This window comes from Paenibacillus athensensis (assembly GCF_004514475.2).
Classification (GTDB): domain Bacteria; phylum Bacillota; class Bacilli; order Paenibacillales; family NBRC-103111; genus Paenibacillus_AL; species Paenibacillus_AL athensensis.
On the sequence record NZ_MYFO02000007.1, the window covers coordinates 173,015 to 270,357 of the forward strand.

Consider the following 97,343-nt stretch of genomic DNA (forward strand, 5'->3'; position numbering starts at 1 on the left):
CCGTCTACAAGGCGACCGCTGACGTTGTTCCAACTCCCTAATCGACTCTCCGGCCACTTGTTCACCACACTTTTAGTATGGGGTATTTATCCTGCCGGTATGCGAATAGAACGCTGCTGTTGCGTCGTCCCCGTGCGCCGGGAAATGCAAATGCTGCCGTAAAATAACCGCTGCAAGCGCTCTAAGCTACTGACATAATGCTGTCAGGAGCGCTGCGTTATAGTAAGGGCATACGGTTTCGATAGCCGAACCGGCGATAATCCCTTACCCAGATGGAGGTCATGAACCCTGTTTACAACCCTGCAAAGCTTTATCGAAAATTACCGCCATGAATCGGCGGCCACCCAGCGCCTGTTCGACCGGCTGACCGATGCTTCGCTCGCCCAAGCCGTGGCAGCCGACCACCGGACGATCGGCCGCATCGCCTGGCATCTGGCCACGATGCCTTATGAAATGCCGTCTCTGGCCGGCCTTGCGCTGCCTGTGCCGTGCGATGTCCATCAGGCGCCTGCTTCCGCCGCCGTGATCGCGGATACGTTCCGCCAATCGACCGCAGCGTTGCTGGCTGCGCTGCCTGTGCAGTGGACCGACGCCACACTGGCCGAAACGCGCATGATGTACGGTCAGGTCTGGCCTAACGGGCTGATGCTGCACCTGCTGATTGCGCACGAAATCCATCATCGTGGGCAATTAACCGTGCTGATGCGCCAAGCCGGTCTGCGCGTTCCGGATATGTACGGTCCAGTCTACGAGGACTGGGCCGAGCGCGGAATCGCCGCGCCTGTAGTGTAACGGACCGACAGCCCTCCGGCTGCCGGTCAAGCTCCGGGCCGCGCCGTAATTGGCGCTGGTCGGGGCTTTTTTTGGCGTATAAAAAAAGCCCCCCTCGACAGGGAGACTTGTAAAGTCTGCTGACTTTTCGTTATTCACGCTCTACATCGGAGGCCGCTAGATGCGCATTTTGATCATTAAAAACGGGAGCATTTCCGGACTGACAATGACGAAACCGAACCCCTTAAACACTGCTTTCACAATCACCATACGCCATCTCCTCCAGTTGTAGAAAATGTGGTGTGAGCAACCGGCTGTCCTAGTTCGCGCTTGCGGACCGTAGACCCTTGGCTTTGCGTCCCTGACTTTCGTACAGGTTTGCCTTTAACGCAGTTAGCAGATTCATGTAGTTCTTATATCCTATTTTATGAACTTTCTGTGAACAAGTCAATGTTTTTTTGTCAAATTATGACGAAAATTGCCGTGAGTCCATTAAAAATTCCAAGCAAACGGATGCTCGCGCTGAATCAGTCGCAAGATCGCCTCTTCCGCTTCCCGCAGCTGGCGGCAGCTTTCCCGCACCTTGGCGGTATTCAGCTTTTTGGTGACATTGCCGCGCATGATTTGCGCGCGAACGGCGAAAGCCTGCGCGATCGATTGCTTGAGCAGCTCCTCCAGCTGATCGCCCAGCTTCATGGCCACAGCGAACCGGCGAAACAGCTCGCGCGACGAAGCAATGAAGAAGAACGTCCGCTCGTAGAGCTCCAGACCGCCCGGCAGGGCCGTCAAATCCTGATCGTGGGCGGCCAGCTCGTCCGCAAACCGCTCCAGCGTTGAGAAATCGTCGACATACATGTCGAAATATTCGGTAAACTGGGCGTAGATCCGTTTCGTATCGGGCTCGACCAGCTGCTTGTCATCAAACTCAAAATAATTGATAAAATGCGCATACTCATATTCCGCCAAATCGTAAAAGCTCCGGATGATCTCCTCGTCATAGTAGCCGAAGAAATCGGGATGCCGGTTGTGATCCTCCACATACCATTGCGCGCCGTTGTCGGTCTCGCGATAGCCGGTGATCATCATATTGTGTGCCTGCTTGAATTTGTTGTAGGTTTCCAGCCGGTGCGGGATATAATAGCCGTCGCCGGTTACAAACAGCACCTTGCCGCGCTCCAGCTGCCGGAGCATGGCCGGCTTCGCTTCGTCGAAGGTCGGAATGAACTCGGTCACGCCGCGGGCTCCCAGCAGCCCCAGGTCGAAGAACGGCGAGCGGAAATGCCAGCGGTCGCGCTCAAGCTCGATAAAGCTGCGATAAATGCGCAGCGCCGGCTCCATGCATTTGAACAGCACCAGCTCTATCTGAATGTCGATATGCTTGAAGTAGCTTAACACGTGCGCCATATAACAGTTAAAAAAGTCCTCGTCATATCTCTCGATATTTCTCATTAATCGCTCCCCTTCCGTATGCGTTCCTTGTAGCGGACGCCGCCCGCCTCTCGCCAGACGGCTTGTCCTTCGGCCGTTGCGGCCTTATCGCGTCTGGTGTTTGCCCTCCTTCTGCCTCCGCCCGCTCAAGAAGACAGGCAGCTGCCCAGTTCTACCTGAGCGCCCATGACGTACAGATACGTTTTCAGCGTATGATAGCAGACAATCGAATGCTTGACGGGAAATGTCAGCGAGCTGATCTCTACGCCGGTTTCTACATGCCGGTAGCCCGCCAATTCCGGCGGCACGGTCGGTACGAGGTCCGGCAGGTTGAAGACGCGCGTATTGTGAGGCACGAGCCGCTGGAAGGCTGCGACGAAATCGGCGTCGCCGACGCGAGGGGAAGCAAAGGTAATGACCTCAACGGGAATCTGCTTGCTCCCTGCGACAAAGCCGTGCAGCGTTGCAATCGCTCCGCCCAGGCTGTGGCCGGATACCGTCAGGCGGGAGCCTGCAGGCAGCTGGTCCAGATGCTGGAGCAGCGGCTGATCGGGCGTTGCGCCGTCGCCGAACACCAGCTTCACACTGCGGTACAAATTGGTGAAGCCTTGCTCCGTCCTTCCGCCATTCGGCACCTCGGTAATCGTCTCCAGCTTGAACTCGAAATCGGCAAGCCAGTCCATCGGGCTTTCAGTGCCGCGAAAAACGACCGCCCAATGCAGCGGGTCCGCTTGCGAACGCGCCAGCACGCCGGCAAACTCCCGTTCCTGTAGCAAAGCCAGTTTAGGGGCCATTTGCAAATCGGCCACCCGCTGCCAGCCGACGGGAAAGTTGTCCGGGGTCGGGGGATTCTGGTGATTCTGGGCATACATCTCGTAAGCAACCTGGACAAACTGGCCCCAGAAAATACGCTCTTGCCACTGTGAATCGATGGCCATTGGTTCATTTCCCTCCTTATTCCTTGTTATGGGTCTATTATCCAGCGAAAAATAACGATTGTCACGCTTTTTCTTCGTCTAGCGGGGTCACAGCCTCCCGCAGACACTGATCCAGCTCCGCCGCGCGCAACATGCGAAGCTCCGTGCTCCATCCGCAGCGGCGGGCAAAAAAATCGACGGCGGCTTCCTTCCACCGCCGCACGTACGCGATGTCAAAGAAGAGGGCCCCTGTACGGCGGATGAAGAAATCCGCCGGCGTTACGGCCATTTCGTGCTCCATCGCGTAGGCGAGCTCGGCGAGCAGCGCAGCCGGTACGCCGCAGGCGGCGGCTTCGTCGCGGAACGCGGCCAGCAGCGCCAGAACGGCGTCCACGTTGGAGCCGTACCGGCGGGCGAGCAGCGCAGCTTCACCGGCGGGCAGCCCGAGCTGCACGCCCGCGGCGACCTTGGCCTCGACGAACAGGGCGAGGCCGGCGGAGCCGCCGACGCTGCCGCCGGAAATCGGCAGCGTGCGCGTGCAGCAGGGCGCAGCCGCTGCGCGGCCTTCGGCGCGGAGCAGCGCAGCGACGCGGTCGACGACGGTTTCGGCCATCCTTCTGTAGCCGGTGAGCTTGCCACCGGCAATGGAGATGAGGCCGGAGGCGGAGACGAAGATTTCATCGCGCCGGGAAATCGACGAAGGGCTTTTGCCCGGCTGATGGATGAGTGGCCGCAAGCCGGTCCAGCTCGACTCGACGTCGGCTTCGCTTAGGCCAAGCGCCGGAAACAGGGCATGGACCGCACTCAGCAGGTAACGGCGGTCGGCAGCCGTCAGCCGCGGCGCGGCCAGATCGCCGCGGTAGTCGGTGTCCGTCGTGCCGACGTAGGTTTTGCCGTCCCGCGGAATCGCGAAGATCATGCGCCCGTCGGGCGTATCGGCATAGACGGCCTGCCGCAGCGGGAAGCGGCCGCCGTCAAACACCAAGTGGACTCCCTTGGTGTGGTGTAAGGTGCGGCCGTGCTTGGAGCCGTCGAGCTCGCGCAGCTCGTCGACCCACGGGCCGGCCGCATTGACTACGCGCGCTGCGCGGAGCTGGAACGACCGGCCGCTGAGCCGGTCGACCACGCGCGCGCCGATGACGCGCGCCGTGGCGGCTTCGCCGGCGGCCGGCGACGGCGGCGCAGGGGCGCCTGCTACGCCTGTGCCGCTTGCGGCGCCTGCACCGCCTGCTGCGCCCGCGGAGCCCGGCGCGCCTCCGGCGTCGTCCGCGCGCCCGCTGCCCGCCGCGCCGCGCTCGCCGCCGCTATGCGGTCCGCGCCGCCCGCCCGCGTACAGCAGCTCCACCGCCGCGGCGTAATTCACCGCCTTCGCCCCGAGCGCGGCGGCCTTCTTCAGCACCTCGACGGTCAGCCGGGCGTCGTCGGTGCGGTACTCGACGTACAAGCCGCCGCCGAGCAAACCGTCCGCGCGCAGCAGCGGCTCGCGCCCGCGCGTTTCGTCCGCGCCCAGCATCCGGCGGCGCTCGGACGCGTTCACCCCGGCCAGCGCATCGTACAGCCGCAGCCCCAGCGACGTCGACCACGGGCCGAGCATGCCGCCTTTATATAAAGGTAACAGCATCCAGACCGGGGTTGTCACATGCGGCCCGTTTTCATACACGATCGCCCGCTCTCGCCCGACCTCGGCCACCATCCGCAGCTCCAGCTGCTTCAAATACCGCAAGCCCCCGTGCACCAGCTTCGTCGAACGGCTGGAGGTGCCGGCAGCAAAATCCTGCATCTCCACCAGCGCCGTGCGCAGCCCGCGGCTTTGCGCATCCAGCGCGATGCCCGCCCCCGTAATGCCTCCGCCTATCACGAGCAGATCGAACGTCTCGCGCTCCATTTCCTCCAGCAGCTCCAGCCGTTTGCTTCCAGCAAACATCGCTCATCCCTCCCGTCGTGTGCCCAGCTCCCCCGGCTCCCGGCCCCCGCAGACGCCCCGAGGATGCCCCAAAGGCGCCCCAACCCAACCCCTGGCCTTCCCGGCCAGCCAACGCCCAAAAACCACAGAGCGGCCCGAGCGTTCCGGACGAGCTGCTGTGGCTCTCTATCGTATTCAGCAAAAAGCTCTCGCCGCCTGCACCGCTTTCCGCCAGCCTGTATAAAGCCGATCCCGCTCCTGAGCCGCCAGCTGCGGAGCAAACACGCGGTCCGTCCGCCATAACCCGGCAATCTCCTCGCGGTCACGCCAATAGCCCACGGCTAACCCGGCCAGAAAAGCCGCCCCTAGCGCCGTTGTCTCGCTGACCACCGGCCGTTCGACATCCACGCCCAGCATATCGCTCTGGAATTGCATCAGGAAGCCGTTGGCCACCGCGCCGCCATCCACCCGCAAGCGCGATAGCGACAAGCCGGAATCCTCCTCCATCGCCTGCAGCACATCTCTGGTCTGGTACGCCAGCGACTCCAACGTCGCGCGGATGAAATGCGACCGCGTCGTGCCTCGCGTCAAGCCGAACACCGCGCCGCGCACCTCGCTGTCCCAATAAGGCGTGCCCAAGCCGACAAACGCCGGCACCACATAGACGCCTTCGGTCGAATCGACCGCTTCGGCCCAGCCCTCGCTTTCAGCGGCCGTACCGATCAGCTGCAGCCCGTCGCGCAACCACTGTACCGCCGAGCCGGCGACGAAAATGCTGCCCTCCAAGGCATACTCCACCCGGCCGTCCAAGCCCCAGGCAATCGTCGTCAGCAGCCCATGCTGCGAAGGCACGGCCTTCTTGCCGGTATGCATCAGCATGAAGCAGCCGGTGCCGTAGGTGTTTTTGGCCATACCGGCCGTAAAGCACGCCTGCCCGAACAACGCCGCCTGCTGATCCCCCGCCGCACCCGCAATCGGCACCGGCACGTCAAGGAACGGAATGTCCCGCGTCTGTCCGTACACCTCAGAGGACGACCGCACTTCCGGCAGCATGGCCGCAGGGATATCCAGCAGCGCCAGCAGCTCAGCGTCCCAGCACAGCTCGTGAATGTTGTAGAGCAGCGTCCGCGAGGCGTTGGAATAGTCGGTCACATGCGCCACGCCCCCCGTCAGCCGCCAAATCAGCCACGTATCCACCGTCCCGAACAACAGCTCGCCTTGCGAAGCGCGCTCCCGCCCGCTGTCGGCACGGTCCAGCAGCCATTTGACCTTCGTTGCAGAAAAATAAGCGTCGATCAGCAGCCCCGTCCGTTCGCGGAACAGCTCGTTTAAACCGCGCGCCTTCAACTCGTCGCAAATCGCCGTCGTCTGCCTGGATTGCCAAACGACCGCGCGATGTACCGGCTTGCCCGTGCCGCGCTCCCAGACGACAGCCGTCTCCCGCTGATTCGTAATGCCGATCGCCGCCAGCTGCGCCGGACGGATGCCGGCGCTCCGCAGCGCCTCCTCCATTACTCCAAGCACGGACGTCCAGATTTCCTCCGCATCGTGCTCCACCCAGCCCGGCTCGGGGAAATATTGCGTCAGCTCGCGCTGCGCCATCGCCAGTGTCTGGCCCTGATGATCGAAAATGATCGCTCTGGAGCTTGTCGTCCCTTGATCGATCGCCATGATATACCGCTGCTCCATCCGTGATCGCTCCTTTCGCCGCCGTCCGCCGGCACAAAAAAAGCACATACGTCGCTATCGGCAAAGATCAGCAATCGATGTGCGTGTTGTCGGGTCGGAGTCGTCGGCCGTTTCACTTGCTTTTTATTGTAAAGGGGGGACTTCTCGGGTGTCAATGCGTCCTGGGGTCGCTTTGCTAACGATCTCTTCTTCTTCGGATAGCAGGCATTTCTTCGAAATAAGCTTGCAGATGGCTATCCAAGCTCCAAATTCGGATAGATCCAATTGCCGGGACCGTCTCCTTGTATGTTTTATAAACCTGAATAATAGACAGATCGCCGATTCCGATTTCACGCACGGCATGATCAACGACTTCTTTGGAAATTTCCAATAACTCCTCGCGTTCAAACTCCTTGCCGTAATAGGTCCAAGGCGCCTGATCGTTTACAGTTCTTTGAATCAACTCCGCCATTACCAGAGCACGCGCTCTTCTCATATTGCCATCGGCAATATGAGCAATATGATTGCCGGTTTCAATGATTGTAGCCAGCGGCAAAATCAATGTCTGTAGCTTATTTTGTTGTAGAGCAACCAACTCCTCCATAACTTTTTTATGATTTTGATTCATATTAGGAATGTTTATGACATTACATAAAATGGAAGTATCAATAATGCTCACATGCATGCTTACACCCCCAACCATCCCAAGTCACCGCTCGTCCGAACCGGCTTTTTTAAAGCCTTGACCAACTCGTCTCGCACAGTCAAATCTCCCAAATTTCCTTTGGATAATAAGGCAGGCAAAGATTCTATATCCGGTAGCGAGTAAAACTTGCTCGAACCATCGCCCGCATCTCTGTAGCATAATACAACACCAAGTAATTCTTCTTTCGTAAGAGCATTAAGCAAAACAGGATTGTGCGTAGTAATAATAACATCAATCCTTCTTTCTTTATTCAATCTGGATATCGTTTGAATCAAGCTTTTGATTCTGCTTGGATGAATGCCGTTGTCGACTTCCTCAATGACAATCATGCTGCCCGGCTCTTCACTAATCAGTGACGATAAAATAGCCAGGTATCGAAGTGTGCCGTCCGAAAGACGCTTAGCTTCCACAAATTCCGATCGCTCTCCGTATTTCTCCTGCAAACTGAACATCACATCGCCAATTGATGTTTCTATGAATCCGATATCCAGAATTTCATTTTCAGGCAATTGTCGGAGCGCTTGCAATAAGCTTTGCTTGTACTCCTTTTTCTTGCATAATTCATATAGCACGGATGAAATATTATCCGCTGTCGGTCTTAGCTCATGGTCATTCATTCTTGCGTAGTCCCTCATCCGACTAGGCAGTGGGTCTAAAAATAATATTTTAGCCAAGCGCTCTAACACCAAATTAATATAAGCTACGTTTTCCTTGGTTTTTTCCGTTGTTGTAGGCATTTTGGAAGATAGCTGCGCAAGCACGGACACAGAACGAATACAGGTGACCTCAGGATTTCTCCCCTTGCGTCCATTGTTGTATTCAACGTTGATATCACTCAAATCATCGGGGGTATCCTTTGTCTGAAAAACTACATACGGCCTAGCATGAACCGAACGTTTAAATAAATATTCCGAGAGCACAAATACGCGATTGCTAACCTTGATCGTAATGGAATATTCCAGATCATGTTCATTATCGATATCCACAACACAGCCTAATCGAAACGTATCCGATCCGATTTCAGGGCAACCTGCGCTTCCTCCCCTGATCTCGCTATCCACATTCTTTGAGCCGTCCAGAATAACAGCCAACTCTCTGCCTGTAGCGATCTCGGAAAGTATCTTGATTCCTTCTATGGCATTCGTTTTACCGCTTGCATTTGTACCGATAATAGCGGTTAATTTTTCAATTTCCAGATTGGACTGGTCAAAACTTTTAAAGTTTTCAAACGAAAAGCTCTTCAGCATTCGCACACCTCCTCGTTTAACTGGAGTAATCACCATATATCCTACATTATAGCAAAGCATACTCCCTACCATACAAAATTTCACAATCACATCGACAACGCCTTGCGCACGGCCAAAATATACTTCGCCTGGTCGAGCGGATTGACGCCCCGGCGCTTCCGTTCAGCCCGCACATCGGGTGGGCACGGCTCGTAGCCGCCGAAGGACGAAGCGATCACGCCCCGTCCCCCGGACATCGCGCTCAGCCTGACCGGATAATCGAGCGAGGTGGCCACCGGCAAGCGGCCTTCCACGATAAAACGCCCGCCCGACACCTGCGGCGGCTCGAAGCTGGCGCGCATCTGCACCAGATCGCTCAGCACCTTGCCGCCATATTCCTCCGGCACGGTAATCCGCACCTGTAGCAGCGGCTCCAGCAGAGTCGTTCCGGTATCGACAAGCCCTTGCATAATGCCCATCGGCGTCGCCACGGCAAAATCCAGCGGATGCGTGTGCCACACATGATGCTCGCCTTCAATCAGCGTTACCTTGAGATCGGTGACCTCCCAACCGAGCAGCCCCTGCTGGAGTGCTTCCGGCACTCTGCGCTCGACCTCGTTCTGGTACTGGACGAGCAGCTGCTCGCTGCGCACCTGCGCGGCGTAGACCAGCCCGCTGCCGCGTTCGCCCGGCTCGATCCGAAAGCGCAAAATCGCCCAGCACGGCTTAGGCATCGTATAGGCAATAAAGCCTTCGCCGACGCGCGACGGCGTCTCCTTGTAAATCACCGACGGCTGCCCGAAGGTTACGCGCAGGCCAAACCGCGACTGCAGCAAGCTGGTCAGGATTTCCAGTTGGATCGCGCCCATCACCTTGACGTGCAGCTCCCGCTCCTCCTGCAGCCATTGCAGGTCCAGCAGCGGGTCCTCGTCGGTCAGCTCCTGCAGCGCCGCCACCAGCGCCGGATACTGCTGCTCGCTGGCCGCATGGGCCTGCACCGTAAGCAGCGGCACAGCCAGCTGCGGCGCGCGCGGCACGGCGTCGGCAGAGCCGAGCACGTCGCCGATGCGCACCTGCGTCAAGCCGCAGACGGCAGCAATATCGCCAGCGGCGACTTGCCCGATGTCCTCGGCCTTGCGCCCGTCGATCCGGCGAATCTGGGTCACCTTCTCCTCCACGCCCAACGTGGCGTTGACGACGGTGTCCCGGTTGCGGATCATGCCGTTGTAGACGCGGACATAAGCCATGCGGCCCATCGTCTTGTCCCGCTCTACCTTGAACACGACCCCGGACAGCGGCGCTTCCGCGTCGCCTTGCGGGGCCGGCAAATACGCCAGCAGCGCGTCCATCAGCTCGCGCAGCCCCAACCCCCTGCTCGATGCCCCGAGCAGCACGGGAAAGGCGCGGCCCTGCCGGGCATAGCGGCGCAGCGCAGCGCGAGCCTCCTCTGCCGGCACCTCAGCGCCTTCAATATAACGGTCGAGCAGCGCTTCGTCGAGCTCGGCCAGCTTCTCCAGCGCGCTGGCCGCGTCAAAGCCGGCCAGCGCCGCCGCTCCCGCGTCCCACGTATCCTGCGGACCGCGGAACCCGTCCTCGGCGCCCAGCGGCGTCTGCGCGGGAATCGCCAGCGGCGTCAGCTGCCGGTGCAGCTCGCCCAGCACGCGCGCGGGGTCCGCGCCGATCCGATCCATTTTATTGATATAAAGGATCGTGGGAATGTTCAGCGAGCGCAGCGCGTGCCAAATCATCTCCGTCTGCGACTGCACGCCCTCGACCGCCGAGACAATCAGCACTGCACCGTCCATCACCCGCAGCGAACGCTCCACCTCGGACAAAAAATCGACGTGTCCCGGCGTGTCCACCAGATTGATATAGGTGCCCTTCCACGTGCAGGCCGTCGTGGCGCTGCGCACAGAAATGCCGCGCTCCCGTTCCACGTCCAGCCAGTCCGTCTGCGCCGTTCCGGTGTCCACGCTGCCCAGCGCCCGGATACGCCCGCTTTCGTATAAGATATGCTCTGTCGTCGTCGTCTTCCCTGCATCCACATGCGCGAAAATCCCCACGTTGCGCATTGGCCTGCCGTCTGCTTCCTTGCTCATCGCGTCTTCCGGCCCCTTGCTCCTGAAATTTGCTTCCTGCCTGTATTATACCGAATCCGTCCGACAAAAGAGAAGTCTAATGAACCCGCGTTCATTCAGACGTGGCAAGGGGTTGGCGCATGGCGTGCAGCGGGAGGGATCGCGCCTTCTCCCTGGCCCCGGCACAACAGCAGCCCGCAAGCCTCTGCGTTGTTTCCGGCAGGGATTTGGAACATTATGCCGAAAATAATGTACGGCGAGCTGTAACGGATCAACCGTCGTCATGCCGCACACATCCCGCCGGAATGCGGCTCCTCCCGATACCGCGAGCGACCTTTCGCAGCCCGGCTTTGAACGCCAATAAAGGAGGGCAAGCATCATGACATCTTCAACAAAAATTGTGGACCGCCCGCACCGGATTGTAGAAATTGTTTGGGACCCAAAGGCTACCCCGGATGATTTTGACCGGATTACCCGCCAAATTGAGGGATTTTCCCGCGAGCTGGGCGGTGTTTTTGACGTTATTGTCGATATGCGCACGGTTAAAGCGTTCCTGCCGGAATCGCAGGCCAAGCTGGTTGAGCATCAAAAAGCGCTGCTGCAATGCGGGATGCGGCGGGCGGCCGTTATTGTCGCCGGAGCGATCACCAAGATTCAGCTCAACCGCACGGCCAAGCAATCGGAGCATACGACGGAAAGCCACTGGGATAATTACGAAGATGCTTTACAGTTTTTAAAAAGCTAGAATCAGCAGCGCCGGGCCCTCCCGCCCGTCCGGCCTGCAAGGAGGAAACGTCGATGCAATTTCAATCCACGGTTATGCTTAGCGGCAAAACGGCCACTGGCCTGGAGGTGCCGCCCGATATCGTCGAAGCGCTCGGTTCGGGTAAAAAGCCCGCCGTTACCGTCACCATTAACGGGTACGCGTACCGCACCACCGTCGCTACGATGGGCGGCCGGTTCATGATTCCGCTCAGCGCGGAACATCGCGCAGGCTGCGGCGTAAGCGCCGGGGACGAGGTCGAGGTCGGCATTGAGCTGGATACACAAGTACGGGAAATGGTGCCGCCCGATGACTTCCAAGCCGCGTTGAACGGCGAAGAAGCCGCCGCCCAATTCTGGGCGGGGCTGTCCTACAGCAACAAACGCCGGGTTGTCCTCAACATCGAAGGAGCCAAAACCGCAGAGACCCGGCAGCGTCGCATCGACAAAGCCGTCGCTTTGCTGAAAGAGGGCCAGCTGCCCTGATCGATGGCGCCGCATAGCGGCAAAAGCGCGAGGAGCACCGGGCCCTCGCGCTTATTCAGGTTCGGGACCGCAGTCCGCGCAAATACGTGTCGAGCACGTGCCGCAAGCTCTCATCGCGCTCCAGCGGCATGCGGAAGCCGCCCTGCAGCTCCAGCGAAGCGAAGCCGTGCACGATGCTGCGAAAGCCGCGAACGACGTGCAGCGCTTCTTCTTCGGCAAATTTAAAATCGCTCAACAGCTGAAGCATCAGCGCCACCAGCTCGGCCGAAGCCTCCTGCAGCTCGTGGTCGACGTGCAGATCGGTCAGAATCATCGCTGCTCCGTACAAGCCCGGCTGCTGGCGAACAAACGCCACGTAAGCCATGCCGGCGGCCAACAGCGCCTCTTCCCCCGATTTGCCGAGCGCAGCGCGAATAATCTGCTCCTTCAGTCTGGCCAGACCGAGCAAAGCCATCTGCTTGCGCAGTCCCGGCAGGCCTTTGATATGGTTGTACAAGGACGGCGTTTTGACGTTCAGCTTGGCGGCCAGCGCCGCGAGCGTAACTTGCTCGAAGCCCAAGCGGTCGGCGAGTTCAATTGCTGCTTGCAGGACCGTTCCGTTATCCAGTCCTTGTCGATTGGCCATGATGCGCAGCCCCCTCATGCGTGCTATTTTCACTATTGTAAAGAAAAAGGTTCGTTTTGCCTACTCTCCTGCGGGATAACAGCTTCCTCCCCCCCACCCGCTGCCGGGCTTTGCGCCCGCGCCAGATTCCGCCTGTACGCGGCTTCCAGCTCGCCCAGGGACATCCGGTCATAACGCTGCCGCTGCCGCTCCTTATGCGGTTGGTCGACCTGTCGCTCACTGCGAAAATGGGTGAAGGCGTAGTCGTCCAGATCGGGCTGCTTCACGCCCGGAGGCCGGTAGACGTCCACGTAGATTTCTTGCGTTTTGACAAAGCTTTTGAGCAGCTCGCTCCATACCTGGGGCTCGATATCGTTATAAATAGCTTGCAGCGCAAATTCCGCATATAAAAAATCGGAAGCCGAATCCGGCTGCAGCGCCCCCGGATACGCATTGCCCTGCAGCTCGCCGTTGTCAAAGCGCTCGAACGCCCGCTGCACGCCCGCAAAGTCGATTCCCCCCTGCCCATCGGAAAAAAACTCACGATACAGCTCCAGTTGCTTGGCCGACAAATACCGCAAATCGCCCGCGTTCAGAGCTCCCGGCTGAGCGGCGACTGGAAATGTCAGACCGGCCTTGGCCGCTGCTGCCCGCTCCAGCATGATGCGATATAACGCCTGCTCGGTCCGCTCGACAATTTGCATGCGTCTGCGTTTCTCTTCGGGGCTAATCTGCGGATTGCCGAGCAGCAGCACCGGATGAAAGCGCAAATCGTACTGTTCAAAAAATAGCTGGTCCCGCAGAATGCCCGGATCGGCCGCAGCCAGCTGCGACAGCTTGACGTAACCGCCAATAAAGTTGACGTTAGCAAACACCGGACAGAAATCCATCTCGCCGCCGCGTGGCAGACGGGCAATTGTCCAGCGCCGCAGGACGGCGTTCGCCGCGTCCGGCTTGCCGGTCGGCCTGCCCGATGGAGACAGCAGCTCCAGACTTCCGCGAAATATGTACCCTCCCAGCAAAACGGCGTCTACACAGGCAACAAACCAGCGAAGCCGCTGCCCCTGACAGCTCCGCAAATCCACCCACCGCTTCACCGCCTTGTTCAGCTTTAGCTGCTCATCGGCTTGTATAGGCATCCTCCCTCTGTTATCGACAAGGAACAAGCCCGCTGCGGTTAACGAACGACCACAGCGAGCTGTCTGACAGGTTCCCTTGCAGACGCCGCTCCAACGGCTTCGGCTTCGGATCAGGTGCCTTACCTTCCGCACCGCATACAGCTCTCGGAGCGGAGCAGCGCGGTCGCAAGACGGTTGTCTGAACCCTTGGGCTCGCGCTCACGCCGCTCACGCGTCTTCTGCTCCTCCTCAGACTATTGCTGGGCGCCATAACCCTGACCGTGCCCATGATGACCGTCATGCTGCCAGTGATGCGGATGATGCGGATGCCAGTGATGCGGATGATGCGGGTGGTACGGGTGGTGCGGATGATGCGGGTGCCAGTTATGCCAATGGTGCGTATGGTGGCCTCCGTGCCAATGATGTGTATGATGCCCGTGCTGAACCGAAGGCTGAGCGTCCGGACGATAGGAAAGCTGGTTATTGTTTTCTTGTGTCATACTGATAAATCCCCTTTCACCTGATGAGTGCTGACGATAACATGTTATGCCCTGCGGTGAAGGATGGATGCTTATCCTTGTTATATTTAACCATTTTTAGGCAAAATGGGCGTTATTGTCCGTCCACGGTGCCGAATGCCCGGCCGGCCTCCGCCAGCGCCCGCTCCAGTCGGGACAACGGCTCCGGCAGCAGCTGCCCGTGCCCGACAGCCAGCAAAGAGGGCTTCAGCGCGCAGAGGCGTTCTGCGCTGACCAATGCCGCATGCTTATTCCAGGTGGCCATCGCCGGAAACGGAAACCACGGCTTCATCAGACCCGATACCGCCAAGCCGCCGCGAACCTGAAACGCATCTCCGGCAATCAGCGCGCCGCTGCGCTCATCCAGAAACGCTACAGAGCCCGGCGTATGGCCCGGAGCCGCAACGACGCGCAGCGAGCCGATCCGGTCGCCATCCTGCAGCAGTACGTCAGGACGCGTGCGGATCGATTTGGGAACGTCGCCCTTGATCGGCAGATCGCTTGGTTCGCCCGGCTCCAGCTCCCGGCTGCCGGCCAGCAGCTTGGCGTCGCGCGCCGATATGCAGACGGTTGCTTGCGGGAGCGCCTGCTTCAGCCCGTCGAGTGCGCCGACATGGTCGCCGTGAGCGTGCGTAAGCGCAATCCGCGTCAACGGCTTGCCGATCCGTTCAGCCGCTTGCAGGATCGCCTTCACGCTGAACGGCAGCGCGGCGTCGATCAGCGTCAGCTCGCGCTCTTCTTCAACGAGATAGCAATTGACCGGGAACACTCGCGGCATAAAAGCAAGTTGATACAAAAAACCGTTTTTTGTCATTTTCATCTCTTCAGCCTCCGATTTAACTATTTTAATTAGTATATTAACTAATATCATTAGTTTTTGCAACTGCTTTTTTGCCGCCACTAAAAAGCATCCCGTGCAACGCGCAGGACACGCCTAGCCTTCCGGTGAGACGCCCGCCTTACGGAAGGCGTCAGCATGCCGCATAGGCCGCTGCCGGAGCGACGCGACCCTGCGGCCGGCACCGCGCGGACTCCCGGAGTACGGTGCCGGTCGTACGGCGGCTGTCAGCAAGACGGGAGACCCGCGAAATACCGCGCATCGTCTACGTATCCGCTCGATTCGCGCAGTCCAATGCCTCGCTGGTTTCCGGCGCTTACCAGCCGAAATAAACCGACCAGCAGGCCAGAGACAACACCAGACAAAGCGGTGTGAACAGCCGGGTGTCCCAGTAGGCGAAGCGCGTCGTTTTGATTTTTTTGATCAATCCCATGTAGCGAAAATCACCGATCGCACGCAGGGCAAATACCAGCGCGCACAGCAGGCACACCCACTTGGTCAAGCGGCTCGGCTCGTAAAAAGGCAGCGCGCCGCTTTGCGCGAGCAGCGCCCCCGCCATCGCCCACAGGGCCAGACCGACGATCGTCGTCTCCGCCTTGCGCGGCTTGAACAAAGGCGCGGACTCGCCTTCCTTGCGCGGAATGACCACAGAGGCTCCCGCCTGCCCCCCGAAAGCCCAATACACATGCATACCGCCCGCTGCCAACAGCAGCAGCGCGGCAATTGCGCTCACCCACAAGCTCATGTCATCCTTCCTCCTTCGTGCCGAACCCAAGCGGAGCACCACCTTATCGCGCGGTTCGCTTGGCCTCTATTTAGCCTTTATATTCATTGTAGGAAAGAAATGGAAGGCCTACAAGGCGTTTTGCAGCGGATGTGTTACAATGAAGTGAAACTTGCGGACTGCTTGGCAGGTGACCGTTCGCTGTCGTGTCAGACACCTGCGCCGGTCCGCAGAGGAAACCGGAGGGAACGTTGATGAATGAGGAGACGTTGGCTTTATTTCGCCATCTGACGGAGCTGCCGGCTGCACCCGGCTTTGAGCGGGAGCTGCGGCGTTTCATCCGCAGCGAGCTGGAGCGCTACACGCAAGAGCTGGTGCAGGACGGGCTGGGCAGCCTGTTTGCCGTCCTGCGCGGCGACGAGCAGGGGCCAACGGTCATGGTGGCCGGACATATGGATGAGGTCGGGCTGCTGGTGACCGGCATCACGGACAACGGGCTGATCCGCTTCCAGACGCTGGGCGGCTGGTTCAGCCAAGTGCTGCCAGCGCAGCGGGTGGAGATCATCACCGCGCGCGGCCCGGTGCCCGGCGTCATCGGCACGACGCCGGTGCACCTGCTGGACGAGTCGGCGCGCAGCCGGCCGCTCGAGCTCAAGTCGATGTACATCGACATCGGCGCGGACGACCGCGCCGAAGCGCTGGCCATCGGCGTACACATCGGGCAGCAGGTTGTGCCGGTCTGCCCGTTCACCCCTTTGGCCAACCCCAAGAAAGTGTTGGCCAAAGCCTGGGACAATCGCTACGGCGTCGGCCTGGCGATTGAGCTGGTCAAGGAGCTTCACACGGTGAAGCTCCCGAATGTCCTGTACGCCGGAGCCACCGTACAGGAAGAAGTCGGCGCGCGCGGCGCCCGGACGGCCGCGGCGCTGATCCGGCCGGACCTGTTCTACGCGCTCGATGTCAGCGCCGCCGGCGATACCGGCGGCGACCGCAACGCGTTCGGCCAGTTGGGCCGGGGCGCGCTGCTGCGGGTGTACGACCCGACGATGATTACGCATCGCGGAATGGTCGAATTCATCCGGGACATGGCGGACACGCACCGCATCCCGTATCAGTATTTCATCTCCGCGGGCGGAACGGACGCCGGGCAGGTCCATCTGACCGGCAGCGGCGTGCCGTCGGCTGTGATCGGCGTCTGCGCCCGCTACATTCATACGGCAGCATCGATTCTCCATGTCGACGATTACGCCGCCGCCAAAGAGCTGCTGATCAAGCTCGTGCAGGCCAGCGACCGCACGACGCTGAATACGATTCGCGACAACGCCTGACGCGCCATCGGCAGGAGGGATGCTGTCCGCAAGTCGAATGATGCTTGTCGGATGCCCTCAAGAAAGAACCGCAATTCCATGTAAATACGCCTCCAGATCCACGATCAAAGTGGTCAGGAGGCGTATTTTGCAGTAGGGGCTAAGAAATCCTGTGTCCGACGGGTGAGGAAGCGTCTTGCCCGTGACGGTAAGCAGCTCTGCCCGCTGCGATACTTTCGGACAGAACGCGGGCCGAATTACGGGCAGCCGCATGTTGTCGCTCTTGTGCGTCCGGCACAGACCTCATTCTGCGCACATCGGGCCGCAAGCGTTTGCCACACCTTCCGCACCGCGCACGACTCCCGGAGCGCGGTGTCGGCCGTACGGCGGCTGTCAGACCCGTGCTGCCCCTCCGCCGATCTGCTACCGCCGCGCCCTGCCTCTTGACGCGAACAGCCGCCACGCCCCGTCGTGGCCAGCGCCGGTCTTCTACGGCCCCCGTCATTCGGGCCGTTCCTCGCCCGCTTCGGGCGGCAGCGCCGCTTCGATGGGCAGCAGCACCGTAAAAATCGTGCCCTCGCCCACCCAGCTTTCCACGCTAATGGAACCGCCGTGCAGCCCGACGATCTTGTGGGCAATCGACAGGCCGAGCCCGCTGCCGCCGCCCGAGCTGCTGCGCGCAGTATCGGCTTTGTAGAAGCGCTCGAAAATCCGCGCCTGATCCGCTTCGGCAATACCGATGCCCGTGTCGCGAATCTCCACCCTCGCCCACGGACCGGCAAACGTCAGCCGTACGCCCAATGTCCCGCCCAAGGGCGTAAATTTAATCCCGTTATGAAGCAAATTCGTCCATACCTGGCTGAGCAGGTCCTGGTCGGCGGCAATGCTCCCTTCCTCCAGCTGAATATCCAGCTCCAGCTCCTTGGCTACCCATTGCGGCTCGCAGGCCAGCACCAGATTGCGCAGCTGCTTGTCCAGCCGGTACCGCTGCGGCTCGAACGGCGGCTGGGCCGACTCCAGCGAGCTTAGCTTGAGCAGATTATCGCTGATTTTGGACAGCCGCTCGCTTTCCGCTTCAATGATGCTCAAATATTGCTTCCGCTCCTGCGAATCGAGCCGGTCGTCCATCAACGCCCGCGAAAACCCGCGGATCGACGTCAGCGGCGACTGAATCTCGTGCGATACGTTGGAAATAAACTCCTGACGCAGCTTCTCCATCTGCCCCAGCTCCACAGCCATTTCATTAAAACCTTGCACAAGACCGCCGAGTTCGTCGCCCATCGGTCCCGGCTCAGGCAGCAGGATGTTAAAATCGCCCTTGGCCATGCGGCGCATCGCATCGGTCAGCATGAACAGCAGATCGACGCGCCTGCGGTTTGCTCCGTTCAGCCACGCCAGCCCGAACATCAGCAGCAACCCGAGGAAGCCGGCGATCAGTTGAATCTCCACCCCATGCCAGAGCGGCGGCGTCTCCACCATCACGAACAGCGCGTACGCCTGCCCGCTGATGACAACCCGCGTGCCGCTGAATGCCGTGCCGGTCCCTACCCAGTACGGGCGGTCAAAGCTGTGCACAGCCGCACCGTTCAGCACGCGCAGGATATCCTGATGCAGCGGCGTCCACGAGCCGCCGCTTCCCGCTATGGAGCCAACAGCTAGCAACGGACCGCTCTCATCCGCGAGCACAAAGCGCTTGGGCGAATCCTGCCCCAGCAGCTCCAGCAGTTGGGCCGCTCGCTCGCGCGTCGCGGGGCCGCTGCCCAGAAAGGTTTTGACATCAGCCGCCATTTGCTGCTCCGCCGCCCGCTGCGGTCGCTGGTCGAACATCAGCCCCGTTCCGATGTAAGCAAGGCTCCAGCATAGCGACAGCGCGATCCAGAATAACATCACCAGCAGCAGAGCGAATCCAAGCTTTCGCCTTTTGCTCACGTCCCCCGACTTCGCTTGCCCGTTAGCCGTCTTGCCCTGATCCTCCCGCACCCTCGCTTGCGCCTCACGCCCTTGATCCTGCCGCGCTTCGCCGCTTCGCGCCAGCCCCGCTCCCGCGTTCCGGTCGATGCCGCCAGCCCGGTCATCGGATCGATCCTCAGCCCGATCATCGGTCCGATCGTCAGCCCGGCCCCTACGCCGTCCGCCTGCCGCCACACCGCTCTCGCCAAGCCCAAGCTCCGCGTCGCTTCCCGCCGGCCCCCGGCTCGCCTCGCTCCCCGCTCCGCTGGAGTCCTTCCCTTCGCCGCCGTTCATCCCAACACCTCCAGCCGATAGCCGAGCCCGCGAATCGTGCTGATGCGAAAGCCGCTCTCCTCCTCGGAGAACCTTTCGCGCAGCCGATTGACGTGGACATCGACCGTGCGCTCGTTGCCCTCGTAATCGTAGCCCCAAATCTGCTCGATCAGCTGGTCGCGCGAAAAGGTTTTGCCCGGATAGCTGGCCAGCTTGTACAGCAGCTCGAATTCTTTGAGCGGCATCGTCAGGCTTTGCCCGTCCGCCCGCACCTCAAACGTCTTGCGGTTCATCGTCACCTTGCCTGCCGTCACCTCCTGCGCCGCGGCAATCCGGTAGCGCTTGAGCAGCGCTTTGACGCGAACCGCCAGCTCGGCCGGATCAAACGGCTTGACCAGATAATCGTCCGTACCCAGCTCAAAGCCCTTAACCTTCTGCGCCGTCTCGCCTTTGGCCGTCAGCATCAGCAGCGGCAAATGGTCGTACTGCTCGCGCAGCTCGCGGCACAGCTCCCAGCCGTCCATATGCGGCATCATGATATCGAGCACCACCAGCTCGACCGGAGCCGCCGCCAGCGTCCGCAGCGCATCGCGGCCGTCCTCGGCCTCCAGCACCGCCAGCCCTTCGTTTTGCAGCAGCACCCGCACCAGCTTGCGAATATGCGGATCGTCGTCCACCACCAGAATCGTCGTCATGCTTGCCGCCTCCTTTTGTCCGTCGTATCCCGAGGTCCGCCCTCCTCCGTTCCGCACCGCTGCTCCCGCCCTACGGATCGGCCTCACTTTGCTATCAGCATACGCCGGATTTGTAAACTCAATATAAACGACTTTTTTTCAAATGGGAATTGTGCTAAATTAGGAAGAAATCGGGCCGCTCCGGCGCCGAGATCACGTGTAAGGGTGGTTGCTGATGCTGAAAAACCCGTTTTCCCTCTTTGAACAGGCCGAGGCCGGACAAGAAAGGCAAGAGCTTGCAACGCGCATCCGTCAGGAGGGTCATTCCTGCTTTCGCCGTTTTATCGATAGCTTTACCGCTGCCATCAAAGCCGCACAAGACGGAGAGCTTGAGCGCATTGAGCAGCTGATTGCCCAAGCGCAAGAGCTGTTCCCGGTTCCCGCCGAATTCAGCCCCTCCTGGCAAAAAATCTGGGACGAGCTGCTCGAAATGAGCGCCAACAAGCGCAGCGTGCTCGAAGAAATTTCTGCCGCCGAGCGTGACGGCGAATGGCAAATCATCATCGACAACCCGAAAGCGATTCAAGAGGTCGTCTGCTACCCGGGGCTGCCCTTCCTTGACGCCGCCAATCTGTACGCCTACTTCCGTCCACAGCTGGCCCAAAACGAGTATATCCGCTTGCAAAAAATTCAAACCGTCATTCAGAAAATCGGTCCCTGAGATCAGCTCAGCCGCTTTCCTCCAGCGCGTGTCTCCCGGTGCGCGGCGGTTGCCCGACCGGATCATGTCGGGAAGGGTGGGACTGCGCCGGGCCACGCTGGACCGGGCCGTCCGTTCCTTCTTCCCCGTTCCGGCATGCGGCTCACAGCCGCCAGCCTGCCCTACCCCGGCTAGGCCTGCGAACACAAAGCCGGCTCGGGCTCCGGTTCGTCCTTAGGCTGCGCCAGCACGGGGAACACCGCGCGGAAGGTCGTGCCGACGCCTATTTTTGAATCCGCTTCCATTCTTCCCTCATGGCGCTGCATAATGCTCAGACATACCGCTAGCCCCAAGCCCGTCCCCCGCTCCTTCGACGTATAAAACGGTTCGAAAATCCGCCCAAGCCGCTCCTCGGGAATGCCCGGGCCGTCGTCCGACACCCGGAGCGCAACCTGCCCGCCCGCAAGCTCCGTAGCCAGCACCAGCGTGCAGCCGCGACTCTCCATCGCTTCCAGGCCGTTGCGGGCCAAATTCAGCACAAGCTGCTTGATCTCCTTTTCGCAGAGCAGCAGCAGAGGCAGGTCCGGCGTCAGGCGCATCTCGACCTGCATCCCCCGCAGATTGGCGTCGGCTTGAATGATCGGCAGCAGCCGCTCCAGCAGCACGTTAAGCTGCAGCTGCTGCATGTCCACCACGCGATTTTGCGCCAGCGATAAAAAATCGTTGATAATCTCATTCGTGCGGTCCAGCTCCTCCAGCATCAGCTGAAAATAAGGCTGAAACGTCCCGTCCGAGCGCTCGCTGATCAATTGAATAAATCCCCGCATCACCGCCATCGGATTGCGGATTTCGTGCGTGATGCTGGCAGCCATCTGCCCCACCAGTCGCAGCCGCTCCAGCTGATTCAGCTCCAGCCGCAGCCGTTCGATTTCCGTCACATCCTGATACATGCCCACTGCGCCGACAATTTCGCCGCCTTCCGTTAACGGATAGGCATAGCACAAAAAGCAGCGCTCCCGAAACCGGATATACTCCGCCCTGCTCGTCTCTCCCTGCAGCGCCCGCATGATGTGCAGCTCGCCCTCCCGCAGCCCGCGAGCGCCCAACATGCCCGACAACGGCCCGCTTTCCAGCTCGTCACGGGTATATTCGGGAAAATAAGCGGACATTTCCTTATTGCAATGCGTCATGGCCCCGTTGCGATCCACCACCAGCACCGGCAGCGGCAAGCAGTCCAGCAGCATTTGCAGACGTTCGGCGCTCTGCACCGCTTTGACGGTCAGCTCCTCCAGCTGACTGGCCATGGCCCGCTCCTCCGTAATTTCCTGAAAATAAGCCGTTGCCCCGACGATCCGCCCCGTACGCGGGTGTAGGATTGGCGCCGTGTCGAACACGATCGGCACCTCCTGAACGTAAAGAAGCTCCTTCGTGTAGACCTTACCCGACTCCAGGGCATGCAAGAGCGCGCTATCTTCTTCCCTCACTCCGATGCGCTTCAGCAGCTGCCGCACGTTACAGCCCTGCAGCTCCTCCCGATCCAGCCCGGTCAGCTTCAAAATACGCAAGGCGCTTTCGTTGAAAAACGTCAAGCAGCCGTGCTCGTCAATACACATAAATCCGCCCGGCGTCTGCGCCACCATCCAGGTCATCAGCTGCTTCCGCTGATCCGAAGACGCAGTCGCCTTCCGCATCGCAGCCCACCAGACAGCGAAAGCAGGCAGCCAAGCCAACGCCATGCCGACCAGAAAAAGGGGCGTAGCCCCCTCCTTGTACATCAGCACGGCTCCGGCCAGCGGAAATACAATCAAAAACAGGGTGGTGGCCCCTCTTTTATTTAAAAACCTCATGACAGCACTCCTGTCCTTGGTACAGCTTTTCCAAACTCCTTTATATTCGACGCATCAGGCCCGCTTCCTTGCACCGCTGTAAAAAAGAGGGAGCCCATTAGCCGCGCTCCATCCCCGTTCGGACAGACTCCCTGCAAGGGCAATGCGATGAATGTAACAGAAAAGCCCCGCATGCCCGAAGACGAATCTTCGGCCATACGAGGCTTGAAGCTTGGAAGCAATGCGGTTCCGTTGCGAAAGCCCGCGCTATCTTCGCGGTCCTGAGGCTTGGCGGTTGCTCGTTCATTGTTTCCTGATTGCTGGTTATTCGTAGCTTGCTCGTTGTTCCCGGTTACCCGTTCCTTGCTTCCTGCCGCCCGATTTATCCAGGCGGCAATTGCGTATCGACCCGACCGCTTTCCACATGCTGCGAGGAAGCCGACGGCTGCACTTGAAGGGTCACGGTATCGTTCATTCCGACCGGAATCGTGTCGAACGTCAGACGGCGGGTAGCCGGGTTGTACGCCAAGCCCGTCAGCTTGTAGTCGACCGTCTCCTCCGAAACGCTGTTGTAGATGCTTGCTGTGACGGAAAAATCATCGACCGTCAAGCCCTGCGTATCATTGTCGGCCAGCTCCACCGTGACGCCGTCCGGCGTGGCGCCGCTCAAGCTGCTGAGCGCTGTCATGCTGTCGGCTCCGACGCCCATCGAGCCCGGTACAAACTGCGGCTCGCTGTCCACCAGCTCGTTGCGCGTGATCACTTGACTGCCGGACGGACTGACATTCAGATCGAACACATGCCAGTAACGCTCGTTGCCCGCCGAAGCCGGTACGTTAAATACATAAGTCGGAGTCACCGCCGAGCCCTGATAGACCTCAACCTTGGCGCCCGACGCGGCCAGACGCTCTTCAAAGGAATAATTTTTGACGTAAAAGGTGTACGTGCCGTAAACCTGCTGCGTCACCGACGCCAGCGTCGTCGTTTCCGGACCTTCGCCCGACGTATCGTCCAGATCCAGCGTCGCGTAGTTCGCGCCTTGGTAGTCATATTGCTTGTGGCCGTAGTAGATGTGGAAGCTTCCGTCGTCCGGCGTCGGGCCGATCAGATGCGAATCCAGATCCCGCGGCGTGGAGCCCCACGTCAGTACAATGCGGGTATCTTCGCCTTCCGGCGCCCGGACCGCGATCAGTTGATTGCTTTCCTGCGGTTCTTCGCTGAACACCAGACTCCTGGTGACAAAAGAGGACACATAGCCGAGCTTGCTCATCTCAACGGTATACGTCCCGGCCGGCAACGAAATGCTGTACACGCCGTCGCCGTCCGTCACCGCTTCAGCCAGCACGTCCCCGTCATGATTGTCGGCTCCGGCGCGGAAGCGCAGCGTCATGCCGGATACCGCTCCGTTGTCGAGGTCATCGCGCACCCGACCGTAGATGCTGCCGGCGATTTGCTGCGGCGACAGCTCGACCGCCGAGAAAGCTACGACCTGGCCGCTGCTGTTGACAGCGTAAAGGCCCAGATACTTGACCTGAATCGGGTCCAAGCCCTCAATATCACCGCCCGCTGTGTAGGACACCGCTCCGGCCGGCAGCGCCGAACGCATTTCCGGCGTAGGAAGCGGCGAGCTTGACGCGACGTAATACAGACGGCTTTGATCGGTGACGACTTTTGCCGATCCCGGCACGGAGCCCGGCTGCACGCCGAACGGGAGTATCGGCGCAATGACCTTCAGCGGCTCGATCTGCCGCAGCAAAAACTTCGCGTTGCGGTAAATGAGCGGCGTGCCAGGGTCTTCACCGGCGTAAGCGCTGGAAAAATCCCAGCTTTGCATCTCCAGCTGCGTGGTCAGCGCGGTGGCATCGACGATGGTGAACGGCGCATCGGCGTCGACGATCAGCGCAGGAAATGCCGTTTGGCCGGCATCTTCGCCGTTGATCGTCATTTTGGCCACCAGATTGTGTACGCCGTCGTTCAGATGCTGCAGCGCAATCGTCAGCGGATGTTCGCCGTCGCTCGTTCCGCTGCCCAGCACCGTGGCGCCCTCATAGACCGTCACCATGCTGCCGGCCGGGGCCGCTACCCGCACCTGCGGCTCGCTATCGTGCGTGACCTGCGGCAGCAGCGGGCTGACGATGACCGGCCCTGTGATCACAACGGCGCCGGCACTGCCGCCTGCCGTCCACAGGCTTGCACATATGCTTGCAGCCAGCAGCCATGCGGCTTTTGGCTGGACTCTTTTTTTCATAACATCCCTTCTCCCTATGTTCTTGCAATATCCAATTGTACCATACAGACGGAACAGCAATCTGTAAGGTTTCATACAAAACCAGCAGCTTTATGCGCCGATTTTCAATGGGAGAAAGGAGCGAAGCTCTTGATCACACGCTCGGTTCCGCGGAAATTTGCCAACGCACGCCAAACGGATCGATCAAACGCCCAAACATCGCACCCCAGAACATGCGTTCGAATTTCATGATGACCGATCCGCCTTCGGACAAACGCCCAAACGCCTGCGCCGCCTCCTCCTCCGTAGCAAACTCGAGCACCAGGTCCATGCCATTGCCGCGCCGCACGGTCTCGGCATCTGCCATATAAAAGGTCTGACCGGCCGCTTGAAGCACCAGATGCAGCACGCCGTTCGGGTTATTCGCTCCCGGAAAAGCCTCATACGTCTGTACGCTTTCGATCGCTCCTCCCAGCGCTTCGGCGTAGAATGCCGCCTGTTTTCTGGCGTCCTCACAGTAAATGTAGGGGTATAGCTTGCTCATACGATCCATCCTCCCGTCATGTTATCGGCTCGCTTCCTGCGCGTCCGGCGCAGACCATTGAAGCGGCTGCGTGTTGAAAAACAAATTTGGATTCACAGGCACATTATGCGCCCAGAAGGTAAAATGCAAATGCGGTCCGGTGGAAAAGCCGGTCGTTCCGACCAACCCGATCACATCGCCGCGCTTGACCTTGTCGCCAGCCTTGACCAACAGCTTGGACATGTGAATGTATTGGGAAAACAAGCTCATTCCGTGATCAATATAGACGGAATTGCCCGTCAGGTACAAGCTCTCGGCCAACGCCACGACACCGTCGTTCGTCGCCTTGACCGGCGTACCCTCGTCGGCGGCCAGATCAATCGCTTGATGCGTGCTGTCGTATTTGCCGTTGACGTACCGGGTAAAGCCGAACGGGGTCGTCAGAATGCCTTCGATCGGCTGCATAAACGGGCCGGTAAACAGGAAGACCGGCTCGGAGCGGCTGCGTGCCGCGTCGATTTTGCGCTGATCGGCTTGGATGCGCTCCGTTTCCTGCCGCATGCTCTCCATTTGCTCGGTGACTTGGATGCGCTGGGTGTCGAAGGTTTTGGCCTTGACTGTCAGCTTGGCCCCGCCGATCGTATACGTGCCGGGCTTGGCCTGCATCGACATCGGCAAATAGACGTAGAAGCCTGCGCCGAAGGGCTGCAGCTTGTAGGTTTTGCCCTGCCACGCGACCTCGCCGGCCGCGCTGCTGCGCACCAGCACGGCGTCCCCGGGCGACGCCGTGTCCGGCAGCAGCGTCCAGGCGCTTTGCATCGCGCGCCGGGCTGCCTCCGGGGAAGCGTACAACGCCGCTTCCCGGACAATACCGCGCTGACGCTCCCGCTCCAGCGCGAGTCCCCCGGCCGCCTCCGGCGAGGCCGGGTCCAGCCAGTGGTGACCGCCATCCGTGGTCACCAGCAGCACGGCGGCGCTGTCCGGCGCGCCGCTTGGCACCGACCGCGCCCAAGCGACGCGGTCGGTGAGCCCCTGGAACTGCCGCACGGCATACGACCGGCCCTCCCGGTCGATAGCTGCAGGGGCAGTTCCTGGGGCGGGCGGCCCGAAGCCGAGGGCCGCGGTGCGGGCGAGCTCGTCCGCGCTCGGCGACGAGGCTTCGCCCACGCTCTCGCTCCCGGCTCCGCCCGCGCTCTCGCTCCCGGCTTCGCCCGCATTCGCGCCTCCGGCTCCGTCCACGCTCTCGCTCGCGGCTTCGCCCGCGCTCCAATGCGCGCCGCCGTCGACGGTTACGCGCACACCGTCGGAATACCGGGCCCAGCCCCGATCCAGATCCTGCATGTGAAAATCCAGCAGGCTGGGGGGCCCGGCCGCTTTTGGCTGCGCCGACGGTTGCGCGGACGCGGTCGGCGGCCCCGCTGCGGGTGCATCGGTCCGCTGGAGCCATAGCCCGCAGCCCACAGTAATGATTGCAGCGGCTGCAAAGCTGGCCACGCTCACCCCAAGCCAATAACGGCCGCTGCGCAGCCTGCTGAGCGGGCCGCGATTACTGCGGCTGCGCGATCGTGCATCCATCCTCTCATCCCTCCCAACGGCGCCCCGAACGCCAGCTTGTCCATCCCTTGCCTTTATCTCCACACTCTTGTTTATATATATTCGTGTATACGCCATTTAAGCCTACTTGGCTGCACCTGTCTTCAAGCAACCCGGCAAGCCATCTCGCCAACGGATTCGCTCATATGAAAAGACGAGCTTGACGGCAAAAAAGTTCCCATCCCCGTCCTCACGACGCCTTCACCACGCGTTCACATCACCTTCACCCTGCCTCCGGCTTGTCCGGCTTTGCCTTCGCAACGCCTCCACTTCACCTGCACGTTGCCTTCCGCTTAGCATCCTCTTCATTGGCGCAGCCCTTTCCGCACCGCGCGACTGTCCGCAGCCCGGTGCGGACCGACCGCACGGCAACTGTCGTCAGGCCCGGCCCCAACGCTTGACCACAAGCTCACTCAGGCGCCCATTAGCTCCAACCGGCAAAGCAGCCTCTCCAAGCGGTCCTTCCAGACAGCCCCTCAAAGCGGTCCGGCAAGCGCCCTCGCCAAACCCTCTCTGGAAACCGCCGCTAGCTCGTCATCGCCCCGGTCATGTCCATAGAGCAGCAGCACGACCAACGTAAATACCGCGCGAAATCGGGCTAACTTGCGGGTATCCGCATCCACAGCACCGTACAGGCAAAAAAACCGCTCCCGCTCGCTCACCGGCACATAGCTGTACGCGATCGCCAGATCCAGCGCCGGATGACCGATGTGCGCATCGCCCCAATCGATCACCCCATTCAGCTCGCCCTGCTCATCCTCCAACACATTGCGAAGATGCAAATCGCCGTGCAGCAGCGTTTCCCGGTATGAGCGGACGTTCACCCCGTCCAGTCCCGCGATCAGGCTTTCCAGCGCCTCACCGCCGTGCCACAGCCCCAGCGCTGCGGCCTCTTCCTCTCTCGCCTGCAGCCGCTCCAGCGCCGCCGGCATCACAAATCGACCGACCGGGTCGCTCCCCGGTACGCCCAGCCGCTTGGCCGATTCTGCCGGGTACGCGTGCAGCGCCCGCAAAAACGCCGCCAGCCGCTCCACCGACCTCCGCCGGCCCTCGTCGTTGCCCACGCGCGGCGGCCGCCCCGGCACATAGCGATACCCGGCAAACGGCCACGGATACCGCTCCTCCGGCGCGCCCAGCAGCAGCGACGTCGGAATTGCCAGCGGCTGCTCCAGCGCTCCCAACGCAGGCAGCAGGGCGCACTCCGCGCGCAATAGCTCTACAGCACTCTCACGCCGCGGAAAGCGAAACACATACGCGCCATTCACCCGATAAGCGGTGTTGTCAAAGCCCTCTCCGGCCGCAATCGCAGTCACCGGGGCCAGCTGCGGAAACTGCCGTTCAATCAACTCCGCGGCTTCTTCCTCCGTCACCACCCGTTCCGGATGCCAAACCGACATACCACCACTCCTTATCCATGCTGCCGTTCATCGCGCCTCGGCCATAAACATATGCTTGACAAACATTCCCCATCTGCCCGGCCAATTCCTCTCCTGACAGCGATAACGAGCAAAAAAAAGCCGCACCGGCAATGCCGGCCGACCTTGTACAGCCGCGCGCCGTGTCGGCGTGCAGCCAAACATAACCCTGCTGTCTATCGTCTGTCCCACGTTTCTCTTTTCGTCAGCCATCTTACGTTCAGCATCGCACTCTGGAAATCGCGCCTCTTTATCGATCTCTTGTACGCTGGCGCACCCGATCTGCTCGTCTGCGCGTTCGCCGTGGTTCAGCGGCTCCATCTCGTACAGCCCCCGGCTCGCGACGCGGGCTGCCGACGGCGTTGGCTGTCCGGCAGCAAGCCGGACCTGCCGGACTGTTCCTTTCAACCCGCCTAGGTTTTAACTGCGCGTTCGGCGTTGACGCGGCCGTATCGCCAGTAGGTTCCCGTCCCCAGAATCGGATCGGCGCTGCCGAGGATGGCACTGCGGATTTGCGCATTTGTCCGACCTTGAGCAGCCAGCAGCGCCGCCAGCCCCGACACGAGCGGCGCGGCCATTGAGGTTCCGCTCAGATAGGCGTAAGAGCTGCCCAGGTACGTCGAGAAAATCGCTTCCCCCGGCGCAGCCACGTCCACCCACGGACCGAAGTTGGAAAAAACCGACTTCACGTCCTGCGCATTCGTAGACGCCACTGCAATCACCTCGTCGTAATTCGCCGGGTAGCTCGGCGCCGACGAGCCCTCGTTGCCCGCAGCCGCGACCAGCACCGCTCCCTGGCTCCAGGCGAAGCGCACGGCATTCCGCAGCGTGGTCGACGTCGCCGGCGCGCCCAAGCTCAGGTTGATAACCTGAGCCCCCTGCTGCGCGGCGTAGACGACTCCCTGCGCCACCTGCTCCAGCGTGCCGCTGCCGGAGGCGTCGAGCACGCGCACAGGCATAATCGTCGCCAGCGGGGCCATGCCGCTGACGCCCAGCGCGTTGTTGGTGGCAGCAGCGGCAATGCCCGCTACGTGCGTGCCGTGGCCGTTACTGTCTTCGGGAGCATCGTCCCCGCCGACAAAATCGCGGCCGGGCGCAAGCTTCCCCTCCAGATCGCGGTGTCCCAGCTGCACACCGGTATCGACGACGGCAACCCGGACCATCGGCGCTCCTTGCGTCACATCCCACGCCGCTGGCGCATTCACCTGCTTGAGTCCGTATTGATACGTCTCAAAATACGGATCGTTTGGCTTGTACGACGACTGAAACACATAGTTTGGCTCCGCGTATTCGACTTCATAAAGCTGCTGATAATGCTTGAGCATCCGCCGCATTTTCCGCTTGGAGCGAATCAGATGCGTCCCCAGCACATCGTAGCTGCGCAGCACCTCGCAGCGCGCCTTGCCGACAATCTCCTTGCGCCGCTGCTCGTCCACCTCATCTCTGAACTTCACCAGCAGTTGGTTCGGCACATGAGGCGACCAGCGCCTATCCTCTCTGGCTTCGTGATACCCATAGAGCAGCAGAAAGGCAATCACTTTAATGAGCACCAGCACGCCGATGACCAACCCTAACATCTGTGATTCCTCCTCCTCATACAGCAGATTTTGATGGTTCTCTGCATGCTATGAGCCGGAGCTCGCTCCCGCTTGTATGCCTGTCCTTCGCGTTGTCAAAACAGGTACACGTCCCGCGAAAAGCGCTATAAAATAGAAAAAGCCGCCCCCGATGAATCGGGAGCAGCTGCTTTCGTGCTGTAAAATTACAATTTTACAACTTTGTCGGCTTGTGGGCCGCGTTGGCCTTGAACAACTTCAAATTCAACCGCTTGACCTTCGTCAAGAGTTTTGAAGCCGTCGCCTTGAATTGCGCTGAAGTGAACGAATACGTCCGGGCCGCCGTCTACAGTGATGAAGCCGAAGCCTTTCTCAGCGTTAAACCATTTTACAGTACCTTCTTGTTTTGCCATTTGAAGTTACCTCCGAAAATTAAATTAACATGTTCCTTTTTCATGGATAAAAAATTCACATATTGAAAAAAGTACCATTCCTATATGGCGCTCTTGTCAATAGGCGCATTTCTTTAACCACTTTATCAATTATCTCCACTCTATCACAGACTTTTACAAAACGCAAATGGGAAAAAGCCGCTCCGCCCGCTCCCCATACGCATTAGCGCACAATTTTCAACGTCACGGAGCCGAGAAAACGCGCAACGGCGCGGCAAAATGGCAGCGCTAACATCGCCAAAGCCGCAGCAATCGTCGCCCTTCATTGTGCTGCAGCCAGCCGGCCGTTCCACACAGCCGGACCTGCTGCCTCCTTCGCGCAAGCGCCCCCATTGCCGAGGAGCCATTGCTCACAGCGCTTTCTCAAAGCAGCGGAAGGGCGCCTTGCGCAGCGGGAACCGCACCGTACCCGTCGGCTTGTACCCGGCCCTGCTGTACATGCCCAGCGCCGTCTCGTTCTCCGAGAATACGTCGAGCCGGATGCTCGTGCAGCCCTCGCTGCGGGCGCGCTGTTCCGCAAAGCCAAGCAGCAGCTTGCCCAAGCCCTTACCCTGATGCTGCGGGTGGACGGCCAGCCGGTGGATACATGCGGGCCGGCCGCTGCGGTCGGCCCACTCCAGCTTGCTGTAGGCTCCGCTCATCTTGCGGTCCACCACCACCGCGGCAATGACGACGCCGTTCTCCACAACGCCGTACAGCGTGCCGGACTTCAGATCGCTGCCGATGACAAAGCGGTTCGGGTACATCCAGTCCCACTGCTCGATGCCGTCGGCCCGCAGCCGGCGGGCCACCTCCGTGTAGAGCGCAAGAACGCTTTTTTTCATATCCGGGGTCAATCGCTGAATGTCCATGTTAATACGCTCCTTTCACGCACCGTTTATTGGAGTTGGCTTTTGATCTCCAGAAGACGGCGGGACGACTTGCGGCGGTATATCACCGTCCACAGCAGCGCAGCGCCGATAAAACCGTACAGGACAAAGTTCGACAGCGCCAGGAATTGCGACGTGGTCAGCTCGAATACGAGCACGACGCGCACGCCAGCTTCCAGAACCAGCATCAGGCCCCATACGAACGTCATCAGCCGCATGACGAAGCGGAAATAAGCGATGCTCCAGTTGTCGGCAAAGCCTTCAATTTTCATAAAGCGCAGCGCCAGATGAAAGATCAGCGGACGCTTGAGCAGCAGCGAGCCGAGAAAGATCAGACCGACGGCGCCCGTGATGAGCGATTCACGAACGAGCAGGATCTTTTCGCTGCCGCCCAGCGAAACCAGCACGAGCGTCAGCACCAGCGTAAACAGCATGAGGCTGCCAAAGGCGTCAAGCTTGCGATGCTTGGCAAAATGGACCACATTGTCGACCAGCGGCACCAGCGTGGCGATCGACAGCGCAGCGACGCCGCTCATATAGTTATTCAGCAGCTCATAAATTCCCCACGGCGCCAGACCGTTAATCAAAAGCGTGAAAATCACATAATTACGGGTAGACATAGTTGGCTACTCTCCTTTTCGTTGTCTTCGAATCCAGATTTCGGCTATGGCCAGATTCGGTATCCAGCACAGCCAGGCGACTACGCGGTAGGCCGCTTCGAAATCGCCGTCAAACAGCAGCACGAGCGGAAAGAGATACAATCTCAGACCAACCGCGGCCAACGTCAAGGCATAGCTGCGAAGCATCCAGCGGCGGTGAGCGTCAGCTTTGCCTTGGATGATGCGGATTACGCCCATCAGCGTGCTAGCCGCCCAAAGCAGGTCGAGGGTGAAAAATCCCACCCCAGCCACCCAGCCACCCGTCGCATAAAGCGACAAGTAGACGCTGACCAGACTGCTGAGCATAATCGACGCGACGTAGATGATGCCCAACATTCGATGCCTGCGGCGCGCCGCGGCGCTGCGCTGCTTGCGGAACAGCTGGAACGGGCCGATCACGATTGCCAGACAGGCCGTTGCGATATGCGCGTATAGTACGTACACCCACGGCGTTAAATGAAAATCGGGCTTTCGCAGCTTCTCTTGCACAAGGCCGGCATACTTTGGATGGAAGAAGCCGTATTGGACGATTGCGTAAGCCGCTACCACAAACGCCAGCGCGGTGATGAGGCCGATACCGAATTTTCGCATCTCAGCCGGCCTCCTAGCTAAGCGAACGCAGCAGCACCTGGAAAATATCCTTGAGCTCCAGCCTGCCGGCGTCGTCTGCTACAATCAGATTTTGCACGCGTAAGCCGTAAGCAAACACCATGAAGATCGAAGCCATCTTCTCGGCGTCCACCTCTTGCGGAATCGCCCCTGCCTGCTGTCCGACGCGAATCCAGTCGGCAGCCGTACGCTGCGAGAACACATAACCGTTCTTGAGAATCGCCGCCACCTTGGGGTTATCGTTCTGGCTCAACAGGTACATGAAAATCTTGCCCGTCACATCCTGCCCGCCCGAGCTGTTATCGATACTTCCGGCGATCATCTGAATCGGGAGCGTCGGGTCAGGCCCTTGTACCTCGCCAACCACCTCATTGAAGCGCTCGTTCGTTGCGTTCATCTTCGCCCGCAAAATCATCCCGAACAATTCGTCCTTGCCCGTTACATAATGATAAATGGCTCCTTTGGACAGATGGGTCCGCTCCATGATGTCCTGCAAGGTGGTGTTGCGGCAGCCCTTCTCGCGGATGAGCTGTTCGGTCGTATCCAGCAGCAACTGCAGCGTCGCGCTTGGCGCTTGCAGCTGCTTGTCGGCATCAGTCATGCTCGGGTTCCTCCTTGCTTTCGATTACAAACCGTCGGTCGGTTTGTTCATGTTTTTATCATACAGACCGTCGGTCGGTCTGTCAATAGGCAAAGCCGTTTTTTTTGCAAAACATTTCCTGTCCCAAGCAAAAAAGGACACCTCACGGTGCCCCGGCCGTTACAGCTCCCCGCCGCACCCCGTTATTTCGCGGAGGAGACGAGCAGCATCACACTTTTATCCTGTTCATAGTTCCAGTCTACGAAACAGTCGATGACCCGCTTGCCGAGAATCCGCTCAAAGCTGCTATTGTTATGAAAATAGCTTTTTTCCAGATTCCGTTTGACGCCCTTGAGCAGCTCGCCGTGTCCGAGTCGGATCAACTCCTTCTCAATCCGCACGAGCAGTCCGCTGCGCACCACCAGCAGCGTCCGCGAATTCAGCTCACAGGAATAGATTTCCTCCGGCGTTTTTTGCGCCTGATAGCTGATGCGGCTGATCTCTTGCTCCAGCTCGACGCGCCCCGTATAAGCCTCGTTCACAGGTTGCGCGTCCGGCACCGGCTCCGGACACAGACCAACGAGCATCCCGGTCTTGTTATGGAGCGACCAGTCGCAATAAAATTCGCGCGGCTTGACGCCGGTCACGATTTCGATATAGCTTGCAATTTCCGGCAGCATCATTTGCATGAGCTTTTCGCGCATTTGATCGACAATCATTTCATGGTCCTGCTCCAGCAAAACTTTCTCGGAGGGAGTAAGAAAATTTCGCAAATAAATGGTGATAAACGTATGTCCGATGGACACAAATACCGATTCCGGCCCTTTGCCGAAATGATCGCGCAGCAGCTTGCCGGTATAGCTCGCAATTAGCTGTTGATATTGAAAGACCTGTTGGTTCATCAGATTCGATTCTTCCATGGCCGTCTCCTCTAAACTTGATAAGAGCGCTTAATATGACAATCAGTATGTGCCATGGAGAATCTTTATATCCCCCTTATGTGCGTTGTATGGGCAGCTTCACAGTGACGACGGTTCCGCCTTCCGGCGGGCTGGCGAATTCGATGGTTCCCTGGTGATCTTCAATGATGCGTTTGCAAATAACCAGACCCAGCCCGTTTCCTCTTTCTTTCGTGGTCACAAACGGCTGCCCGATCCGCTCCAATAGCTCGGGCGGAATCCCCAGACCGCTGTCGACGATTTCGATACAGGCCCAAGCGTCTGAAGCCGCCAGCGAGATTCTGATTCGACCTCCGTCCGGCATAGCCTCGATGGCGTTTTTGATTAAATTGATAAACACTTGTTTCAGCTTGCTTTCCTTGCCTAATACGACCAGACGTTCGGTCCCCTTCGCATAACGACCAGTGAGCTGAACGTTGTGGAGATTCGACTGCGCATCCAGAAGCGTAATCGCATTTTGCAAAATCGGCTGCAGCCCGTGCAGCTCAAATAACGTCTCCTTCGGATGCGCAAGCTCCAGCAGCTCGCTTACAATTTCATTAATGCGGTCGACCTCGGACAACATGATCTCCGTATATTGGGGTTCTCTCTGCCTCATCAGCTGTAAAAAGCCCCGCAGGCTGGTCAGCGGATTGCGGATTTCATGCGCAATGCCCGCAGCCAATGTGCCGGCCATCGTCAACTTCTCCGACTGCTCCAGCTCCCGCCAGCTCTCGACCATTTTGTCCAGCTGCGCTTCTGCGCGGCTGAAGGCCGCAAAGACCCGGCCATAGCCATACCCGACGCCTCCGGCTGCCAGCAGAGTGAAACCCAGACTCCAGAGCCAGACCTGCATGCTAACGCCCAGAACCCATAACGCCATTTGATGGAGCGCCGCCGCCGCAACCGCGACAGCACATACCTTCCCAAGCGAAGGCAGCTTTCTTCTCTTATTATCCATGTACAAATCCACCTGATTCGTTAATTTCAAGAAACGCCAAAGAGCCTAACTCTCCCACAAACAGAAAGTTAGGCCATGAAGTAACTTTTATCGCGGTGCGCAATAAATTTACCCATTTACCCGACATATTCATATTAACTATCAAGCGGTTAATTCTTCTTCCAAAACCGGCAACGTTTCTGTGCCCTCGCCTCCTGTCCGATACAGGGGCAGGGATCGCTCCCAGTCGTATTGATTATATCACATCCCTGTATGCAAAAAAAAGTGCATCGCGCACATTTCCCCGCAGGCCTGGTCTCAACAGAGCTCTGTCTTTACAAAATGGAAGCTCGCCACCTATAATCTTACAAACAGAACTCTGTTTTTGACAAGCTGAGGAGGTCAAGCATGGAACCCAATCTGATGCCCGTCCAGAGCTGGCTGCTCGCGATGGGCTTCCGTCCTGCAGAGGGCAATGCCGCGCTTTGGCACAAGGACTACGACATCCGCGGCTCCTACCGGATCGCAGCGGAGCTAACGGCCGATGGAACGTCGATGGGCCGCATCGATTACGGCCCCGATATCCGGTCCGGACGCAGCACAGCCGGCATAGAGGGACGTAAGGAGCATCTCGTCCAGCTGGAATGCGTAAACCGGCTGCTGGAGACCGGCTACGCTCCGCGGCACATTGAGCTGGCCCCTTACGGACGGAAAAACGCCGACCTCGACATTTGCGTCCGCGACGCCAGCGGCGCGGGCTTTTTGCTGATCGACTGCAGGAGCTGGGGCAAGCCCTATAACCACGCGCTGCAGGCGCTCGTGCAAAATGATTATAAAAAAGATCAGTTGTTCCATTACTACTTATTGGATACGAACGTGCAGTACGTCGTCGTGTATACGTCCGCGCCGGACGGCGATGGCGGCTTGAAATACAATACGGGCATTGTCGCTATGGCCCCGCTCCGCGGGTGCGACGACCCCGGCGAGATGTATGAGCGCTGGGACAAGCTTTTTCAGTCCAAGGGCTTGTTCGGCGAAGACGCCGAGCCTTACCGGGTGCGGTTTACGGGCATTAAACAAGCGGAGCTGAAGCCGCTGGAGCGTGCCGATGTCGAGGAATCGGACGGGACGTTGTTCAACACGTTTGCGGAGATTTTGCGCCGTCACGTGGTCTCGGACAAAAACAATGCGTACAATGTCATTTTCAATCTGATTTTGTGCAAAATTGTCGACGAAGACCACGTACGCCGACCGGACGAAGAGATGGCTTTTCAATGGAAAGCGGACGAAACAGATGAAGACGTGCTGGAGCGGCTGAGCAGGCTCTACCGGACCGGCGTTACGGCCTATCTGGGGATTACGCTGGCAGATTTTGCCGACAGCCTGCTTGACGACGAGTTGCAGCGGGTCGGCGGTGCGTCTTCCGACGCCGCTGCGGGCATCAAAGCCTTGTTTCGCCGCTTCAAGCTGTATAAAAGCCATGAATTCGCCTTCAAGGAAATTCTCGACGAGCGAACGTTCCGCGACAATGCGCGCATCGTCAAAGCGGTCGTGAAGCTGCTGGAACGCTTTCGCTTCAAGGAACCGTCTAAGCTGCCGCTGCTGGGCGATTTTTTCGAACGGCTGCTCAATATCGGGGTTAAGCAGGAGGCCGGACAATTCTTCACGCCGATTCCGATCGCCGCTTATAATTGTATGGCGATTCCGTTCGAAGCCATTGTCGCGCGCAAGATCGCAGCGGGCGAAAGCTCGTTTCTGCCCTACACGATCGATTACGCCTGCGGTAGCGGCCATTTTCTGACCGAAGCGCTGGAACGCATCGGCCGGCTTGTCGAGGCGTGCCGTCCGGAGGAGCTCCAGACGCAGGCGCAACGGGACCGGCTCGCGAAGTGGCGGTCGGCCGACGGCTGGGCGCGGGAGTTTGTGTATGGGATCGAAAAGGATTTTCGCCTCGTCAAAACGTCCAAGGTCGCCTGCTTCCTGCATGGCGACGGCGGAGCGAACGTGCTGTACGCGGACGGGCTTGCCGGCTTCGATTCGCCAACGTTCCATGGACGACTGCGGACGAACGAACCGACGGCTGACCATCCGCGCTTTGACGTGCTGATTGCCAACCCGCCCTACTCAGTGGAAAACTTCAAATATACGATGAAGGACGGGGCGCGCTGCTTCGAGCTGTTCGCGCATGTGACCGACAAGAGCGACAACATCGAATGCCTGTTCATCGAGCGGGCCAAGCAGCTGCTCGTTCCCGGCGGCTTTGCAGCGATCATTTTGCCCAGCTCCCTGCTGCTCAATCAGGGCATTCATCAGAAGGCTCGCGAGCTGCTGCTGAAATATTTCCGCATCGTCGGCATCGTCGAATTCGGCAATCAGACCTTCGCTGCCACGGGACAGCGGACCGTCAACCTGCATCTGGAACGCCGCGCTGACCACGAATGGCGGCAAGCCGCCGAAGCCGCACGCGCCCTGCTCGACACCTTGGCGGGAACGGACGAGGCGCACGCGCAGCTCTCCAGCTTGGACGGGCTGCAAGACATCTATGCCGCTTATTGCGCAGCCGCGCATCCCGACCGCACGCCGGACGCCTGCTTGACGGCCTTGACTGACGAGGCGTCCCGCGAGCGTGAAGCCGTGCGGCTGATGTATTTTATGCTGGCCTGGGATCAGCCGGTCGTTATTGCCCATTCCAGAGAAGGGGACGAGGAGAAGCTGTTTCTCGGCTACGAGCATTCCGACCGCAAAAAGTATGAGGGCATTCATCCTTACCCTCATACCGCGGACAAAAAAATTGTCTCTGTGCTGCACGACGAGCTCCAGGTCGACCATCCGGACAAAATCAGCACGTACATGTACGCCAACTTCCTTCGGCGTCCGCTGCCACCCGTCAGCGAACGGCTGGCCAAGCATCTGCATGTGCGTCCGCTCCATGAGATGCTCGATCTGGCTTCCGAGGACTTCAAGGCGCGCGTATTCATCGACTCGCTGGACAACATGTATACCCGGGTGACCGCATACGAGCTCGTAACGCTGGCGGACAGCTCGGTGGCCGAAGTGCTCGATCATCTGCGCAAGCCGGTGAAAAAATCCAACCGCACGAGCGGCGCGTATCCGTATTACGGCGCTTCCGGCAAAGCCGGACTCATCGACGCCTACCTGTTCGACGAGGATCTCGTGCTGATCGGCGAGGACGGAGCCAAATGGGGCGAATACGAGCATACGGCGTATGCGATTTCCGGCAAATCGTGGGTGAACAACCATGCCCATGTTATCCGCGTCAATAAGGAGCGGCTGCTGGAGGCATATCTGGTCGCCGTGTTCAACCGGCTGGACTTCAGTTATCTGAAGCGGCGCCCCAACGGCGGGAAGCTGCTGAAAAGCGAGCTGACGGCGATCAAGTTTCCGCTGCCGCCGCTGGAGCTTCAGCGCGCCATCGCAGCCGGGATGGACCGCGCTCCGGCAGGCCCGATGCGCTACGAGGCGCTGGACCGCCTGCTTGGCTTGACCGGGACGGAAACGATCCGCGGCTGAGCCAGGATCGGGACTGCAGGACAGTGGCTGCGCTGCCGCGTACAGGGAGAGCGGGCCGGGAAGATAGCAAGCTATAAGAAATCCGCAAGCTGCCGATATGCTACGATAGAACGGTGAAATCCCATATACGGCAGAGAGAGGATGTTTTTGATGGCAAAGCTGATTCCCTTTTTATTTTCCGAGGACGCTCGCGCGCAAGCAGCGTTTTATGCAGAAGCGATTCAAGGCACAGTTCAATCCGTTTCCACGTTTGGCCAGATGCCTGGTACCGACGAGACGCTGAAGGACAAGGTGATGCATCTGTGCCTGAGCTCCAGCGACATTACGATTTTTATGGCCGATGCGATGGATGACCTGACGCGCGGCAGAAACTTCAGCCTCAATCTCGAATTCCCCTCGGCCGCGGAAGGTCAGGCTGCGTTTGACCACTTGTCCACCGACGCCGTCGGCATCCGGCAGCCGCTTGCGCCCGCTCCCTGGGGCGGTCAATACGGCGAGCTGGAGGACAAGTTCGGGGTATCCTGGATGATCACCTGCCCGCAATAGGATCATATCCCTGCGGGCCGCAGCGGAGCGCCATCACGTACGGGCGGCCCGTTGCTGCGGCTGCGGCTTCTGCTGCCCGCATCCGTCTGTCAGCAAGCCCCGGCAACACGAAAGCCTGCACAGCTGCCGCTCCATTGAGCAAGCCGCCGTGCAGGCTTCGTTTCCATTACTGGGTAATATTCAGCCAGTTTAAGTTAAAACCGGCGCCGCTGGCGTATACGCGCAGCGTTTTTTGCCCGGCCGTCAAATAAACAGTCGTGCTGACCGTCTGCCAATTCTGCCAGCCTCCCGTATTCGGCACCGAAGTGGTGGCATATACCGTGGAACCCGAGCGCAGCTGGATTTGGCCTGTCGTCAACGTGCTGGCTACCCGGTATTGCACGTTGTAAGTACCCGACGCCGGTACATTAACCGGGTAGTCCATCCAATCGCCAGCGTCGATCCAGCCTACGTCCTGGCCTCCGCCCGCATCGGTCGTATTTTCCATCTGGATACCGCTCATCGCGCTATAGCCTTCGGCTTCGATGCGGGCCGGCAAATTGACCGTGTTGCTGTGATCGTATACGCGAACGTAGTCGACCGTCATCGCTTGCGGGAATGCCGTGCTGCCGTCCGGATCGCCGTCGAAGTTGCCGCCTACGGCCACATTAAGCAGGAAGTGGAAGCGTTTGTCGAATGGCGCCGGGCTGGGTCCGCCGGAGCTGAACCATTCGCTGGAGCTTCGCGTTTGATACAGGTTGCCGTCCACGTACCAGCGGATTTGGCTAGGGTCCCACTCCACGCTGTATATGTGATATCCCGCGTCCGGCAAAGTATAGCTGCCGCCGATGTATGTCCACGGCGTTCCGAAGTGAATCGTGCCCATCACCGTCAACGGTTGTGAGCCGCGTTGTTCCATAATGTCGATTTCACCGCTCGTCGGCCAGCTGCCGTAAGTCCAATCCGTCGGCAGCATCCAGATCGCCGGCCAGATCCCTTTACCTGTCGGCAGCTTGGCGCGCACCTCGAATTTCCCATAGGTCCAATCGCCTTTCGTTCTCGATACCAGACGCGCCGATGAATACGGCAGGCCGCCAATATTTTCCTTAATCGCCTTGATGACGAGATGACCGGAGCCGTCCAGATAGGCATTGTTCGTGCTGCTGGTGTAGTACTCCTTCTCGTTGTTGCCCCAGCCGCCGCCGCCGAGGTCATAGCCCCACTTGCCCGGATCGGGCGCAGTTCCGCTTGTGCCGCTGAACTCATCGTTCCATACCAGACGCCAGGTGTCCTGGGACGCGGCGGGAGGCGTCGCGCTGCCTGCTGCGTATTGCGCGATGATCCTCGTAAATTCCCAAGGCTGCTGCGGCACGCTGCTGCAGCCGTTTTGGGTGGAACCCGGATCGATAATCGGGCTGCATGGCAGGTCACGGTTGACCACCCAATACGTGAGCCGCTTCAATCCCTTGCTTTTGCCATAATCGGCTATGGCCTGAAAATCGGATACGTATACGTATTCCCCGACATCTGTGCGGCCGTTCATCAGCGACAAGCCGGACATGTCGTAAATTTGTGCATCGCTCAAAGCCGGATAAAGCGTCTTCAACTGCTGGTGGAACGCTTCGGCGATGTTGATCGTCGTCTGGCCCATGCCGGATGCGCCGCCGCCGAAATCAAACGGCATGATCGTCCACGACGTCGGCTTGAAGCCGATGTTGATGGCGGTCTGTACGACCGTTTTGCCGCTGTTCTCAAGACCCGACCAGCCTGCCGGCAGCGTAACCGAAACGTTCAGTGGTTTACCGGCGTTTGCAGCGTTTTGCTGCAAAATTTTGGCAGCTTGCAGCTCGCGGGTGAGCGCAGCGTTATTCGTGATTTCTTCAGTCTCGATATCAAAATCAACAGCCTTCAGGTTGTATTTGTCAATAACCTGCTGATAGGCATTGGCCGTCGACTGCGCGTCGCCGCATACCTGGCCGAGCTTTGTGCCCGCTGCACCGCCGAAGGAAACGACGACGTCGCCGCCCTTGGAGCGGATCAGGTTGATCGCCGCCTGATTCGTCGTATCGCTGTTGATCGCGCTCCAGCCGTTCCAGGCTGCAGAACAGGCATTACCGTTAGCCAGAATAAAGGCAATGGTAAACGCTTTGACGCTGGTCGCATCCATAACCGTACCCAGATTTACGCTGCTGTCCGGCATGACATACGGAGCTGCGTTCAGCGGATCGAACATACCTGGCGGCGTCGCCGTAGGCGCTGGTGTTGGTGTAGACGCCGTGGCAAAATTCAGCCAGTTGAGGTTAAAGCCCGTTGCAGACACGAACAACCGCAGCGTCTGACTGCCCGCAGGCAGGCTGACCGAAGTATTAACGGTCGTCCAGTTCTGCCAGCCGCCGGTATTCGGCACAGTCACTGTCGCCAGCACGCTTCCATTACTGCTGCGAAGCTGCAACTGACTCGTCGCCGTCGTACTGGCTACCCGAAACGCAACCGGGTACGTGCCAGCGCTCGCTACGTATACGTTATAGTCCAGCCAGTCGCCGGTATCGGTCCAGCCCACATTCAAGCCGCCGCCGGTATCCGATGTCGATTCGGTCTGAATACCGCTCATGGCCGTGTAGCTCTCTGCTTCGAGTTTACCGGGAATCATAATCCCGCCGGGCGTTGACGTTGGTGTTGCTGTTGGAGTCGGGGTCGGAGTCGGCGTTGGTGTTGGCGAGACCGGCGGAGTCGGCGTCGCGTCGTTAAACGTTACCTGCAAGCTGTCCAGATTGACATTGGCGGAATCCGTCGCATCGTATTGATACTTGACCGTATTGCTGCCTGCTTGTAAGGTCACCGTATCTGCAACAGTCGCCCACGAATCCCAATTGGCAAGATTGGCAAGCGTCGTTTGCTTGATCTTCACGCCATTGACATATAGGCTGAGCGTCCTCGCGCCGCCCATCGAGTTGGCATAACGCAGCACAAGGCTGTAAGGCGCCGTTACCGAGGTGTTGACCGTAAACGTCGTAGCCGCGCCCTGCGTCCAGTATCCGTCTACAAATCCGCTGCCCGTATATCCGGTGTGGTCCGTGTTCACCTTCGCTCCGCCCGATAAGGCGGCCGATTCAGCCTGATACGTACCGCCGGATGGCGTTGACGTCGGGGTTGGGGTTGGCGTAGGCGTAGGCGTAGGCGTTGACGTCGACGTGTTATAGACCTCCAGCTCCGAGATTTGTCCGGCCGGCCAGCCCGTATTGGCGGTCACGTTGATTTTCACATAACGCACGCTGGCGTTGACGAAGTTGATCGTCACCGTATTGCTGCTGCCGTCGAACGTATACGTTTGCGACGCAGCAAGCGTCGTATAGCTCGAATCGTTGGTGCTGCCTTGTACCGATAGCGTCTGATTGCGCGTACCCCAGCCGGCAGGCAGCTTCAGGACCACCTGATTGACGGTATTTACGCTGCCCAAGTCCACGCGTACCCATTGCGGAAACGCATTGTTGACGCTCTCCCAATACGTGCCCTGATTGCCGTCCGTTGTATTTCCGGAACCATAAACGTCGGCATGACCGCTCTCTGTCGTCGCCTTGCCTGCGGCCAGATTGGTGGCCGCGCTTACTTCATGCGGAATGAGCGTTAGCTGCATCACAAACAGCAATAAAGCCATAAGGCCAAAAACAACCGGATTTTGTTGATAGAACCTGTTCCTGCGTATCATTCACGAACCTCCTTGAAATTTGAATTTATCAGCCTGAGCTGCCCTACTGCGGGTTGAACCCGCCGATCCCTCCTCCTTTCTCGTTGTTCCGCTTGCGTCAAGCAAGCCCTCACTGGCCACCCCCCTGCGCATCGATCACCATCCTAAAATGTAATCGTTTTCATTTTATTGTAGACCTCCACTCCTCCGAACTCGATGGAAAGTATTATGATTTTCGTACGCAATATTACGCTTTCGCGCCCTTCCCGCGAAGCGGACGCTGCACAACGCAAAAAGCCTGCTGATCGTCGATCAACAGGCTTGTCTTGTTGCAGCAGCTCCCGCACCGCAGGCGGGAGGGCTTCAGCCGGGCTGTCCGGCGCGCACGGGTTTGACCGCCGCCGAACGGCTGGCACCGCGCTCAAGGCGTCGCACGCCCGCAGCAACGGCAGCGTCCCGGAGCCCTGCCCGACGCGGCGTCTCCGCCCGTCAGCCCTTCACCGAGCCGGCGGTAATCCCCTCGACGATCCGGTTGCTCAAGGCGAAAAACGCCGCCAGAATCGGCAACATGCTGATCATCAGCGTCGCGCCGATCGCTCCCCAATCGGTTGTATACTGCCCGATAAAGTTTTGAATACCCACCGTAATCGTCTTGCGCTCGTCCGAGCTGATGAACGTATTGATGAACACAAATTCGTTCCAGTTATAAATCATATTGATAATGACCACCGTTGCCAGCACCGAAGCGGTCATCGGCAAAATAATTTGCACAAACAGCCGGTTCACCGAACAGCCGTCCATAATCGCCGCTTCTTCTACCTCGCGCGGTAGCGTGTAGTAGAAGCCGAGCAAAATCATGATCGTCAGCGGCAGATTAAACGCCGTGTACGTCAGAATGATCGACAGCGGATGATCAGTCAGATGCGCTTTCAGGAACATTTGAAACAACGGAATGAGCGTGGAATGCACCGGAATCATCAGGCCGACCATGAACAGGCCGAGCACCGGCTTTTTCCAGCCCCACGACAGCCGCGTCAGCGCAAACGTCACCAGACTGCCCAGTACAACGGTGCATGCAACGGCAGCGAACGTCATCCAGACGCTGTTCCAGAAATACAAGCTGATGTTGCCTTCCGTCCACACCTTGGCGTAGTTCTCCCAACGCGGATGGGCCGGTAGCGCAAAGGGCGATAGATTGAAGACTTCCTGGTTATTTTTCAGTGAAAACAGCAGCAGCCAAACCAGCGGAAAAATTTGCACCACGGCGACGGCGATCAGCACGGCGTAAAGTACGATGCGGCCGATACGTTGCGGCAAGCTGCGCTCGGACGGCCAAGCCGTAAGCGTTGCGGCGGCTGTCGATGCGCCTGCGGATTCTGTCATGCCGGTTCCTCCTTTTTTCTCATGAATATTGCACTTCTTCGCCCGAAGCTGTCAGCTTGCGGATCAGCCAGGTCACGATCAGACAGGTCAGCAGCAGGAAAAATCCAATCGCGCTGCCATAGCCGAAATCAAAGCTGCGGAACGCCTGATGGTACATGTACGAAGCCATGACCTCGCTCGCGCCGTTGGGTCCCCCGTCGGTCATCACGTAAATCAGGTCAAAATATTTCAGCGAGCCGACGATGGCGAGTACAATCGTCACCTTGATGACGCTGGCAATCAGCGGCAGCTTGATGCGCAAAGCCACCTGCCACGGCGTCGCGCCGTCGATGCGCGCGGCTTCGATCAGCGAGGACGGGATGTTCGTCAGCGCGGCGTAGTAGATAAGGATATAAAAGCCCGCGTATTGCCAAATAATTGGCACGAACAACGCGAACAGCACAATCGAGGTTTCCGACAGCCAACCAATCGGCTCCTTCATGCCAAACGATTGCAGAATGACGTTCAGCATCCCGTTGGAGGGATGGTACATTTTCAGCCATAGCTGGGCAATCGCCACCGAGGACAGCAGCATCGGCACCAGGTAAATTTTGCGCAGCAGGTTCGCGCCCTTAATGCGGCCGGACAACACCATTGCGACGGCCAGATAGCCGATCAGGCTAATGGTGGAGAAAACGGCCAGCAGGAAGGAATGGCCCGCGCTTTTCCAGAACAGCGCATCCTTGACCAGCCGGCTGTAGTTGTCCAGACCGATGAAGGTCATGGCCCCGATGCCATCCCATTTCATCAGGCCGTAATAGCCGGTCAAGACAATCGGCACATAGATGAGCACCAGCACGAGCAACAGCGCAGGCAGGACATACAGCGCGATGATTCTTTTATCGGACATGACTTTATCCACAAGCGTACAGCTCCTTTCCCCAAGCGGACAATGCAAAGGGGCATACCGCGGTGTGCCGGGATACGCCCCTTCTGCGTTCTGGTTGATTACTTGCCGGATTCCTGCTTCAGCGCCTCTTCATGCTTCTTGGCGAATTCCTCCGGCTTCACTTCGCCGCCGAACAACGCCTGAATCATGTTCAGATGCACTTGCGCTACCGCCGGACTCATTTGTACGTCGGCAAACAGCGTAATGTTGCTGGCTTTGCCCAGCTCGTTCAGCACATCAATGTACATTTGCGGGAGGTTGATTTTGGACGTGTCGACCTTGGTCGCCGGAATGACGCCCGCTTGCGTCACCGACTCTTCGCCCCAACGCTTCGCAAAATATTTCACGAATTTCTTCGCTTCGTCCTTCACCTTGGAGTTCTCGGCCACGAACAAGCCTACGCCCGGTCCGCCGACCCAGCTGTCGACATTGCCTTTGCCGCCGTCGATGGTCGGGAATTTGAAGAAGCCGATGCTGTCGCGGAACTCCTTCGGAACGGATTCATTCGTCGTATAGTTCGGCAGCTCCCAAGTACCCATCATGTACATTGCGGCTTTGCCGTTCATGAATTCGGATTTGCCTTCGTCGTTGGACAGGCCGTTGAACCCTTTGTTGAAGGCGTTCATCTTCACGAGGTTCTGCACCTCTTCAGCCGCTTTCACGAGGCTTGGATCCTCAAAGCTGCCCCTGCGGTCAATCGCTTTTTTCAGCGTTTCCGGTCCGCCCAGACGGTCGGCCAGGTACATATACCACAGCGAGCCAGTCCAGCGGTCTTTGTTGCCGAGCGCTGCTGGAGCTACGCCGTTATCGGCCAGCGTTTTGACGATTTGCTTGAGCTCGTCGTACGTTTTTGGCGGCGTGAGATTATATTTGGCGAAAATCGCTTTGTTGTAGTAAACAGGCGTGATGTTCAGCTCCAGCGGCAGCGCGTAGGTTTTGCCCCCGACCGCGTACGCTTCCGTCGTCCCGGAAACGAACGAATCCTTGAAGCCGTCGCCGAGAACATCGTCCAGCGGTGCGAACAGGTTGCCTTTGACGTAAGGCTCCAGGAAGCCGGCCGCCCACGTCATGCCCACATCCGGCAGCTCGTTGGAGGCGGAGATGACCTTCAGCTTGTTTTTATACTGCTCGTTGTCAAGGATCTCCTGTTTGATCGTGACGTTCGGATTCGCTTTCTGATATTCGTCGATGATTTGGTTGACAATCATGTTATGCTGCTTCGAGCTGCCCGCAGGCCACAGATGCATCAGCTTGATCGTCATTTTCTCGCCGGAGCTGGCCGGCTGGTCGGTGCTTGCCGCCGCCGTAGGCTGCGCGCTGGCTTGAGCGCCGTTATCGGTGCTTCCCGCATTTTGCGTCGACCCGCAGCCCGTCAGAGCCAGCATGGTCGCAAGCAGCGCCGCCGGAGCGAGCGTCAATGTTTTTTTCACCACTTCAATTCCCCCTGTTCATCTGTTCAAGATAACGTTTACAACATTTATGATAGCGCTTTATCGGGGGTTGAATAAGGTAACGGCGTTTAGGGAAAAGTCTACTTTTTTTAGATCGCGTGATCAGATCGTACCGTCGGGGGACATCAGCTTGCGGAATTGGCTCGGGGTCATACCTTCGTATTCCTTGAACAGCGTGGTAAAATATTTGACCGTCTGGTAGCCGGCCTCCTCGGCAATCGCCGACACCGGCATCGCAGTGTTCAGCAGCAGATGCTTGGCACGCTGCACGCGGCTTCGCGTCACATATTCGCTGAAGGTCAGATTCGTTTTCTCCTTGAACAGCGAGCTGAAATAGCTCGGATTCAAATGCACCTGCTCCGCTACCTCGCGCAAACCGATCGGCTCGCGCAGATGAAGCTCGATGTAGCGCATCGCTTCCTTGATCGGCTGCGGGATCAGATGATCCTCCTGCCGCATGTCGGCCAAGCGGTTGTCCACCACCCGGTCGAGCCGGTCGACGCGCCGCCGTTCCTCGTCTATGGCGAGCGCCTGCTCCACGGCCTCGATCAGCTTGGCCTTGGCCACCGGCTTGAGCAAATAATTGACGACGCCCAGACGGATCGCTTCCTGTGCGTAATCAAACTCCGAGTAGCCCGACAGCAAAATGACGGCCGGCAGGCCGCCTTGCTCCTTCGCGGCTCTGATCATCTGCAAGCCGGTCATCTCCGGCATGCGAATATCGGAAATCAATACGTTTACCGGCTTGTTGGCCAGCAGCGCCAGCGCTTCGTCCCCGTCAGCCGCTATCTCCACTTCATACTTGCCGCCGGCCCAGGCATCGAGCATCTTCTTGAGCCCTTGCCGGGTGCGCGGCTCGTCGTCCACGATCAAGATCGTTCCTGCTTGCAACATCACTTTCTCATCCTCCCCCCGGAATATCAAAGCATATACAGGTGCCCTTGCCCCGCTCGCTTTGCAGCGTCAAACCGCCGCCGCCGTCGGGATACGCCAGCCGCAGCCGCTGATTGACGTTGGCGATGGCCAGCCCGGTTCCCGAGCCCATCGGCACACCGCCGCCCTCCAGCGAACGGGTCACGCGCTGCATCGTCGCTTCATCCATGCCGACGCCATCGTCGCAAACGGCAATCGTCCAGCCCCCGGCTTCTTCGGAAGGGCCAATCGTAATGCTCACCGAGCCCGGCCCCTTCTTGTTGCCAAGCCCGTGCAGCAGAGCGTTCTCCACCAGCGGCTGGATTAGCAACTTGGGCAGGCGGACCTGCTCCGCGCCGGGGCTTGTCTCGATGCGCCAGGTGAGCCGCTCGCCGAACCGCAGCTTCATCAGCTGCAAATAGCGCTCGACATGCTCCAGCTCAGCGCTGGCCGCCACCCATTCGTCCTTGCTTGAGCCGCCGATTGTATAGCGAAACAGCTCGGACATCGCCACGACCAGCTCGGCCAGCTCCTCTTCGTCCTTCTCCTGCAGCGACCAATACAACGCCTCCAGCGTGTTGTACAAAAAATGCGGATTGATCTGCGCCTGCAGCGCCTTCAGCTCGGCGCGACTGCGGACCAGCTCCTTTTCATAAATAACCTCGATCAAATGATTGATATTATCGACCATCTCGTTGTACGTGCGCGTCAGCTCGTTAATCTCGGCCGTAGATTGAATGGCCGGGCTGGGCTTGAGCTCGCCGAGCCGGGCGCTGCGCATCGTTTTGATTAGCCGCAAAATCGGCCTCGTCATCATAGTAGACAGCAGCAGCGAGGAAATCAGCACGATCAGGAAGCCGACGCCGCCCGAAGCGACAATGGCCGTGCGCAGCACGCTGATGCCTTCGGTCAGAGCGCTGACCGGGGAGAGAATGACAAGCGTCCAGCCGGTCGCTTCCGAGGTCATTTTGACAGCGATATAATCCTGGCCGTTAATGGCGACCTGCTGCTGGCGGTCGTTGAGAATCGCGTCGACGTCGCCTGCGTAGTTTGACGCGATGGGGGTGCCGCTTTTGTCGACGAGCATCATGTATTCCGGCTCACCGGCAGCGTTACCCGGCACCTCCAGATTGAAATAGCTGCGATTAATGCGAATCAAGAGATAGCCGCCGCCGGAAAACCAGCGGTCCATCAGCCGTACCTGGCGCACCGCCAACAAATAGGACGGGTCGCGCGTATCCTCGCCGATCCAGACCATGCGCCCCTGCGCCCGGTCGGCCTGCTCCAGCCAGAGCGGACCGATGCGGCCGAGCAGCGTAATCGCATCGTTCGGAAACAGCCGCAAATAATCGTTCGTGTACAGGTCGAAGGCGCTGATACCGTCGGAATACACCTGAAAGGCGCTGACATTCTGCATTAACGCCTGTCGTTCGTTAAAGGTGGCCGGGCGTCCCTCGACGACCTGCAGTAATAGCTGCTGCACCTCGCTATTCGTCGCCACCTGGTTGGATAGCGTATCGATTTGCCGATAAAGCGTTTCCAAGCGTCCGGTCGCTTCGACCGCCGTTTGCCGGATCTGCTTTTCCGCATTGTTGGTGATCAGTCTGGAAACGAGATTAAACGTCATCAGTCCGACCAAGGTCAGCACAATCGCCATCACGACGACAAACACGACGAGAATCTGATTGCGCAGCGTATTCCATCTGCTCCAGTAGGTTCGCAACTCGTCCATCCTCTCCCTGTTCGGCCGCCCGCCTGCCGCTTGATTCCGCTGCTTGGATGCGAAGGCTCGCGGATTGATGCCGGTCGCGGGCATCGGCGGTTCGACGCCGACGTCCGCAGTCAGTCGCGTTCATCGGCAGACCGGACGCAGTTCGCCGTGAACGCTCACAGCTTGACGCGCTGCTTCGATGTATCGACAAGCACCGTTGGCGGGGCAGCCCCGTTGACTTTTGACTATTATAGCACGCGCGTTCAAAAGTGAAAGAGCGGAATATATAAGCAGATGTCGTGGGGGACTTGAAAATGAACCTCATGTCATTAATAATAATGACATGAGGTTCATTTATTTGGACAAGCATAATAGAAACTTGAAGGGCTGGTGGGACTGATGTCGCCCAAGGTAACCGAGGAGCACAAGGAGCAGCGGAGAAAACAAATACTCGCGGCGGCTGAGCGTGTATTTATCCGGACCGGCTACGAGCCGGCTACATTGAAGGATATTGTGGAGGAAGCCGCAATGAGCCGCGGCTGGATTTACCTGTATTTTCAGTCCAAAGAGGAGATTTTCGAAGCGCTGGCGGAGCAGTATGACCGGGAAGCCAATCGCGCGCTGGAAACCTTGCTCACCCAGCCGCTTTCCGTCTGGGAAATGCTCGAAGCGATGCTCACCGGCCAGAAAGCCGATCTCGCCGGCGTCGACACGGGCCTGCAGCCGGTGTTCCATGAATATTTCCTCACCGGCTGGCGCGACGCCGGGCGACGGCGCAGGCTCGTCCAGCGCTACGCGCAAGGCGTGGCCCGTTTCGTCCGGCTGCTGGAGGCCGGAGCCGAGCGTGGCGAATTCGCGCCGAGCTTGCCGCTGGAGCTGATCGCGCAAATCGCTGCCTCGCATATCGAGGGCATTATGACGCACGCGCTGGCGCTTGGCGCGCAGCAAGCTGCGGCAGCGGAGCAAATCGACGCGTTAACGGCCTATTTGAAGTCGTTATTGAACGTTCAAACGGCTGAAAAAGCCGAATAAAGAGAGAAAAAGAGGGAGGAAGCCCGTGATTAAGCTGCCAGTCGGCGCGTAAAACGGCGGACAGACCAATCGGAGTCCAGCAAAAACAGCAAAGAGGCCAACCCTCGACGGGCGGCCTCTTTCTTTGCGTGATCCGCGCGCAGCAGCAAAGCCTGGCTTACTGTCCGGCAAGATCGCGGCGTGGGCGCTACAGTCCGGCATCAGCGGTCGAGCCTGCCGCCCGGCTGCTGCTGTCCGTTCTTCACTCCGCCGTCAGCCGGATCGTCAGCGCGCCCAGCTTGTCGATCTCGACCGTCACGACATCGCCCGGCTTCAAGTATTGCTGCCGCTCCACGGGATAGCCGAGCATGACGCCCTCCGGCGTGCCGGTCAAAATCACATCGCCCGGCTCCAGCGTCATGTAGCTGGAAATGTAGCTGACAATCTCATCGCAGGCAAAAATCATATCCGCTGTGTTCGACTGCTGCCGCACCTCGCCGTTCACCGTACAGCGGATGCCAAGCGCATTCGGGTCGCCTGTCTCGTCGGCTGTCACCAGATAAGGTCCGAGCGGAGCAAAGCCGTCGAGCGATTTGCCGAGCAGCCATTGCGGCGTTCGGATCTGCAGCTCGCGCGCCGACAGGTCGTTCGCGCAGCAATATCCGAATACGTAATCGAGTGCCTCGTCCTTGGCGACGTATTTCGCCGTCCGTCCAATGACAATCGCCAGCTCGGCCTCGTAATCGACCTTTTGCGTGACCGGAGGCAGCGCCACCTCGCTGCCATGCGCAGCCAATGCATTGTTGAACTTGTTGAACAAGATCGGATAGGCCGGAATCGCGGCTTGCGTCTCCTCGGCATGCTTGCGGTAATTCAAGCCGACGCAAATGATTTTGCCGGGCCGCGGCACACACGGGCCAAATGCCACCGCTGTCTCGTCAAGCAGGTAGGGGCAATCGCCGTCTGTCGGCAGCTCGGCCAAATAACGCTCCAGCGCCTGCACCGCTTCACGGCCGCCTACGATAACCTCGCCAACGCCGGCAGCAAGCGGTTCTCGCGGCGGATAAGCGGCCGCCGCCTGCGCCACATCGATAATCCCTTGATCCGTCTTGATCCCAAGACGGGAATTCCCGTTGATTTGAATATGTACCAGCTTCACAATATGCTGCTCCTTTCCGTAATGGCCTGCATCGGTGCGCAGGTCTGGCAGCCGCCCGCCGTATAGCTTGCTTCCACACCGTGCTGAATTGCCGGTTGGCCCGAAGCCGCTGTACAGCCTGCGCGACGCTCCGGGAATCGCACACGGAGCGCGAGCGCGTGATCGGCTTCTTCAAACGTCCGGCTGCCGACGGACGTTAACCGCTGGCGGGGGCTGGCTGCCGCAGCCGGCCCGCCGCTCGCGGTGGAGGACGCCCCAATCGTACATGACGTCGAATACGGGCTCAAGCGTCCGGCCGTAAGCCGTCATCTCGTATTCGACGCGCGGCGGCGTCTCCGGGTACACCGTCCGGGCGATCAGCCCGTCCTCTTCCAGCTCGCGCAGCTGCTGGGTGAGCATTTTTTGCGAGATGCCCGGAATGCGCCGCCGCAGCTCGTTGTACCGTCGCCCGCCTTCATGCACATGCCACAAAATCAACATTTTCCACTTGCCGCCAATCGCCTGCATGGTCGTCCACACGTGCACGTAACAATCGATATCGGCTTCGTTAAAGCCCTCATGCACCTCAAACCGTTCCGCCTGTTCCCGCTCCACCTTGACCGCCTCCCTTGCCTGTCCGGCATGACTTTGCGTCGGCTGCAGCTTCACGCTTGCAGTCTGCACGCAGCTTCCCCTGCCAGCCCATCCTTCCGATGCGGGACGAACGAACTCTGGCGCTCCCGCCCGGCGCTCAGCAACGCCTCCCTTCGTCCACAAGCCGCGCTTGACGCCTCTAGTTGTATACTACCATAAAACGTCCAGCCCTTTGCATTTCCTACCCGAAAGTAACCAAGGGACATAAAAGTGCCTGCTTGCGCCCGGTCGAACGCAGGAGTACAGTAAAGACACGAAACGGAAGGGGATGGAAGTTATGAGCAGCAACCGTACATTTGCGGGAAAATCAATCATCGTCACGGGCGCTTCGCGCGGTATCGGCAGCGCGATCGCCAAAGCGTTCGCAGCCCAAGGCGGGCGCGTCGTCGTCAACTACGCCGGCAGCCGCAGCCAAGCCGAGGCCGTTGTCGCGGACATCCGCAGCACGGGCGGAGAAGCAATCGCTGTGCAAGCCGATTTGCGCAGCACGGCCGATATCGCCAGATTGATCGGCGAAACGCGGGAGGCGTTCGGTGCCATCGACGTGCTGGTCAACAACGCCGGCGCGATCTTCACCAAGCCGATTGCTCAAATCGACGAGCAGGAGTTTGACGATTTGTTTGCGGTGAACGTCAAGGGGACTTTTTTCGCGATCAAAGAAGCGCTGCCGCACATGCGCGACAACGGGCGCATTATCAATTTCTCGACCTCGGTGACAGGCTCGATGTTCCCCGGCTACAGCGCCTATGCCGGCACCAAGGGGGCCGTGGAGCAATTCACCCGCCAACTCGCCAAGGAGCTGGGGCCGCGGGGCGTCACGATCAACGCCATCGCGCCGGGCCCGGTGGATACCGAGCTGTTCCGCGCAGGCAAAACCGAGCAGCAAATCCAAGGCATCGTCAGCATGAACGCCTTCGGGCGCTTGGGTCAGCCGGACGATATCGTCGGCATGGCGCTGTTCCTCGCCAGTGAGGAAGCGCGCTGGATCACGGGACAAACCGTGCGCGTCAACGGCGGGTATGTGTAACCGGCTTGCTCCGTTCGAATAAAGCACGCGAAAGCCGCACGTCGGAGCCTCCGGCGTACGGCTTTTTGCTTGTCTGTTGCGGCCATGCCTTACCCATCGCCGGCCTCCCGGCGGCTTCGCTGAACGCTGCCGCTACCCGGCAGCGGCTAATGCCAAGCCCGGCTGCCGATCCTGTGCGGCAGGCACAGCCCGGGTGCGCAGCGCCTTTTTTACACAACGGTCACATTGCTCAAGTCAGCCTTGTAGCTTTTCAGCAGCGCATACGTCGCTTTGTCCATCGTCGCCCCGTCGAAAATCGTCTTTTTCACATCCGTTTTGAACGATACGTGCTGAAAAAACGCGCCGCGGAACGACGTCTTGCGCAAGCCGCTGTAATCGAACACCGCGCCAACGAACCGCTGGCCGTCAAAGCTCACGCCCCCCAGCTCCGAGAACCGGAACAGCGTGCCGTCGAACAGACAATCCTTGAAAATCGCGCCCTTGAAATTCGATTTCACCAGCTGCGCCCGGGTCAAATTCGCGCAATGAAAAATCGTCCGCTCCATATTGCTGCACTTGAACGAGCTGTTCGTCAGGTCGGAAAAGCTGAAATCCGAGCCTTGCAGGTTGGCGTAATTAAACTTGCCGTCGTGAACGGCGATTTCCTTGAAATCGGAATTTTGCAGATTGCTTTTGGAAAAATCCATCCCGACGATCTGCTGCAGCTGTCGCGTCTGTGCCGTAATGTTCTCCACCAGCTCGGAAATGTCGCCGATCGAATCAATCGTCATATGAAACGCCTCCTCTTCGCTATGGCCATTCGTCTGCAAATCCGTCAGCCGCTCCCGCAGGTCGTATAGCAGCTCCTCCTTGAGATCCCGGATCTGGCTCAGCTCCCCGTAGGGAGCAAAAACCTCGTTCAAATACGCCTCCAGCTTCCCGCTCATGCGTTCCCCGCCCTTCTAAATTAATGCATCCAAAATCCGTTTGGCATGCTCCCAATTCATCTTGTTATCGGCATGGGCCAGCTTGCCCTTGGCCGTAATGCTGTAATATTTACGTCGTCCGCCTTGCGTTTCGTCGCCCCAATAGGAGGTGATGCTCCCCTCCTGCTCCAGACGCTTGAGGCTGGAATACATCGTCGCTTCCTTGAGCTCGTAATGGCCCTGCGAATCGGCGTGCACGCGTTTGCAGATTTCGTAGCCGTATTTGTCGCCTGACAGCAGCAGCTTCAAAATAATCGTATCCGTGTGCCCGCGCAGCAGGTCGGATGACATGCGTATAGGCTCCAAAAGCTCACCTCCTGAAGTAAATGATACAGCGAGGTACTATGACAGTCAAGGTATTACAACGGAAATAATACACGAAAAGGACGATTTTCGGCAAAATCGGGCGCGGGGCGGAGCTGGGTATCGGTCCAGGGTTGGGGGGAAGAAAATGTAAAATGGAGATTACATTATTATCCATTTTATGCGATAATAGAAGGATATTATTGAAATTGGCACAGAAGCGAGGAAGATACGATGAGCAGACTGGAATGGAGTAAGCTTTTAAACGGCAATCGCATGCGACCTTCTAAAACCTTATATGTCAAAAAGGAGTTCGATACGGAGCTGTATAGCGTTCAACTCTCTCATTACAAACGTGAATGTATCGACCTGCATCAGATTCGGGAAGAGTTGTCCGGTCTGATCCCTGAATAATCACGTCCTCAGCTTCCGCTTCAAGCTGATCCCACCCTTCCGGCGCTGCTTCCGGGAGGGTTTTTCGCATTAAAAAAAGGCCACCAGCAGCCTCTGGTTGACCTTCCCATACGCAAAACCGGCCCTGCTTGCCGGTGATTCTCTTATCCGTGCGCAAGCGCTACCCGTGCCGATATTGCTCCGGTGTGGCGCCGACCCATTTGGCGAACTGGCGGTAGAATTGGCTGGAGCTCGCAAAACCGAGATCGAAGCTGATCCGCGTCACCGACGCATCGCTCGATCGCAGCCGGCGCTTGGCCTCCTCCATGCGCAGGAACAGCACGTACTGATACGGCGACATGCCGAGACAAGCTTTGAAGGAGCGGATAAAATGATACCGGCTCCGGCACGCCAGTGCAGCCAGTGAGTCGATGTCCATTTGCCCCGTATAGTGGGCATGCATATACTCCAGCACCTGCGCCATCTGCGGGTCAGCGATGCGGCCGGCAGCCGGGGCGGCGGTCGCGGGTCCAGCCAGCTTGCGCCCACGCGGTACAGACGCTTCATGAAGCCGCTCCGGCGAGCTATGGCTGCCTTTAAGCTTCCTGTGCAAATAACCGAGGATTTGCGCTTCGGTCTCCTGCACAGCCAGTGTATCGGCATCGCTCAGCAGTAGCGCAGACGCCCACGTCCGGAACAACATACGGACCTCTGCCGCGTCAAACGACTGCCGCAGCGCCAGCTCCGTCTCGCCGGGCTGCCCGCCCGCCTCATCTGCACCCAGCGCTTCACGGCGGACCTGAAAAATAATCAGCCCGCCGTCCTCCGGCAGCTCCAGGCTGTGCTCCTCTTGCGGGTGCTGCGCGAGCGCTTCCCCTTGCCGAAGCCGGAACGCCGCACGCTCGTGGGAAAAACGACATTCCCCATACAACGGAACCGTAATCTGATACTGGTGCTCGTGGCGGTGCGGCGTATTCACAAACCCGTTCTCAATGCGCCACAGCTCTACCTGCGGCGTAATGACAGTCATTTTCATCAGCAATCACCTTGCTCCTATTATAGCAAAAATTGCCCGCCGTTTTCGGGCAACTTTCACGATGCGCGTTTGCACCGCAACCGATACAATGAGGTACAATGGAGAACATATCAGGTACCGGGAAGGGGATCAGCGTGGACACTATTTTGAAGCTATCGCAAATTTCGTGGAAAAGAGGCGAGCGCCAGCTGCTGCAAGGCATCGACTGGCATATTCGCCGGGGCGAGCATTGGGCGCTGCTCGGGCTGAACGGTTCGGGCAAAACAACGCTGCTGAACATCATCACAGGCTATATTTGGCCGACAACGGGACAGGTTAACGTGCTCGGAGAGACGTTCGGGGCGACCGACCTGCGCGAGCTGCGCCGCTCCATCGGCTGGGTCAGCTCGTCGCTGCAGGAAAAGCTGTACGGCAGCGACAAGGCGCAATACGTCGTACTCAGTGGCAAATACGCGACGATCGGGTTGTACGACCGTCCGGAGGAAGCCGATTATACGCGGGCCGAGGAGCTGATGCAGGCACTGGGGTGCATCCATCTGTGGGACCGCGAGTATCGGCTCTGCTCGCAGGGAGAAAAGCAAAAGCTGCTGATTGCCCGGGCCTTGATGGCCGACCCGCAGCTGCTGATTCTCGACGAGCCGTGCAACGGGCTTGACCTGTTCGCCCGCGAGCGGCTGCTGGCGAGCATTCAAGCCCTGTCGGAGAGCGAGCGGACGCCGACGCTGATTTTTGTCACGCATCATACGGAGGAGATCGTGCCGGCTTTTCGCCACACGCTGCTGCTGCGGCGGGGCGAGGTGTTCCGGCAGGGCGAGACGGCCGGCCTGCTGACAGAGGAGACGCTCAGCGAATTTTACGAGACGCCGGTGCGCGTCGTCAAGGACGAGCTGGAGCGGCTGCATCTGCATTTGCGCCGCGGCGTTTAGCCTGGCGCGGGAGCGTCGCCGGGCGGTCGAGCCTTGCAAACGGTCCGCACATATGCCAAAAACGCGGCTGCGCAGCCGCGTTTTGTGGTGTTTTTACATATAGGAACGATTAGCGGGGGCCCAAGGGCGGTATCTGTTACACTTTGGCCGGCACCCCCATCGCCAGCCACTCATCCTTGGTCGGACCGTACACGCCCGACGGCTGGAGACCGGCCTGCCGGATCAGCACTGTCAATTGCCCGCGGTGATGGACCTCGTGTTTGACGAACATATTGAGCGTGTAGCCTTTTTGCCAGATCAGGCCAAACATCGGCAACGACTCCAGCAGCCGCTGGTCGGGCCACTCCGAAATTTCCCGCAGCAGCTCACCCGACGCCTCTGCATAAGCCCGGCTGATCGCCGCAGCTTCGCCAGGCGCCTCCTGACCGAAATACCGCTCTCCTGCCTTCAGACCCAACTGCTGCAAAATCCCGCCCGTCGGCACCAAATGCCACGCCAGATGGCCCAGCGAACGATAGCCGGGCAGCACCTCGGTAGACAGCGACTCATCCGTCAGCTTGTCCAGCAGCTTCTGCGTAGCCGCCGCCTCATTGCGATAATCCTCGATAAAGCTTGCAATCGTTACATACATGGCTCATAACCTCCTGAATTTCAAAAACCTCAGAGCAGCGTTGCCTTCCGGTCTCCGCCGCTTTGGTGATGAATCCAGTATAAAACAGCTCTCCTGACAGCGTATTGTCAGTAGTGTGGCGAACGGAAGATCATTTTTTTGCTGGCGCGGCTCGGGCGATAGCGCAGCAGCCGCAAAATCCCCCCGTCTTAGGTCCAGCTTAGGTCCCGTCTCTGGTTCGTGTTGCATTCCAGACGGCTACGGTACACTGGTCACATGGCATTCGACACGACGAGGAGGATTTCACTTGCAATCATTATGGTATTCCATCTATATGGAGGCGGAAATGGCCGGCATGCTGCTGCTGTTCGTCTTCGCCTGGATCGCCGGGGCGAAAGCCTCGGGACTACTCTACCAGCCAACCGGCAAAGCTATGCACCGCAAGGCCGGCAAACAGCTATTCTGGGCGGTGCTGATGCTGCTTCCGGGCGCGGCAGCAGAAGTAGCCATCGGCGGCATGACCGTTTCACTGCATCCGCTGCTCTGGCAGGATCGGCTGTATATCCATGCGCCGCTGACGCTGATCCCGCTGCTTGCCGTGGCGGGCTTGTCCATCCCCAAGCTGCTGAAGCTGCGCAAAGCCGCGCCGGAAGCGGCCCCGGACGCCGAGCTGCGCAGGCTTGCTGCCGATCCGGGGATGATCGTGCCGTTTCAAGCCGCGGCGCTGGGCGCGCTGACATCGTTTTATTTTGCTCTGAATACCCCGATACCGCTGCAGTGGAATAAAAGCTGGCCGGTGCTGATCTGTCTCGCCGCGATCGTGCTGCTGTGGGTTCGCCACGACTTGCGGCAGGGCGCCGCGAGCAAGACGAATGCCATCGTGCGACGCCGTCCTTGGCTGACGCTGAGCGTGTACGCGATCATTGCCGCTGCGTTGGGTGCGGGCGCTTGGATCGCAGCGACTCAAGCGCAGGCACAAAGCAAGCTGCCGGCGGAGCTGAGCATGTCGGAGGGCGTGCCCGATTACGGCGGCGGCTCCATCGGAGCGGGAATGGCGGCGATGGCCGGCATGGAGGGCATGGAAGGCCACGACCACGCGCACATAGCCGACAGTGCCGACGCGACGCCGGTTACGGCGCTGACCGGGCCGCAGGAGGGAACGCCCGACCGGCGCTTCACGTTAACCGCGCAGAAGGCCTCCGTCAAGCTCAGCTCGGGCAAAACAGTCGAGGCCTGGACGTATAACGGCCAAATTCCCGGCCCTGAGCTGCGCGTCAAGCAAGGCGAGCTGGTCGAAGTTACGCTGACCAATCAGGACATCGAGGACGGCGTGACGGTGCATTGGCACGGATTGGATGTGCCCAACGCCGAGGACGGCGTTGCCGGCGTGACGCAGGACGCGGTATTGCCGGGACAGACGTATACGTATCGTTTTATCGCCAATCAAACCGGAACCTATTGGTACCACTCGCATCAAAACTCTCAACAAGCCGTGCAAAAAGGGCTGTTCGGTACGCTGATCGTCGAACCGCGCGAAACCGATCCGGCCGTCAAGGATATTACGGTCATCACCCATATGTGGAATGGCAGGCTGGCCTTCGGCACTTCCGATACGACCGAAGCGCTCAACATGATGCCCGGTACGCCGGTGCGCCTGCGCTTGATCAATACCGACGACTGGGTACGGCAGCGGTATTTGCTGACCGGAGCGCCGTTTCAGGTCACAGCGATCGACGGAACGGATGTCGCCGACCCGGCTTTGCTGGAAAATACCCGGCTGGAGCTGACGACCGGCGGCCGCTACGATATTGAATTTACGATGCCTGATCATCCCGTTCTGCTCAGCCTTGCAAACGGCGGCAAGCTGGGCCTGCTGATGAATCCGAACGGCACAGGCTCGCTGCCGGAGGTACCCAGCCAGTCGGCGGTGTTCGACCCGGCCCGCTATGGAGCCAAGACGCAGACGCCTTTTGACCGGAACAGTAAGTTCGATCGCGAGTTCACGATGGTACTCGACAACAAATTCGGCTTTTATAACGGCCAGTTCAATAACCTGTATACGATTAACGGCGAATTGTTCCCGAATACGCCCATGTTCATGGTGCGGGAGGGCGATCTGGTCAAAACGACGATCATCAACCGCAGCGCCGTCGATCACCCGATGCATCTGCACGGCCATCACATGCTCGTGCTTACCCGCAACGGTCAGCCGGTTAGCGGTACCTGGTGGTCGGACACGCTGGACGTGCAGCCGGGCGACACGTTTGAGGTTGCTTTTCGCGCCGACAATCCGGGTTTGTGGATGGACCATTGCCACAATTTGAGCCACGCAGCGGTGGGCATGTCGATGCATTTGATGTATGAAGGCGTCACGACGCCGTTTATGGTAGGGACGGAAACGGTCAATCACCCGGAATAATATAAACCAATTGGACGAAAAAAGCTCCGCGCCGCCTCTTCCGCAGGCTGCCGGAGCTTTGGTTTTGTTGCGCGGTGTAAGCCGCACGGCGAAAAGACAGAGACGCCGTTATCCCCAGCGTCTTCCGCTTGCGGCGGCGCGAAGCAGCGGACCGCGCGCGACTTCCCGGAGCGCGGGCCAGCCTTACGCGGCCGCGTCAGACCCGTGCGGCCGCGCTCTACACGCGAGCGGCGCAGCGCGGTCGGTCTGTAACGCCGCGCCCCGCCAAGGCAGCTTTACGCCTCGCGCCACCACGCGGCATTCGGGTAATCGTGACCGTCCAGACGCACGATTTCGCCGATCCGCGGCGTGCAAATCGCTACGCCTCGCTCGACGGCAGCGCGCACCGCCCGCTCGACCGGATCGGTCCAGCTGTGAAGCGCCAGGGAGAACGCGCCCCAATGAATCGGGATGAGCAGCTTGCCCCGCACATCGATATGGGCCTGGACGGTTTCCTCCGGCATCATGTGAATCGGCGCCCATCGTTCGTCGTACTGGCCGCATTCCATCAGCGTCAGATCAAACGGCCCATACCGCTCGCCGATCTCGGCGAAATGCGGGCCGTAGCCGCTGTCGCCGCTGAAAAACACCCGCGTCTGCCCATCGTCGATCACCCACGAGCACCACAGGTTGGCGTCGCGGTCGTTCAGGCTGCGGCCGGAGAAATGCCGGGCGGGCGTGCAAGCCAGCGCCAGCCCCTCCCATTCGAGCTCCTCGCCCCACTGGTGCTCGCTGATTCGCGCGGGCTCGACGCCCCAGCGCACCAAATGCGCGCCGACGCCAAGCGGCACGATAAAGCGCCCGACCTTATCCTTAATCCTGCGAATCGTGCCGTAATCCAGGTGGTCGTAATGGTCGTGCGAGAACAGCACGGCGTCGATGGGCGGCAGCTCGCCCGCGCTGATCGGCAGCCGCTCGCCGTACCGTCCGCCGCCAAAGGCGGGAAACGGCGACGGCGTCTTGCCCAGCATCGGGTCGAGCAGCAGCGTCTTGCCGCCGATCTGCAGTAGCAGCGCGGAATGCCCGAACCAGACCACGCGCGCCGCATCGCCCGGCTGCGCTGCTAGCTGCGCAGCCGTCAGCGTTTGCACAGCAAATGGCTTGGCCGGTTTGGTCCGCTTGCGGCTTTTGAACATCTCCGCCATGATACGGATGGAATCCTTGAATCCCATCGATACCTGAGAAGGCAGCGTGTTGACAAATCGGCCGCCCCGGCTTCCCGCGGCTTCAAACTGCGGCGAGCGGCGCTTGGCCGCCAGCCGCGCCTCTGTCCGTCTGCCGTCGCCAAACGGCGGATACAAACGCAAAAACAAATAAAACCCGACAATCAACGCCGCTATCGTATCGGCAATCGCAAGCCACACCGAAATTCCTCCGTTCGCCGGGCAGCCGCCTCATGCAGCGGCTCCCGTGTGATGATATCCCTCTCATCATACGCTTGCCGGTTACGGGATTCAAATTTCGCACGCCAGCCGGACCACGCGGGCTGCCCTCACATCATCGGCTGCCTGGCTCCAGCTGCCTGATTCCATCCAGTCCGCAGATTACGCGCAACCTCTGAAGCGCGGCTCCGACCGCCAGCAGCTTCAAGCTTCCCGGCGCAAGCCCGCTTCCCGCCAGAGGCCCGGCTCCTCCGTCCCGGCCGCTACCTGCAGCGCGCCCATGCCGCGAATCAGCTGCGCGTGATGTACGGCTTCGGGCTGCAAATACGCGAGCATCGCTTCCAGCGCCTGCCGCGGATCAACCGTCTCGCCGCAGGTGTAGCAATCGAGCGCGGCGAAGCCTTTTTCCGGGTACGTATGAATTGATAAATGGCTTTCCGACAGCAGAACCAATACCGTCACGCCCTGCGGCTCAAACTGCTTGCCCTGCACCGACAGAATCGTCGCCCCGCTTCCCTCGGCAGCCTGCACCATCCGGCGGGTCAGCTCGTTCACTTCGTTCAGCCGGTCGAACTCAATGCCCCACGCATCCAACGCCACATGGCGTCCATATGTCGAATATTCCATGAACCTTCAGCTCTCCTTGATCAAAATGTGGCGCGATTGCTGCTCGTATAGCTGCGGCCTGCGGTTGTACAACGGAGCCACCGCACCATACATCCGGTTAAACCGCAAGGCGGTGTAATCGATGTCCGCTTCGACCAGCATGTCCCGCTGCGGCTCGCCTGCAGCCAGCACGCCCGCTTCGTTGAACGGCGCGTCGCACGGCGCGAATATGGCTGCTTGACAGTAGCCGCGATCGACCTGCGGACGCTCCTGCGGCAGTTGGCCGGTCATGCCGCTCAGCGCCACGAACAGCTGATTCTCCACCGCCCGCGCCTGACAGCAGTAGCGAACCCGATGGTAGCCGAAGGCGCTGTCCGTATAAGACGGGCACAGTAGCAGCTCGGCCCCGCGCAGCGCCGCTGCACGCGCCAGCTCGGGAAACTCCATATCATAGCAGGTGAGAATCGAAAGCGGGCCCCAAGCGGTTGCAAACACATGCAGCTCCTCTCCAGCGGTCAGCGGCCAGCGCGTCGCTTCCTCCGGCGTCAAATGCAGCTTGCTCTGGCGATCGACGCGGCCGTCCGGGCTGAACAGAAACGCTTCGTTGACGAACCCTCCGGACGAACCTCGGCAAATGTGCGTTCCTCCCAGAATGCCCAGTCCGGTCTCACGGCTGATCTGGCGGAAAAAAGCCACATACTGCTCCGTCAGCCCGTCCAGATAGCGGCACGCTTCCTCGTGCGTCATGACCGGCTGCAGGCTCAGCAGATGAGCGGTCATGTATTCCGGCAGCAGCAGCAGCTGCACCCCGCGCTCTGCCGCGTAGCGGATGCGGCTGCGCAGTCCCGCCCAAAAATCCGCTTCGCTGCGCAGCCGGCCGAGCCCGTACTGGGCGGCGGCAATAGTTATTGGCTTCATCTCGATGGCTCCCCCGGTTTCCGCATAGCCCGCCCCTGATCAGGAGCGGATTTGCAGCGAATAAATGTCTGTCCGCCGATCACGGAACGACAGCACGTCCTGCGTTTTGCGATAGCGGTTCAAGGTCTCCATGTCGACCTCGACCATGATCACTGTCTCTGTATTTTCACTGCATTCTCCCGCAACCCCGTCGCGCGAAAACGAAAAATCGGCCGGCGTATACACGCCCGACTGCGCATATTGAATGTCCACGTTATCAACATGTGTCAGGTTGCCGACCGTGCCCGAGGTGACTACGAACAGCTGGTTTTCAATCGCGCGGGCTTGCGCGCAATATTTGACGCGAAGGTACGTCTGCCGGTCCTCGGCGCAAAACGGCACGAACACCATCTGCGCCCCCTCCTCGGCCACAATTCGCGAAATTTCCGGATATTCGATATCGCTGCTGAGCTGAATCGAAATTTTACCGCAATCCGTATCGAAAACCTCCAGCCGCGAGCCGCCGTTAATCCCCCACCATTTGCGTTCGTTCGGCGAAATGTGCAGCTTGTATTGCCGGGCAATCGTGCCGTCGCGGCGGAACAAGTGGGCCACGTTGTAGATCCGGTTATTTTGCTCGATGAAATGCGAGCCCCCGATGATATTGACGTTGTATTTGACCGCCAGATCGGAGAACAGCTCCACGTACTGGGGCGTGAACGTCGTCAGCTTGCGGACGGCCAGGCTCGGCGAGCGCTCCTCCAAGAAGCTGAGCAGCTGGGTGGTTACATTTTCCGGGAATACGGCAAAATCGGATTTGTAATCCGAGGCCACATCGACGTAATGCTCGCATTGCGTGGCGAATTCGTCGAAGGAGTCAATTTTTTTCATCATGTACTGGATGACGCAAATGCGCACGGGAAAGCTGAGCTTGTAGTGGATTTTGCTGAATTTGGGCTTGTATTCGATGTTGTTCCACTCCAGCAGGGCGGCGTAGTTCATGGAGTCCTCGTCGTCGGGCAAATAGTTCGTGATGATCCGCTTGAGCGTGAACCCGTTCATCATCTGGAACGTCAGCACCGGGTCGTAGATGTTTTGCTGCAGCACTTCCTCGGCGTATTCGCGCGGGGACATGCGGTCGTTGTATTTATGATAGCCGGGAATGCGGCCCCCGACGATAATGCTGCGCAGGTTGAGCTGCTCGGCCAGCCGTTTGCGGGCTTCGTAGAGCCTGCGGCCGATTTTCATGCGTCGAAAGTCCGGGTGAACCATGACCTCCATCCCGTACAAGCTTTCGCCGCGCGGATTGTGGTTGCGGATGTAGCCTTGATCGGTAATTTCGGAATACGTGTGCTGTTCCAGATAATCGTCAAAATTGACGATCAGGCTGGAGCAGGAGCCAATGATCTGCCCGTCGAGCTCGACGCAAATTTGCCCCTCCGGAAAAATGCGGATGTGGCTTTCCAGCTGACCGAGCGTCCACGGCTTCATATTGGGAAAGCATACATGCTGCAGCTGGATGATTTGCCCGAAATCCTTCCGCTCGATGGTGCGGATGAGCACCTTTTTCTCGAATTGCGTTATGGAATCTGCTGTCATAATCACGCCTCTTTTTGCCCGTTTATATCCATCATACCGTCGGAAGCGCAGCGCCATATTAAGCTGTTGTAAATCGTGTGTAAAATTTGCGGGGGCTGCGGGCACGGCGTCAATCTGAGGGCATGAGACCGGATGGCGGCACGACGAAAATCTGGGGGGCCTGCGGGGGAATGCGATTACGGCGACAATCTGCTGAGCCTGCGAGGGAATGCGATTACGGCGACAATCTGCTGGGCCTGCGAGGGAATGCGATTACGGCGACAATCTGCTGAGCCTGCGAGGGAATGCAGTCATGACAAAAAAGCGTCCCTCGGCGGGACGCCTGTGCGTCAGGGTTGATCTGACGGCTGTAGGCCGGCAAAGCTGCTGCGCGTCGCAGGTAAAGACGAAGGCAAGGCGTGCAGCTACGAGCCCAATTACATATGCTGGAAGACCGTTATTCCTGCATGGCCCGGATCATGGCCTCCAGCTTGAGCATCGTTTTCCAGTTGCGGGCCGTCGCCGGAAGCGGGATTTTGGCCACATGCGCTCCCAGCTTGGAATCCAAGGTTCTCTGGCGGTACAGCTGGTACACCTCACGCCCGACAATCGTATATTCGTCAACGGCGCTTTCCCATGCGGGCAGCCGCTCCAGCTGCGCCTGCGACGGCAGCTCGCTCAGCATCGACACATGAATGCTTTCTCCCTCTTTCAGCGCCTCAAACGCATACGGGCAATGGGCCATAATGGCCGCAAACTCCTCGGCCGTGCGTACCATCACGGAAATCTTCAGGCCAAAATCAGCCTGAATCCGTTCGCGAATCTGTTCCTCCAGCTCCTGCGGGCCGGCAGCCGCTTCAAAAACGATGTTCCCGCTCTGAATATACGTCTGCACGCGCTGCAGTCCCATTGCCTCCAGCGCCTTTCTCAGCTCGGCCATCTTGATAATGTTATGACCGCTTACATTAATGCCGCGCAGCAGCGCCACATGAATCGTCATCAGGCTCCCGCCTCTCATTTAGAAGTGTGGTGAACAACCAGTGTCCGCCGGTCGATAGCGGCTTGCACTCGCTACTGTAGCCGGATTTTTCGATGGAATGACCTTTTTGGGGTGAAAATCTGTCTACAAAGGCGACCGCTGACGCTGTTCCAACTCCCTATCGACTCTCCGGCCACTTTTTCACCACACTTTTAGGAATATAGTTTTATTATAGGCTTTTACCGGCCAAAAAGCGAACGTGCTTTCGGCATCCGCCGCACGCAGACCGTGCGGGGCGATCAGCAGACGGCAGGCTGCCACCACTGGCAGCGGGACGGGCGGACAGACGAGCGCCCTCTGCAGACCGTCCGATGGCTGTCAACCGACTGTCCGCAGCAGCGGAACGATTGGCCTCCCTGCTTGGGCGCTGATAGGGCCGCGGCCGCTCTGTTTACAGGCCATTTTGGGCGAGGCCGCTTTACCTCGCAGGAGCAGGAGGCGGCTGCAAATGAGTCAGCTTCTCGGGATTCAGCACCCAGTACAGCCGCTCCAGCTTGTCGCCTTCCGCCGCAAAACGGAAGGCCAAAGCCGCCTTGACTTCGCCATTCAAGGCGAAGACAAGGCCCAGCGCGCCGTTCAGCTGCACCGGCGCGGAGGTCCACTGCCGCGGCGACACGAACGCCCGCGGCGAGGTTAGCAGCGCCGTCACCCGGTCGGCGCCGAGAATTGGACGGATGGCCGAGCGCACGCGATCGCCGCCATCCGTCACCAGCCGTGCGTCCTCCGTCAGCACGGCCAGCATGGCCGCCGCGTCGCAGCTGCGAAACGCGGCGATGAAGCGGCCGACCACCGCAGCGCGGTCGGCCGCAAGGCCCGCACGCGCTCCCGCGCCGCCGCCCGCTTCGCTGCGCACCGCACGCGCTCCCGCGCCGCCGCCCGCCTCGCTGCGCATCGCACGCGCTCCCGCGCCGCCGCCCGCCTCGCTGCGCATCGCACGCGCTCCCGCGCCGCCGTCCGCCTCGCTGCGCATCGCACGCGCTCCCGCGCCGCCGTCCGCCTCGCTGCGCATCGCACGCGCTCCCGCTCCGCCGTCCGCCTCGCTGCGCATCGCACGCGCTCCCGCTCCGCCGCCGTCGTCGCCGTGCCCTACGCGCGCGCTGCCGCCACTCACAGCGGCGCGACGAGCCTCAGCGCTGTCGGCGCTGTCCGCCTCCTGCAGACGCTGCTTCGCGCGGCTGCAGATCTTGCGGCAGTTCGCCTCGCTTTTGTCCAGCATCGCGCCAATCTCGTCGTAGCCGTAGCCAAAAGCCTCGCGCAGCACAAACACCGCCCGCTCCGCCGGAGCCAGCCGCTCCAGCAGCACCATGTACGCGTAACCGAGCGTATCTTTCCGCACCAGCTCCTCGCCGGGGTCGAGCTCCGCGGACATCCACGGCTCCGGCAGCCACTCGCCCGTGTACAGCTCACGCTGCCGCCGCGCCGAACGCAACGCATTCAAACAGCGATTCGTCACCCATTTGGCCAGATATCCCTTCCAATGACGCACATGCGCGCCGTCCCAGCCGGCCAGCTCCGTGAACAAATCGTGTACCGCATCCTCTGCATCCGACACCGTTCCAAGCATCCGATAGGCAATCGCAAACGCATATGCCCGATACTCCTCATACAACCGCTCGACCTCGACCGCCGAAGGTCCACATCCGCTTTGCCCCTGCACCGTCTACGCCCCCTTCCCGTTTCCGGATTCCCAGTCATTTGTAACGTCATCCAGGTAATCGCAGCCTGATGTCCGCAAGCCGCTTCCCGATACGCGCCATCGCTCAGCCAGCTCATTGCGCAACCCGCTCCGATTCCGTCGATTGCACGACTATCCGGCTTGCCCGACACGATGCGGCCGATTGCCAACCGCCACACATCCTCCACGACAGCACGCCCCACGGCAAAAAGGAGCCCACAGGCCCCCTTCACCAGCTTTCTTGATTATACCTCACACGATCGCAGTCCGTCCGCTACGGCCCTGCCGCATCTTCCCCGCCAACCGGCATTACGAGTAGCAGCCCGGAAACATGCCCGTCGAAATCGATACCCGATTCCACGCATTGATCACATTAATCGCCAGAATCCAGTCCACATACTCGCCTTCCGTACAAAACTCCATTGCAGCATCGTACACGCGTTGCGGCACGCCAACCTCGGACACCCGCGTTACATGCTCCGCCAGCTCCAGAATGGCTCGCTCCTTCTCCGTGAAATGGGGCGCATCATGCCAAGCGCTGACCAGCAGCACCTTATCCAACGACTCACCCAGCTTCAACAGATCCCTGGAATGCGAATCCACGCAAAACGCGCAGCCGTTCACCTGCGACACCCGCAGCTTCACATATTCATACAGCACCTTGTCGACACTGCTATTGCGGGCAGCCTGGTCAAAAGCCAGCATGGCCTGCAACGCTGTCGGGCTGGCTTGCCGATAATTTAATCTCATTTCCATACGTCTTCCGCCTCCTCTTGTACGTTACGTACCGAAGACAAATAAGCCCTTTCTTTTGTGACACTTCTGCCCAAAAAAATGTTCCGCCAGCCGGTGCAGGCGCATCACCGCAAGCGCCGTCGTCTGCCAGCCGCACCGCGCACAATTCCCCGATCCCGGTGCGGAAGGCCGTAAGGCTGTCAGACCCGTGCCGGTGGCGCTTGAAAGCTCACCTCATAAGCAGCGGCGTCCGGCTCGGCAAAACGCAGCAGCCGCAGCCCTTCCTCCGCCAACGCGGCGCGGACCGGCTCCGCAAGCCCGGCAAAGGGCTCCACGCTCAGCACCGCCCGGCCCCGCTCGCTCAGGATTTTCCAAATTCCGGCCACAAACCCGTCAACCAGAATCGTCGGACGAATGATCCCGTTCACTGTAAACACGCGCCGGCGAACGGCTTCATCGACGATCCGGCCACGGTCCGCATGGGACAGCAGGATGTTATCGAATTCACCGAGAAAACGCGGCGCAACTGGCGTATCCGCATCGGGACGCGGCGCTTCGGGCAAATCAAACAACGCATGGCCCGACTCGTCGCGAAATACGGCCAGCTCCGATCGCATTCCATCCACGATCTTCTGGATGCCGGTCATACCCGACCACATCTGCATATCCTTCACCGATGCCGGGCCAAACGCCGCCAGATAGCGGCGCAGCAGCGGACCCGCTTCCGGCTCGCGGCACAGCGGTTGGCCGAGCCATGCCTCAATCGGCGTATGCGCCGCTTGGCCGCCTTCGCCCCAGATGCCTCTTGGCGGCACCTGAACCAGCGGCACCCGATTGCGAACGGCTGCAGCAATCGCGTCTGCCGCCAGCTCCGGCCATCGCTCGCCCAGACGCTGGGCAGCCTCGCCCAAGGTCATCGGCTCCGCCGTCAGCAGCTCCCGGCCGGCTGCCGCCAGCTGTTCCAGATCTGCGCCTTGCAGCTGCTTGCCGTAAACGCCCTTCAAGCTGCGGACCATGACGGGCTCCAGCCACGGGCGAAGCAGCAGCGCATCGGACGCAGAAGACAGATGCAAGGTAGCCCGCATCAGCGCCATGCGCACGACCTGCTTGTCGCGAATCAGCTCGGACAGCTGCTCCTGCCGGAAGCCCTCCACTCGCGCCCAAAGAGCGTAATAAGGCGCGTTCGTTGCTTGCGCCTGCAAGCCCGCAAGCCGCTCGACCACCTCGATAACCGGCAGCCGGACCCGCTCCAGCAGCAGCTGTCTGGCCAGCAAAGCGCGGTTTAACGCCCGAACGTCAAGCAGGGGAGACCCTTCCGAGCCTCCCGGCATGCCCGTTGCCCTCGTGATTGCCATCGTCATTCCGCCTTTCCGTCAAGGGATCCAGCCCGCTATCGGGCATCCCGATGAATACCATCTTGACGAAGATGCAGCGGAAAGGCAAGTGAGGAAGATTTTTGGCCTGATCCGAAGACTTTTCCCTTATTTGGAGGGAGCGCACAGCGGCACTCGCTCATATTTGCGCACAAAATGAAACAGCCGTATCAGGACTACCGCAGAAACCGGATAGGTCAGAATCGAATAGCTCAAGCTCCAGCCCGTATAGGTAAACACCCCCGTCAAATCGCACACCCCTTCAAACCCTACCGATAGAACCGTCCAGACAGCAAGGTACACAAACAGCGATGGACCCCGCACCTGCCACTTATCGTACAAATACAGAAACAGGAACGAACAGCTCGGATATAACACGAGGTGAATCACGCCCGTAGAAGGCTCATACGTGATATTGTCGCCGCAGTAGTACAGCTCGAACGGCGTTGCCGCCAGAAAGTAATCAATACTTTCTACATAAGCAACTGTAAACAGCCATATGGCAATCGTCACGATACGGGAAAACGATCGGTGCACCAGCCAAAATAATCCAAACGCAACCAGCGAGGAGCCGATCATCACGCATTCATTCAGGTCCAGATGATAATTCATGCGTCCCTCCGCCATTGCCGCAGCAGCTGTGCACGGAAAAAGCGCCTGAACCCGACCAGGGCCACGGTGAAAAAGCACCAATACAGCACCGAATACCACACCGGCCAATTCATATGTACAAAAATACCCGCCTGGCCCTCCAAGCGTTCAGCTGCAGTCAACAGCATGACTGCGGCAGCCGTGCAGGCCAATCTTGCGACAGGCGTCGCCATTGCCGCATACAGGCTGAGGAATAGCAGCCCGAGCAGCGGGTACAGCACAAGACGGTTCAACACATGCGCCAGCTCCAGCTCAATCCGGCTGGAAATGAACACTCGCGCCAGATTCATCGTCAGAAGCGCCGAATAATTTTGAAACATAATCGTACCTGCAAATCCATACACCACCGTTTCCAGAGGATGCAGCCAACCGCTCCGCCATTTGACATACACGACTACCAACGCTGCGTTCAGCAGCACATATAGATAAACCACCATCGGCCACTCGTCCTCCGACCTGCCGGATGGATTGGGCAAGCTTCCGGCGCGTCCTCCCTTATTATGGTCGGCGCCGCGCGCATTATGCCTGATTAGCCCGCAGCCAGCCGAGCATTTTGTCGCACCATTCCACATACATCCGCTCAAAACCGACTCCCATTTCAATAACCGCCACTGTCGAAAAAAACGGATCGTCGCTGGCCAGCGGCCCTTGCGCGCGAAAACCGGCAACCCGCTCTGCATACGCGCGGCTCCGCCCATCGTGCTCGCTCCGCTTGTTCTCCAGAATCGGAATCAGCGTCTTACGGTCGATCAGCCACGAGTTGTACATCTTCATCAGAAACTCGTCCCATTGGCCCGGCTCGCTGGGCTCGATCACCCAAGCCTTCAGGCTTGCCAGTCCTTGATCGGTGATGGCGTAGATTTTTTTGGCCGGCCGGTAGGATTCACGTTCATGGGCCTGCAGCTTGACAAGTCCCTCCGCTTCGAGCTTGGAAAGCACCGGATATAGCTGATTGTTGTTGATTTTATAAAAAGGATTGATTCGTCCGGCCATTTGCTGCTTGATATCGTAGCCGCTCAACGGCTCGCGGGCCAGCAGGCTGAGCAATACATAGGGTATGGAACTCATATGCGCACCTCTTTTTGAAAATAAGTTAAATTTAACATAAGTTATTATTGACATAATAACCCGGTTGTTATAAGTTAATATTAACCTATTGAGATTTACATCACAATACACAAACCAAGGGAGAGATTGATGATGCAACTGATTTTTAACGACCAAACCTTTTCTTTCGAGCTGCTGCGTACCTTGAGCTATGCGCCCTACGGCGGCGCCGATATCGGCGAATGTCTGCTGACGGCGTACCGCATCGAAGAAGGCAGCTTCGAGAGCTGGCATGCGGAGTGGAACGCAACGGCGGCGCGCGTCCACAAGCTGGCCGACGAAGCGCTGGCAGCCGGGCAACGCGTCAGTGCGCGCGAGGCGTACTTACGGGCCTCGAACTATTACCGCACCGCGGAGTTTTTCCTGCATGGCGACGCGCGCGATCCGCGGATCATCGCTACGTGGGAACATAGCCGCAGCACCTTCCGACAAGCGGCAGCGCTGCTCGACACCCCGGTCGAGACGGTCCGTTTTCCTTACGAGGGCACACATCTGACCGGCTACTTCTACAAGGTTGACAATTCCGGCCTGCCACGTCCGACCTTGATCGTACACGGCGGCTACGACTCCACCGGCGAGGAGCTATATCTGGAGGTAGCGGCAGCGGCGCTCCAGCGAGGCTACAACTGCCTGACCTTCGAAGGGCCGGGCCAAGGCGAGGCCATCCGCCTGCAGCAGCTGCCGTTTCGTCACGACTGGGAGCATGTCGTCACGCCGGTTGTCGATTACGCGCTGACTCGCGCCGAAATCGACCCGCAGCGGCTGGCGCTCATGGGCATCAGCTTCGGCGGCTATCTGGCGCCCCGCGCTGCGGCGTTCGAGCATCGACTGGCGGCCTGCATCGCCAATGACGGGCTGCACACGTTCCGCTTCAGCGAGCTGGGCCGTCCCTTCCTGCCGCCCGGCGGCGGCCGGGACGACTACGAAGCCGTCATCTCCCGAGTGATGCAGCAGCATACCGGCGTCCGCTGGGCCGTCGAGAACGGCATGTTCACCTTTCAGGCCGCGGATATTTTGGAGCTTGTCGACAAGACCGAGCCGTGCACGCTAGAAGGCGTCGCCGAACGGATCATCTGCCCGACGCTCGTGTGCGAAGCTGCCGAGGATCACTTTTTTGCCGGCCAGCCGGAGCGTTTGTACGAAGCGTTGACGTGTCCGAAAACGTACATGGCCTTCACGGCCGAGGACGGCGCGGAGGAGCATTGCCATTTCGGCGCGCTGCTGCTGTTCAATCACCGCGTATTCGAGTGGCTGGATCGCACGCTGCAGGTGCATTCGGCGACGACAGCCGGGATGACGGCGCACTGAATCGGCGGCGTTCGCGACTTGGCGGCGGCTAAACAGCGGCAACGCGACCGCAAGCCAGCGGCGTCACCGGGTGGCGCGGGCGTCGCCAGGGACGGCTCGCTGGGTGGAGCCTGGCCGTGTCCGACGGCTCTGCGGCTGCATCGGGCCCGACTGGGTTTTTTTGACAATAGTCATTGGGGAAACGCGGAATTTTTTATATAATCGGGGTACAAGGTTTCAAAAGCTGTTCACCCAGCGCACGCAAAAGCAGGAGGACGGCTTCTGCACGTGCTACAATACGAATCAAGGAGGAGATGCGGATGGAATGGCTGCTGCGGATGAAGGACGCGATCGACCTGATCGAAAGCAGCATGGAGGAGCGCCTCGACATCGAACGAATCGCCCAAGTTGCCTATTCGTCGCCGTTTCACTTTCAGCGCATGTTCCACATGCTGACCGGGATGACGGTCGCGGACTACACGCGCAAGCGCAAGCTGACGCTGGCCGCACAGGAGCTGGCGATGACATCGGCGAAGGTGATCGACGTAGCGCTGAAATACGGCTATGACTCGCCGGAGTCGTTCGCCAAGGCGTTCCGCAAGGTACACGGCATAACGCCATCGGAAGCGCGACGGGCAGGCGTGGCTTTGAAGGCGTTCCCCCGCATCTCTTTTCAGCTATCCGTGAAGGGAGACAAGAATATGGATTATCGAATTGTAGACAAAGAGGCATTTCCTGTAGTCGGCAGAGGACTTACCGTGACGTGTCAGGACGGGGACAATTTGCGGCGGATTCCCTTGTTCTGGCAGGAGTGTGGCAGCGACGGCACCGTGGCGAAGCTCGGAGCGCTCAGCGCAAACGGCCTGCTGCTCGGGCTATGCCTCGACATGCAGCCGGGACGGGACGATTTTACGTACATGATTGCAGCCGAGCCTGGCCAAGACTCCCCTGTGGACGGCTATGAAACGCGACAGGTGCCGGCTTCGACGTGGGCCGTATTCACGGCCCGGGGCGCGTTGCCCCATTCCATTCAGGACTTGATGCCCCGCATCTTCCAGGAATGGTTTCCCGCGACGGGCTACGAGCATTCGGGCGCGCCGGAAATGGAAGTGTATCCGCAAGGCGATACGACAGCCGAGGACTACGAATGTGAGATCTGGATTCCGGTTGTGAAAAAATAACGCCGACGAGAGAACATGCTCCCGGCAGGAGCAGGAAAAGGCCGAAAGAGCCCGGATGGGCGTCTTCGGCCTTTTTTTGAATTCGTCGAGCGGGCACAAGCCGCATAACACCCTCGCGAACCCGTTAGCGGGTACGCTGTGCGGCGCCAGGGGCTGTGCGCAGCGTCCGTCCTCTGGCGGCTACCTGAACGCAGTCGCAGTCGTCCGGCGACTATCGGGCGCAATGCGCCTTCGTGAAGGCGCTTACTTTTGCAAAAATCTGCGAATCCCCGTAACGACCAGCTGATGATCCTCTTCACCCGGCAGACCGGATACGGTGATGGTACCGATGCGGCCTTCACCGCGCACCAGCAGCGGGAACGAACCGCCTTCGCCTTGATAGTCCGACTCGGGCAGGCCGGAGCTCAGCTTGAACGTCGTTCCTTGCGCTTTGAACGATTCGCCGACATACAGGGAGCTGTGTCCGAAATGCTTCACAACGTTTTTTTTCGCCTGAATCCAGTAGGTATTGCCCTCCGAGGAGCCTTCCATGTAGTGCGTAAACAGCGGATGGCGGTCGTTTTCAATGTGAATCGCCACGCCCTTGCCCACTTCGTCCAGCGCGATTTGGCGGATCAACGTGCCGAGGCGCAGAGCGTCTTCATTCGAAAAGGCATCAAACTGCAGCTCCTCTTCGTGACCTAATAACGTTTTCATAAACTCGTTCATGGAATCCCTCTTTTCTGAGAGTTGGTTACATGGCTATCTTACTATAAAATGAAAAATAGACAACCCTGCATGCTAAAGTTAACCCGCTCGGCCAAGAGCGGCAGGCAGCGATCAGCCGTCCCCGGTTGAGCTGCATATTTCGATATTCGGGAGGTTGTACCGTGTCCCCTTTATTTCCTGAACCGCGCCCCAATCTTGAAGCGCTAAGCGATTTGTGTACGCCCTGGTGTCTGCACGTCGTCGGTACGCTGCGGGTGGCCGAGCGCCTTGACGCCGGCGTGTGCGACATCGGGCCTCTCGCGGAGGCTACCGGCTCGAATGCCGTTGCCCTGCACACCGTCATGGATCACCTCGCCGCCAAAGGCGTCTTCGACGTGATCGCTCCGGGCCGCTTTGCGCTGAACGACGTCTCGCGCGGTCTGCTCGATCCACAGCGCCGGCCCGACCTGAACGGCATCGGCGGCCGCTTCGCCTACGCCTGGGGCACCTTGCCCACTTACGTGCGGACCGGAGCCCCCGGCTACAGCGAGCTGTTCGGCTTGCCGTTCTGGGAAGACCTGGCCGCCCATCCCGAGCTGGGCGCGGAATTCGATGCCCTGATGGGTCCGGCCGGGCATGGAACCCCCAACCCCGACCTGTCGCTGGTCGGGGGCTGGGACGCGGTGCGCGCCGTCGTCGACGTCGGGGGCGGCACCGGCTCCTTGCTGATCGAGCTGCTGCGCGCGCATCCCCGGATGCGCGGCGTCCTCGTCGATCTGCCGCATACGGCGGCCCGGGCCGCTGAGCCCGTGTTGGCCGCCGGCCTGACCGCCCGCCTCACCGTCGTCGGTCAAAGCTTCTTCGAACCGCTGCCGGCCGGCGCGGATCTGTATCTGCTGCACAAGGTGCTGGGCAATTGGCCCGACGCGGAAACCGTCGCCATTTTGCACCGTTGTGCAGAAGCGGCCCGGCCCGGCGGCCGTGTGCTGGTCATCGGCGGCGTTTGCCCCGATGACGCGCCGCGCCGGCTCGACCTCGAGAAGGTGCTGCTTGGCGGCACGACCAGCACCCTCTCGGAGTTCCGCCGCTTGGCGGCAGCGGCCGGGCTTGTGGTGGCTGCAGCCGGGGTGCAGCCCTCCGGGCGGTATGCCGTCGAGTGCCATCCAGCCTGATCGCTTGGGCGGGGCCAGCACGTCCCTCAGGGAGACGAGCCGGCCCCGCCTGGTTTATTTCACCAAGCTGGCCCGCAGCGTACCGATACCGAACTCCACGTAAGCTTTCAGACAGGTCAGCATGTAGACCCAGCCCTCCTTGTTGTCCGCCAGCTCCAGAGCAAAGCCTTCGGCCTGCTCGTCAAAGCCCGCCTCGCAAACCTCGATCACCGTCCGTTCTTCATCCAACGCCGTCAGCGTAACCGTCACCACATGCCCGCTGCCGTCAACGCCCCACTGGAAAACCAGCCGCCGATCCGCTTCCAGCTCCAGCACGCGAATCCCCACCTCTGCACCGTACTCTTCGTACCGCCAAGTAACTACGCCTCCCGCCGTCAGGCGTTCCGTGCCCGAGAACCAGTATTGGGCCATCTGGGCCGGATCGACGAGCGCCTCGAATACCGCAACGGCTGGTCGGTGTACAAGCATTTTGGTGATGTTGTCCATAAAGAAATGACCTCCATTCAGTTGGATGATGTTTGCTTGCTTCCCTAGCCAAATCGTTCTATACACCTTTGCAGGCTAGGTGAATATCCTGTATATGTGTATTTTACCATTTTCGATAAGGCGGTGTATTCATTTGTTTTATGCAGCTTATGCCCTTCCTCCCTTTTATAGCGCGGCCCGTACCGGCTATGTGCCGTATAGCCGCGGCGAGGACGGCGTGCTGAAGCTCATCGAGAAGTCGATTCAGGGCGAACGCAATGACGAGCTTTTCTACGATACCTTGATTCGGATGGCTCCCAATGAGCAGGAAAAAGAAATCATCGCGCGCATTCGCGACGATGAGCGGAAGCATCGCCGCATGTTTCGTTCCATATATACGCAGCTGACCGGCCGGCCGGCGCCGGAGCAGCCGGATATGCCCGAGGCGCTGCCGACGCAATATACGGAGGGCATCGCCAAAGCGCTGCTTGGAGAGTTGGCGGCATTCGAAAAATACCGCATGATCTACCTGACGATCGATCCGCGATTCCGCGATTGGATGTTCGAAATCATGACCGACGAAATCAAGCACGCCGGGTATTACAATTACTTATACACAACGAATAAATGATGTGCCCGGCGTGAGCCGCCAGCGACCGCTTTAGCGCATAACGGCGGACGGCAAGGCTCGATGAGCCAGACCCGGGGGCGCGACCCGCTTTTTTTACGAATGAAAAGTAAGGAAAAAAGCCGCCTCGACCGACTCTTGCCGGCTGAGGCAGCTTCTTTTGTGGGTGCAGCGAATTACCAGTTATTTCCTGTTCCCGAAACGGTAAAGCTTGTGGACTTGTTCAGGAATTTGCCCGAAGGCGCTCCGTTCACGGTGTTGTTGTTGAAGACGGAGGTTCCTGTTGCCGATTCGCGTACATAGACGCCATACGTTCCGGCATTAATGATGCTGTTGGACGTATAGTTCACGGTAATGTTCGGAGCCGGTTCTTCGATAAAGATGCCTTCGAAGGTGCTGTCTTGCATCGTGTTGTTCGATACGTTGACGGTCAAGTTTTGCGCCTTGCCGTTATTGTTGAGCCAGTAAGTCCAAATGGCGCCGATTTCATAGCCGTAGTCGCGGTGAGGGGAGCCGGTTCTCAGCAGCATGTTGTTTTGAATCGTCAGCGTTCCGGTCATCGACGGCGGGGTGAAGTTCGTGCCGAAGGAAATGCCGCCGCCCGTTCTGACAGTATCCGAAATCAGATTGTACAGCACTTTGTTGTTTTGGCCGCCGTAAACCGCGATGCCGTTCGCCAGCGTTGGAATCTGAACGGTGTTGTAGCTGAACGTGTTGTTTGTATCGAGATAGACGTCCGACCACATCGCCATGCCGTCGTCGCCGCTGTTGCGGAACGAGTTGTTCGTTACGGTCGAATTCGACGTACCGCGGTGCAGGTTGAGGCCGTCAGCCCAAACGTTGCGGACACGGGAGTTGGAAATGGTCACGTTATTCGTTTGGTTCGTGATCCAGAAACCGACTTTGCCATGCTCGATCCACAGGTTGGTCAGCGTCGAGTTGGTTCCGACGCCTTCAACGCCTGTAACGCCGTTGTAGTCATCGCGGATAATATCGTTGGCGCTGATTTTGAAATCGGACAAGGTGACATTGCCTGCGTTCATGTAAATGCCTGCATAGTTGCCGGACAGGGTGGAATACCAGATGCCCGCGCCTTTGATCGAGACGCCGCTTGGCAGGTAGATGCGTGTGCCTGTTGCATCGTAAGCTGCGCCGCGGTTGCCGTTGTTCAGGTTAAACGTGCCGGCCGGAATCCAGATGCCTTGGTACGTGCCGCCGGAATTTTTCACCGCGTTGATGGCATTGTTGATCGCTACCGTATCGTCGTTGCCGTCATTGGCTACGGCGCCGTAGCTTGTGATCGATACATAGCCGGACGGCATGGAGAGCGCTGCCGGAATTGGCTCGGCTTCAACAAGGTCGACCGTAACGTTGGCTGTGGAGCTGAAATTCAGGTTGTTCGAGTTGCGCTGCAGCTTGATGACCGTTCCAGCCGGATACTGCTGACCCAGATTGACGGAAACCTCGTCATACATATGAGCCGGCGTCGTCGAGTTGGCGTTCGGGTTGTTGGACCAGCGGATTTGGCCGCCTTCTGTGCCCCACTCGCCGTAGTTCCAGCTGTATTTCGAAGTCAAGCCGACATCTTTGATCAGCGTGCCGCCTGCATAGAGGCTGATCGCCGAATCGATGCCTGTGCCGGAAGCGTTGTCAGGGATCGAGTAACGGATCGTCAAGCCTTGCGCTGCTTTGGCCAGTGTAAATTGAACGTATTGGCCTGCGGAAGTCAGCTTGACCGCTTTGCGGCCGGAAGCCTCGGAAGCGAGATTGCCCAGTGCTCGGGAAGGTCCGATCAAAGCGCCGGTGTACGTCATGTCTTCCGCTTCATAGGTGTCGTAAGGCATGGTAGCGCCGTAGGTGCCTGGAGGCGGCGTTGGCGTTGGTACTGGCGTTGGTGTCGCGATGATGATCGCCAGATTGATTTTGTCGAGATTGACGTTGCCGGTGTCGGTGGTGTCATATTTGTACATGATCGTGTTGCTGCCTGCATTCAGCGCTACTGTTTCGTCCTTCGTGGACCAGGTATCCCAGCTGGACGTTAACGGAAGCGAGGTCTGGCCTTGCTTCGTACCGTTGACATAGAGGCTCAGCGTTTGTGCTACGCCAGAGCCGTTGGCATAACGCAGCGATGCGTTGTAGTTGCCTGCTGTCGCGACATTGACGGTAAATTTGACGGAAGCGTTTCCTTTATTGGAATCGATGAATCCGCCTACAAAGCCTGTACCGCTGTAGCCCGTGTGATCGGTTGCTACTGCTGCACCGCCTGCCAGAGTGGCTGTTTCAGCTTCGTAAGTGCCTGCCGGTGTGTTGGTTGGTACTGGCGTTGGTGTCGGTGTAGCCGTTGGTGTCGGTGTTGGTGTGGCTGTTGGCGTCGGTGTTGGCGTTGGTGTCGGCGTCGGTGTAGCCGTTGGCGTAGGCGTTGCTGTCGGCGTACCGCCTGTGCCGTACACTTCCAGTTCAGCTACTTGTCCGCCCGTCGATCCCGAGTTCGCCGTGAAATTCACCCGAACATAACGGGCCGATGCTGCGCTAAAAGAAATCGTCACCGTATTGCTGGAAGCCGGGTTGAACGCATAGGATGCGGAACCGGCCAGCGTGCTGTACGTCGAGTTATTCGTGCTGCCCTGAACGGAAAGCGTCTGATTCCGGGAACCCCAGCCAGCCGGCAGCTTGAGTATGACAGTGCCTACCGTTTGCGTGCTGCCCAGATCGACGGTCAGCGTGTTCGGATAGGAATTGGCAGCGCCTTCATAATAGCTGCCCGTATTGCCGTCAACGGCATTTCCAGCCGGGAAGCCCGCATAGGTATTGTTGGCTGTAATCGATTTGTTCAGCGCCAGATTCGCGCCCAAATCCTTGTCGACGACAATGTTGTCCAGATTCACGTTGCCGGAATCGCTTGTATCGAACTTGTAAGCAATCGTGTTCGAACCAGCGTTCAGCGAAAGGGATTCGGTTTCCGTTCCCCAGCTGTCCCAATTGGCCGTTGCGTTCAGCGTGATTTGCTTGAGCTTCGTGCCGTTTACATAAAGACTCAGCGTTTTGGCAGAACCCGTGCCGTTGGCGTATCTCAAAACCGTTGTGTAGCTGCCTGCAGAGGAAGCGCTTACAGAAAAAGCAGTTGCTGCATTCCCTTTATTGCTGTCTGTGAAACCGCCTACAAAACCTGTTCCTGTGTAACCGCTGTGATCGGTGGCTACCGAAGCGCCGCCCGAACGCGTTGCCGATTCGGCTTCATAGGTTTGTGCGGCTGCCGATACCGACGCCAGCGGAATTTGCACGGCCAGTAACGACAGTGCCATTACATAAGTCAAAAGCTTGCTGACCCGAACTTTCTTTTTCATTTTATAACCTCCGTCGCTTTAAAATCTGATGCCTGCTTTCGCTTGCTCCTGAAGCTTGTGAATACCTGCACTCCTTTCGGCGGGGTGAACTCGGGGCGGAACGATCCGCTCCAATATCTCAATTGTAGAAATTTCCCTATGGACGAACCACTACGCTTATGACCTTTAATGCAACAATTGTGACCAAGAGCCCTCTCCAACCGCGTATTTTGCCGTCGGCCCAGACTGGATCAGGATCGGCTTCATGACACGTCTATTTCTTCCAAAAACCTCCATGAGCAGCGCACGCTCCCCCGCTGCCTGCAGCGACGCGCGCAAAAAAGGAGGCTTCCAGACCGTTGAATCGGCCCGAAACCTCCTGTTTGTTTACCCGTTTTATTGGCCCTATGTGCCGCAATACGTCCGGTACGGACGTCCCGACGACAGCGGCAGCTCCGCGTAAGCCTCCTGCTCCGGCGTATAGGCAAAAGGCTGCGCCAGCGCCGCCAGCAGCTTGTCCATGACGCTGTAGTCGTCCTGCTCCGCCGCCTCCAGCGCGGCCTCGACGCGATGGTTACGCGGAATAACGGCCGGGTTGCTGCTGCGCATCAGCGCCTCCGCCGCTTCGCGGGTCGTCTGCTCCCGCTCCAGCCGGCTCGTCCAGCGCTCCCGCCACTGGACGAACGCCGGCGTCTCGAACAGCAGCTCGCCCGTCAGCCGGTCCAGCGTCAACGCCCGGAACGTATTCGTGTAATCGGCGCGGTACTGCCGCATCAGCTCCAGCAGCTCGCCGACAAGCGCCTCGTCTTCGTCCTCTGCGCCGTGCAAGCCCAGCTTGGCCCGCATCCCGCTCAGCCAATAGCCCTGATAGATCGCGCCGAAGCGTTCAATCTTCTCCTGCGCCAGCTGGAGCGCCGCTTCCCGGTCCTCGTCCAGCAGCGGCAGCAGCGCCTCGGCCAAGCGCGCCACATTCCACGCGGCGATATACGGCTGATTGCCGTAGGCGTAGCGTCCCTGCCTGTCGATCGAGCTGAAGACGGTCTCCGGATCGTACGCGTCCATAAAGGCGCACGGACCGTAATCGATCGTTTCGCCGCTGAGCGCCATATTGTCGGTATTCATGACTCCGTGAATGAATCCAACCTGCATCCATTGGGCGATCAGCGCCGCCTGGCGCTGCATCACGGCCTCCAGCAGCGCCAGATAGCGATGCTCAGCCGACGCGCACGCCGGATAATGGCGCTGCAGCGTGTAGTCGGCCAGCGCCCGCAGCTCTTCCACGCCGCCCCATTGCGCGGCGTATTGGAACGTGCCGACGCGCACATGACTCGCCGCTACGCGAGTGAGCACTGCCCCTGGCAGCTCCACCTCGCGGTAGACCGGCTCGCCCGTCGTCGTCACAGCCAGGCTGCGCGTCGTCGGGATGCCCAGCGCGTGCATCGCCTCGCTGATGATGTACTCGCGCAGCATCGGGCCCAGCGCCGCCCGGCCGTCGCCACCGCGGGAATATGGGGTTCGGCCTGAACCCTTCAACTGGATGTCCAGCCGCTCGCCTGCAGGCGTCAGCTGCTCGCCGAGCAGCAGCGCGCGGCCGTCCCCCAGCTTGTTGAAGTAGCCGAACTGGTGTCCCGCGTAGGCCTGAGCCAGCGGCTCGGCCCCCTCCGGCACGCGGCTGCCGGCCAGCACCGCTGCGCCCGCCGGGCTCGCCAGCGCCTCGGCATCCAGCCCGAGCGCTGCTGCCAGCGGCGCGTTCAGCACCGCCAGCTGCGGCTTGCGCACCGGCGTCGGGTCGAGCCGGGTAAACAGCAGCTGCGGCAGCTGCGCGTAGCTATTGTCAAACTTCCATCCCGCTTTCGCGGTGAATGCGATATCTGTCATGGTAGGCTCCTTTATGATTGTTAGGACAAGCCTTCACCTTCATCATATCACAAGAAGCAAGGTCGGCTCATCCTGTCCCAAGCGCCGTCCTTGTTGGGCTGCTGATCAAGAACCCGCCGGCACTTCCATCGACAGCTTGCAAGCTTTCGCCAGCGCGGCAATGAAAACAACGGCGCACGCCTCCTTATTTTGAGACCATTGCCCATAAAAAAACCGCTCCCACCCGCAGGCAGAAACGGCCAGCCTATTCAAACGACACAAACGTCAACTTCTTATCTTGCAACAATCGAATGATATCCGGCAGCGCCGCCACCGTATTCTTGTCCTCGTGCAGCACATAGACGCCGCCCGCCGCTTCGACCTCGCGGAAGTACCGGAGGATGTCCTCCGGCTTTTTGGCGTTCCAGTCTTCGGGATCGCGGTTCCAGAGCAGCGTCTTCATTCCTTCCGCTTTGGCGGACGCGAGCAGCGTTTCGTTCACCGCTCCGTAGGGAGGGCGGAACACCGTCACGGGCGCATGTCCGGCCGCTTCCAGCACATCGTTGGTTCTGGCCATATTGCTGCGCTGCTCGGCAGTCTTCGCCTTCGTCAGCACGCTATGATCCCACGAGTGATTGCCCACGGCCATTCCGTGCTTGCGGGCATAGGCCACATCCTCGGGCCGTCGCTCCGCATTTTTCCCAACAAATAGGAACGTTGCGCTCACGCCCGCTTCGCTCAGCATATCGACGATCGGCTTCGTCATGGCCGAAGGCCCGTCGTCAAACGTCAGCGCTACATACACCTTGGGCAGCTCAAAAAATTCCTTCCCGCCGCCAATGTCGATCCTGTGTGCGCGCTCCGCAGCCGCAGCGTCTCCCGCTTCCTCCGTGCCGGTAGCTTCGGCTTCAGTGGCTTCGGTGTCGGTCGCTCCGGCATCGGTCATGCGGACCGCCGCCGCTTCGACGGGGACGCCGCCCATCGCCATCGCCGCGCCGGCGGACTCCTGCGCTCCGCCATCAGCCGCCGACCCACCCAACGCCAGCTCCTGAATCGCTGAGGCGACAGCGTGCGCCGGAGCTTCCGGGGCTTGCCGGCCCACTGCCTCGGCGTGATTGCTCCACCACGCGCCCGCCGACGGAACTGTCAGCCCGGCCAGCACCCCGCCAGCCAGCAGCAACCGCGCCGTCAGCTTCGAGCCCGCTAATCGGCGCCTGCCCGACGGCCGTCCGACGCTGCGTGCCGCCCGCGCCCCAGTCGCCTCCGGCTGCTGCACCGCACCCGGCGAGCGGCCTGCGACCGGCATCGCCGACGCTTGCCCCGACCCGCGCCGCTGCGGCTCAGGCTCAGCCGTCCGCGCCTCCGGCTCCACCGCCGCTGTCCGCCCACGCAGCAGCGGCCCCGACGCCGGCGCTGAAGACCGGCCGGCTCCAAGCGGTCGTTCACGGTCGACCCGCCGCAGCTCCGCGGGCAGCTCGCCCTCGCGCAGCCTCCCGAGCAGTCCGGCAAAATCCGCACTGCAAGCAAAATACAGCGTATCGCGCGACACGCCGTCCATTCGGACCATTGCACCGTACCAGGTCCGTCGGTACGGGTCCCATTTCGGATACGGCGACAGCCGAACCCGTTCCCCGTCCAGAGGCCGCAGCGCCATCATAGCGTCGTATGTCCCCGCATCCACCTTTGTCTCAAAAAACGCCTGCCGATCCTCCCAAGCAATCCCGACCTCCATGCAGTGCATGCCGTCATCGGCTCTCCGAAGGCCCAGCAGCTCCACGACTCTCGCGCTGTATGCCATTCCCGCCTCGTCCTTCTCTTCCCCGCCCGACCTGCGTCCGCCGTACTTCCACTCGCTGCGAATCCAGTCCGCCCGGTCCGGCTTCAGTTCCGTCCCTTGCCGCTTGGACTCGCTCAATCGCCTGTCTGCGCGACAAAGGGAGCCGTCATCCGACTGGTGAAATCGTTGACCATATTCATCAGATGCGTTTTCTCCTGACGAATCGTTTCATACTTGAGCTTCAAATGCGCCAGCTCCGTCTCCAGCTTGCCGTTCTTCTCGTCCAGCTCGCCGATCCGCTTGTTCTTCTCCACCAGCGTCTCGTTATGCTTGCTGAGCAGCGAAGCATAATTCTGCCGCTCCAGCTCCATCGCGCTCTTGAGCTCCTCAATCTCTCCGGACAAAGCCGCCTGCAGCTCCCGATAATCCTCCATCATCTGGTCGATCTTCAGGTTCTTGTCCGACATCCGCTGCTCCAGCTCCCGAATCGCCGCCTCGCGCTCCTCGATCACCTTATGGTGCGTGCGCAAATCGCGGCTCAACCGCTCGATCTGCCCGTTCGCATGGCCCAGCCGCTCCTGCAGGTCCTGATGGCTCAGCTCCACGTGCTGCTTGGCCTGAATCATCTGCTCGACGGCAAACACCAGATCCAGCGACTTTTTGTCCAAATGCGCCTTGCTGCCGAACGCGCCCGGTCCGTCCTCAGCCGTTGCAGCCGCCACAGGCGCTTCCGGCTGCGCCGCCGTATCGCTTCCCGCTGCGGAGACCGGCTGCTGCTGCAGCTCTGGAGCGTTTTTCTGCTTTTGAAAAAGAGACAACATCGTCAAGATCACCTTTTTCCCGGAAAATGTCAAACGATTTCGATAATTTTCTTTCATTATAGTGGAAATTGCCCGATTTGCAGCGGGGCTGGAGTCCCTTTTTCTACAGGCATCCACCCGGGTATAACAGGGCCTCGCGGCGCGCCCTTCAGCCGCTGCGGGACTACTTTTCCGTCTCCTTTTAGGCGAAAATATCCAGAACAACTGTCGAAAGACGCCACCCTGCACATGCCAAAAGACGCCCCGAAGGGCGTCCTGCGTCCTATATATATGGCTGTTTCCCGCCGACGTCTTCACACCGCTCTCCGATATCGATCTGGACATCCTCTGGACATTCACTTGACATGCAGGCCGGACGTCGCTCGACGCCAGCATCTCACCGGGCATAAGAAAAGCGCCCGGATTCCCGGACGCTTGACCTTCGTGCTCTATGTGATTGTCGTCATTTCCGGTTGATTCCGCCAGCGGCGTCAACCTACTTCGCCAGCTGCAGCTCTGCGCTGAGTCCGAGCGCCTTTTCCGTCGAGGCATGGATTTCGGCGATGAGCTGAGGGTGCTCCAGCAAGGTTTTGCCGTAGGACGGAATCATTTCCTTGATCTTCGGCTCCCACGCCTGCAGCTTTTGCGGGAAACAACGCCCGATGACTTCCAGCATGACGGAGACAGCCGTCGACGCTCCCGGAGAAGCGCCCAGCAATGCGGCAATCGATCCGTCAGCCGCGCTGATGACCTCGGTGCCGAATTGCAGCGTGCCTTTGCCGGCCGCCGTGTCTTTAATGATCTGCACGCGCTGGCCGGCCACCACCATGCCCCAATCTTCACTTTTGGCCGTCGGCACGAATTCGCGCAGCTCTTCCATTCGCTGTTCCTTGGACAACATGACCTGCTTGATCAGATAGGTAGTCAGCGGCACGTTCTTGACGCCCGCTGCCATCATCGTGACAAGGTTGTGCATTTTAACCGAGGTGAGCAGGTCCATCATGGAACCGTTCTTCAGGAATTTCGGCGAAAAACCGGCGAACGGCCCGAACAACAACGATTCCTTCTTGTCGATCAGGCGCGTGTCCAGATGCGGCACCGACATCGGCGGCGCTCCGACCGCGGCTTTACCGTACACCTTGGCGCGATGCTTGGCCACGACCTCGGGGTTTTGACAGACCATAAACAAGCCGCTGACCGGGAACCCGCCGATGCCTTTGCCTTCGGGGATACCCGATTTCTGCAGCAGGTGCAGGCTGCCGCCGCCGCCGCCGATAAATACGAACTTGGCCGAACGGCGTTCCACCGCGCCGCTGTCGACGTTGCGGATTTTCAGCTCCCAAGCCCCGTCGCGCGTACGTTTAATATCATCTACATTGTGCTTGTATTTTATAACGACGTTCTTACTTTGCAGGTGTTCAAATAAAATCCGCGTCAACGCGCCGAAATTCACGTCCGTACCCGCTTCGATCCGCGTCGCGGCGATCGGCGTGCCCGGCTTCCGGTCTTGCATCATCAACGGAATCCACTTCTTCAAGGTAGCCGGATCGTCGGAAAACTCCATGCCATTAAAGAGCGGATTGGCCGACATGGCTTCAAAACGGTTGCGCAAAAACTGCACGTCCTGCTCGCCCTGCACAAAGCTCATATGCGGGACTTGCGAGATGAAATCGCGAGGATTGCGAATCAGTCTGCTGTTGACCAGGTACGACCAGAATTGCTTGGAAACCTGATATTCTTCGTTCACCTTGATCGCCTTGCTGATATCCACCGAGCCATCCGGCTTCGCTGTCGTATAGTTCAGCTCGCACAGCGAGGCATGGCCGGTTCCGGCGTTGTTCCATTCGTTGGAGCTTTCCTCTCCCGCACTCGCGAGTCTCTCAACGACTGTGATGTTCCAGTCCGGGGCCAGCTCCTTCAGCAGCGCCCCGAGTGTAGCGCTCATGATGCCGGCTCCGATTAAAATAACGTCTGTTGTGGTTTGTCTGTCGTCCATGTTTACCGTCCTAACACACTGATATTTGAAGAGAAGCTGGCGGGCGTCCCGCTCAAATGCCATAGCAAGACAGGGCGCAGCCTGGGTCCACGACTTCTCTGGTTCCATGATCACCTGATCTTAGTTTAACACTATTTGCACGAATAAGATATTTACAATTATATGATAGTTTCGGGGTCAATTAAAGCCGGAAATAAGACGAAACGCGATCAATTATCAAATGATTCTGAAGCTCAGCCGTCCCAGGCCCCGTTATCAGTATATGTACGCCGCGGCAAAGCGGAACCGGAGCCGTCTGGGCTTACAGGAACCACGTTCATAGGGGCAGGCCCATAAAAGAAAACGGCTCTGTTCACATCGCTGTGAAAGAGCCGTTCCATTGGGTGCTGTGACCGACCTTAGTTCGTCACAGTAACCGTAACCGTTGCCGTTTTGGAGCCGTCTGCTGTGGTTACGGTGATTGTGGCCGTTCCTGCGGCTATCCCTTTAATCGCTCCGGTTGCGCTTACCGTTGCCACGGCCGTATTGCTGCTGCTCCAGGCGACTGCTTTATTGGTCGCATTGGTCGGCGCAACCGTCGCCGTTACGGCAACCGTTGTGCCTGCTTTCAGCGTCAATGCCGTTTTGCTGACAGTGACGCCGGTGACCGGGTACGGCACCGTCACGACGGCCGTAACCGTCTTGGCTCCGTCTGTCGACTTCACGCTGATCGTCGCCGTGCCCGAGGCCACGGCATGAATCTTACCGTTCGCATCGACCGTTGCCACCGACGCGTTGCTGCTGCTCCACGTCACCGTTTTCACCGTGGCGTTGGCCGGAGCCACCGTCGCTGTGAGCGTGACGTCTTCATCACCGACCTTCAGTGTGAGCGCCGTTTTGCTCAGCGTGATCGCCGTTACGGGCTGGATGACGGTGATTTTCGCCACCGCCGTTTTGCCTCCGTCCGTCGTCGTCACTGTAATGTCCGCTTCGCCGGCCGCTTTGGCCGTCACCACGCCCGTGGTGCTCACGGTCGCAATCTCCGGCGCGCTGCTGCTCCACGTCACGGTCTTGATCGTGGCGTTCGTCGGAGCGAGGGTCGCCGTCAGCGCGGCACTGGCCCCCACGTTCACCGTCAGCGCGCTTTTGCTCAGCGTAACGCCGGTGACTGGATACGGCACCGTCACGACGGCTGTAACCGTCTTGGCTCCGTCCGTCGACTTCACGCTGATCGTCGCTGTGCCCGAGGCCACGGCATGAATCTTACCGTTTGCATCGACCGTTGCCACCGCTGCGTTGCTGCTGCTCCAAGTCACCGTTTTCACCGTGGCGTTGGCCGGAGCCACCGTCGCTGTGAGCGTGACGTCTTCATCGCCGACCTTCAGCGTCAGCGCCGTTTTGCTCAGCGTGATCGCCGTTACGGGCTGGATAACGGTGATCTTCGCCACCGCCGTTTTTCCTCCGTCCGTCGTCGTCGCTGTAATCTCGGCTTCACCGGCCGCTTTGCCCGTCACCACGCCCGTGGTGCTTACGGTCGCAATCGTCGGCGCGCTGCTGCTCCAAGTCACCGTTTTCACCGCGGCATTGGCCGGAGCGATGGTCGGCGTCAATGCGGCAGTGGCGCCTGTGTTCACCGTCAGCTCGGTCTTGTTCAGCGTGATTCCCGTGACCGGATACGGTACTGTCACGACGGCTGTAACCGTCTTGGCTCCGTCCGTCGACTTCACGCTGATCGTTGCCGAGCCTGGTGCCACGGCGTGAACTTTGCCGTTCGCGTCTACGGTGGCGACGGCCGGCGTGCCGCTGCTCCACGTTACCGTTTTATCGCTGGCATTGGCCGGAGCAGCGGTAGCCACGATCACGAAGTCGGGGTCGCCAACTTTAAGGGTAATCGCTGTTTTGTTCAGTGTCAGAGCCGATACCGGAATAAATACCTTGACTGTAGCCGATGCCGTAAAGCTGCCGTCTTTGGTTGTAGCGGTAATCACCGCCGTACCGGCTCCTTTGGCCGTAACCGCTCCCGTCGCACTGACGGTGGCCACTGCCGTATTGGACGATGTCCAGGTAACGCCTTTAACCGATGCGTTCACCGGCTGAATTGTCGGAGTCAGCGTCAGCGTACCGTTCACGGCGAGATTGGCTGAAGCGGTATTCAAGCTCACGCCAGTGACCGCAATCGGATCGCTGTAAGTCAAATTCACCGTCACAATACCGTCGGCTGTAGAAACAGTTCGTGTGAATGACGATACGCTATAACCGTAAGAGGAAATATTGCTAAAGCCCGTGACCGCAGCTTTCAAATCCGTCAACGCCGCGCTGGCGTTGCTATGACGAACCTTGAAGGACGGCTGGTGCGTAGCAATCGCGGTTTGGATTTTGGCCGCAAGCTCCGCAGCATTGCTTACGGTATTCGCAGCTTGCAGGTACGAGAAACCCAGCAAGTCGGTCATATTTTGATAAAACGCCGCTTTGCCGGAGTCTGCGACCGCTTTGTCGTCCAGCGTTGTCTGGAAGTCGGTGTTGGCTGCAGGATATGTTTTCGTCCACGTATGCACCGTTTTGATCTGGTCGTCCGTCAGGTTGAAATAATCATAAATGATGCGCCCAGCCACATCGGGAACTGGGTCGTCCCAAGTCGTGTCCAGATGATACCACTTGCCGTCCAGCTTCACCAGATTCCAGGTATGCAGCGTGGTGCCCGCCTTACCCTCAATAATTCTGTTCTCGATACCGGCTTCCTTCAACATCTTGAAGGTCAAAAGCGCATAGCCCTGACATACCGTTTTCTTGCTGCCGAACAGGCCTGCATAAGCGGAATGCTGAACCAGGGACGTGTCGTAAGCCAAGTTAGTTACGATCCAGTTATGGATCGCCTTTTCCTTCTCGAAATCGTTCATATCCGGCGTCAGAATCGCGGCCAGCACCTCGGTCACTTTAGCGGAGACCGCATTCACCTGATCCGCCGTTTCCCAATAGGTGGGGGTATACGTTACCGTTGTCGTGTTGCCGCTGTAGGAGTAGGAATACGAACGGGATTTCAAGCTGTACCACAGATAGTCGTCTGCATTAAAAATATCCATAATCATCGTTTCGAGCGAAGCTTGGTTCAAAATGCCACCTGTGTACACAAGGGTGAAGGAGGTTGCCCGACTATGCAAATTGGCATCCAGCTTGCTTTTAAAATCGTCCAGCGTCGCTACCGTTTCACTGGCGGCATACGCCGGCTTTCCGGCAAAATCATGATACAAGAGGGACCCTGCCACGCAGACAAAAACGAATGACCATGCTAACCGTTGCCAAAATAATCTCATCAAATAGCCCCCCCGATATCCATTCTATCCATCCACACAAACGTGTTAAGGATAATATCGGAAATTCGGAAGCGGGATGTTAGAGAATAAATGTCATTTGCAGTCGAAATAGCACTGCCGCTGCGGCCTTTTTTGGCCCAAAAATCCTTTTTTGAAAATATCCAGCAGGTATTCCAGCGTAATCGGATCGCTGTACGAAGAAGCCTTCGCGTAAATCTCGATCACATGGCGATTTTTAACGGCGGGGCTGCTTTTCCAGATGTCCGATTCGAGCAAGGAGCGGTCGCCGTTCGGGTCGGTGCTGAGTACGATATAATCGCCGGCATAGTCGGGAAGCACTTCTTTGGAGAGCGTATAGTAGCCCGGTCCGAGCGCGTCCTGCTTCACTTTCTCCGGCATCTGCAGACCCATTGCCTGATAAAGAATTTCCGTACCGCGGGCCCATTTATCGCCAAAGACGTAGAAGCTTTTCATATCGGTCTCCAGCACGGATACCGTGTTTCATTCTCCTTGTTGTGGGATTTTCAGTTTTATAATGATAATGATTATCAATATCATTTAAAAACAATACTAGCCGCTCCCCGATCGGTTGTCAACACCGTAGGATAGGCTTTCTTTACTGGCTGGATCTCGGTGACTTGCTGCTTTTCGGACATAAAAAAGCTGCCCCCGTCCGGCCCGGAATTTCCGGTCTGCCGAATGAACGCAGCTTCGATATTTATTGAATAAACTCCTCCAGATCCTTATCGGCCTTGGATTGATTGCAGCTGTGGCAGGCGCAGACACAGTTGTCCGGCGTGGTATGCCCGCCTTTGGCGCGCGGTAGCATATGGTCGATCGTATCTCCGTATTGGCCGCAAAACCGGCATATATACTGGTCCCGCTCCAGAATCAGCCGCCGGAACTCCTTGTTGCTAAACAGCCGCTGGATGGTCTGACGGTTGACCACGACCGCGGCTCGCTCCTTGACCAGTGTCCAGGCAAGCCCCGGATCGACTTCCTGATACCAGCGGCGGCCGTTGTCCGTTCGTCCGCGCATGCGAATAAAGCCTTCCCGGCTCGGTACCAGGCCGATCTTTTTCAGCTCCCGCAGCGGTACCTGAAGGATGACCGGCTGCTTCTTCGCTGCTGGCACGGCCCCCGGCTCGGCTTGCGCGGGCTGGACCTGCGCCGCTTTGTTCTTCGAGCGCCGCCGCCGGCCCCGGCGCTTCCGCTTGCGCGGCGCCGCTCCGGCCGGCTCGTCGCTGCCGCCGGCTTCCGCGCTGCCTTCTGCGGCGCTGACACCTCTCGCGCCTTCGCCCCCTGTGCTGCCCGTTGCCACGCCGACACCTTCCGCGCCTTCGCCCCTTGCGCTGCCCACCGCCGCGCGGACCGCTCCCGCAGCCTCTGCCGGCTCGTCCTCGGCCAGCCCCGGCTCCTGGCGCTCCGCCCGGCACGCTTTGCAGGCGCCGCGGCGCGCTGTCGCCCCGCGGCGCTTGCCTGAGCGCCGCTTGAAGTCCGCCAGCGGCTTAGGCTGACCGCAATAGGCGCATAGCTTGGTCCGCCCCGTCTCGTCGGCTTCGGCCTCTTCCGCGGGCCCGGCATGCGGGGGCGCTTCCCCGTCAGCCGTACCGCTCGCGCTGGCCAATGGCGCCGTTTCGGCTGCCAGCCCCGTTGACGCATTGCTGCGTCGTCTTCTTTTTCTCCGCTTAACCGCCATCCTGCCCGTCCGCCCCGCTTCTCGTGTGTTGATCTTATCGTACCACATCCCGACCTCATGCCGAAACCTTAGTGCCGATACACGCTCCCCCGCGCATCCCGACCTGCTTGACAGCCATTCCCTCCATCCGCTCCATGAACCAGACGTCCGCACAGCTTTACGCTCCCAATCGGGGACCGCCGCCGCTTTTAGGCAAGCAGGCGCGCAGGCGGCTCCACGCGTATTCTGCACGCCCGCACCCAAGTCTGGCCTGAGCAACAGACCTCCAGGCAAAAAGCCGGCGAATCGGTCTTTACAATCCCGAATCGATATGACATGATGAAAAAAATCCGGTTGCAACCAATTGTAAACGAAGGAGATGTCACGATGTCCACAAGCGCGCTTTTGCATCAAAGAAACCGCCTTTTGTCCCGCATCATTTGGGGCATGCTGGTCCTTGGCCTTGCCGTCGATTTCCTGACGGGAGCAAGCAGCAAATCGATTCTCATTTTGGCTTCCTTCGGCGGCGGAATCGCCCTCATCATGTCCTTTTTATCGATCATACGGATTTGGGCCTCTTATCAGATGTATCTGGTCGGCGCAGCAGTTACATTCCTGACAACGCTCCTCCTCTACTCCGGGCCGGTCATTACGACGTATTTTCTCGTTTATGTGAATCTGGCGCTTATGACGCTTTACAATAATCATCGGCCGATCGTGTTCGCCGGCATCCTCGGCGCAGGCTTGACAGCCTACTTGCAGTTCATCGCTCCGGAGTTAAACGTTTTCGGCGACAATGATCCGCTTACCTTGTACATGTTCCTCGTGATGGTCACGTTTGCGCTTGCGTTCTCCAGCCGCTTCTCCGGGAAGCTGCTCGCGGAGGTACGCACCAAGGAGCTGGCCGCCGAGCAGGCCCGCAGCCGAGCAGAAAACATGCTGACGCAAATCGCCGACTCCGTTGGCGTGCTGACTTCACTGAACGGCGATCTGAAAACGAACGTCTCGCAAACCGCGATGATCTCGCGCGAGGTCACGTCGGCCTTCGGCGAAATTTCGCAAAGCGCTGAGACGCAAGCCAGCAGCGTATCGGATATCAGCGAATCGATCCAGTCGGTCGAAAAGGTTGTGCAGATTGTCGTGGAAAGCTCCGCGGCAATGGAGCAGCGTTCACTGGCCAGCGAACAGCTCACCCGACACGGCGACGAGCAGGTTTCGGCGCTGACAGCCGATATGCAGCAGGTACAAACCATTATCCAGACGACTGTAGCGCTGATGGATGAGCTGGGCATGCAAAACGAGCGAATCTCCGGCATTGTGCAGACGATCCACGGAATATCCAACCAGACTAATCTGCTGGCGCTTAATGCGGCCATCGAAGCGGCGCGCGCCGGCGAGCACGGACGCGGCTTTGCCGTTGTCTCCAGCGAGGTGCGGAAGCTCGCGGAAAGCTCGCAGCGCTCCACTGAAGAAATCACCGCCATTCTCAGTACGATTCAAAAGAAAACCGAAGAGGTCGCTGCGCAAGTACGCCTTGGCAATACAGCCGTCGACAACAGCCGCGCTGCTGCCGGCCGGGTCGAAACCGTCATTCGCGACGTCACGGCGAATATTCAGGAGGTGCGTCAGCGTTCCGTCGAGCTGGCGCAAGCTACGGAAAAGCTGCAAGCGGATTACAGCCGCATCGGCGACGAAATCACGACCATTGCCGGGATTACCGAAGAAAACATGGCTTCCGTAGAGGAAATCACCGCAAGTCTGGAGAATCAGGACAGCCGCATCACCTCCATCGCCGGCAGCTATCAGGAGTTGGATACGCTGATCGGCCATCTGAAAACCGTATCGGAGAAAGCCTAAAAGTTCGGTGAACAAGTGGCCGGAGAGTCGATAGGGATTTGGAACAGCGTCAGCGGTCGCCTTTGTAGACGGATTTTCACCCCAAACGGGGTCATTCCATCGGCAAATCCGGCTACCACAGCGAGTGGCAGACCGCTATCGACCGGAGGACACTGCTTTTTCACCGGACTTCTAAGGCTGACAACTGGACGCAACCTCCCTCCCCTGCCCGGGAGCGGAGGTTGTTTGGCGTCGCGGGCGTCTTTTTCTCTGGAACCGCCGCCAGCCGAGCCTAGCCCCAGAAACACGCCGCGTATAAACTCATGGTACAATGATCAAGACCATAGATAGACAGACAATTCCCGACAATCCGGGCGGCGGAGGAGCACCCTACCATGACGGATCAAGTCCATATCCTCGTCGTTGAGGATGACGACGATATCAACCGCCTGCTTTGCGGCATCGTGCGCGCAAACGGCTATACGCAGCCAGCTTATTCCGGCACGGAAGCCCAGCTTTATTTGGCCCAGCGGTACCGATCTCCCCGCAAAGCAAACCACTCCTCTGCAAGCAGCCGATTATCGAAAGAAGTCCGCTGCTTGCAGGGGAGTTTGTCATTTTTGTGAATAGGACCAGTTTTTATAAATTTTGATATCTTCCAAACGCTTCTTCTATTACAATTGAGTTTGTAATATGAATTCGAATTCATAGAGTTCGAGACTACGAGGAGGCGCTTCATGGTTCACAAGAAAATGTATGCAGGGATTCTGGCAGGTCTCGTGCTGGGCGCAGGACTGCTGCTGCCGGCCCGCGGGTACGCGGCTGAGACCGGACCGCAAGCGGAAGCATCCGCAGCTGCACCGACCGCGACGAAGGACGTCGTTCCCGGCAAGGTGCTGGTCAAATATAAGCCGTCTGCGCATTCAGGCAGCTTGACCCTGCAAGCGCGGTCCGCCGCTCCGGCCGATTGGACCACGCTCAGCTTTAACCCCGCAACAGCCGTTGCCGATAAAATGGCCGAGCTTCAAAGCGATCCTGACGTAGCGTACGTCGAACCCGTTTATAAAATTCATCTGAGCGCCGCTGCCCCGCAACCGGCCATATCCGGCACCTTGTATGACGGAGACGAGTCCTATATGAAAACCTGGGGCAAAGCAGCAGCCGACTTGAACAATTTGGGCGATTTCTCGACCGTGCAGCACAATCAGCAGGTTACCGTGGCCGTGATCGACACGGGCGTCGACTTGTCCCATCCCGATCTGGTCGACGCCATCGTGCCAGGCTACGATTTTGTCAATAACGATACGGTTGCTCAAGACGACAACGGTCACGGCACCCACGTGGCAGGCATCGTTGGGGCCAATACCGTCACCGGAACCGTCTATGGCGTAGCTCCCGGCGTGAAGATCATGCCGTTGAAGGTGCTGGACCAGGACGGTTACGGCGATACCGCCCTGCTGATTCAAGCCCTTCAATATGCAATGGATCATCATGCCGACGTAGTCAATATGAGCTTGGGTAGCCTTGTGGATAGCCGGGCGCTGCACGATGTGATCAAGACCGCATACAGTCAGCATATCGTTATGGTGGCCGCGGCCGGTAACGACAGCAACCACTGGATTCAGAACGAACCTGGGCAAATGGACAATCCCGCCCAGGATACGCAGCGATACGCCAAATTGGCAACCTATCCAGCGGCGTATGAAGAGGTGATCAGCGTCGGCGCCGTGGCCCAGCTCCCGGATTCCAGTTATGCGATTGCCGATTTCTCCAATGTGGGCAAGGTCGATGTGGTTGCGCCCGGCGTACAGATCGACAGCACCAAGCTTGGCGGGGGATATACGTACATGTCCGGCACTTCAATGGCCTCTCCTTTCGTTGCCGGCCTGTCGGCGCTGCTCAAGGCCAATAATGCGGCGCTGGACGATGACGATATCGCAACGATTTTACGCACATCGGTAAAACCGGCCTTTTTGCACGATACTGAGCAATTTGATTATGTCAACTTTACCGAATATCCGAATAATGCCGTATCGCCGGCAATGGCTTACGGAAGCGGCTTAATCCAAGGGCTGCGGGCGTTCCAACTGCCACGGCTCAAAATGACCCGCGCATCGGTCAATTTCCCGACTTATCAAGACGTCACGTATCAATTCACCATGCTCGATGTCCACGATTCGGTCGTCAACGCCACCTATGGCGTTAGCCTGGAAGCCAGACATTATGAAGAATTGGCAATTAGCCGCGAGTCGGATACGTCCTATTCTTACGGCAGCTTCTATAACGGATCGTTGGTCAACGGCCAGGTTCAGCTTACGACGACCATCAGCAGCAATAACCCCGTCTATTATTTCTATGTGTTTGGCTCTTGGGTCGAGACGGGAGAAGGCGGTAAAACTTACGTTCACCGTTCCAATATCGAGACCTTTCTGAATCGGCCCGTTGTTCCTTCGGTCAGCCTGCCCTCCGGCGAGTATTCAGGCGCCCAGAACGTAACTATCACGTCTCCCTATCTGGAGGGAGAAGTTTATTACAGGCTGCAAGACGCTAGCGGCACCTCTTACGGTAAGTTTACTATGATGGGCGGGTCCTTGCGGATCAGCAAAAGCTCTGTTTTAACGGTGGCTACCCGCAACAACAGTGTGTTCAGCGAAGATGCCGTGTATCAATACACCATTCAAACGCCTGCCAGCGGGGGCTGGGGCGGCGGCGGTGGTGGTGGTGGTGGCGGCAGTACGCAGACTCCTCCGACCTTGACCAATGGCAAAATGGTCTACGCGCTGACGCCGGCGCGAATTGATTTGCTGATCGATTTAAACAAAGATACCAAAGAGCTGACGCTGGACGCCACGACTAAGGAAAAGCTGGACGTCCTGACTATCGAATTCGACGCCGATGTGATCGCCAAAGCAGCCAGCCGCAATAAGTCGATTGTCATTAAAGGCAATGACGTCTCGCTGCAAATTCCGCCTAATGCGTTGCCGGTCAAGGACGAGAGCGTTCCCTTCCGCTTCCAGTCGACGCTCAAGGCCGCTCCGGGGATGAGCGGATATCAGGCTGCTTCGCCGGTTTATGATTTTTCTTTTACCGTCGATGGGGCTCCCGTGACTCAATTTAACCAACCGATTCAGGCAACCTTTACGTATGACAAGTCCAAAGTGAAAGACCCCGCTCACTTGGGCGTCTACGTACTGGATGAACAAACGGGCGCATGGACCTCTGTGGGCGGAACGCTGAACAGCAATGGCACGATCTCGGCCAAACTTCCGCATTTCTCCCAATACGCCGTATTGGAGACAAGGGCGGACGATCAGACACAACCGGCGCACGACCCGCGCACCTTTAGCGACATCCAGCAACACTGGGCTCAAAAGGAAATCGAGTCGCTGGTCGCACAACACATTGTCGACGGCTTCGACGCTGCGAGCTTTCAGCCGGACGCCAGCATGACGCGCGCCCAGTTCGTCACCTTGCTGACCAAAGCGTTCCATCTGGAGCGGCACGGCAGCGCTACCGGCTTCACGGACGTAGCCGACGACGCTTGGTACCGGGAAGCGGTTTACGCCGCCTATGAAGCCAATATCGTCAGTGGAGTAAGCGAGAAGGAATTTGCTCCTTCCGCCAGTATTACACGCGAGCAGATGGCTGTTATGATGGTCAATGCTTACCTGTACGCCACCGGCAAAAAGCTATCGGACCTCATCGTCACCGACGAGGTCAAGTTCTCCGACGAAGGGGCTGTCAGCAGCTGGGCCCGCACCTCGGTCCGCATCGCCTCCGGCCTCGGCTTGATCCATGGAACTCCGACGGGCGGCTTTGAGCCCTCCAGTATCTGCACGCGTGCCCAAGCGGCCGTCGTCATTTCACGCATGTTGGACACGCTCAAGAAATAGCATTTTCGTAAAAAAATCGGCAAGGACTGTATTCCGACACATCGACAGATGTCCGGATACAGTCCTTTTTGATGAAAAGTTCCGCGATCCCCTCAGCAAAAAAGCCGCTTCCGACAGGCTATCGGAAGCGGCCGCGATCAAAGGCTCGTTTAAAGCGGAGTACGTATGCCGCAACGTTAAGCTTCGGCTGTGTACGTCTGGTTCGTTTTAGCGGATTCCCGCTTGTCTTTGGAAGTAATCGTAACATCGACAGCACCGCTGGTCGTACCCAGCTGAGTGATGGAGAGGGTGACATCTGTTTTACCGCTTACCACAGTTGCCGTTCCAAGCAGCGTAGTCGTACCGGATTTGTAAACCTTCACCACGTCGCCCGCACCGAGACCGGATACTTTAATCGTGTCGGGCTTCCCAACCTTATTGTTGGCAATAACGATATTGGATGCCTCCGGCGCCCCAGTTTGCGGCTCCTTGTCGAAGCTCACTTCCAGTTTGTCAGACACCGTTTTGCCCAGCGCCAGCACGGAAATATACACCTTACCGCCATCTGCGCCCAATTGCGCAATGCTCAGCGTCGCCGACGTGGCTGTCGCTGCTACAGTTGCCGTAGCCAGCGGCTTGACGTCATCTGTTTTGGCGTATACGTTAACGACGTTGCCGCCCAAAGGAAGACCCGACACCACAATCGTATCTGCTTTAGCGAAGTTGTTCGTCGCGACAACTGCCTCTGCCTTCAATTTGGCCGTCTGCGGCGTCGCCTCATACGCAGCTTCGTACACCTGCGATTCCCGTTTGTTTTTGGTCGTTACCGTCAGGTCCACCGAACCGGCTGTAGCTCCGGTGTCCTTCAGGCTAATCGTCACATCTGTCTTGCCCGCTGCTACCGTTCCTGTGCCCAGCAGCGTTTTCAAATCGCCGTGTTTGTAGACCTTGACGATATCCCCCGCT

78 protein-coding genes, 2 pseudogenes and 1 riboswitch are annotated in these 97,343 nt (G+C 59.0%); of the genes and pseudogenes, 19 read left to right on the plus strand and 61 right to left on the minus strand.

The features are described from left to right. Positions 1–312 precede the first annotated feature (312 nt). Positions 313–792 carry a DinB family protein gene (locus B5M42_RS14800; RefSeq protein ID WP_230632930.1) on the plus strand — a complete coding sequence of 160 codons (480 nt, stop codon included), beginning with the start codon at positions 313–315 and terminating at the stop codon, positions 790–792. A 281-nt stretch (positions 793–1,073) separates the two neighbouring features. Then, positions 1,074–1,164, minus strand: a riboswitch (cyclic di-GMP riboswitch). 99 nt (positions 1,165–1,263) lie between these two features. Here the strand turns inward: B5M42_RS14800 and B5M42_RS14805 are convergent. From B5M42_RS14805 to B5M42_RS14835, 7 genes are all read right to left on the minus strand, one after another. Further along, positions 1,264–2,220: a hypothetical protein gene (locus tag B5M42_RS14805; RefSeq protein ID WP_134749879.1), complete on the minus strand. Its 957-nt coding sequence runs from the start codon at positions 2,218–2,220 to the stop codon at positions 1,264–1,266. Positions 2,221–2,345: 125 nt separating this feature from the next. Beyond that, the gene (locus B5M42_RS14810) at positions 2,346–3,137 is read right to left on the minus strand and encodes a lipase family protein (RefSeq protein WP_134749881.1); all 792 of its coding nucleotides are present in this window, start codon (positions 3,135–3,137) and stop codon (positions 2,346–2,348) included. A gap of 61 nt (positions 3,138–3,198) precedes the next feature. Next, positions 3,199–5,040: a glycerol-3-phosphate dehydrogenase/oxidase gene (locus B5M42_RS14815; protein WP_134749883.1), complete on the minus strand. Its 1,842-nt coding sequence runs from the start codon at positions 5,038–5,040 to the stop codon at positions 3,199–3,201. Between the two features lie 174 nt (positions 5,041–5,214). After that, positions 5,215–6,708 (minus strand): glycerol kinase GlpK, encoded by a 1,494-nt coding sequence (gene glpK / locus B5M42_RS14820; RefSeq protein WP_134749885.1) that lies wholly within the window; start codon positions 6,706–6,708, stop codon positions 5,215–5,217. A 175-nt stretch (positions 6,709–6,883) separates the two neighbouring features. Then, positions 6,884–7,372, minus strand: a complete 489-nt coding sequence (locus B5M42_RS14825) for a hypothetical protein (protein WP_134749887.1) — start codon at positions 7,370–7,372, stop codon at positions 6,884–6,886. 2 nt (positions 7,373–7,374) lie between these two features. Beyond that, the gene (locus B5M42_RS14830) at positions 7,375–8,640 is read right to left on the minus strand and encodes an AAA family ATPase (RefSeq protein WP_167689628.1); all 1,266 of its coding nucleotides are present in this window, start codon (positions 8,638–8,640) and stop codon (positions 7,375–7,377) included. An 86-nt stretch (positions 8,641–8,726) separates the two neighbouring features. Next, positions 8,727–10,718: an elongation factor G gene (locus B5M42_RS14835; RefSeq protein ID WP_134749894.1), complete on the minus strand. Its 1,992-nt coding sequence runs from the start codon at positions 10,716–10,718 to the stop codon at positions 8,727–8,729. Between the two features lie 358 nt (positions 10,719–11,076). Between B5M42_RS14835 and B5M42_RS14840 the strand changes: the two genes are divergently transcribed. Together B5M42_RS14840 and B5M42_RS14845 are read left to right on the plus strand one after the other, a co-directional pair. Continuing rightward, a complete protein-coding gene (locus B5M42_RS14840) occupies positions 11,077–11,442 on the plus strand; it encodes a hypothetical protein (RefSeq protein WP_134749896.1) in 366 nt (121 codons plus the stop codon). A gap of 53 nt (positions 11,443–11,495) precedes the next feature. After that, on the plus strand, positions 11,496–11,945 hold the full coding sequence (locus tag B5M42_RS14845; protein WP_134749898.1) for a YdeI/OmpD-associated family protein: 450 nt from the start codon (positions 11,496–11,498) through the stop codon (positions 11,943–11,945). Between the two features lie 55 nt (positions 11,946–12,000). Here the strand turns inward: B5M42_RS14845 and B5M42_RS14850 are convergent, their stop codons facing one another. The 4 genes from B5M42_RS14850 to B5M42_RS14865 all read right to left on the minus strand — a co-directional run bounded on the left by B5M42_RS14850 (position 12,001) and on the right by B5M42_RS14865 (position 15,768). Continuing rightward, entirely contained in the window at positions 12,001–12,570 is a 570-nt protein-coding gene (locus B5M42_RS14850) for a TetR/AcrR family transcriptional regulator (RefSeq protein WP_134749900.1), read from the minus strand. 32 nt (positions 12,571–12,602) lie between these two features. Beyond that, positions 12,603–13,688, minus strand: coding sequence for a hypothetical protein (locus B5M42_RS14855; RefSeq protein WP_134749902.1), 1,086 nt, complete (start codon positions 13,686–13,688; stop codon positions 12,603–12,605). A 591-nt stretch (positions 13,689–14,279) separates the two neighbouring features. After that, on the minus strand, positions 14,280–15,005 hold the full coding sequence (locus tag B5M42_RS14860; RefSeq protein ID WP_134749906.1) for an MBL fold metallo-hydrolase: 726 nt from the start codon (positions 15,003–15,005) through the stop codon (positions 14,280–14,282). Between the two features lie 334 nt (positions 15,006–15,339). Next, a complete protein-coding gene (locus B5M42_RS14865) occupies positions 15,340–15,768 on the minus strand; it encodes a DUF3995 domain-containing protein (RefSeq protein ID WP_134749908.1) in 429 nt (142 codons plus the stop codon). Positions 15,769–16,001: 233 nt separating this feature from the next. On the opposite strand from B5M42_RS14865, the gene B5M42_RS14870 reads away from it, so the two are divergent. Beyond that, positions 16,002–17,075, plus strand: coding sequence for a M42 family metallopeptidase (locus B5M42_RS14870; RefSeq protein WP_134749909.1), 1,074 nt, complete (start codon positions 16,002–16,004; stop codon positions 17,073–17,075). 480 nt (positions 17,076–17,555) lie between these two features. Here B5M42_RS14870 and B5M42_RS25370 read toward each other — a convergent pair whose 3' ends face one another. After that, entirely contained in the window at positions 17,556–19,298 is a 1,743-nt protein-coding gene (locus B5M42_RS25370) for a HAMP domain-containing sensor histidine kinase (RefSeq protein ID WP_268999210.1), read from the minus strand. After that, positions 19,295–19,972, minus strand: coding sequence for a response regulator transcription factor (locus B5M42_RS14880; protein WP_134749911.1), 678 nt, complete (start codon positions 19,970–19,972; stop codon positions 19,295–19,297). Before B5M42_RS14880 ends, B5M42_RS25370 begins: the two co-directional genes overlap by 4 nt. Before the next feature lie 214 nt (positions 19,973–20,186). Here B5M42_RS14880 and B5M42_RS14885 point away from each other — a divergent pair, with 214 nt between their 5' ends. Continuing rightward, the gene (locus tag B5M42_RS14885) at positions 20,187–20,672 is read left to right on the plus strand and encodes a hypothetical protein (protein ID WP_134749913.1); all 486 of its coding nucleotides are present in this window, start codon (positions 20,187–20,189) and stop codon (positions 20,670–20,672) included. A gap of 170 nt (positions 20,673–20,842) precedes the next feature. On the opposite strand, the gene B5M42_RS14890 is transcribed toward B5M42_RS14885, so the two are convergent. The 14 genes from B5M42_RS14890 to B5M42_RS14955 all read right to left on the minus strand — a co-directional run bounded on the left by B5M42_RS14890 (position 20,843) and on the right by B5M42_RS14955 (position 34,859). Next, entirely contained in the window at positions 20,843–22,498 is a 1,656-nt protein-coding gene (locus tag B5M42_RS14890; RefSeq protein ID WP_134749915.1) for an ATP-binding protein, read from the minus strand. 361 nt (positions 22,499–22,859) lie between these two features. Next, a complete protein-coding gene (locus B5M42_RS14895; protein ID WP_167689630.1) occupies positions 22,860–24,725 on the minus strand; it encodes a carboxypeptidase regulatory-like domain-containing protein in 1,866 nt (621 codons plus the stop codon). A gap of 133 nt (positions 24,726–24,858) precedes the next feature. Then, positions 24,859–25,248 carry a VOC family protein gene (locus B5M42_RS14900; RefSeq protein WP_134749919.1) on the minus strand — a complete coding sequence of 130 codons (390 nt, stop codon included), beginning with the start codon at positions 25,246–25,248 and terminating at the stop codon, positions 24,859–24,861. A 21-nt stretch (positions 25,249–25,269) separates the two neighbouring features. After that, positions 25,270–26,802, minus strand: a complete 1,533-nt coding sequence (locus tag B5M42_RS14905; protein WP_134749921.1) for a M23 family metallopeptidase — start codon at positions 26,800–26,802, stop codon at positions 25,270–25,272. Between the two features lie 494 nt (positions 26,803–27,296). Then, entirely contained in the window at positions 27,297–28,217 is a 921-nt protein-coding gene (locus B5M42_RS14910; protein WP_134749923.1) for a phosphotransferase, read from the minus strand. A gap of 27 nt (positions 28,218–28,244) precedes the next feature. After that, positions 28,245–28,643 (minus strand): hypothetical protein, encoded by a 399-nt coding sequence (locus B5M42_RS14915; RefSeq protein WP_134749925.1) that lies wholly within the window; start codon positions 28,641–28,643, stop codon positions 28,245–28,247. 5 nt (positions 28,644–28,648) lie between these two features. Beyond that, positions 28,649–29,812, minus strand: coding sequence for a S8 family peptidase (locus B5M42_RS14920; RefSeq protein ID WP_134749927.1), 1,164 nt, complete (start codon positions 29,810–29,812; stop codon positions 28,649–28,651). 185 nt (positions 29,813–29,997) lie between these two features. Further along, positions 29,998–30,204, minus strand: coding sequence for a cold-shock protein (locus B5M42_RS14925; RefSeq protein ID WP_134749929.1), 207 nt, complete (start codon positions 30,202–30,204; stop codon positions 29,998–30,000). A gap of 389 nt (positions 30,205–30,593) precedes the next feature. Beyond that, positions 30,594–31,094 carry a GNAT family N-acetyltransferase gene (locus tag B5M42_RS14930; protein WP_134749931.1) on the minus strand — a complete coding sequence of 167 codons (501 nt, stop codon included), beginning with the start codon at positions 31,092–31,094 and terminating at the stop codon, positions 30,594–30,596. A gap of 26 nt (positions 31,095–31,120) precedes the next feature. Continuing rightward, positions 31,121–31,732, minus strand: coding sequence for a VC0807 family protein (locus B5M42_RS14935; protein WP_134749933.1), 612 nt, complete (start codon positions 31,730–31,732; stop codon positions 31,121–31,123). Positions 31,733–31,738: 6 nt separating this feature from the next. Then, positions 31,739–32,362 (minus strand): DUF2306 domain-containing protein, encoded by a 624-nt coding sequence (locus B5M42_RS14940; RefSeq protein ID WP_134749935.1) that lies wholly within the window; start codon positions 32,360–32,362, stop codon positions 31,739–31,741. 13 nt (positions 32,363–32,375) lie between these two features. Next, positions 32,376–32,981, minus strand: a complete 606-nt coding sequence (locus tag B5M42_RS14945) for a TetR/AcrR family transcriptional regulator (RefSeq protein ID WP_134749937.1) — start codon at positions 32,979–32,981, stop codon at positions 32,376–32,378. A gap of 182 nt (positions 32,982–33,163) precedes the next feature. Then, positions 33,164–33,880, minus strand: a complete 717-nt coding sequence (locus tag B5M42_RS14950) for a Na-translocating system protein MpsC family protein (RefSeq protein WP_230632921.1) — start codon at positions 33,878–33,880, stop codon at positions 33,164–33,166. 76 nt (positions 33,881–33,956) lie between these two features. Next, the gene (locus B5M42_RS14955; protein WP_134749939.1) at positions 33,957–34,859 is read right to left on the minus strand and encodes an ATP-binding protein; all 903 of its coding nucleotides are present in this window, start codon (positions 34,857–34,859) and stop codon (positions 33,957–33,959) included. 387 nt (positions 34,860–35,246) lie between these two features. On the opposite strand from B5M42_RS14955, the gene B5M42_RS14960 reads away from it, so the two are divergent. Together B5M42_RS14960 and B5M42_RS14965 are read left to right on the plus strand one after the other, a co-directional pair. Further along, a complete protein-coding gene (locus B5M42_RS14960) occupies positions 35,247–38,369 on the plus strand; it encodes an N-6 DNA methylase (RefSeq protein ID WP_134749941.1) in 3,123 nt (1,040 codons plus the stop codon). A gap of 150 nt (positions 38,370–38,519) precedes the next feature. Continuing rightward, positions 38,520–38,915, plus strand: coding sequence for a VOC family protein (locus tag B5M42_RS14965; RefSeq protein ID WP_134749943.1), 396 nt, complete (start codon positions 38,520–38,522; stop codon positions 38,913–38,915). A gap of 166 nt (positions 38,916–39,081) precedes the next feature. Here the strand turns inward: B5M42_RS14965 and B5M42_RS14970 are convergent, their stop codons facing one another. From B5M42_RS14970 to B5M42_RS14995, 6 genes are all read right to left on the minus strand, one after another. Further along, entirely contained in the window at positions 39,082–42,600 is a 3,519-nt protein-coding gene (locus tag B5M42_RS14970) for a carbohydrate-binding protein (RefSeq protein ID WP_134749945.1), read from the minus strand. 468 nt (positions 42,601–43,068) lie between these two features. Beyond that, positions 43,069–43,962 carry a carbohydrate ABC transporter permease gene (locus B5M42_RS14975; protein ID WP_134749947.1) on the minus strand — a complete coding sequence of 298 codons (894 nt, stop codon included), beginning with the start codon at positions 43,960–43,962 and terminating at the stop codon, positions 43,069–43,071. 19 nt (positions 43,963–43,981) lie between these two features. Further along, complete coding sequence (locus B5M42_RS14980; protein ID WP_134749949.1) at positions 43,982–44,863, minus strand: carbohydrate ABC transporter permease; 882 nt, start codon at positions 44,861–44,863, stop codon at positions 43,982–43,984. Between the two features lie 86 nt (positions 44,864–44,949). Next, positions 44,950–46,323 (minus strand): extracellular solute-binding protein, encoded by a 1,374-nt coding sequence (locus tag B5M42_RS14985; RefSeq protein ID WP_230632922.1) that lies wholly within the window; start codon positions 46,321–46,323, stop codon positions 44,950–44,952. Between the two features lie 120 nt (positions 46,324–46,443). Beyond that, positions 46,444–47,235, minus strand: a complete 792-nt coding sequence (locus tag B5M42_RS14990; protein ID WP_134750055.1) for a response regulator transcription factor — start codon at positions 47,233–47,235, stop codon at positions 46,444–46,446. Positions 47,236–47,242: 7 nt separating this feature from the next. Next, a complete protein-coding gene (locus B5M42_RS14995; protein WP_134749951.1) occupies positions 47,243–48,985 on the minus strand; it encodes a sensor histidine kinase in 1,743 nt (580 codons plus the stop codon). Between the two features lie 378 nt (positions 48,986–49,363). On the opposite strand from B5M42_RS14995, the gene B5M42_RS15000 reads away from it, so the two are divergent. Further along, positions 49,364–49,996 carry a TetR family transcriptional regulator gene (locus B5M42_RS15000; RefSeq protein WP_134749953.1) on the plus strand — a complete coding sequence of 211 codons (633 nt, stop codon included), beginning with the start codon at positions 49,364–49,366 and terminating at the stop codon, positions 49,994–49,996. A 241-nt stretch (positions 49,997–50,237) separates the two neighbouring features. On the opposite strand, the gene B5M42_RS15005 is transcribed toward B5M42_RS15000, so the two are convergent. Together B5M42_RS15005 and B5M42_RS15010 are read right to left on the minus strand one after the other, a co-directional pair. Next, positions 50,238–51,134, minus strand: coding sequence for a fumarylacetoacetate hydrolase family protein (locus B5M42_RS15005; protein ID WP_134749955.1), 897 nt, complete (start codon positions 51,132–51,134; stop codon positions 50,238–50,240). Positions 51,135–51,305: 171 nt separating this feature from the next. Continuing rightward, positions 51,306–51,797, minus strand: coding sequence for a winged helix-turn-helix transcriptional regulator (locus tag B5M42_RS15010; protein ID WP_329959320.1), 492 nt, complete (start codon positions 51,795–51,797; stop codon positions 51,306–51,308). Between the two features lie 247 nt (positions 51,798–52,044). Between B5M42_RS15010 and B5M42_RS15015 the strand changes: the two genes are divergently transcribed. Next, positions 52,045–52,794, plus strand: a complete 750-nt coding sequence (locus tag B5M42_RS15015) for an SDR family oxidoreductase (RefSeq protein WP_134749957.1) — start codon at positions 52,045–52,047, stop codon at positions 52,792–52,794. 209 nt (positions 52,795–53,003) lie between these two features. Here the strand turns inward: B5M42_RS15015 and B5M42_RS15020 are convergent, their stop codons facing one another. Both B5M42_RS15020 and B5M42_RS15025 read right to left on the minus strand, forming a co-directional pair. Next, entirely contained in the window at positions 53,004–53,720 is a 717-nt protein-coding gene (locus tag B5M42_RS15020; protein ID WP_134749959.1) for a pentapeptide repeat-containing protein, read from the minus strand. 15 nt (positions 53,721–53,735) lie between these two features. Continuing rightward, entirely contained in the window at positions 53,736–54,050 is a 315-nt protein-coding gene (locus tag B5M42_RS15025) for a PadR family transcriptional regulator (protein ID WP_407946125.1), read from the minus strand. Between the two features lie 246 nt (positions 54,051–54,296). Here B5M42_RS15025 and B5M42_RS15030 point away from each other — a divergent pair, with 246 nt between their 5' ends. Beyond that, complete coding sequence (locus B5M42_RS15030) at positions 54,297–54,476, plus strand: hypothetical protein (protein ID WP_134749963.1); 180 nt, start codon at positions 54,297–54,299, stop codon at positions 54,474–54,476. A 160-nt stretch (positions 54,477–54,636) separates the two neighbouring features. On the opposite strand, the gene B5M42_RS15035 is transcribed toward B5M42_RS15030, so the two are convergent. Then, positions 54,637–55,491 (minus strand): AraC family transcriptional regulator, encoded by an 855-nt coding sequence (locus tag B5M42_RS15035; protein ID WP_134750059.1) that lies wholly within the window; start codon positions 55,489–55,491, stop codon positions 54,637–54,639. Between the two features lie 134 nt (positions 55,492–55,625). Between B5M42_RS15035 and B5M42_RS15040 the strand changes: the two genes are divergently transcribed. Next, positions 55,626–56,417: an ABC transporter ATP-binding protein gene (locus B5M42_RS15040; protein ID WP_134749965.1), complete on the plus strand. Its 792-nt coding sequence runs from the start codon at positions 55,626–55,628 to the stop codon at positions 56,415–56,417. 136 nt (positions 56,418–56,553) lie between these two features. Here the strand turns inward: B5M42_RS15040 and B5M42_RS15045 are convergent, their stop codons facing one another. Next, positions 56,554–57,048 (minus strand): DinB family protein, encoded by a 495-nt coding sequence (locus tag B5M42_RS15045; protein WP_134749967.1) that lies wholly within the window; start codon positions 57,046–57,048, stop codon positions 56,554–56,556. A gap of 286 nt (positions 57,049–57,334) precedes the next feature. Between B5M42_RS15045 and B5M42_RS15050 the strand changes: the two genes are divergently transcribed. Continuing rightward, positions 57,335–59,446 carry a multicopper oxidase family protein gene (locus B5M42_RS15050; protein ID WP_230632923.1) on the plus strand — a complete coding sequence of 704 codons (2,112 nt, stop codon included), beginning with the start codon at positions 57,335–57,337 and terminating at the stop codon, positions 59,444–59,446. Between the two features lie 275 nt (positions 59,447–59,721). Here the strand turns inward: B5M42_RS15050 and B5M42_RS15055 are convergent, their stop codons facing one another. From B5M42_RS15055 to B5M42_RS15105, 11 genes are all read right to left on the minus strand, one after another. Next, the gene (locus tag B5M42_RS15055; protein WP_329959321.1) at positions 59,722–60,849 is read right to left on the minus strand and encodes an MBL fold metallo-hydrolase; all 1,128 of its coding nucleotides are present in this window, start codon (positions 60,847–60,849) and stop codon (positions 59,722–59,724) included. Positions 60,850–61,071: 222 nt separating this feature from the next. Further along, positions 61,072–61,494 (minus strand): adenosylmethionine decarboxylase, encoded by a 423-nt coding sequence (gene speD, locus B5M42_RS15060; protein ID WP_134749971.1) that lies wholly within the window; start codon positions 61,492–61,494, stop codon positions 61,072–61,074. A 6-nt stretch (positions 61,495–61,500) separates the two neighbouring features. Then, positions 61,501–62,391, minus strand: a complete 891-nt coding sequence (locus tag B5M42_RS15065) for a nitrilase-related carbon-nitrogen hydrolase (protein ID WP_134749973.1) — start codon at positions 62,389–62,391, stop codon at positions 61,501–61,503. 39 nt (positions 62,392–62,430) lie between these two features. Next, positions 62,431–63,969 carry a bifunctional GNAT family N-acetyltransferase/carbon-nitrogen hydrolase family protein gene (locus tag B5M42_RS15070; RefSeq protein WP_134749975.1) on the minus strand — a complete coding sequence of 513 codons (1,539 nt, stop codon included), beginning with the start codon at positions 63,967–63,969 and terminating at the stop codon, positions 62,431–62,433. Positions 63,970–64,405: 436 nt separating this feature from the next. After that, complete coding sequence (locus B5M42_RS15075; protein WP_134749978.1) at positions 64,406–64,948, minus strand: DUF1697 domain-containing protein; 543 nt, start codon at positions 64,946–64,948, stop codon at positions 64,406–64,408. 457 nt (positions 64,949–65,405) lie between these two features. Continuing rightward, a complete protein-coding gene (locus B5M42_RS15080; RefSeq protein ID WP_134749980.1) occupies positions 65,406–66,644 on the minus strand; it encodes a sigma-70 family RNA polymerase sigma factor in 1,239 nt (412 codons plus the stop codon). A 327-nt stretch (positions 66,645–66,971) separates the two neighbouring features. Next, a complete protein-coding gene (locus tag B5M42_RS15085; RefSeq protein WP_134749982.1) occupies positions 66,972–67,418 on the minus strand; it encodes a carboxymuconolactone decarboxylase family protein in 447 nt (148 codons plus the stop codon). A 179-nt stretch (positions 67,419–67,597) separates the two neighbouring features. Further along, positions 67,598–68,752: a winged helix DNA-binding domain-containing protein gene (locus tag B5M42_RS15090; protein WP_230632924.1), complete on the minus strand. Its 1,155-nt coding sequence runs from the start codon at positions 68,750–68,752 to the stop codon at positions 67,598–67,600. Between the two features lie 126 nt (positions 68,753–68,878). Beyond that, positions 68,879–69,382, minus strand: coding sequence for a hypothetical protein (locus tag B5M42_RS15095; RefSeq protein ID WP_134749984.1), 504 nt, complete (start codon positions 69,380–69,382; stop codon positions 68,879–68,881). Next, the gene (locus B5M42_RS15100; RefSeq protein ID WP_134749986.1) at positions 69,379–69,858 is read right to left on the minus strand and encodes a hypothetical protein; all 480 of its coding nucleotides are present in this window, start codon (positions 69,856–69,858) and stop codon (positions 69,379–69,381) included. Before B5M42_RS15100 ends, B5M42_RS15095 begins: the two co-directional genes overlap by 4 nt. Positions 69,859–69,940: 82 nt before the next feature. Then, positions 69,941–70,489, minus strand: coding sequence for a PadR family transcriptional regulator (locus tag B5M42_RS15105; RefSeq protein ID WP_134749988.1), 549 nt, complete (start codon positions 70,487–70,489; stop codon positions 69,941–69,943). A gap of 129 nt (positions 70,490–70,618) precedes the next feature. Here B5M42_RS15105 and B5M42_RS15110 point away from each other — a divergent pair, with 129 nt between their 5' ends. Then, positions 70,619–71,836 (plus strand): alpha/beta hydrolase family protein, encoded by a 1,218-nt coding sequence (locus B5M42_RS15110; RefSeq protein WP_230632925.1) that lies wholly within the window; start codon positions 70,619–70,621, stop codon positions 71,834–71,836. A gap of 299 nt (positions 71,837–72,135) precedes the next feature. Continuing rightward, positions 72,136–72,996, plus strand: coding sequence for an AraC family transcriptional regulator (locus tag B5M42_RS15115; RefSeq protein ID WP_209280654.1), 861 nt, complete (start codon positions 72,136–72,138; stop codon positions 72,994–72,996). Between the two features lie 243 nt (positions 72,997–73,239). Here B5M42_RS15115 and B5M42_RS15120 read toward each other — a convergent pair whose 3' ends face one another. After that, positions 73,240–73,704, minus strand: coding sequence for a heme-degrading domain-containing protein (locus tag B5M42_RS15120; RefSeq protein WP_134749993.1), 465 nt, complete (start codon positions 73,702–73,704; stop codon positions 73,240–73,242). A gap of 161 nt (positions 73,705–73,865) precedes the next feature. Between B5M42_RS15120 and B5M42_RS15125 the strand changes: the two genes are divergently transcribed. Continuing rightward, a complete protein-coding gene (locus B5M42_RS15125) occupies positions 73,866–74,855 on the plus strand; it encodes a methyltransferase (protein ID WP_134749995.1) in 990 nt (329 codons plus the stop codon). A gap of 54 nt (positions 74,856–74,909) precedes the next feature. Here B5M42_RS15125 and B5M42_RS15130 read toward each other — a convergent pair whose 3' ends face one another. Next, positions 74,910–75,341, minus strand: coding sequence for an SRPBCC domain-containing protein (locus tag B5M42_RS15130; RefSeq protein ID WP_134749997.1), 432 nt, complete (start codon positions 75,339–75,341; stop codon positions 74,910–74,912). Positions 75,342–75,474: 133 nt separating this feature from the next. Between B5M42_RS15130 and B5M42_RS15135 the strand changes: the two genes are divergently transcribed. Further along, positions 75,475–75,951 (plus strand): ferritin-like domain-containing protein, encoded by a 477-nt coding sequence (locus tag B5M42_RS15135; protein ID WP_230632926.1) that lies wholly within the window; start codon positions 75,475–75,477, stop codon positions 75,949–75,951. Positions 75,952–76,124: 173 nt separating this feature from the next. Here the strand turns inward: B5M42_RS15135 and B5M42_RS15140 are convergent, their stop codons facing one another. The 8 genes and pseudogenes from B5M42_RS15140 to B5M42_RS15175 form a co-directional block, all read right to left on the minus strand. Beyond that, a complete protein-coding gene (locus B5M42_RS15140; RefSeq protein WP_134750001.1) occupies positions 76,125–79,292 on the minus strand; it encodes a CBM35 domain-containing protein in 3,168 nt (1,055 codons plus the stop codon). Between the two features lie 384 nt (positions 79,293–79,676). Then, positions 79,677–81,149 (minus strand): protein adenylyltransferase SelO, encoded by a 1,473-nt coding sequence (locus B5M42_RS15145; protein WP_134750004.1) that lies wholly within the window; start codon positions 81,147–81,149, stop codon positions 79,677–79,679. Between the two features lie 244 nt (positions 81,150–81,393). After that, positions 81,394–83,043, minus strand: coding sequence for a polysaccharide deacetylase family protein (locus B5M42_RS15150; protein ID WP_134750006.1), 1,650 nt, complete (start codon positions 83,041–83,043; stop codon positions 81,394–81,396). Continuing rightward, positions 83,040–83,726: a hypothetical protein gene (locus B5M42_RS15155; RefSeq protein ID WP_134750008.1), complete on the minus strand. Its 687-nt coding sequence runs from the start codon at positions 83,724–83,726 to the stop codon at positions 83,040–83,042. Before B5M42_RS15155 ends, B5M42_RS15150 begins: the two co-directional genes overlap by 4 nt. Before the next feature lie 475 nt (positions 83,727–84,201). Further along, positions 84,202–85,809: a malate:quinone oxidoreductase gene (locus B5M42_RS15160; RefSeq protein WP_329959322.1), complete on the minus strand. Its 1,608-nt coding sequence runs from the start codon at positions 85,807–85,809 to the stop codon at positions 84,202–84,204. A 290-nt stretch (positions 85,810–86,099) separates the two neighbouring features. Beyond that, entirely contained in the window at positions 86,100–88,928 is a 2,829-nt protein-coding gene (locus tag B5M42_RS15165; protein WP_167689632.1) for an Ig-like domain-containing protein, read from the minus strand. A 156-nt stretch (positions 88,929–89,084) separates the two neighbouring features. Continuing rightward, a pseudogene (locus B5M42_RS15170) lies at positions 89,085–89,489 on the minus strand (ABC transporter substrate-binding protein); the annotation flags it as partial. A 220-nt stretch (positions 89,490–89,709) separates the two neighbouring features. Beyond that, positions 89,710–90,690 carry an HNH endonuclease gene (locus B5M42_RS15175; protein WP_230632928.1) on the minus strand — a complete coding sequence of 327 codons (981 nt, stop codon included), beginning with the start codon at positions 90,688–90,690 and terminating at the stop codon, positions 89,710–89,712. 366 nt (positions 90,691–91,056) lie between these two features. Between B5M42_RS15175 and B5M42_RS15180 the strand changes: the two genes are divergently transcribed. The 3 genes from B5M42_RS15180 to B5M42_RS25585 all read left to right on the plus strand — a co-directional run bounded on the left by B5M42_RS15180 (position 91,057) and on the right by B5M42_RS25585 (position 96,398). Beyond that, a complete protein-coding gene (locus tag B5M42_RS15180; protein WP_167689634.1) occupies positions 91,057–92,526 on the plus strand; it encodes a methyl-accepting chemotaxis protein in 1,470 nt (489 codons plus the stop codon). A gap of 374 nt (positions 92,527–92,900) precedes the next feature. After that, entirely contained in the window at positions 92,901–93,131 is a 231-nt protein-coding gene (locus B5M42_RS25580; protein WP_209280655.1) for a response regulator transcription factor, read from the plus strand. A 111-nt stretch (positions 93,132–93,242) separates the two neighbouring features. Then, positions 93,243–96,398 carry a S8 family peptidase gene (locus B5M42_RS25585; protein ID WP_134750014.1) on the plus strand — a complete coding sequence of 1,052 codons (3,156 nt, stop codon included), beginning with the start codon at positions 93,243–93,245 and terminating at the stop codon, positions 96,396–96,398. A gap of 176 nt (positions 96,399–96,574) precedes the next feature. Here B5M42_RS25585 and B5M42_RS15200 read toward each other — a convergent pair. Beyond that, positions 96,575–97,343: pseudogene (locus B5M42_RS15200) on the minus strand (hypothetical protein); the annotation flags it as partial.

Coding starts and splice junctions, on each gene's coding strand:
- B5M42_RS14950 (WP_230632921.1), bottom strand. CDS start 33,880: ATGGAAGAATCGAATCTGATGAACCAACAGGTCTTTCAATATCAACAG.
- B5M42_RS14880 (WP_134749911.1), bottom strand. CDS start 19,972: ATGACGACGATTCTGGTGGTGGACGACGATCCGCATATTCGCAAGCTG.
- B5M42_RS15105 (WP_134749988.1), bottom strand. CDS start 70,489: ATGAGTTCCATACCCTATGTATTGCTCAGCCTGCTGGCCCGCGAGCCG.
- B5M42_RS15075 (WP_134749978.1), bottom strand. CDS start 64,948: ATGACGATTCATGTGGCGCTGCTGCGCGGCATTAATGTAAGCGGTCAT.
- B5M42_RS14835 (WP_134749894.1), bottom strand. CDS start 10,718: ATGAGCAAGGAAGCAGACGGCAGGCCAATGCGCAACGTGGGGATTTTC.
- B5M42_RS14895 (WP_167689630.1), bottom strand. CDS start 24,725: ATGAAAAAAAGAGTCCAGCCAAAAGCCGCATGGCTGCTGGCTGCAAGC.
- B5M42_RS15100 (WP_134749986.1), bottom strand. CDS start 69,858: ATGGTGGTTTATCTATATGTGCTGCTGAACGCAGCGTTGGTAGTCGTG.
- B5M42_RS14960 (WP_134749941.1), top strand. CDS start 35,247: ATGGAACCCAATCTGATGCCCGTCCAGAGCTGGCTGCTCGCGATGGGC.
- B5M42_RS15035 (WP_134750059.1), bottom strand. CDS start 55,491: ATGAAAATGACTGTCATTACGCCGCAGGTAGAGCTGTGGCGCATTGAG.
- B5M42_RS14860 (WP_134749906.1), bottom strand. CDS start 15,005: ATGAAAATGACAAAAAACGGTTTTTTGTATCAACTTGCTTTTATGCCG.
- B5M42_RS15130 (WP_134749997.1), bottom strand. CDS start 75,341: ATGGACAACATCACCAAAATGCTTGTACACCGACCAGCCGTTGCGGTA.
- B5M42_RS15160 (WP_329959322.1), bottom strand. CDS start 85,809: ATGGAACCAGAGAAGTCGTGGACCCAGGCTGCGCCCTGTCTTGCTATG.
- B5M42_RS14955 (WP_134749939.1), bottom strand. CDS start 34,859: ATGGATAATAAGAGAAGAAAGCTGCCTTCGCTTGGGAAGGTATGTGCT.
- B5M42_RS15180 (WP_167689634.1), top strand. CDS start 91,057: ATGTCCACAAGCGCGCTTTTGCATCAAAGAAACCGCCTTTTGTCCCGC.
- B5M42_RS15155 (WP_134750008.1), bottom strand. CDS start 83,726: ATGTTGTCTCTTTTTCAAAAGCAGAAAAACGCTCCAGAGCTGCAGCAG.
- B5M42_RS15140 (WP_134750001.1), bottom strand. CDS start 79,292: ATGAAAAAGAAAGTTCGGGTCAGCAAGCTTTTGACTTATGTAATGGCA.
- B5M42_RS14945 (WP_134749937.1), bottom strand. CDS start 32,981: ATGACTGATGCCGACAAGCAGCTGCAAGCGCCAAGCGCGACGCTGCAG.
- B5M42_RS15120 (WP_134749993.1), bottom strand. CDS start 73,704: ATGAACGAGTTTATGAAAACGTTATTAGGTCACGAAGAGGAGCTGCAG.
- B5M42_RS25370 (WP_268999210.1), bottom strand. CDS start 19,298: ATGAACGGCGGCGAAGGGAAGGACTCCAGCGGAGCGGGGAGCGAGGCG.
- B5M42_RS15110 (WP_230632925.1), top strand. CDS start 70,619: ATGATGCAACTGATTTTTAACGACCAAACCTTTTCTTTCGAGCTGCTG.
- B5M42_RS14935 (WP_134749933.1), bottom strand. CDS start 31,732: ATGTCTACCCGTAATTATGTGATTTTCACGCTTTTGATTAACGGTCTG.
- B5M42_RS14970 (WP_134749945.1), bottom strand. CDS start 42,600: ATGATACGCAGGAACAGGTTCTATCAACAAAATCCGGTTGTTTTTGGC.
- B5M42_RS15025 (WP_407946125.1), bottom strand. CDS start 54,050: ATGTCATCCGACCTGCTGCGCGGGCACACGGATACGATTATTTTGAAG.
- B5M42_RS14920 (WP_134749927.1), bottom strand. CDS start 29,812: ATGTTAGGGTTGGTCATCGGCGTGCTGGTGCTCATTAAAGTGATTGCC.
- B5M42_RS14825 (WP_134749887.1), bottom strand. CDS start 7,372: ATGCATGTGAGCATTATTGATACTTCCATTTTATGTAATGTCATAAAC.
- B5M42_RS14845 (WP_134749898.1), top strand. CDS start 11,496: ATGCAATTTCAATCCACGGTTATGCTTAGCGGCAAAACGGCCACTGGC.
- B5M42_RS15065 (WP_134749973.1), bottom strand. CDS start 62,391: ATGAAGCCAATAACTATTGCCGCCGCCCAGTACGGGCTCGGCCGGCTG.
- speD (WP_134749971.1), bottom strand. CDS start 61,494: ATGGAATATTCGACATATGGACGCCATGTGGCGTTGGATGCGTGGGGC.
- B5M42_RS14975 (WP_134749947.1), bottom strand. CDS start 43,962: ATGACAGAATCCGCAGGCGCATCGACAGCCGCCGCAACGCTTACGGCT.
- B5M42_RS15085 (WP_134749982.1), bottom strand. CDS start 67,418: ATGGAAATGAGATTAAATTATCGGCAAGCCAGCCCGACAGCGTTGCAG.
- B5M42_RS14850 (WP_134749900.1), bottom strand. CDS start 12,570: ATGGCCAATCGACAAGGACTGGATAACGGAACGGTCCTGCAAGCAGCA.
- B5M42_RS14865 (WP_134749908.1), bottom strand. CDS start 15,768: ATGAGCTTGTGGGTGAGCGCAATTGCCGCGCTGCTGCTGTTGGCAGCG.
- glpK (WP_134749885.1), bottom strand. CDS start 6,708: ATGGAGCAGCGGTATATCATGGCGATCGATCAAGGGACGACAAGCTCC.
- B5M42_RS14940 (WP_134749935.1), bottom strand. CDS start 32,362: ATGCGAAAATTCGGTATCGGCCTCATCACCGCGCTGGCGTTTGTGGTA.
- B5M42_RS14930 (WP_134749931.1), bottom strand. CDS start 31,094: ATGGACATTCAGCGATTGACCCCGGATATGAAAAAAAGCGTTCTTGCG.
- B5M42_RS25585 (WP_134750014.1), top strand. CDS start 93,243: ATGGTTCACAAGAAAATGTATGCAGGGATTCTGGCAGGTCTCGTGCTG.
- B5M42_RS25580 (WP_209280655.1), top strand. CDS start 92,901: ATGACGGATCAAGTCCATATCCTCGTCGTTGAGGATGACGACGATATC.
- B5M42_RS14830 (WP_167689628.1), bottom strand. CDS start 8,640: ATGCTGAAGAGCTTTTCGTTTGAAAACTTTAAAAGTTTTGACCAGTCC.
- B5M42_RS14855 (WP_134749902.1), bottom strand. CDS start 13,688: ATGCCTATACAAGCCGATGAGCAGCTAAAGCTGAACAAGGCGGTGAAG.
- B5M42_RS14900 (WP_134749919.1), bottom strand. CDS start 25,248: ATGAGCAAGCTATACCCCTACATTTACTGTGAGGACGCCAGAAAACAG.
- B5M42_RS15115 (WP_209280654.1), top strand. CDS start 72,136: ATGGAATGGCTGCTGCGGATGAAGGACGCGATCGACCTGATCGAAAGC.
- B5M42_RS14995 (WP_134749951.1), bottom strand. CDS start 48,985: ATGGACGAGTTGCGAACCTACTGGAGCAGATGGAATACGCTGCGCAAT.
- B5M42_RS15020 (WP_134749959.1), bottom strand. CDS start 53,720: ATGAGCGGGAAGCTGGAGGCGTATTTGAACGAGGTTTTTGCTCCCTAC.
- B5M42_RS15045 (WP_134749967.1), bottom strand. CDS start 57,048: ATGTATGTAACGATTGCAAGCTTTATCGAGGATTATCGCAATGAGGCG.
- B5M42_RS14890 (WP_134749915.1), bottom strand. CDS start 22,498: ATGAGGTTTTTAAATAAAAGAGGGGCCACCACCCTGTTTTTGATTGTA.
- B5M42_RS14990 (WP_134750055.1), bottom strand. CDS start 47,235: ATGTTGCAAGCAGGAACGATCTTGATCGTGGACGACGAGCCGCGCACC.
- B5M42_RS15015 (WP_134749957.1), top strand. CDS start 52,045: ATGAGCAGCAACCGTACATTTGCGGGAAAATCAATCATCGTCACGGGC.
- B5M42_RS14870 (WP_134749909.1), top strand. CDS start 16,002: ATGAATGAGGAGACGTTGGCTTTATTTCGCCATCTGACGGAGCTGCCG.
- B5M42_RS14815 (WP_134749883.1), bottom strand. CDS start 5,040: ATGTTTGCTGGAAGCAAACGGCTGGAGCTGCTGGAGGAAATGGAGCGC.
- B5M42_RS15070 (WP_134749975.1), bottom strand. CDS start 63,969: ATGACAGCAGATTCCATAACGCAATTCGAGAAAAAGGTGCTCATCCGC.
- B5M42_RS15000 (WP_134749953.1), top strand. CDS start 49,364: ATGTCGCCCAAGGTAACCGAGGAGCACAAGGAGCAGCGGAGAAAACAA.
- B5M42_RS14910 (WP_134749923.1), bottom strand. CDS start 28,217: ATGTCGGTTTGGCATCCGGAACGGGTGGTGACGGAGGAAGAAGCCGCG.
- B5M42_RS15175 (WP_230632928.1), bottom strand. CDS start 90,690: ATGGCGGTTAAGCGGAGAAAAAGAAGACGACGCAGCAATGCGTCAACG.
- B5M42_RS15095 (WP_134749984.1), bottom strand. CDS start 69,382: ATGAATTATCATCTGGACCTGAATGAATGCGTGATGATCGGCTCCTCG.
- B5M42_RS14810 (WP_134749881.1), bottom strand. CDS start 3,137: ATGGCCATCGATTCACAGTGGCAAGAGCGTATTTTCTGGGGCCAGTTT.
- B5M42_RS14805 (WP_134749879.1), bottom strand. CDS start 2,220: ATGAGAAATATCGAGAGATATGACGAGGACTTTTTTAACTGTTATATG.
- B5M42_RS15145 (WP_134750004.1), bottom strand. CDS start 81,149: ATGACAGATATCGCATTCACCGCGAAAGCGGGATGGAAGTTTGACAAT.
- B5M42_RS14925 (WP_134749929.1), bottom strand. CDS start 30,204: ATGGCAAAACAAGAAGGTACTGTAAAATGGTTTAACGCTGAGAAAGGC.
- B5M42_RS15090 (WP_230632924.1), bottom strand. CDS start 68,752: ATGGCAATCACGAGGGCAACGGGCATGCCGGGAGGCTCGGAAGGGTCT.
- B5M42_RS14885 (WP_134749913.1), top strand. CDS start 20,187: ATGCTGAAAAACCCGTTTTCCCTCTTTGAACAGGCCGAGGCCGGACAA.
- B5M42_RS15030 (WP_134749963.1), top strand. CDS start 54,297: ATGAGCAGACTGGAATGGAGTAAGCTTTTAAACGGCAATCGCATGCGA.
- B5M42_RS14840 (WP_134749896.1), top strand. CDS start 11,077: ATGACATCTTCAACAAAAATTGTGGACCGCCCGCACCGGATTGTAGAA.
- B5M42_RS14965 (WP_134749943.1), top strand. CDS start 38,520: ATGGCAAAGCTGATTCCCTTTTTATTTTCCGAGGACGCTCGCGCGCAA.
- B5M42_RS14905 (WP_134749921.1), bottom strand. CDS start 26,802: ATGGATGCACGATCGCGCAGCCGCAGTAATCGCGGCCCGCTCAGCAGG.